The organism is Lysinibacillus sp. BPa_S21 (genome assembly GCF_023337795.1).
GTDB lineage: Bacteria > Bacillota > Bacilli > Bacillales_A > Planococcaceae > Lysinibacillus.
Genome location: NZ_JALIRS010000006.1, coordinates 57,672 through 173,014, shown reverse-complemented (window position 1 = coordinate 173,014; position 115,343 = coordinate 57,672). Strand labels below are relative to the sequence as shown.

Here is a 115,343-nt window from a genome sequence, read left to right as displayed (position 1 = left end):
AAAAAGAGGGCGTAGAAATTCGGCCCACTTTAACCATTTACTCAAATCTTTCATTTTGCATAATCTGTGCATTAGGGCATCTTTTTTTTAACTCTAAAATAAACTTTATTTTATCTTTTGGTAAAATTTTTATACTAACATGAGCTGCTGATTTGTAAAATATTTCAAGACCCTTATCAGATGATGAAATTAGATAACCCGTAAACTTTTCTGTCGTTGGAGAAACGCTAGTTATACTTAGATATGGAATCTTACTTTTGAAAGGGCCACCTTTAACTAAAAGATGATTTTCACAGAAAACAAATTGAATAGAAGTGGCGTACCACCCTATGAAAACAGCTGAAATTATAAAGACCGCTGACATAATAATAATTGTTGAAAAAGATGTGAAGAACGGAAGCCATGCTATAGTCCCAAATACAAAAACCAGTAAGAATATAGTTAGTACTAAAACAGTATTTGTTTTTGCATGAAAAACCATAAAACCAATCCCCTTTCTTATTAATCTTCGCTAAAAATCATTTACCGAACAGAAAGAATAAGGAAATCCATTCCAGGTACCTTATAAGTAATGTACCATTTTTTGATTTAGCAAACAAAGCAAAAAACTATTTAGAGAGTTACGAATAATTGGGTTTGTTAAAAAGCATCGACACTAAAGACGATGCTTTTTGCTTTGATCGAGGTTTTACATTCATACTTAGCAAACACATTATGGCTCTTTTAACCGTTCTAAAGCCGACTGAAAATCCTGTCTCTCCCCTACTTCGCGGAAATTTTTAAATGGATTGCTCACTTTTTTCATTCGCTCTAGTACTGCGGGAATAGTAAAGAGGTCTGGGGTTAAATGCTCATTAACCTCCTCCCAGTGTAATGGCGTTGCCACTAAACCCTTCTCATTGCCACGAGTTGAATATGGAGCAATAATCGTCTTGCCTTCTGCATGCTGCACATAATCTAAATATAATTTTTGATGTCTATTCTTCTTTAAACGTTCGATCGTATACAATTCTGGTTTTTGCTCACATAAAAAACGACAAATAAATTCAGTAAATACACGTACTTCTTCGTAAGTAAAGGCATTTTCAGGTAGCGGGATATATAGCTGTAAGCCTTTGCCTCCCGATGTTTTCACAAAAGATTGGAGCTTAAAATAATCGAGAATTCCCTTTAAATCGAGTGCCCCCGAAATAGCAAGTGAAAACTGGTCGACAGAAGGAGGATCTAAATCAAAAACAATTTCAGTCGGATGTTCTGTTTGTAACGTTTGAAATGGTATGTGTAGCTCTAATGCAAGCTGGTTACCTAGCCATAATAATGTTTCAAGGTTGTTGCACACTAAATAATTAATATCGTCCATCCACCCTGTTGAAGCAAATTTAGGTACTTTTTCAGGGCTACTTTTTTGATAAAAGCTTTCCCCCGGAACCCCATGAGGAAATCGAATTAACGTAAGTGGACGATCTCGCAAAAAAGGTAGCAAATAAGGAGAAATCATTTGTAAATAGTGCAAATAGCCATCCTTCGTAATACCGATTTCAGGCCAAACAGGCTTATCAGGATGCGTAATCTGAACCGTATCTGGAATAGGAAAGAGTTGACGCTGCATGTGCTGCCAGTGACAATCCTCTGGCAACATTTCTAGTCGAAATGCATGAAAACGAGGTTCTCGACATTTACTTCCATCGAAATCAATACAGGCAATATCAAGACAAATGGATGGCTTCAGCTCCCAAATTTCATTATTTTGCCGTCCATTTTCCTGAAAAAAGGCAATGAGTGTTTTCCGTTCTTCCTCTGACATTCCATGTTTAAACGTCACGACTTCTACAAGTTTCTCCTGTTGAAAAATACTGCCGTGAAAATAACCATTTCCATGATTATATTTCGTCACTATGACTGTTACATATCTCCAATTTTTTATTTTTAACCAATGTATCGAGCGTGTATCTGCCATCCATTTACTCGTTTTCCTCTTCGCAATCATTCCCTCTCCATTGTAAACCTGGATCGCCTGCCAAAGAGCTTCGCTATGCTCTACAATGCAAATCGCCTGCAATGGACATTGATCCTCATAATTGACAGTCACAGGTAGTTTTAAAGACATAAAAAGCTTAGAAAGTTGCTGTTTACGTGTTTTTAAATACTTATTTGTCAGTGACTCCCCTTTATAGCGCAATACATCAAAGACAATATAATGACATGGAAAATCTTTAGCATGCGCAGCAATAACTTCTTTGTTTTGCATCCGACCTCTTTGTTGGACAAGCGCAAAATCACTAGTAAAGTTATTCATTAAATAAACTAATTCACCATCAAATGTTAATGGTAAATACTTTTTAACTTTAGTAAATATACTTTGACAAAAATCAAGTATCTCAGGAAACATGTGATTTAAGTTATTGCCATTCCTGCTTATTAACATTGGCTGTTCGTCCCAAACTAACAAACATCTAAATCCATCGTATTTTGTTTCGTACATCCATTCCTCACCAATAGGCGTTTCAAGCACTTCTGTTAATAGCATTGGTTTCATCTAAATACCTACTTTGTTTTTTATCTTCAGTTTTTGACAATTTCACTTTAAGATACATAAAAATAAGCAAAATATATCATAGTAAAGAAAAACGAGGTGATACAAATGCATACAGTTTGGAAAGGAAGTATCTCATTTGGTCTTGTCAATATACCAGTAAAACTTCATGCCGCAACAGAAAATAAAGACATTAAATTACGACAGCTCCATAAAGAATGTCATACACCTATTAGCTATAAAAAAGTTTGTGAAGGCTGTAACCAAGAAGTAAAAGATGAGGATATTGTAAAGGCTTATGAATATGCGAAGAATAAGTTTGTCGTATTAGATCAAGAAGAATTAGAAAACTTGCGGAAGGAAAATGAAGATAAGGCCGTTGAAATCATTGATTTTGTGAAATTAACTGAAATCGATCCTATTTATTTTGAACGTACTTATTTTTTATCCCCAGATTCGACTGGCGGAAAGGCTTATGCCCTATTACGTCAAACATTAGAGCAATCCGGAAAAATAGGTGTGGCCAAAATTATTATTCGCTCAAAAGAGCAATTAGCAATTGTGCGTGTTTATCAAAATGCTTTAGTGATGGAAACGATTCATTACCCTGATGAGGTAAGAAGTGTTGGGGATGTTCCAAGTATTCCAAGTGAACAAAACATTGTTCCAAAAGAACTAGAAACCGCACTGATGCTAGTCGATCAATTAACAACAGAATTTAATCCTGAAAAATATACAGACGATTATCGCAATGCTTTAATGGAGCTTATTGAGGAGAAAAAAGCTACGAACACTATATCAACAAGTGATAAACGTCCGGTTCCTGATAATGTCACGGACTTAATGACAGCACTGCAAGCCTCCTTAGAAAAAACGAAAAAGCCTGCAACGAGAAAACGAGCAACGCGAACGAAGAAAAATGCATAGATTCACGCTTAAAAAGTGTATCCATGATTTGTGGATATGCTTTTTTTAAAGAATCTCACTTTTACTAGTTACAACCATTAGCTTGTCCTTATATATTCCGTATTTCTGAAAAAAATAAGGTTTGCCAATCTGCTCAAAATAAAGATTCCACTTAAACATTTTTATAAATATAGAAAAGGTTGGTTTGTAATTGGACTTTTCTAAACCTAGTTTTTGCAACGTAAATCTTTTTATTATTCGGTAAATTCGTATGAAATAATTTGTGTCTAAGAAAATAATCAAATCAGCAGTTGAAAAACTTTGCGCTACCCACTCCTCACTATGAACACCCTCAATTATCCACGCTTCTGTCTGTATAATATTCCGCAAATAATCAACTTTTTGTTTATCCGTTCTTCTAACATCACCTGAGTTCTGTCTTATCCAAACAACATTATCTAATTCATAATAAGGAATATTTAATTTCGCAGATAATTCTCTTGCTAAAGTAGTTTTCCCACTCCCAACAGAGCCAATGATATGTATTTTGCGCGGAAATTCTTTGTTCAAATAAATCCTCCTACTCATCTTTTAATTTTATTATTTGCGGCTTATCGCAATAGCGTGGGTGATTTCCGCGCTCTGCCGCTTTGCTATCGCTTAGAGCAAAGCTTCGTGGGGCGTTAAGGCACTTACATCTAGGAATTCAACGCTATTAGGATTGATATTATCCTTAAATAGAACTTTATTTTTGGTAACATCTTAAGTTTATCTTGAGCATCTTTTACAATAAACCTTTTTAAACCTTCGTTGTCTGTAAAGATCCTTCAAACGCCCCAAACCGTTCGCCCCCTACTTGCAGAAACATAATTGAGGCTAGTTGGGACTTAGATCTCATATAACAGGCGCAGCTATGAAACCAGGATTAGGGGTAACTGGCAAACTATGATTGATGAATCCAGTCGTTGGTCTGGATATTTCAAATTATTAAAATAATCTTGTCTAATTTAGAGACTATCAAATTTTCTAACTTAATTAATTATAATTATTGTAGATTTGATTTCTTTTCAATAAAAAGTGTCTGACTTCTATTATAATATTTTCATCGATATATTATTTAAAAATGTAAATCTTTTCAAATAATATTTTAAAACTAATTTTAGTTATACCTCCTACTGTTTAATCTTGTGCTCCTATAAAATACACCTACTTATATAAAGGAACATATGTATCGTAGTTTCCTCGTTTAAATATAAATAACCCATTACAAATGGTAATTTTAATATGAGCAAAATGCTACCTGTAAAAAGAATATATTTGCTATTGAATTTCTGTTCAATTTTTTATCCCCCAACCAATAATTACGTTTTATTAGGAATTAGTAAACAATATCATCTTTTACCTTCATTTTAATATATTCATTTTATTTATTAAACAAATTATGGAAGTGTCTCACGGAAAAATAACCTCATGAATAGGCTATTTTTATTTATTTAAAATAAAGAACTGAGAGCCGTTTAAAGGCATTTTTTGTGTGAAGAATTATGTTAATAAACGTGCAAAAATGGGTATTTAAAAGATTAAGTGGTTTGACAAAAGTAACAACCTGTGGTTAAAATCAAGTTGTTACTTTTGGTAGCAGAGTAAAAAATTTTTAATAAAGGGTTTCTTAGGAAGTCACTAAAACTCTAAGTTTTCAAACTAGGGGGATGAAAAAAGATGAAATTGAAATCTGTAGGACTCACTTTAGGGTTAGCTATTTCGTTACTTTTAACAGGCTGTGGAGATGGAGATAGCAAAAAAGACAATGGCAATTCAACAGGAACTGCGCCAAACATAGGGGAGCAAGTGGACTATAAGATTATAGGAATTGAACCAGGAGCTGGGTTGACTGGTCTGGCGGAAAATACTATAGAGAAATATGAAAACTTAAAAGGCTGGGAGCTTGAACAAAGTTCTACACCTGGGATGTTAGGTTCATTAGAGCAGGCTATTCGAAATGAAGATCCAATTATTATTACCGGATGGACACCACATTGGATGTTTTCATCTTATGATTTGAAATTTTTAGAAGATCCTCAAGGGACATTAGGTGGATCGGAAAATATCAATACACTTGCGCGTAAGGGCTTGGAAAAAGACTTACCGGATGCGTATACAATTTTGGATAGATTTTATTGGGAACCAGAAGATATGGAAGCTGTAATGTTTGAAGCACAAACGAGTTCATTTGAAGATGCAGCAGACAAATGGATAGAAGAAAACCAAGACAAAGTAAATGAGTGGACAAAAGATACGAAAAAAGTAAGCGGAAAAGAAATTGAATTAGCTTCAACACCTTGGGATTCAGAAAGAGCTTCGAGTAGTGTATTACAGGCTGTATTTGAAGAACTCGGATACACTGTCACAATCACACCTGTAGATCCCGCAATTATGTTTCAAGCTGTCGCTACAGGCGTAGCTGATGCAACAGTAGCTGCTTGGTTGCCAACAACACATAGCTCTTTTTATGAAAAATATAAGGATGACTTAGTTGATTTAGGTGAGAACTTAAAAGGTACAAAAAATGGATTTGTAGTTCCTGCATATATGGACATTGACTCGATTGAGGATTTACAGCCTAAGAAGTGATAAAAAGTTAACTACTGAATAATTTTGACCTTCAAAAGCCTTTCACATATTTAGCCCAAACTCCCTGCCCCGTTAGTTGAGTAAGACAAGATAAAACAAAAATCGTTACGAACCGAATCATAAAAAATAGACCAACATATTTTATATGTATAATATGTTTGGTCTATTTATTTACATACGTTTGAAGGTTGTCACCCTAAGATTACTTTGGCTGTCTCTTACTATACTAACGCCCACGATAGTTGAGCAAGTGTTTATCTTATTATTTCTTCATCGAATTTACCGTTTTCAAAACCCAATTTAATAAAACTCTTTAAATTTGAAGTGTATTCCTCTATTTCTGCGGTCTCATGGTTCAAAACATAAATTGTATCATTCATTTTCCCGTCTATAACTTGAAGACATAATTTATCCCCTGTACCATCACTATATTTTTATTTCACATTTATTGTAAAATAAAAAGCACTTATCCCATTCCAATGATAGTGCTTTATTAACATCATTTCATTATTTATAGAATAAAAATTTTAGGGAGTTCAATACATTTTGTACTTTAAAATAAGAAATTAAATTTTAAAATTTATTTATTTTTATTATGAATGTCTGTATTGTCACTTATATAATATAACGAAAAATCATCATCATATAAATCAACTTCAAAGTAGTAATGTTTATCTGATTTTTTATCTACTACAACCATTTCGAACAAACCCATTCCTACTCTATAGTTAATTTTTACAGAATTTAAGTTATCTTTTTTAACTCCATAGTTAGTTTCAATATAGTTTTCAACATAAAAATAGGCAACAGCTTTTCTAGACTCTAAGTTGAAATATTGATAGCTAACAAAAATAACTATCAAACAAAATAATAAATTAAATAAAACTAACTTTCTCATTTCCCTCCCCCTCATTATCATAATAGGATATCATTTTTTTAAGCAAACTATTAATATTCGACTGGACAGTTCAACGAATGTTCTTCAAGTAAAGAACCCAATTAGTTAGTAAGATTTATTTAAATTTTCAATAACGGGAGGTAATTCCATTAAATCATCCACTATATAATCCGCATCGACATTATCCCATTGAAAGTCTTTCTTCCAAATACCTTTCATTCCTACTTTCTTAGCACCTATAACGTCATTTTTAGGATGGTCCCCCATAAATATACTTTCGTTGGCAGAAACATTAAGTTTCTCTAATGCTTTGTTAAATATTCGCGGGTCTGGCTTTTTAATTCCTTCCCATTCAGATATTAAAATAACATCAAAATATTTATCTATACCTAAAGCCATAATATTATCCATCTGAAATTGACCGTATCCATTTGTAATCATTCCCAAAAGAAGATTGTTACTTTTCAATTCCTCCAACATTCTAATGAGATTAGGAAAAGGAATACAGTTATTCTTAAATTCACTAAGATAATCTTGAAGTAGTTCTTCCCAAGTTAAATTAACAAAATCAAATTCATTGACTAATTGTTGATATACTTTATCTTTCCAAACATATCCACGGTTATCCAATTCTATAAATCTTGTCACATACTTTTCTTTTGGGATATGCCCTATTAGTTTAGACAATCTATCGTATTGTCTGCCAATAAACATTTTTACAGATTCATCTCTATTTAATAAAGTTCCATCCAAATCAAATATAGCAGCTTTAATCATTGTTAATTCTACACTCCGTATTTTAAGTATTATTCTTGAAAAACACCATTGATTGTTTATACTTGACCGTTGCTCCCTTTAATATCATTACTTGTCTTTTCAAAACACATATTAACTGTCCTTTCGTTTGAACGAGTCCGATGCATTGTATTGGCAGGTACAGTAAATATTTCTCCAGGTTTCAATGAAACTGTTTCAGTGTTTTCTAAGTCTATGAAAAGTTCACCTTCTAATACATAAAATAACTCATCGCAATTCTCGTGTTTATGCCAGTGAAATTCTCCATTTATCACAGCTATTCTAAGAGCGTGATCATTTACTTCACTTACAATAAAATTTGTGTAGTCACTTTCGTCTTTATTAGTTCATTTAGGTTGTATACCTTTAACTGTCCATTTTTCTGCATTCTCATTCTCCTTAGCTTATCTAATGTTCTTTAATGACTAATTTCAACAATAGAACTAAAATTCCTTTTTTTCTTCAACTATTCTGCCCTGTTAGCTTATGTAGATTTGTTCACAATATCTTTGGTATACAGTCTAATCGGTTATTCAAGAATATGGCCTGATTGTTCGATTTCTCTTTTTTGTTTGACTAAGTCATTCTATTTAATTTTTAAAAAATAACCCATTTCACAAACACCAGTTCCCCACACTCTGCTATAATGAAGAAAAAACTAGGAGCTTACTAGATGATAAACATTCAAGAACGTATGGAGCATTACCGTATAGCAGGTTTAAGCATGATAGCTATCGAAAAGGGCAAAATCAGTAAGAAGCAGCATTTTGGTGTTCTAGAAGCAGGTACCGATAAAATAGTGGATGAGCACTCCATTTTTAATGCTTGTTCGATCAGTAAGTTTCTAACAAGTATTTTAGTAATGAAATTAGTAGAACAAGGGATTGTGGATTTAGATGAAGATGTTAATAAAAAGCTAGTTTCATGGGCGGTTCCTGACAATCATTTGACCAAGCATAAAAAAGTTACATTGCGCAACTTACTATGTCATCAATCGGGTATTATGGACCCTGAGGGCAGTTTTATGGAACTAGAATCTTTCAACAAAATACCATCCATAGTAGAAATATTAAATGGTCAAACGCCTTATTGCCCTACTACCATTGAAGTGACATATGAACCTGAAAGTGAATTTCACTATTCTGATGCAGGCTTTTGTATTATCCAATTATTACTAGAAGATATAACGCAAAAACCTTTTTCTCAACTTATGGACAATTTCATATTTAAACCATTATGTATGACAAACAGTACATTTTCTACCTCTCTTTCAACATCAACTATCAATAATTTTGCTTGTGGCCATGATCAACATGGAGCGTTAATTCCAGGGAAATATTCTATATATCCTTATCTTGCTGCTTGTGGAATATGGACTACCCCAAGTGATTTAACCATATTATTACTGGATATCATGAATGCTAGTAAAGGACAAAGTAAAATCGGCATTACTTCCAAACAAGTAAAAGAACTATTCCGCTCACATGGATGTAAAGAATGGACAGGTCTCGGCGTATTTCTAGATGGCACGGACGACAAACTCGAGTTTTCCTCTCTTGGCTGGGGTGTTGGGTATCAATGTATGCTAGCCGCCTATCCAAACCTTGAAAAAGGGATTGTGATGATGACGAATACTGATACTGGGATGCATCAAATGAAGGGAATCATGGGCGAAATCTATCGTTCACTTTCCTAATGACAGAAAAAGAGGCTGATGATGAAGCCTCTTTTTTCCATTACACAGAATTAAAGATTGAAACCAAGCATATGGAAACCGCAAACTCGGAGTATAACTAACCTTTTATGCTATTCATCAAGCCTCTTTCTTCACCTTATAATGCATTTGCACCATTTGCCCAAAGCGTTGTGTATTTACTAACTCCAGGTCTTGGAATGGATTATTATCCTTAAACAATGGAATGCCAGAACCTAATAGGTGCGGTGTAACCGTAATAATTATTTCATCTATTAACTGTTCCTTTATAAAGGGATCGAGAATTCCTGCTCCACCAACCATCCAAATTTTTGAGCCTTTCTGTTCCCTTAATCTTTTCGTAAATGCTACAACATCCTCATTCACAAACTCAGCGTGTTCGTTTTGTCCACTTAGTGAAGTTGAGAAGACATAACATTTCTTATCGAGATATGGAAAAGGCTCAATATGATCTACAACCCAATCATACGTTCTTTTACCCATAATAATGGTATCAATGGATTGGTACATATCTGAATACCCAGCATCCCCTTCCCCCTCTGCCTCTTCTAGCCATTGTAAATCATCATTCTCTTTCGCAATATATCCATCCAAACTAGTTGCAATATATAAAATGATTTCTCGTGACATACCGTCATCTCCTTTTCTCTTTTGAAAAACTCCTGAACAAGATCTATACTAAACAATAAACATGACAACTACTGGCATGATTAAATGAAAAAAGGTGAAGAAAAGTGTCAAAAGCAAAACGTCTATTAGATATCCTTGTATTTGTGAGCGCAAAAAAGAAATTTACTGCACAGGAAGTTGCGGATGAATTCAATATATCAATTCGTACTGTTCATCGATATATTTTAGATTTAAGTGATATGGGTTTGCCTATTTACGCAGAACAAGGACGAAACGGTGGCTATACAGTTCTATCGAGCAGACTCCTACCGCCTATTTTATTTACAGAAGATGAGGCTGTTTCGATTTTCTTTGCGTTCCAATCTCTTCATTATTACCGTGATTTGCCTTTTAATACAGAAATAAAATCCGTTTCTCAAAAGCTTTATAGCTCGCTTCAGGAGGAAGCAAAGCAGAAAGTGGATAAACTTCAATCCTACATTGCATTTTGGAATCCTAAACGAGCGATTGAAACACCTTTATTGAAAGCCGTTTTAGAGGCTGCCATTGAAAACAAAAATCTACATATTCACTATGAATCAAAATCAGGTACAACTACAAAACATATCCATCCAATTGGTGCGTATGCTCATGATGGATTATGGTATATGCCTGCCTTTGATTTCACAAAACAAAAAATATTACTGTTTCGTGTAGATCGTATTATTTCCATTATAGAGAGCGAAGAAAACCAAGAGGTATTTGTAAATTTGCAGGAGTGGTTTAGTAGTGAATATGAACTTAAACAACCTATCCATTTAAATGTATTATTATCAAGAGAAGGTGTACGACAATGCAAAAGCGATCCGAACCTTGAAGATTTGGTCACGATAAAAGAAGATGGCACCGGCTTTATTGATGCCATTATAGACAAGGGTGAGCTTAATTTTATTAGCTCCATTTTTTATCGACTAGGTATGCATGCTCAAATTGTAGAACCAAAAGAATTAATTAATATTATAAGACAGCAAGCAAAAGGAATTTTATCTATGTATCCAGAAAATGATTAATGTTATATACATTCATTTCTACTCGAAGGACCACTTCATGGGGAGTGAAAAAGGAACCAATTGAATTAAACAAACGAATGAAAACATAGATCTTATTTTAGAAAAAGGCAAACACCTAACATTAATCTTTTCTTCTGCATAAAATGGTAGTGTACCTAATTTGCTTCCATCTTGCCTCCTACGTTGGGCAAGAAACACACCCCCATCATAAAATATTTATTTTGGTCACTTTCTGCTTAGGAATAGTGGCCTTTTTTTCAGATCATAATCCCTCCTTCACAAAAAAACCGACAAGATCATTTAAGATTTTGTCGGTTACTTTACTATTTAGCAGCCCAAATATCAATTTCTAATTTAATGTCTGGGAGTCCTAAAGCAGTAATATACGCTATCGTCATAGAAGGATAAGGTTTTCCAAACATTGTTTCCCATTGTTGATAGAAGTCATCCCAATTTATTTCTTCTGTTGCCCAAATGTTGGCCTTCACCACATTATCTGCGTTAAGTCCCTCTGCTTCTAATATTAATTGAATATTTTTTAATGTATTCTGAACCTGCTCTGTTAGTGATGATGGCAATTCACCGTTTATCCCAACTCCAATTTGTCCAGATAATGCGTATATTGTTGCATCCTTTGGGATTATTGTAAGATGACTGTAATTGCCAACAGGGCTAGGTACTTGGATTGGATTTTTACGTGTTATTTTATTATTCATGATTAATCTCCTCTAGGTTTTTATTTTATTTTTCTAAAAAAGGGCAGACTTGTCCCTGTTAACTAAATTTTAGAAAAAAACAGCAGTTGAGAACCCAATACCCATACTTAAAAAACGTAATGATCTTTTTTTCATTTGGATTCTCTCCTTTCACCTAAAGATACTTTCATATTACCATATTTTTCATAAAACAATCAAATTCTCTACGTTTTTAATCTTTTTCCGTTTTCGTAAAAATCTTAACTAACCCTAATAAACAATAAAGCACAGCTGACACGATAACACTATAAAGTAACACCGTAATTGAAGATGGCCCCCATACTTTAATAAAGTCCCAATTTGATTTCTCTGGTAGTAGTTTCGGAAACAAAATGATAAGTGCAAAAATGATGGCAACACTTAAAGAATGAAAGTTTAATAAAAAAGTTCTTTTACGATTTAAAGACACTCTAATTCGTTGTTTTTTAACAATTTCCCTTAAGGTTGTAAGCAATTGAATACTTAAAAACATCCCCAAGCCTACAACAACAACACATATAAGTGAAATAATTTTATCCAAATTCTGAAAGATGTCAGAATGAATAGTATTTATTGTTTTCCCTTCCCACAAATCTATCACACCTTGCCCAATCGCAGTTGTATAACTCGAGTTCATATTGGATAATACGGCTACTCCTAATTGTTCATTGGGCTGTATGATGAAATAAGATGAGAATGTGGGATTTTCACCAGCATGGGATATATATTGTTCTTCTTTTCCCATAACTCCCCATCCACTTGCATAGTATGTGTCCTTATCGAAAGGCTCTACAGATTGATCTGGGATATGCGATTCTTGAATAATTTTATAATCAATCGTTTCATTTTGGCTATTTCCTAACTGTAGCTTTAACCATTTTGCTATATCACTTGTGTTACTTATTACATATCCTGCAGGTACATTTCCACGATAGATCGGTGGTGTATATGCCTGCTCTCTCATCAGTCCTATTTTATATCCCGTGGCCATTTCATTTGAGTTAACTTGATGAATTCCAACAACTGTATCATTCATAGAGATTGGCTTTAGTAGTTGCTGTTTGATATACGTATCAAAGGGTTGTTTTGAAACCTTTTCAATAACGAGTCCTAAAACATCATAATTGATTGTTGCGTATTCAAATGAGCTACCTGGTTGTCTATTTAATGGCTGATCAAGCAATTTTTTCACAGTTAACTCAAGGGCATTTGGTTCGTTACTTTTTGGGATATTAGATATTGTGTTAGTAGCTATTCCACTTGTATGATACAGTAACTGATTTATCGTAATTAGCTGAGACTTCCCATTATATTTTAACTTAAACCATGGGATATACTTTTGGACATCATCAGACCGCTTAAGTAACCCTTCCTTTTCCAGTTGTAGAATGGCTAGTCCGGTGAATGCTTTCGATGTAGATCCTAGTTCAAATAATGTTTTAGGGGTAACAGGGGTTTTCGACTGAACATCGGCGTATCCAAAGCCTTTTTCGTAAACCGTTTTTCCCTTTTCTACAATTACTAATGATACCCCTGGAATTTTACTTATTGCCATTTGCTCTTTAATAAATTGATCAATCTTTTGAGTTTTTTCATCTGCATTTGCTATTGTGGGCATTAAACTACCTAAGGCTACAATCATAGAAATTATAAACAGATAGATTTTTAATGAGCGTTTCATTTTCTTTTCTCCTTTAAGCTAGGTACAAGGTTTAAAAAAATTCCTTGACAACTTCGCTAACTATATCAAGAAATTTCCACCATAACTATCGTTTTACATGACTAAAAGCATCACATCGTGACAGTTTTGTAACGTACAGTTCTTTTATCGACTTAACAGGAAATTTTGAACAAACACAAAAAGATCAGTCACCCATTTTAAAAAATGAGAGCTAATCTTTTTGATGATCACTATTGGACTTTAAATTTCTGCTCTAAAAGCTTTCCCCAACTCATGACCAAGTCCAAAATAATGTCGAAAATTATAAATAAGTGGGCTCCATTTATTTGGATCAATATAATTTTCTTCAACAATAATTTCCTTATGGGCATGGACATGTAAAACTTGTGTCTCGACTATGGCAAAAAAAGAGGCATACTCAGGGATTCGAATATATTTTACCTTTGCCTCAAGTTGAATTGGACACTCTGCAATTCTTGAAGGCTTTACTGATTTAGACTCGGTTGGTGTTAAGTTACTAATTTCATATTTTTCTTTTTCAAATGTAAATCCATTCGCTCTCTTAAATTCAGGAACGGGATTTTTCCCTGTAAATGGCGCTAATTTTTCTACGTTCTCCCATAATGAAGGGCTTGGGACATTAATAACACATTCAGGATGACGTTCTAAGTTTTCAATGGCTTTTCCCCCAAGCCCAATTCCTAAAATTATACAATCTCCTAAAGCCCATGATGACGAAAGCGGGCTAATATTCACGGTATCATCTTCATTCAGTGTAGTTAATAAAATCACTGGTGTCCCGTAGTATAGAATTTTGGGATGAATCATTTCTGTAGTAGCAATTTGAGTCATTTTTTCTCCTCCTATTCGTACTTTCAATTTTTATAGTACAAGAGAAACATTTCAATTTTCATCGAAATATGAATTGCATTTTATGTTTTGGCTTTTTTCGTATAGATTGTTGCTCTCTTGAAAATACAAAACATAGTTGAAAATAATGGATTTTCAGGAGGCTTTCAATAATGTGGAGATATGTGTATAACAGTCGGAGAATTAAAAAAGCAAATCCACTAGTCTAGGCTAGAAATCCCCATTATTAAATAACGCGTCTAGTATTTCTTTGCCAAAAAACGCAAAAGACAATAGAAACACTACAATTAAAATGGCTAAACTACCGAATATAATCGAGAACACTATCCCCTTTTTATTATCATCACTCAATATAACCCCTCCTAAACTAGCACTATTAATTCAATAATATCTCATATCCCATCCATATGGATAAATATTTCCATTTACCTAAGGCTAAAACAATTGTTGATTGAACAAATGGGAGTTCAATGTGTACTTCCGCTGGGAATCTGTCTGTCTACGAATCTCAATATTATGACGTTTCAATACGAAGTACTTTTCCCATTAAATAGTAGCAAATCAATGGCATTTTTCACTGTAGCAACTTTTCAAAAAAATAGGCTATATGTTAAACAAAACAAAAATAAAGGACATTTACTGTATCTTAGTAATTTTTACGAAATAGTAAAAGACCAGGCTCAAATGCAGTGCCTGGTCATCTTTTTTCAGATCATTATGTTATCGTTGATTTTTAATGACAACCTCAGTTACAGCTAACGCTTTTCTTGGTTTAATATTATTCATAATAATATCTGCGATGTCATTAGGGTCCATTAATGTTTTAGTTTTTTCCTCAGAAAAAATCCCGTCCCAAAACTCTGTTCTCATACGGACCCATGTATACAGCACATACATTAATGGATGTTTCGCGTAATTCTAGTGCTAGACTCTCAGTAAATCCTCGCACACCAAATTTACTAGCACTATAAACCGATTCCGTTACTTTTCCTTCTAAGCCAGCTGTAGAAACAATATTGACGATTGTTCCTTCATTACGTTCTTTCATACCTTTTAGTACTTCTTGTGAGCAAAAAATTGTTCCTTTTAGGTTAATATCAATCATTTGATGAATGGCATCTTCTTCCAAGTTTTCAGCTAGATCAAAATAGCCAACACCCGCATTATTTATTAGTAATGGAATGGACCCAAATTCATCTTGTATAGAATGAATTATTTCACCGACCATTTGCTTTGAAGCAACATCAACCTCATAGATAGAATAGCCATTTGCTAACGTTTTAGCCGTATTCTCAAGCTTTGATTTCGTTCTACCAAGTAAACAAATGTGATAACCTAACGTCGAATATTTTTTAGCAAGTGCTGCACCTAAACCACTGCCAGCCCCTGTTATAACAACAATATTTTTACTCATTCTTATCATCCTCTCTCCGTTAATTATATCAGAATAGGAACTCCTTTCAATAAAAGGAACATGCTCTGATAACCTCTCTCAAATAGAGTAAAATTAGGTGGCACTCCCGAAATAGTAGAAAAACATGGTTCATTTAATAGGTAAAGAGGAAAGATTTAATAATCAATATCTACATTTTTATAGAAATCTGATTAAAAGGTTTAGAGCTTTACTATAGATCCTGAATACAATGAACATGTAATCTGCAGATTATACTTCTATTAAAGGAGGTGAAATTTAATTGCCTTTAACGACTGGTCCAATTGAAAATACAGGAAATTTACCATCTAATGCAACTAGCGTTCGTATCAAAGTTCTTAATCTTACTGGCGGTATTCTTTCCGGAGTAGTCAATGTTTATAGACTTAACGGTACAAGAAAATTACTATCATCAACTCGATTTAGCGTAGCAGCAAACGCTTCTACTTTTGTCACGCCAAGTGTAGGAAATGCAGCTCAATATGAAGTAGAAATCGTTCCAAATCAAACTGGCGGATTATACAGCGTTTATGGAAGAACAGCTTCAGGTGTTCTTATAGCTGCCCAAAGGTTTGTAAACTCCGAATTAACAGAGATTCTTTAAACAACCTTTTATAACATCTTCGTTTAAAGTTTTTAAAGGTAATTCAATTGGGGGACATTTGACATCAAGCTTGCCTTTTGTCCTCCATCTAGATGTTGCTAATAAAAAGTACGAGTGACTCTTTAATTACGATTATGGGTGTATTTACCATTTCATCACTTCATTATTACCTGATAACGCGGCATTTTCTCTTTCAGATAGTTCCTTCTTCTAATTTTATTCACAGTGATCCATACGTCCATATTCATATTATTTCATGTCAAACAACACTTTTATGTTATTTTCTGGGTATTCGATACATATAATATTATATTTATTAATAAAACGTCATAATTTCATCGAACACAGAATATAATTCTGGAGGGTGTTAAATGAATACAATTAAATCTTTAATTTTCCCCCAAGACCTGCATAAATTAAACAAAACTCAACTTAAAGAGATTTGTAATAAAATGAAGTTAGAAACAACAGGCAATGTAAATGAATTAGCAAGTAGAGTGTGGGACTCTTTTGAGCATATTGAAGGCGATGTTCTTAAAATGATAAACAATAATATTTTCTCTGGTGCGGTTTTTTTAGCTTGGTACCTTGTAACAAATAAAACTGATTTAACAGGATTTAAACAAAGGATAATTGATAAATCGCCATTTAATCCTTTCGAAACAATAGTTACACCAACTAGCAAAAATGTTCCTGTAGATCCTACTATTATTGCTGCTGCCGACATCGAAGGTTCACAAGCATATTATTTAAGATTTATTCATAGAACAGGGGTAAATGTCGATTACTTTTTAACGAATCGAAGAGAATACATTAAGCATGAAATTACAACAGTTTATATAGATGAAGTTAAGGGAATAATTGAAGTACGAGCAAGTTCAGCTATTGCCAAAAAAATTATTGCTTGGTTTGCTAAAATTGTTGAGGAAGAATACGAATTCAAACAGTATGATTTGTTAGAGAAATACGGAGGTACTCTTGAATCTTTAGCTGATATCCTTCAAGGAAGACTTATTGATGCTACAGGAAGACCAGCAGGATCAGTTAATACATTTGAAGAAACTCAGGGTCAATCAATCGTGAGTATACTTTCTGCAATTGACGAATACTATACTAGTGGTGAATTATCAGTTTTAGAGCAAAATTTAAATAGTGAAGATATTACAGGCATTTTAGAAACAACACCTTTTACTTTGTTACTTTTAAGTGGTCTTGAAACAATAGGATTAGGCAGTATTAGAGAACTAAGAGGTTTGCCATTATACAATTATTTAGAACCTTATCTATCCAAACAAAAGGGATCCATATTATTTGAACATAGTGTTGATGGTGTGAAACAAGAATATTCTATTCGAATCGGCGTCAATACAAAAACATTTAAGTTCAATGTATTTGCGTCTGAGCCTGTATTAGATTATATTAGAGAAAAATTGATTTACCAAATTTATTCTGCGAGGTAAAAGTATTGAGCAATTTAAAGCCATGGGAAATTTCTCAAAAAATAGATAATGCACTTGAGGCAATTGCTATCAGTAAAATTGATAAATTTTACCATAGTTATATTGCAAAAATAACTAACTTACCTCTTGGAGTAGTTATTGATACATTATCTGAATTAGAAAAACAAGAAGCACTCGTTATAAAATTAGAGTTTCACTGTGAGGAATGTAGTAGAAATATTTTAACCGCTAATAAATCCGAACTTGAAAACATTGATTCCATTCCTTGCCAGTATTGTGGTACAGAAAATAATTATGATCCTTTAAACGCTATTCCCATTATTGAATTGAGTGAGGATTTCAGACAAAGTTTTTCAAAAAAAAAATTACTAACAAAAAGGAAAATGTCGGGTTAAGTAAACAAAATAAACCTGAGAGTTTAAGAGAAATTATTGATATTTTAGCCAAAGAAAATTCTAATCATTTATTAGAGAAAGTATCAAAACTTGGGCAAGTAACTATTATCTTAGGAGATGGTTATATGGGTGAATCTAGTAAATATGGTGGTCTAACTTTTGGAGAAAACAAAGGTAATATAACTATTGAAAACAATGGTACACTTCAACAAGGGATAGCAAGCCAACCAAATGACATAATCTATGCTTTACAACAGCTTCACGAAGAAATTCAACAGCTATCCGATGAACAGCGAGATATTGCGGAAGCTAATTTTGAACTTCTTCAAACTCATATAGAAAATGGAGATAAAGAGAAAGCTAAAAAACCATTAGAGAAGTTAACGAGCATACTAGGTGTTATCAGCTCTATTGTGTCTATCGCTTCTGCCTTAGGTTTTGGAGTTCCTTTAAAATAATAAATAGAGAAAAAATCGGGGTACAAATTATTTTGTACTCCGATTTTTTATAAGCAATGGTTGAACTATCTAAAAATATTATGTTCATATAAGTAATCATACGAAAGATCGACGAACAAATACTCATGCTCGTTTATGGCAATCGAAAATGTTCTTGTAATTTCCCCGGTCTCTATATCTCGATAAAGCTCTGAGATTTCTCCGCTTTGATCGTTGCGCATTTTAATGATTGTTTGTAGGAAATACGGGCGCCAACTCCAGTTTTTATTGATTGCTCTCGGCTGTAATTCCCACTGCCCCTCAATACGCATTACGTTTGGAGATAGTTGGAAGCCATCTTCATTACAAATATAAACACGGAATGAATAACTATCCAACAGCTGGGCTAGATTTTCTAGAAGTACAATGTTGTCACTGGAAGGTTTAACACGATGAACAATCGCCTCTAGTTCCTCTTTTAGTTTTTTCAATTCGAAATACTGCGCCTCTAGAATTTTCTTTTCAGAGGTTATAAACTGCTGGCACTCTTCCTTAAAACGCTCCTTTAAAATATCCTTTTCAACGAATGTCATTGCAGGGTTTGCTAAGTATCGCCCCTGATAAAATCTGCCACCGTTCTTCCAAGCAAACTGTAATTGATAAACAGTTTCGATTCCTTCAAATAAAAGATTTGCGCCAATTTTATAAGCGAGACTACCAATTGCTGAAATCATATCTGACTGTGCAGACCAAGAATCATAATTTAAGTCTCGAATATTGACCTTTAATATTTGTGGTGATAATAGTGCAATATGCTCTAAATGACTCTCCGCTCCTACTTCCTGAACGGCGATTTTGACGCCAAATGTCGTAAAGTATCGTACCGCATGATGCAACTTCTGAATGTCACCTAAAAAACGGTGCTCAGAAACAACTAATACAATACGATGTAAATCCTCTTCGCTAATGTAGTGTTGAATAATATTAAAATGACTTTCACCAAAATCCTGCATGAGTAAGTTCGGGTTACTTGGGATATAAATATCAATATCCTGTCCGATTTCTTCTACTTTAGCTAATGCAGCATGTAGAATTTTATGTTCCATGTCTATACGATACTCTTCTGGAATATCTTCATTATTCACAAAATCTTTTAAATTAATTTGTTGACCCTCAATTTGTAACTGTCCGGAAATTTCGTAGGCAATCACCGTATGCGCATCTGCGCTAAATATAGGTTGAAAATACCCATGTATTTGATCTAAATTTGTTAAAACTTCAATTGCATCCATTGTCGAAACCTCCATACAAGATGTTATCCAAGAATAACATTACATTCACAGCTCATATCATGAAAAAAAGCTCTCTGACTGTATAATAGTTTGTTTCAAGTAAATTGGCAACTTCACATGGCGTTATTTTATGGAATAAATCTGTCCTGAAATTTAACAAACTTCCACAAATCTAATTAGCCCTATTTTTATAGGCTTTTTGCTTATACTTTCAAACCATAAAGCGAATTTTTTTCTGACAACTCATCACTAATAACGACTTTATCACAAAATAGGTTGCTTTAAGTACGCATATTTCTATTTAGTGTCACTTTATTTGCCTTCACTAAACTTTTCATGTATCGCTGTGTAAAAAAATCCCTCAAAATTCCTTTATCATTATAGCTTATGCAACCATTCAATATGAAAGCCGTGATAACTAAAGGTTTTGATCCTATATCCTAAAAATATTCAGCCGTATACCCCACCCCAGAAAAAAAGCAGTATTCCAAAGTATAGATTATACCCTACAGGAATACTGCTCATGACTATTCTGACATAAAGAAATACCAAATAATTGCGACGGCAATTATTGATAAAATAACAGCAATCGTTACACGTAATGGTGAAATTGGGGCATCCCCACCTACTCGACCTGTTTGACCATTCACCATAAAGCGGTATACTTTCTCTTTGTAACGGAATGAAGAAAGCCAAATTGGCAGCATTAGATATTTGTATGTAATATCATCATGTGTGGTTGAGAAGTGTAAATTAGATACTACATCTGCATTATGTTCCCAACGTATTTTTGAAGTAATTTGTGCATTCAGGTGATTTGAAATTTCTCTCTTCGCCTGACTCCACCCGTCCTGTAAACCAATACTGTAGCGTTCTGATAAAAAGCCAGCAACATATTCTGGTTTATAGGCTTTATTATTGAGTAAATTAAAAGGTTCTATTTTTCGCATCATATTTCGATCATAACGGGTCGTTGCACTTATTAAGTGATCATCAATAAATTCCTGATAAAAGCCACTTGTGGTATACCAATCCGTTTCCGTTCGGGTATTTCCATCTTTATCTGTTACTGTGCGATGTCTACCGTAACTTGCAGAATACCTTGAGCTTGTTTTAGTATCAAAAGTCCAATAAGGTAGATAAACCCCTTTAAATGAATCAGGCTTTGCACTCTCTTTTGCGGCTCTCGGTGTAAACCATTTGCCCTTAATCCAACTTTGGAAGTTCTCTCCCGCTTGCTTATCTGTAAGTTCAAATGCACATACTCCGTTCGGCGCTAATGTATTTTTAGCACTTGCCTCCATGACCTGATTGGAGCCACAATATGGGCAACTATCGGCCACCTGTAATGCATCATATATCGTTTCTGCTGCACAGGATTTACAAATAACTGTTTTTTTCTCGACACCCCAGTTAAAATTCCCACGTTCTTCAGCCTTTGCAAAATCCATTTCCTGGGCAACTTTTTCTTCTTGTTTTTCTGGGGCTGCAATTTCAGTTTCATAGCCACAATACGGACATGTTAACTTTCCGGTTTTTGGATTAAATTCAATAGATGCACTACATGATGGACACTCGGCGTCAAAATCAAGGTCTACTTGTTTAGCATTTTCAGCGTCTTGAGCTGGCATCATTAGTCATCTCCTTACTTAACATCATTTTCATCAAACACATCACCACATTCTGGACAGAATTTTGGTGGGTTCGCAGGATCTTCTGGCTTCCAACCACATTTATCGCAAACGTATTGTAATGCTTCTGCAGGTTTTTTAGCACCGCATTCACTACAGAATTTGCCTTTGTTGACAGCACCACATGTACAAGTCCATCCTTCTTCTGCAGGTTTTGGTGTCCCACAATTTGAGCAGAATTTACCTGTGTTATCGTTACCACATGCACATTTCCATGCACCTGAGTTAGTCGCTGTTTGTCCTTGCTGAGCAGTCTGTTTATTTTGCTCATTCATTTGGTAAAGCTGTGCTGCATTAACACCGCCTGCCTGTGTCGCCATGTTCATGCCCATAAATCCTGTCATTGCTCCACCTTCATTTTTGGCTGCTGCCATCATGGCCTCTGCCTGAGCACCTGTTAAATGAGCTGCAGCCATACCTGGATCACGCATCACAGCACTTCGTTGTAGTTGTTTAATCATTGCTTCATCTTCTTCAGAAGCTTTTAAAGAACTAATACCAAAGGATACAACTGCTAAACCACGAGTAGCTAGCCATTTTTCTGATAACACTTTATTAAGGGCATCTGCTAGAGCAACCGTATGCGCAGGTATTTCGCTATAGCGTACCCCGCTTGCAGAAATATGTGCGAAAGCCGGCTGTAACGCAGTCATCAACTCCGTTTTTAGCTGGCTGTCGATTGTATCTCTAGTAAATTCACGCTCAACGTTTCCACAAACATTTGTATAGAATAATAATGGATCGACAATTTTATAGGAATACTCCCCATGACAACGAATAGCAATATCAATATCTAAGCCGATATTACGGTCGATAACACGGAAAGGAACCGGTGATGGTGTCCCATATTTATTGCCTACGATTTCTTTTTTATTAAAATAATACACACGTTGATCTTTCGCAGGTTCTCCACCAAATGTAAAGCGTTTACCAATCTGCTTGAATGTTTCCAGTATGCCTTCAGACAAATCATTGCCATACATAATCGAAGGCTCTGTAGATGTATCATAAACATATTCTCCAGACTCCGCAGAGAACTCCACTACTTTCCCTTGCTCGACAATCATCATACATTGCCCTTCATTAATGGCAATGATAGAGCCATTACTAATAATGTTGTCATTGCCTTTATTTGACCCTCGTTTAGAAGTACGTTTAACACCCTTTGCCACAAGAACATCCGCTGAGAGTGACTCACAATAGAGATATTCACGCCATTGATCTTCTAAAACGCCTGCTAATGCGCCAACTCCTGCTTTTAATAAACCCATATTTATTCCCACCTTCAACTTATATACTTATCACTTATTTTACCATATTAACTTTGCCCGGCATAACTGCGTTCGGGGGCTTTAGGCCAAAACCGCTCTCCTGAGTTCCCTATTTCAGTTGGTATTTGGCCCACCCACCGTAAGATAAAATAATCTAATCATTATGTAGTACGCACAAAAAGGACAATTTGTTTCATTTTTTTAAACTTCTTTATAAAAAAAGAGATAGCTCCATAGGAACTACCTCGATCGTACTATAATTATTTCGTTGATCTTCACGTTTTAAGAAAATGCGGAAATGGCCACTAACACCCATGCAACGATAAATAACATACCGCCGATTGGCGTAATCGCTCCAAGCTTTTTCACACCTGTAACCGCTAATACGTATAAACTACCTGAGAAAAATACAATTCCTGCGAACATTAAATATCCTGCCCAAGATAGCAAACTGGAAGCTCCTAATAGGGCTTCACTCGATAAAATACCAAGCCCTAGTAAACCTAATGCATGATACATATGGTATTGCACAGCAGTCTCCCAAATAGCTGCATAGTGTGGTGACGCAAATTTATCTTTTAGTGCATGCGCCCCAAAAGCACCTAACACGACCCCAAGACAAGCCATAATTGCACCGATTGCCAATAAAAGTTCCATGTTGTATTCCCCTATTTCTTTTCGCGAGCGATTTCTTTGTATTTCGCATCCCATGCCGGATCAATTTTACTTAAGGATACCGGACGTAACGTATCTTTTTGCGCTAGAATATGTACGGACTGAGCAGTCGCCGCAATCGTGCCATCTTCATGTAAAATTTCGTAGCCATATGTTGTACGTAAACGATCATGTTTTTCCACCCATGTACGGACCGTTGCCACTTGGCCATAATGCAAAGCAGCCTTATAAGAAATGGATAAATCCATTACTGGCGATACATAACCATCTTTTTCTAACTCAGCATACTCAAAGCCTGCATCATTTACTAACTGAGAACGACCTATCTCCATCCAAATGATATAGTTTGCATGATACACTACGCCCATTTGGTCGGTCTCAGCATATCGAATTTCGATTTGTTTTTCACTAACAAACATTTTCTTCACCTCGTCCTACATTATAGCGTAAAAATATTGATTTGGCGGGGTTTTTGTTTTTTAGCAATGAAAAAACCTAATACTCAAGCTTATTAAAATATAATATTTCTTTTTTAAAAATGACTTGGTAAAAAATGTGTTATCCGTTTTAACCCTTTGTACCCCGCTTAATTAGGGTACAAAAAATATAAAGTTATATAACACTGGGCAGGTGCATAAGACTAAAATCTTTTACTACTTTTGTTACTTGATTCATCGTATCAGTTTTTAATTGCACCTCGTAAGTAAACATTTCTTTAGTACTCACATTACCATCTCCCACCCAATAATAACCTTGACGAAACGTCAAAGTCCTTAAGCTAGCCTCTGTTTGTTTTATGGCTGTTTGATACAGTTTTCAAAGCAGAAAGCCTTTAATTATTTGAAATAAATAAACTAACATATAAGTCTAAAAATACATTCTTAATAAAATATAGAAAATCATAAAGGAGAGGTAGAATCCATATAGTATTCCAGTATCAGGAATACTTTTTACTGACAACATGAGTTGTCAGTTTTTTTATTTTGTTGAAACTGCTCATTTTTTTCTGACACGATTGTCATTCCTTCTTTCTTAATCTCAATACGCTTATGGTATAATCAAACAAAAAGGGGTTTTATTAGAATAATGCTTGTCATATTATTTTTTATATTTGTAATTTGGTTTTTATTTAAACTCATTAACTTGCAAGAAGAACAAAACAACTTACGGGAGGAGCAAAACGAAATTCTAAGGAATATATCCAACAAGCTAGATAAATAGTATACATAGATGGGAAATCCCATCTTTTTTTACCAACATTCCTCTCAAAACCATAACTTATCCCACCTACTCAATAATAGGCTCAAGCTCTTTCCACCGTCCCTATAATGCATTCCTAAATATATTTTTATCTAAAAATAGGGCTTTTAAAGCTTTAGGAAAAGTATTCACCTTCCTATACTAATTTCCCCTCGCTGGCTTGATAGATGGATCTTGTTTCCATCCCTCTCGTAAATTGTTAAAGTACCTTCTCTAACTACCTCTTCCCAACCATATACCCAAATGATTAGACTATAACTAAATGGAATACCATTTATATCAGAAGACTTTGACCACTCATATACAGAGTCATACTCATTTTCCTGTGTTAGTTGAGCGCTTTTAGGAACAGGAAAATCATTATATTTTTCCGATAACACATATTTTGAAATCGCAACGAAATAATAGCTACTTCCTAATACAATGAATAATACTACAGCAATAATAATCTGGTTATATTTCATCTATAATCTCCTCTAAATGTCGGAAATAAATTGAAGGGCAAATGCCACTTCGAATTATAGCGTGACTATAGCTTTTAAATCACCTTATCTTTTATATCCATCAAAAAAGTAATTATTTTGAATATTTGTGTTAAAATTGAATGTATTTATAAATTTCAAGGGGGTGTAACAAATGCAAGAAAATAAAAGATTACCCTTAATTGCTTCTTTGTTTGCATTAATCGGTTTACCTATTTTTTTTCTAACAATATCCTTATATACAGGAAATTGGCGATTTCTTATCTTTAGTATTGGTCCTGCATTTGGCGCTGGTTTAACAGGACTTATTCTTACAATGCAGAAAATTAGTAAAGATAAACGAGTGACTTAAAGGTTTTAACAGTTTTGAGATAAATAAGACATCAACTATCGTCCATGTTTACTGTTCGCTAGCAAAATTCCATTTTTAAACTGACAACTGTTGTTGTCAGTTTTTCAATAAATATCCTCAATATTCATTTTCCACCTTCGAAAATTTACGAAAATAGACTAAGGCTTACTTCCTTTTATTTTTACCAGATTTCTCGTTACCTCGTTTAAAATTACCCGTAATTTTAGCTAACAATAACTGTACTGCCGTTCTATCATCTTCGACTTCTTTTATCCTTGTGATCAGACGCTCAGCCTCCTTATCCTTTACAAATTTAATTTGTTTACCTTCGTAATATATGACTACCGTTCCTTTTTTCGTAAATTGATAAGTAAATGGTTCTTCGCTTAATCTGTTTCGTTTATCTATTTCGCTCATTACACCATCTCCCTAATTCTTTTCTTTACAAATATTATATTCAAATTAATCTGTCGATTCACTGATTTTCTTTAATTCAGGCTGTTTCCCAAGGATTGTTGCTATTAACGGGGCAGAAAGGGTAGTTTTCAAGAAAACTGTTGCCTTTTTAAACTAGGTAAGAGCGTGGTATAAAAAATGTTATTTGGAATTTCAGTAATAGTGTTTACATATAAATGAATATGGAGGCGAAAAAAATGTTTAATAATGATTCAGATAAGAATAAAGGATCAAAAAAGAGATTTGAAGAAATCCTTTCAGAAAATGGTGTGGCTAATGGAAACAGAATAATAATAGATAAAGAAACAGGGGTTCATTATTTATTTAGTTGGGGTGGATATGCAGGGGGAATCACTCCGTTATTGGATAAGGATGGAAAACCAATAATAAAGCCAAATAATGAATAACAGTGCTTTAATTAAATATTCGATATTAAAGAAACCCAGACATTCCAAATAAATGGCTCCTCCGCATCTAATACAGGAATCTCAATACATCCACGGATAAAAAAATACTCTTCGTCAATAATGCACAAATCCTCATTCATCTCTATTCGGCTTTCATGCTCTTCTAAGGGTATGTTGTAATAATAATCAGGTACAGGACTTCCATAACTCATCGGAAGTTTAGCGTGATTACTTCCACAACATCTACATAAATAACCTTCTTGATAATTACTCATTCTAAAATCCCTCACGAGAAAAATAGTTTTTCTCAAAATTACTCCTAATCATAATAACGAATTCAACTAACATGTTCCGTTGACATCTATAAACGCTGCGGCTTTTTTCATTCAGTCCAATCGGTCCAATCTCTTCACATCACAAAATATTTGCGAAAACATATAATATTCTGAAAGGAATGATGATTATGCCCTGGCAACAAAAAATAGCGTATTTAGTTGGTCAACCTGTAGGCGTATCACTCGTCAATGGTCAAGGAACATCAGGAATATTATGTGGAGTATCAAATGGCAAGCTACTTTTATATGAATATCTATATCGGACTCAATTTGCTTTAAAACAATATGATTTCTTTATGATTCAAGATGTTAATGGTTTTCCGCCCTGTAATCCAATAGTATATTAAAAAACAGCTCAAATTTATTTTAAGCTGAAACAATTTCGTGAATTCTTATTTAATGTCACTCATTATTTATATAGAAAAAAAACGAAATAGAAGAATAGCACAAGTTTGTAGTAATAGACGCTGAAACACAAAAGGTACTTCTTAGCGGAGACACTTATCATATCTACGATAATCCTTACAAATATACATGCATAAATCACCGTAGAAATGAACCGCACCTCAAATGTTACGTCTTAATAAAACTAAAAGTTGGTGATTGGTTCCACCGCCAATGCATGTAGATTGTTCAGAAAAATAATATTTATTGAACCCGACAAACCGTTTTCCCAGTATGAACTGGGATTTTTTCATTTTCCTCATATTGTTCATTAGTTTGCTGTAGCGTCTGCAAAAGCTGCAGCTTATTTATGTTATAATCTGGTTAAAAAGGAGCTGTTTTTATGTACGAATATAAGTTTGTTAAAATTGAGTTTAAAAAAATATCAGGCAGACCTACCGAAGATTATCGAGAAGTAATTAAAAATCACGCAAAAGAAGGTTGGAGATTTATTCAAATCTTAACTCCTGACTTTACTACTGCACCTGGGATGGGTACTTACTATGAACTAATTTTCGAGAGACCACAAAATACATAAAATCTATTTCTGAGGCTATAAACTAAGAACCTTCGAATTTAGTTACTAAGGGTCACCCTATCCAAAGTGACCCTTTACTCATAGTGTGCAGTAATTGAATTAAACAAACCTGCATTTTCAAACATTCACCAATTATGTTATTCTACATATAAGTTATTAACATAGGTATTAGGAGTGTTATGCAATGAGAACAGACGGTACACATTCTAAAATTGGATATATAATATTTATTTTTGGTATCTTCTTGCTTGTAAGTGGAACAGGCAGATTAACTGGTTCCCTAGAATACAATTCATTTATTTCAAATAAATCTATTGCAATAATATTCGTTGCTATAGGGCTATCTGTTATTTTCATTTCATTCTTTGTAAAACCTCAAAAAGATAAATAACTTTACTGAACAATTTCCTTCGATTACTCCTCAAGTTTTCATAGACTTGTACGAACATAAATTTGTAAAAAATCAATTGTCTTCATTCAAACTAACTCCTTTGGAAGATTATCATAAAGTCGTTTATGATCATGAAAAAGAAGGATAGAGGTTAGTATAAATCTTTGCACCTGGAATAAAAGGCCACGGCACTCCTTCTTTTTTGAATTAACATTTAAACGTAAGAATGATTAAGGGAAATGAGGTTTCATTACCTTTTTTTATTGAACAAAATACTCATATTGTTTATTAAGGTTCTTTGTTTTAATGACACTCTCCAATGAAAAAAACACATTAGGTTAACTAAAAAACGAATTCATGTTAACCTATATACATACCATTTATTTGGAGGTGTTTTTTTGACTGACAAGAATAGAACAGTTATTAGCTCGGTTGGCGGTTTGGCATTATTTACTTTAGGAGGATATAGAATCTTTACTAACAACTTAGAAGCTATGTCCTTACTAGTAGCATATATTTTCTTTATTTGCGGATTTATAGGCTTTGTTTTTAATGTAGTAAAGTTGTCGAAACTCCCTCGAACTTAGCATTGCTTTGTAGCAATGCTTTATTAATGTAATTGAACATTTTTTCAATTACAAAATCTTCAGAAATGGAGCTGTAAACAAGTATATGAACAACAATCTCCAGTAGCCGTAATAGAAAACTTTTTTAAAAGCTAATTATTTTATTCGCTTGAAAACTTCCGTTCGGTCCCTAAATCCTTTTTCAGAATATGGAAAATACCTGAAATTAATGTTAAAATTCCCATATAGTAATACAACTTTAAAAACATTCGGTAATATTCTTGAAAAAATGAGGGGCTTGAATGAAAAAAATAATCTTAATTAGAGTATTGGCAATTATAGTATTATCACTAATTCTTTTTTCAGACGGGATACAAACTCATGATCTTTTTTATCTTTTAATTGCTGTTTTTATCATTGGTGTTCCGTGGTACAAGCTTTTCAAAAAAATAATTTTTATTATCAGGATTTATAGACTTACCAGCCTTAATAATTCGTTGAATTCGAACAACACAGTCATTTAAGTTTGTTCTCTTCCACAAATGTGCATATTGTTGGATTATGCTTATTATTTAGAGCTAATAAAATCAGCGCCACCTTGTTCTGCGTATTTAGCTGTCATTCCAGCACCTGCAGCAACACCTAAAATATATTTATTTTCATTAATTTGTTTATGAATCTGTTTTAGCTTGCCCTTCCATTTCATAGGGTAACAAGCGTTTATACCTCCCATAACCTTTTTACATGGACCAATTCTTGGCCATCGAATTCCATTTTATAAATGTCGGGCTTAGTTGTATGTAATAAAAAGTTCAAATCATATCTACTATCATAAAACCCCATTATTAACGTCATTATAGCCCCATGCGTACCAATTACTACTTTCTGTCCTTGACATTGATTTAATAATTCTTTTAAGACTTTTATTGCACGTTCCTGACAATCAATATTTGATTCGCCTCCCTAAAAAGCATAGGTTGGGTCAGAAAATGACCTTTGTAATAAAGGGAATAATTCCTTGTCAGGGATTCGTTTCTCTTCAGCAATAAATATTCGTTCTTTTAGATCTTCACATACAATTACCTCGTTTTCTATTTGATTAGCTATTTCTTGAACAGTTTGGATTGAGCGACTATACGGGCTTGAGAAAACCGTATCGACGCCCTCTTTAACGAGAATATCCGTTATTCGTTGCGTGTCTAACTTCCCTTTTTCAGTGAGTGCCCTCGTTCTCTCATTCCCTTCCTTTGGTGAATCTCCGTGTCGAACCATATATATGAATGTTTTCATAATACCTCCTACAATTATCATGTTTCTATGTTTACGTTTTTGACCTAAACAATTTTTGTGACGAAGCTAAAATACAAGAACTTCTATTGGTCATCTTCTGCTATTGGTAAAACTGTAGAATATTTTATTTCTCTTAAAGATAAGTTTGTTTGAATACGAGAAATGCCCAACATATTTAATTTTCTTATAAAGCTATTTAATTCTTTTCGATCTCTAATAATTACCTTTAAGAGATAATCATACTCTCCTGTTAAACAATGACATTCTAATATTTCTGTCATCGTTTTCAAGGTATTTTCTAAAGCTTCTAATTCCTTAGCTTGATGGATATTGGTACTCATGAAAACGTAACAGAGTAAATCGAATCCCAGCTTCTCATGATTTAAAATAGCAACTTGTTTGTCAATAAACCCTTCACTTTCTAAACGTTTTATCCTTGTATGGGTTGCCGGAGGGGATAAATTCACACGTCTCGCAATCTCAGCATTACTTACCTGTACTTCTCTCTGCAAAATATCTAATATTTCCATATCAACACTATCCAATAATTTTCTATCTATCGTTCCCATGCCATTTGCTCTCCTTTTTTTATTCGAAATTTCAGCTACAACCGACAATTTTTATTAATTTTATTCCGTAAAACTCTATTATTCTTACTATTATTTTAACTTTTGTTCATTATACAAAATATTCTACTGCTAAAATAGCGAAAATGTTATGATTCTTTTATCAAATGTAACTCGATTGTAAATTTTAGAATCAAAGGAGAGATCGTGATTTGACGAATGTCTATGTTTTATTAATGCTTTTAACTAGTTTGCTTTGGGGAGGCAATTTTGTAGTTGCCAAATCGCTTGTTGATCATGCCTCTCCGTTAACATTGACAAGCTTAAGATGGATCATTGCCGTCGTTGCACTTCTTCCAATGGTATGGTGGAAAGAAAAAAGGTTGCTCCCCTCTCGTGATGCCCTTCTCCCTTTATTTTTAATGGGCATTACAGGTGTGCTAATGTTCAATATCTTTCAATTTTTAGCATTGGAAAGAACTACATCGACGAATGTTGGCCTCATTTCAACATTAAATACTATTTCTATTGCGTTTTTTTCATTTCTTTTTCTAAAAGAAAAGATTAATATTTTTCAAGCTCTTTCAATGTTTCTTTCGTTAGTTGGTGTTCTTCTCGTACTTTCAAAAGGGAATATCAACTTATTATTGTCTTTTCATTTTAATTTGGGTGATTTATGGATGATGGCAGCTGTATGTGTTTGGGGAATTTATTCCGTCTGTAGTAAATGGGCAATGAAAACTACTTCGCCACTAATGTCTAATTTGTATTCAGGAATATTTGGTCTTCTTGTATTATTGCCGTTTAACCTTAATGATTTTTCGATTTCCAATGTGAATCATTCTTTTCTTCTATCGCTTTTATATACGGGGTTTATTTCCACTGTCGTTTGTATGGTGCTTTGGAGCATAGGTATTCAAAAATTAGGGGCTACAACATCCGGTGTTTTCCTTAATTTCAATCCGATTTTCACTGCAATTTTAGCGTTTTTATTTTTAGGAGAGAGCATCTCTTGGACACAAGGAATTGGTGGATTAATCGTTATTATTGGCTGTTATTTATTTTCACGTTTTAAAACGAAAGCACCTTATTTAAATACAGCCCTTTCAAATTCATAAATAACTTCTATTAAAAAAGGTCAACATAATTCGTTGACACTCTACCGGATAACAGCTGAAAGAAGTTAAAGTGAATGATATTTTTTCACTTCTAATGGAATGGATATTACATTTGAACTACCCCCACTTATCAACCTTACGGTCTGATTGAAGTGGGAGATTCTTGGGAACAGAGCATACTTGTTGGTGTATTTCTTTAATTTTTTGTCATTACTCTTCCTCCAATCTATTCTTTCACTAAACTGCTCCGTTCGTATTATAAGGTCAGCCAGATATTTCTGGTTGACCATTTTTTATATGGTTTTATTATAGCAGTAGCCAGGGTAGAACGTATCTGCACGTGGGGCTTGATCCCGTCAACTAAACCGTTCGCCCCCTACTTGCAGAAACATGATTGAGGCTGGTTGGGACTTAGATCTCGTATAACAAGCGAAGCTATGACACTGCATGGAGGATTAGGGGTAACTGGCAAACTATGATTCTAGGAGGAGATTAATAATGAATCCAGTCGTTGGTCTGGATATTTCAAAAGGAGAAAGCCAGGTTCAAGCATTCTTAGATAAAGGCAACCCATATCGTAAAAGTTTTAAGGTAACTCATACTTTAGAAGGTCTAAATGACCTTGTTATATTTTTAGAGGATGTAAAAAACGAGGCTGGTATGAAGCCTACAATCATTTTAGAAGCTACAGGACATTATGGTGCTCTTGTCATACATCATTTAGAAGAACGAGGATATTTATTGATTATCATTAATCCGTTAATTTCATATAAGGCAAGAAGTTCAAGTTTAAGAAAAGTAAAAACGGATGCCATTGATGCCTATCTTCTTTGTGAATTGTTCTATAAAGAGGAATTAGAGCCATATAAAAAGCGTGGTGTGCAGTTATTAAACCTTCGTAATCTTACTAGACAACATGAAAATATAACTGGCGTAATGATTCAAACTAAGTTGCAATTTCAGGCAGTCCTTGAACAGGTATTTCCTGAATATAAGGGGGTTTTCGGAGATTTATATTCTAATGTTTCACTATTAACTCTTTCAGAGTTCCCTTCTTCAGAAGATATTTTGAAAGCAAGTGAGGAATCCATTACAGACAAAATTTATGAACTATGTAAGAGTAGATCAATTAAATGGGCAAATGAAAAAGCATTACAGCTTAAAGCCGCTGCAGCTCGTAATCCTTTTGAAAAAACAGTTTATCAGAGTCATATTTTAAGTCTGGATATGTATATAAAGATCCTTCTTCAGTACAAAGAGCATCTATCAAAGTTAGGAAGAACATAGTATTATCAAATCTATCCCAGGTATCGGTGAAAAAATCGCTGCAACGATTATTTCTGAGATTGGTGAAATAGATCGATTTAACAATCCTAAAAAGCTTGTGGCTTTCGCTGGAGTTGACCCGAGTGTTTTCGAATCAGGCAAGTTTTCAGCGACCAAAAATCGAATTACAAAACGAGGTTCAAGTAGACTTCGTCATGCCTTGTTCATGGCTGTTCGTTGTGCAATACGAGATTGCAGAAAAACTAGAACAGACGATACAATCATTCCTCGAAACAAGAAATTACGTGAATTTTACGATAAAAAACGTGACGAAGGAAAACCTTTTAAAGTAGCGATGGTAGCTTGTATTAATAAACTATTACATTGGATTTTTACCTTATTAAAAAACAGAACTACGTACCAAGATTTAGCTTGATAAGTAGGTACAACTAAATCAAACAAAACCTTCCAAAAGCAAAATTTAGGACGGTTATTTGTCATGCACTTTTTTAGTATAGCATGTGCCTATTAAATTTTTAACAGAAAATTATTGACAAACTATTAGCTGGTTAGTTGAATTAGTAACAATCTTTTCGAAAGGCTTTTTTCGTATGAAAACAGCCTTTTCAAAAAAAGAACAATAAAGCAAAAAATGTACAGCTAATAACCATTAAATCAATGATTAAACCATCTGTATTAGGATCAATAAATGCTATGGAAAATCACTATTTTTGTGCTACTAAAGATTGTCATATCGTTTATTTTGATACGAGTAATAAGAAGTACCTTCTATCTGATTTAAAGGTAGCTGTGCATCAAAAGGATGACGCATTAAGTACACAGATTTGTTATTGTTTTGATTGGACGAAAGAAAAAATTAAATACTCTATTGAAAATGAACTTACTCCTAATCCGTTAGAAGAAATTCGTGCAAATATTAAAGAAAACCGTTGTGGCTGTGAGGTAAACAACCCTCAAGGTAGTTGTTGCTTAGGGAATGTCACGAAATATATAAAGAGTCTCCCTTAAATCTCTTTCTTCAGTGGAATTAGATCTTATCATTAAAAATCGGGAATAAACTTTATAAAGGCTGTTTTCTCAAAGATTGTTGCTGTTAAAACAAAAAGACAGATTAATCTACCAAAACACCACGTGTAGATTAAACACTGTCTTTTTATATTTCGTGAATTAAAATTTAATTAAAGTAGCCGTCAGTACAACCAAGAAGGGATTGTTCCACTATTTTTCTCTCCGCTTAGAACGCATACCTTTTAATAAAGTGATATTATCCGAATTGAGAAATTGCTCGTACCCTTCACTATTAACATCATATATTGCAAGTTTTCCTTCGTCATGTAGTGTATTCCCCACCCATATTTCTTTACCTTTAAGTAATCCTCGATAGAATAGTCCGGAACGTATTAAGCCCTCCAATTGAACGAACAGTTTCCTTCGTTATAGCATCATTAAATTGGTTTCTCTCTAAACAAAAAGCATATAGAACAAACTATTATCAGAAAACCATGATGATAAATCGATGACATATCGGCATTTTCAAGAATCGTTTGCTCATCTTTTTCCACAATTTTCGTAATAAGCTGATTAATATTATTTTCTGGATTAATGCTATTAAGTGCATCTAAACCAATTAGTATTGTTTGTAATTCATCATGGAAAAGAACTTTTACCAAGCTTATAGTTAGCTAAAATCCCTAATCACCCTGCGAATCCCTAAATACTTTTTGTGTGCATATCCATATAGTGAATAATTTTATCGTAGTAATTTTTCCTACTAAATCGCTTCAAATCTCCTACAACATAAAATTCTTTTTTCGCCCTTGTTACAGCTACGTTCAATAAATTTGGTTTCGAACATGTCCAATTCGCAGCTCCTTCGGTTTGTTCATCAGTTCCTGTGACAAAGTAAACAATGTCTGCCTCTTTCCCTTGGAAAGTGTGAACTGTTCCTATAGATTTTTCTAACCATTCATTCAATTTCGGATCTTGTAGGGGTTTTAGTTTTTGACGAATCGCTTGTTTTAGCCCATCCCTCACCGCTGTAAAAGGAGTAATAACAAATAAATTGGGCAATTTATTTTTATCTTTGTATTTATCAAATACTACCTGTGCCATATATTCTGCTTGTTCCTTAACATACTGAGCTTCCTCTGCTTTTCCTACGCAATCAATCCATTCACCAATACCAACTTTGTCTGTTTCGGCTAATACCATTTTATTATCATAGGCGATACCATTAGCTATAGAAAACATCGGATTTAAGCAGCGTCGGTGAACCCATAATGGAATACCAATCCATTGATTTTTTTCTTTATCTTTATAAGTACCATATGGATTCGCTAAATCAGCAACGCTTTGAACAGATGTTGTGGCACTCATATAATGCTCCTCAAGATTGAAATGCTTGCAAATATCCATTAATAATGTTTTATCAATCGTCACCACTGGTTCGATTTGAATCGGGTCACCTACAATTACAGCTTTTTTGGATCGCCACAGTGCCCCTACTGCTAATTGAGGACTAGCTTGTCCTGCTTCATCGATAAATAGATGAGAAATAAAATTTTGTTCGATTCCTTTATACATATTTGCAAAGCTAGCAAAAGTAGTGCTAATTAATGGCGTAACTAGATGAATTACATGCCAAAGGTTTTTCAGATACTTTCTATGTTCACTACTATTCAAGTTTAGTGCTTTTCGATTAGCAAAAAGCCTTAATGAACTACTAACAATCTTATGATTTTTTATTAAAAATAATTTATGAATTTTCATAGCCATCAGAAAAAGTAAGCCACGCTCATAGTTTAGTATATCAGTTTGCCAAATCACATTTTGTTGCCTGTAATCATTATTACTATCTTCCCAATATTTATCTGTCGATAATTCTAAATTTTCTTGAGAATATTCAGCTTTAAATTTCGTACTTGATTGGATTATATTTTCTTTTTGATCTTTCAAACTACCTTGATATTTACTTATTTTTAAAGCTTCTCGCTCCAATTCAATTAAATCTTGTTTAATTTGTGTTTGCCGTTTCCTTAATATTTTTTCATCTTGATTTTTTGCACCTAAAATTCGTAATAAGAAATTAGGCTTTTTCAAAGTATTTAATTCTCTCTCTATTTCTTCTTGCTGTACTCGCAGTTGTGATAGATCGATTGTTATTTTTGATTGATTTTGCTCCATTATTTGAAATTCTTCTTCTAATTTTTGCAATTCTTTATCTAATTCAATATATTTTTGTAAATCATCTTTTTTCTGTTCAATTGAATGAAGCAGGGAGTTAAATTCTTTCACAACTTTTTGCCAGTCTTCGGCAGAAAGCATTCTATTATCTTTCTGTAATTGTTTAACAAATGACAAATCATCTCCATCGTCTTTTAGCAAACCCCAAATAAAATTATCAATATTTTTTGATTTACCAAATATACCTGAAAATAGCCCCCAAGTTTCATCCGAATGATCGATTAGTTTTTTAGCTATCGAAGGATAATAGTCTAACTCTTCAAGATACTCAGCTATTTTCTGATCATACTCATTTTTTATTCCTGGCTTAATAACTCCCTCATCATTTTTTTCAGGTTTAGCAATTTCCTTTCTTTTAGGTAAATCTTTAGAGATATTTTCAACAGCTCCATTATTACTGGATGCAACAACGATAGAATATTTTTTTAAATTTTCATTCATTTCATAAACTATGTTTTTAAAGCCATTTAATTCAAACATTCCTATCTTTCTAAAAGCTGTTTTTGGATCTGGAAAAGCAGCCATTTCAACCGCACGTTGGACAACTATATTTGCAAATACATCTTTCAATAATGTTGTTTTTCCTGTACCCGGGGGACCATTTACAGAATGAAGTCTTCCATCACCATTAATAATTTGATTTACTGCTACTTGTTGCATTAACGAGAGTCTATGCACAACAGGAGATGGCCATCTCCCTAAGGGTAAATTTTTAGGTTGTAAAATTTGCTCTATTAGTTCTCGATTATTATCAATATCAGTACGTTTCTCATTACCTACTATAAAGTCACGAAGCGTTGCATTACTTCCCTGCTTCCAAGCTTTCTCAATATCTGCTAAAAAGAAGCTATTGCGATTCATTTGCTCATTTCGGCTACCCATTTTGAATACAGTAATTTGTAAGTATTGCTGAGAAAGTTTGGAAAATCCCTCGAAATATTGAGTATATTGGTGCTGCAATGCACGAATACTCTTTTCATCTACGCCATTCGTAAATATAGCAATCGTCTCTTGCTCCATCTGCCTACAAATTCTTTCATAATGACTCAACAATTCACCATAATCCGAATTTCCATTGCCCTTCGAGAATTCTTTAAGCAAATAATGGACAAACGGTATAAATAACGATTCCTCTATGTACTTCCCTTCACTATTAACTGCGAAAGTAAAACTATAATTTATAGAAACATCCTTCTCGATCAGTTCCTCGTCACTCTGAAAAATAAACCTCATTTTCTCTACTAACTGCCACTGCTCATAACATTGCATATAATATTGAAATTGTATGCCATTTTCCTTACTGTTGCTTAATATATGTGTTTCCCATGGTCGATCTAAAGTTGCTACAGTAGCGATTTTAGGAACCTTTTTTCTATGGGTAAATAGGGACTCTCTTAATGTCCCTTTTAAATTTGGTAATGTTTTAGGTTGAACCGCTTCAAGCAAATACCAAGCATTTAAGACTGTATTAATTTTATTCTCCATATTGTACCATCCCTTCCAATTTTGATATTACAGTATAAAAGTCGGAGAAACAATAAGGGACTCGCCAGAATTGGTGAGTCCCCTTTAGTTAAAATACAAATTAGTTCTCTTTTTTAAACAACTTACTTGTTTGTGAAAGCTTCAACACAATTAACTTTTCGTTTTCAACATCTAATCCTACAGGTATCGTATCACTCAAGATGGATAAAATAATCTGAATAAACGGAAACGGAAGTAGTATCTGTATTTTCTGAAAGAAAGTGGGGCCACCGTCTAGTTAAAACATACTTAAACCGCTCCATACCAACTTTCGTACAATAACAATTATTTCACACAATGAAAAATAAATGATTTCGTTTCCTTAGTTGCTTGTTCAAACTCCCAATCGCCATAAGCTTGGATTTGTGAAAAGCCTACTTGGTATAATGATTCATAGATTTCTTCTTGTGTTCTAAACCTTAATTGCATTTTTTCATGAATTAACACTTCATCTGTTCGTGCATTTTTGACAATTTCATAAAACGTAAAAATATCTCCTACAAACCCTTCATATTCCGACCAAATTTCAAGTGGATCACCACTCACCTCATCCTTTGCAACATCTGGTTTATCATCTTTTTGCCAGTGTTCCCATTCTTTTGCTAATGGGTTACGCGTATCAAAAATAAAATGTCCTCCAGGTTTTAATGCTCGATATACATTTGAAATGACATGCTGCCAACTTTCATCTGTAAGAAATACTTGTGCAACATTTGCTGTCATTATTACAACATCAAACGTATTTGATTGTAAATTCGAGCTATCACCAACAATCCAAGTCACCTCGTCTGCATACTCTTTACTTTTCGCCCTTTCAATCGCTTCTGCATTCGGATCAATAGCTGTAATATAGTAACCAGCTTGCGCAAAATGGGTTGTCAACCTTCCTGTTCCACAACCTAAATCTGCTATTTCTTTCCCATTTACTTTCTTTAAAAGTGCCAAGAAGAATTCATTGTCTTTTCCCCGGCTATTAATTTGATCATATACTAATGGAATCATCTATTTACCTACTTCCTATAGTAATTTTCCCAACAATAAACTAGTTTAATGTTGGGAAAATTTAAATATTACACATAATTCTATACCATATTTTTACATCAACGCAAATGAATCTCGTTACCTTTTTAAGCTTTTTTCCAATAAGTGTTTGGTCCATTACATGTTAAAGTTGCATTTTTCGGTACTTGTTTCATGATTAGAAGAAGATTTAGTAAATCCACTGACGATCCCATTGAGTTTAGTATAATCAAGAACTTTAATGTCGTTGTTAAGAGTCCAAATGCACTGAAAACTAGTGGGAAAATTATTGAAAGTATAATAAAAGGTGCAACCGTAATGAACAAATATCTTGATTTTGAAATCTCTTCTTCCGTCATTACAAAACCCCCGAACAGAGTAAGCCCTACTGCAGTTTTTTCTGATTTCATAAAATTAGGAATGAAGATCAAATGAAGTATTTCGTGAATGATTAATAGTAAGACAATCCCCAAAATAACGCTTACGTTAATGGTTATTGATATTCCACCAGATGTAAATCCAAAATCTCTCAAAGAAATACTAGAAAAAATATTTATTATCCCAATAGAGATCATTGAAGCGACAATCATTAAAGGAATCGATAACAAAATAGCACTTATTAAATTCTTCGGTTCTTTCATCGGAATCCAGCCATTGTTAATTAGCTCTACATGTAAATTGGGGTTACTTTTTGGCAACTTGTTTAGTATTTTCATTTAACCTCTCCCATTGTTTTTAATAATTTCACTTAATTTGAAAATCCCTTCCTTCATTTCATCGAGTGAAGCATACCCATAAGAGATTCGTATAAACTGGCCTGTTTTTTCCGCATAAATACTACCTGGATTTAGAAGAATATTGTTGGATAATGCTTTTTCAAATAGCCTTTTTACTTTAAACTCAGGCTTTATTTTCACCCATATGAACAATCCACCTTTTGGGATGTCCCACGTAGCATAAGGACTTAAATATTTATCCATTACATCTAAAGCAACTTTTCTACGCATACTAAGTTGTTCTCTTACTTTTTCGAGATGATCATCATAAGAATTACTAGATAGCCACTCTGCAGCAACGAGCTGGGAAAGAGTACTTGATCCATAGTCAGATTGCATTTTTAAATCTGCTAATCGATTAATGACAGACTCCGGGCCGACTACCCACCCAATTCGTAGTCCTGGACTAAGCGTTTTAGATAAACTCCCAACATACAAAACATTTCCGTAATGATCCATCGCTTTCAGTGGTTTAGGTGGTGGCGTGTCAATCCATAAATCACGATACACATCATCCTCTATAACGGGCAATTGTTCTCTTTCACAATAGGTAATTAATTTCTTTCTTCTCTCTTCTTGCATTAAGGAGCCGGTTGGATTATGGAAGGTTGGAATCGTATATAAAATATTTTTTCCTTTTTCCTTTGTCGGATAAATTGAATCGATGAGTATTCCCTCATTATCCATCGCTAATCCTTGCAACTCCATCCCCGCAGACTCAAAAACAGTCAACGAGTAAAGATAAGACGGCATTTCTAACAACACCGTTGAACCTCTTTTTAGAAGTCCAATCGAAATTAGATGTAAAGCTTGGAGCGCACCAGACACTATGAGAATGGACGACGGAGACGCATCGACTCCTCTTACCTTTAAATAGTCACTAATGGCCTGCCGTAATTTAATATTCCCTTTTGGCTCTTCATAGCCAAAAGTGGTCAATTGATTCGAAACCTTTTGAACAACGGATTTCATCTCTTCTAAAGGAAACATCTCGGGTGATAGCTCCCCTTTACTTAATTGTATAAGATTCGTATTCGATTCCGCTTCGTTAATCTCCTGCACCATCGAAACGCTAGGTTTATGAATGCCTAAAGTGACATTTTCATTCCAGTTAGTCGAGGATTTTGCCCCCATCAAAGTCCAAGTATTATTGGTGACGATTGTTTCCTTCCCCGCTTTACCTTCAATTAGACCCTCTGCCATTAATTCCTCTAATGCTGTGATGACTGTACTACGGTTAACCTCGAACTGGTTTGCCAGATTACGTTGACTTGGTATGGGACTGCCAATCGCCCACTCTCCCGTTGCGATTTTCTCTTTTATAAAATCAATAATCAATTGGTATTTTGGCTTTTTCATATGTACTCCCTTTACTAAACTGGTTGGTTTTTTTCATTATAACTTGTTGGAGAAATTTTACCAAAAACCTACTAACATTAAAAACATAAATTTAATTGGTTGGATGAGAAAATTAAACGAGGTGTATTCATGTTAAAAAAATTTAATGTTAAAATTATGGTTGCACAATTCATTATGATCCTTTTATGGGCATCAGCTTTTCCAGCAATACGTGTGGCATTAACGGCCTATTCACCTGAACATATATCACTTTTACGATTATTGATTGGCTCAATCGTATTATTGATCATAGCGGTTATCACAAAAACGGCTTTACCCGCGTTAAAGGATATACCAGCTATTTTATTACTTGGCTTTTTAGGATTCACTGTGTATCAAGTAGCACTAAATTATGGGGAACAAACGATTAGTGCTGGCGTTGCAAGCTTACTTGTTTCAACAACCCCTATATTCACCGCTTTGTTAGCTATATTTTTTTATCGTGAGAAGCTTGGATTATGGGGATGGCTTGGTTCACTTGTTGGTTTTTGTGGTGTAGCATTTATTTCTATAGGAGGTTCAACTGAAGACTTTGCTTTTAATAATGGGATAATTATAGTTTTAGTAGCATCCCTATCGGAAAGTATATACTTTGTTTTTCAACGTCGTTATCTAGAAAAATACGGGGCTCTTCGCTTTACAATGTATGCCATTTGGTCAGGTACTATTTTTATGTTACTTTTCTCACCTGGCCTAGGTGAAGCCATTATGGATGCGTCATTAAATGCAACATTCGTCACTTTGTATCTTGGCATTTTTCCAACCATCATTCCCTATTTTATGCTGGCTTATGTTACAGCACGCACAGGAGCAGCTAAAGCAACCAGTACGCTTTATTTAACTTCTGTTTTTGCATTTCTTATCGCATGGATCTGGCTTGGTGAGGTTCCACATTTTTCTGCCATAACTGGGGGCTTGATCACTTTAATAGGGGTATTTATCGCCAATATCAAGAAGGAAGATATTATTAAAGAAAATATCAATGCTGAGAGTTTAAACTAACTGTATGCGTTTACTTTATCTTTCTATAAAAAGTCAACTCTACAATAAAATGAGTTGACTTTTTTATAGCTAAGCTTATTTGAAATAAAAATCCATAGCATTTTGATAAAGAATTTTATCCGCTGACATCGGATCAAATAATTCTTGAATCAGTTCAATATCTGCATAAGCAAACGGTCTTTTTGCTCGTGTAGACGGCAAATCTGTGCCGAACATTAACGCCTCTGGATTAACAGCATGAATAGATTTCAAAGCATGTTGTACATCGAGCTCTACACGACCAAATCCTGTCGCCTTTACTCTTACACCTTTTTCTACGAGGCGCAACAAATGAGGTAAGCCTTCCTCTGATAACCCTAAATGATCAATTGAAATCGCCGGTAATTTTTCAATCGATGGTGCAATTTCAGGTAAATCTTTTGCGTCTATATATAATTCACTATGCCAACCAGCTAAATCATAAACACGTCTCGCAAAATAATCGAGTTTCGTTAAATCTTCGGAACCGCCACGTTTCACATTGAATCGTAGTGCTCGTACACCTTTGTTATGTAAATCCTTTATCTCATCATCTGTCACCGCAAATGGTAGCTGCGTAACGCCACAAAATGCAGATCCCATATTCACTAATGAATTCACTAAATAAGCTTAGTCAAATCCTTGAAAAGAACCTGATACAATTGCACCACCTACAATATGATAAGTCGCTGTTTCTTTTTGGTAGTCATCTACAACATAACTAGGTGGTACATACCCTTGATTTTCAGTAATAGGATAATCGAAATCAATAATATGAAAGTGCGCATCAAAAATTTTCATCTTTACCGCCTCCTTTCTTTTACGTTATCAAATAAAGTACATAAAAGAAATTTATGATTTTCTATGTAAATCGATAATTTTCACTTATCACTTTGAACATTCGAGTCGTTAAAGTCTCGCAAAAATTGTGTCTTGCACCTGTTATAATGCCTATAGCCATCCCTATTTTTTGTTACCTTCTCTCTTTACTTTTTTATTGTAAGCACAAATATTTATTCCTAAACTCTTCTGTTTCACTCAGTCTTTCGATTCTGTTTCAAGTTACACCGCATCCTCATTTTCAATATTACGAATACCTAGATATGCAATGATTACTCCAACTACTGCAAGCCCTAATTGAAGTGGAATGAAGGACACTAACGAAATTTCCGGGTTATAAGAACACGCAATTGCCACCACGAGTAGAGATGAACCAATCGTGGCCGGAACAGAATGATTACGCATCCCAAAATATAATGGAATTAAGCTTATTCCTGTTGAGGCAATAGCAAAAGGAACTATATTAATGACTTCACCTATGAACTGATTTGTCGTTATCGTAAATGGAACGATAGGAAAATAACTATTAATGATAGAAAATAGACCAACTACAACGATATTAGTCAACATCATAGCAATTAACGTTAAGACAGCTATAAGGACCAGTTTACTAGCAATCAGTTTCTTACGACTAACAGGATAAGTGAACATAATCAAAATTGTTCTGTTTTTATATTCTTCAATAACTAGTTTCGCAATTAATACAGAGGCAAATACAATAAACGTTGCTCTTACACTTGCACCAATCAGTATATTTACATCTTCATACGTTGAAATGAGTAGATCCCCTTCGCTTTGTGCAATATAAATAACTAAACACATTATTGTTGTTAAAACAATGTTTGCGATAATTGCACCTTTTACATACCAACCTAAATTAAATTTCTTCATTTCCAGCTTTAGTAGATGTAGCATAGCACCATTTCTCCTCCTCGGTTTATTATTGCATCATAATATAAATAATACTTAAAATGTTAAACATCGGTATGTTGTAACCATTTCTGTATTTATCAATTAATAAACGTAATAAAATAATAGCTAAAATAATTGTCAATATTGTTTTAATAAGAATATCCACTAATGGCATTAGTCCAATTCCAACTTTAAATCCCCACGGCACAAGGTCGACCGGAAAGGAGGTCACTACAATACAAATGATTATTTTTATAAAGTAAATAAATAATTGATATTTTCCCCACCCTAGTCCCATCAGTTTAAGCATGGATTCTCTCTCCTTTCTTTTATTTAAGAGATACTAAAGCTTTAAGTATTCTATCCAATAAAGGAATAGTATTTCACGCTTCTCCACATACATGCATGTTTACACCTAAAACGACCCCTTTCATGTACTTTCATTGTACGAATCGATCATCTCTTTTTTCTTACTCATTCCTTACAAATTTATTAATTGTACTAGTAGGAATATCTACAAAAAAAATAAACTACACCCCAAATTGGGATGCAGTTCAAATATGCTTACTGATTTTTATTGTTACAATTCATCAACACAAAAAAGCTAGTCTCACAAAAATTTGTGAATACATAGCCTTCTTTATACGTGTTCATTTGTTAACCATAACGGTAAAATTCTCGATTTATGCTATGTAACCAAAGTCATTAAAGGCGACTTCTTAAACATCCCCAGTTTCTTTCAGGTTGTTTGGTTTCGTACTAATTATAAAACCAACCTGAATAATCATCAATAATATACCGATACACACGATACTAACTAACTGTGAGTTACCTGTAAATGCAGAATAAAACATTAATCCAAATGATAAAAGTACTAAAGCCCAAATTGTAAATTGATATAATTTATAAAGCCCTTGGAACATGAGATGTTTTTGTCCGTCGTCAAACTGATCTAATAGTTCTTTATTAAAATTTTTTGATTTGGGATTAGGAAACGTAAATCCAGGGTTTGTTAGGTTGAGTATTTTTTCACTAGGAACGGACTTGATGAATGCAACAGCCAACAGCACGACACTAGCAAAAGGGACCTCTGGATAGTCATCCCTAAATAATAAAAATCCGACTAACATCGTAATAAATGATAAACAAACTGCAATTTCTGTATAGATAGTCATTGCATACGCTTTCCTTTCCAACTGAAACAAATGGAAGTCCTCTTGATCAAATTCAAGTTCCCTATCCAATCCGATTTCTATTTTTCGCTTATGCAATTCGGCAATGATAAGTGTAACAAGGCTGATGAAATTTACAGCCATTAATACATTCGCAGCGTCTGGTAGATTGTTAAAATTTATAATCCATTTATAAACTCCATAAATAGCAACTGTAAGGTAAACCAATAACATTTTCACTATAATTCCTCCTCACTAAATATAAAAATATTTTCTATTGGCTCTTGAAATACATGAGCAATCTTCACCGCAATTAATAAAGATGGCATATATTCATTTCTTTCAATCAAACTAACTGTTTGGCGTGAAACTTTTGCTCTTTTTGCCAATTCAGTTTGATTTAATCCATCCCTTGCTCGCAATTCTTTGAGTCGATTTTTCATTTGACCACCTCAGACACATTGTAAATGATTCTTTTATTTTTGACAACGATAATAGTCAAAAATAAAAATATAATAGTCATTTTATTCGAAAGAGTTACACGAAGAATTCCCCATTAGTTTAATAGATTTGTTAAAAGAGAAAGACTAGATACTCATTATTAAGTCGTGAACTGTACCCGAATTATTAAAAACAACTTTTCGAGTCAATTCAAAAAATAATTGAATACCTAGTCTTTTTTGTTTTTCTGCATTTTTGTAAATATAAGAATGCTAATAATTAGTTTTTTAAATTACTCTTCATCTGCTCGACTTCTTCCACCATTCTTAAAAGCTTCATGAGCGTTTTCCAATTGCGGACAGTTGCCGGAATCTCAAGTTTTTTTAGATTATTTCCTAGTTTGGCATTTCGAATGCTGTCATAAAATAAAAGATACACATCTCTTCCGTTTATGACACTGAGTTCTCTTTCATTTGTAAAAGATAAAAACTTGTCACTATTAGCCTTGGAAGGGGCTGTCGGCAACAAAGCAACATGTAAACATTCCCCTTTACATGTTTGCTCTGCTTCTGAAATCTCCTGATCTGAAAAAGGGGATTGACTAACAATCTGCTGTATTTCCTCTGCAGTCCTAATGACAACAACACTAGATATCCCAAAATCCTCGTTAATTTTATCGTGAATTTTCGTTTGCAAAAGCTCCTCAGTTTCCTCTGATTCAAAAAGGATGTTTCCACTTTGGATATATGTCTTCACATTATGTAATCCTAGTTGCTCAAGAGAACTTCTTAATTCCGCCATGATAATTTTATTATGCCCGCCTACATTAATCCCTCTAAGAAATGCAAAATATATAGTCATACAACTCCACCTTCTTTTTACAATTTATTTACTAATAATAGTTACATCCTTTTATTGCTTCAAAGGCTGATCTTCTACCTCTATTTTCGTAATGGATAGTAATTCCGTTCGCATTAACTGTTGGCATAAAGTCTCCTCCTACTTTGTATTACTACCCTTTCTCTTTTCCCACTGAACTAAAATTCGCTTTGTCTGTTAGTGCGTTTAATATATATTAAACGTATTGGATGCAATTTGTAAATTTATTTTGGTTATCATTACCAAAAGAAAAGACACTCACAAATATGAGTGCCCTTAAATATTTTTTCTTATCTATACGAATCATGTGTAGGTTCAAACAAGTCTTCTTCTGAATTTCTAACAACAGAAAAGTGTTCGACATTGTAATGACCATGAAGTGTATGATTATGATGCTTGATAATTTGCTCTGCACTTAAAACATCACTGTCCGCAGTTGAATGCCCATCACCAACTAACGTGACATCCAACCCACTAATAGTCGCCGTTCTTACCGCAGTATCGATACAGTGCTGCGTCGAGCAGCCCATTACAACTACATGTTTAATATCTTGAGATTGTAAATGAATTAGCAGATCAGTCCCATGGAAACAATTCGTTGCTTTTTTATCGAAAATCCTCGCTTCCTTAGGTACGCTAATGCCATTATGAATAGCAAACCCTGTCCCTTTACCTTCAGCAACATCAAGATCCCTTACAAAGACGACTGGAACATTGGATTTTCTTGCTTTTTCAATGACTAAGTTGATATTTTTAATTAGGTGTTCCTTATTAAAAACTGCTTTTTCTTTCTCATTACCATCCATTAATTCTTGCTGAGCATCAATAATCAGTAGTACTTGATTCAAATCATTTTCCCCTTTCAATTTGAGGAAACGCTATATAATTAATAGTTAGACGATTTCCCCTTTTTATTTATCACGGCGCTAGCATAATTTTTGTTCATACTATCTACCCCCTAAATGTAATTGTCATTTAAGACTCATTAATATTATCATATTTTCCTAAAAAAGGTAATATCGGTTAAACCGTTAATATTTCAAGTTCATCAGCAAAACGTGAAGTTGATTTCCATTCCGATTTATAAACATGACATCCGAAATAATAAATGTCATCTCCAACTTTTGATGACGAACGACATTTCATTAATTTTTGACTCTATTACAATGTTTAAGTATATAATCCATACATTGAATTGTGTCATCAATACGTTGTTTTTTCGAATTACAATAGCGTATATTGGAACCTTCTCGAATACTGATGGCTTCGTTAATAATATTGTGGAATTCTTCCGGTAAATGATGAATTGCATATTTACAAGCATCTACTTTTGAAACAATCATATATTCTTGCAATGTGTAAAATTGCCGTAAAATTCCTGTTATTGACCATTCTACTTCTAAATCCACTAATTTATTTGGTATCAAAAATGCTTTATATTTTTTAATTTTTTTCAATCTACTCGACCAATAACTGTTCATGTTTTCTAAAACATAATCTGCAAGCACTCTTTCATCTACACTGAAGTTATATGTAGCTACATCCGGTCCTAAAACGGTAATCCCTTTATTTTTTAAAATCCACCAAGTAATTGGGTTCATATCATCATTACCCCAGTTTGTTTTACCTTCATTTACCTTTAAACATCCTGTTACCTCACTCTGTTTCTTGCCAACATCCTCATCTAGTAAATAACTGCCATCCATCCCTGTATCCTTATATTTCTGATTTAATTCTTTGTGAAGATCAGATATCACCTTCATATCTTCTTCAGTTAAGGATCTGTTTACAACAGCAATAAAATCGATATCACTCGAACCATTTATGTAAGCGTTAAGAGCAATAGAACCGTGTAAATAGAAACCTTCAAGCGTATTCGGTACTTTATTTTGAAATAAGTTTATATAATCATTTAAAATATTTTGAACATGTAGAGGAACTCTAGAATCCATAAAAACTCTCCTTTAAATTAATTTAATACTTATTTTACCAAAACACCCACTGTTTTTCCCACTATTGATCATAAAGAGGTTATCATGAACTTATTTGCACGACATAAATTTCTAACAAATGAGAGTCCTTCTTTCTATATTGAATCCAGCTCTGTTGTGTATTGAAGTATCTTTTGAAAATTCATTGGGTATTCTAGGGAATAGATAAGGAGTGGGGGAATTTGTACACAGGTTATATACAAGTAATTGTTCAAACGGTTATTACTTTTTTTGTTCTTCTGACATTTACGAGGTTTTTAGGTAAAAAACAACTAAGTCACTTAACCTTCTTTAACTACGTAACTGGTATTACAATTGGTTCTATTGCAGCCAATATGGTAATTTTAAAAACAATTGTATTCACAAAATTTTTAGTAAGCTTAGTTATTTGGTGTGCGCTTACTACTTTAATTAGTTATATTGCTCTAAAATCTGGAAAAGCAAGAACATTACTTGATGGACAACCGACAATTGTTATTAAAAAAGGGAAAATAGATAGAGAAGCTCTAGCAAACACGAAAATTAATATTGATGACCTTACGATGATGATTAGACAGTATCAAGTTTTTTCAATTACAGAAATTGACTACGCTATATTAGAACCAAATGGCATGTTGAGTATTCTAAAAAAACCTGAATTTCAAAGTCCACAAAAGATGGATTTAAAAATCGTTTCATCTTCTCCCGCTTTTATTCCCATTGAAATCATTACAGATGGGAAGCTATTGCCACGAAATTTACAGGAAGTCGGTAAAAGTAGGGAATGGTTAGATCATGAATTAAAAAAGGCAAACGTAAAAACAATTGAAGAAGTTTTTTATGCGGAAATTCAACCAAACGGCAAGCTATTTATCCAAAAAATTGATTAAGGAGATTTCTAAATCTAGTGACTTCTCGCTTCTTAAAACTTGACAAAAAAAGTTATTTATGCAATAATTTACTTTTACGGAATTTATCTGTACAATAGGATTCTCCTGGCCAGGGGAATCCTATTTTTTTGAAGGAGTGTATTTGCATGAACAAAGGTGAATCTAGTTTAACTTCCTTAATCTCAGCTTTCAGTAGAGCCTACCATAGCCAATTCGATACCCCTATAATTTTTGATGATTACCTAGCAAAAGAGTTAATCACAGAAAAAGAATTCCATGACATTCAAACAAATATGGTACAAGGCATCCAATTTTTCAACAAAGAAATCGCAGAAAAATTAAATGGAAATACGGAAGAGCTCTTAAAATGGATTGTGCAAACACAGCTCTCCCCTACACCATTGGCTAGAGCAGCATTTTGTGAAAAAGTTTTACAGAATGAAATTTTGCTAGGTTTACAGCAATATGTCATTCTCGGAGCAGGGTTAGATACATTTAGCTTAAGACACCCGGAGCTTGAAAACATGTTAAAAATCTTTGAAATCGATCACCCTGCAACACAGGACTTTAAAAAGAAAAGATTGGATGAAGTTAATATAAAGCTTCCAAGTAATGTACATTTCGTTTCGATGGATTTCACAAAGAAGTTTTCATATCAAAATCTAATGAATAGCGGCTTTGATAACAAAAAAACTTTCTTTAGTCTACTAGGTGTTTCCTATTATTTAACGAAAGAAGAAACGTCAAGCTTAATTGATCATTTGTTTGCCAATGTACCAACAGGAAGTTCGATTGTGTTGGATTATGCAGATGAGAAACTATTTAAAGAAAAAGGAATTTCAAACCGAGTAGATAACATGGTAAAAATGGCTGCAGCAAGTGGCGAACCGATGAAATCATGTTTTACGTATAAAGAAATGGAAAAAATGTTAAAAAAATCAGATCTACTTATTTATGAACATCTTTCGCCAGATAAAATTAATGAGCTTTATTTTAACAATCGAAAAGATTATCTTACAGCCTTTGAAACCATTCATTACGTTCATGCTGTGAAAAATTGAGTTAAGTTTGGAGGAATCAAATGAAACTTTATAAATTTTCTAAAGAGAATGGGAAAAAAATAACACAGTTTAAATCAAATTTCATTATGTCTCGTATTATTAACACGGAAGTACCAGCTAATATCGGGTGTATGCATTTAGAAGAAAACGGTATTATTGGCTATCATAAAGCTGTAGTTCCCCAGCTTCTCTTAATTTTAGAAGGCGAAGGATTTGTAAGAAATGAACAGGAGCAATATTTTCAAGTTCAGCCGGGAGATGCGGTCTTTTGGGAGAAGGATGAATGGCATGAAACAAAAACAGATAAAGGATTAACTGGCATCGTGATAGAATCTGAACAATTAAATCCGGCAGCTTTTATGCCTCTAAAATGAGTTATCGATATTTTCAAAATATTTCTCAGGCAATTAACTATGCAAGAATAACATCGTAACATATTTTAGTAATGTAAGATGTTTTAGTCTTACACCTCCGAAGCTTTGTTACTAAGGGTCACTTATGAAAATAAGTGGCCCTCTATATATTTCTATTCAGGAAATATTGTTTCTATATAGTTTATTGACAAACTCCCAGCGGATTTCCATCTGGATCATAAAAGGTAAAAAACTTCGTCTCTCCTTCTCCATCTATTTCATTAACTTTTTCATTCTTTTCGATTAATGAACGATAGGTTTCTTCAATGTCATGTGTTTAAAGAACTTGCCGACGCCAAAATAATTATCTGGGAAATTTTGTGGTATATGGTCTTTTGCTTTTACTAAACATACAACGGTTTGAGATCCGGCATCAATTTTCATTACCGCTGCGCCTTCTTGCAAGTATAGAAGTGAAAATCCTAGTTTCTCCTCATACCATTTAGCAGATTGTTCGGGGTTCTTAATTGGAATAAATATTGCCTCTACTCCTTTCAGTATTGGTTTACTCATAATTCTTCTCCTTGTACTTTTCTTTAAAATCAGGACTCAATTCACTCCACACATCAAATTTATTTCCGTCCAAGTCATAAAAAACAAAATTTCTACCAGCATGTCCCCTATTTTCAATCTCACCGACTCTAATTCCTTTATCTTTAAAAGCTTTATGAATAGTTTCCAATGCACTTAAACCATCAACCTCAAAAGTTATTGAAAAATGTTCTTTCCCATAGTGATCTATAAAATTTGAGCTTTGATTGTTCATGGATCTAACAAGAAAAAAACTTTGATTGGCAAAATTAACAATAGCTTTATCACTATCTTGGTAAGTGCATTTTGCTCCTAATTTACCTACATACCATTCACAGGACAGTTCTACATTGCTGACTGGAATATAAGTAGTTCCTATTCTAATTAACGTTTCACTCATCCACTCACCCTCTCCAATGTCTTCAGTGAATTATTCTATTTTCAGCTTTTAAATACCTTTAATTCTTGCTACATTTTCATCGTGTGGTCTACAAAGTAATGACCAGACTCAAATTGAGTACTGGTCATTTAATGTCTTGTTTTTACAATTATTGATCACTATACTTGAATGTTTTTAAGGAAATAATAAGTGTCAATGCTAAGCATCCCATTAAAAGAAGTAACGATTCTCCCCATGCACTAAAATTATTTAGAAATGCAGCTTTAATTCCATTAGTAAACCATTCAAATGGATTTACTCGACTAATAAACTGGATAAGATACGGCGCCTTTTCCATAGTAAAAAAATGCATTACTACAAAGCAGCATTGGTATCATCAATACATTGGCAGTCATACTTAAATGACCTTCATTTTTCACAAGACTTGATATAAAAAAGCTTAAAAATACAAAACTTAATGAGGCTATTAGAATAATCGGTGTCATATATAAGAAGATAGTAAAAGAAAAGTTTAGGTGATTGATCACGGTAGAAAATAAAAGCACGATATAAGATAAGATAATAGCAACTATTGCCCACGAACTCGAAATACTGACGATATATTTCCATAAAGGCATAGGTGTTGCGTGAAGTAAATTATAAACACCTCTTTTTCTTTGCGATAACGCAATAAAAGCAGTAGTCATAAACGAATAAAAAAATACACTAACGGCAATGATTCCTTCTACATAACTCCCTGCAAAGCTCGGTAAAAACAACCTTAGCACAATAATCGCAGCAAATGGCATTAAAATAGACCAAAATAGTAAATACATATCTTTTATACTGGATTTCAAATTTAATACGAAAACAGCCTTCATTTTCTCACTCCTCACTTCGTTAATTCAAAAAATAATTCTTCTAAATTTTGAGTTTGGTAGTACTCCATTTAACTATCAGGGGAGCCATTGGCAATTATTTTCCCATGATGCATCATCAAAACTCTGTCAGCAACATTCATTACTTCCAACATATCGTGGGAAGAAAATAACACGGCAGCCCCGCTATCTTTTAAACGTTTTATGATTTGTTGAATTTCCCTTTGTCCTCTAGGATCCAATCCTGCAGAAGGTTCATCCAAAATTACTAGTTTAGGCGCGTGCAAAGTTGTCACGATAATTGCTAGGCGCTTTTGCTGCCCTAATGACAATTTGATAGCTGGCGTTTTTTTGACCTGCAATAAATCAAAAGCGACGAGTTTTTCTTCAATTTCATTTTTTGTCAGCGAAATTCCATAAAATGCAGCAAATAATTTCACATTATCCTCTACAGAATAGCCTTCAAAAAAGGGGTTGTTTGAAGCTGCGTTCCTATTTCCTTTTTGTAATCAGATGTCCAGTATTTAATTGTTCCACTGTCCTTAGGAATAATGCCAAGAAGCATCCCGATAGTTGTTGTTTTGCCAGCACCATTTGTGCCCACTAAAGCAACTATCTCCCTCTCTTTAATATCAAGGTCTATATGATCAACGACACATCTAGCCTTATAACTTTTCGTTAATTGACTAGCACAAATTAGTCTTTTCATATTTTCTCCCCTTACTTAATATTGTATATTCAACTTTGAGTATATAGCTATTTTTTAACTCCCTCATTCGAGAGAGTTATCTTTTTTCATAATTTCAATAGCTTGATGTAAAAATTTTGATTGTACTTTCACTATTTCTTGCATATTATCAAATGCTAGTTGTGTTAATGCTGGCAGTTCTCCTTGCAAAGCAATCAATTTGGCCTCATAGCCAGCTTGAATAGCCTTTTCTTCTTGTTCCAAAATTTTTTGCTGCTTTTCTAATGCTTCAACAGCTTTAGCTTTTGGCAGTTTAAATGCAAAGGAAACACCAGAATACAAAGTTGTAGGGTAAATGACAGAAGAATTTTCAAGTGCCTCAATAATCAGTTCCTGCTCATGTGCCTTACCCTTTTCAGTAATTTGGTAAATTGCTTTTTGTCTATGTCCTGTGGATTCAATACTAGCCACCTCTATATAGCCATCTTTTTCAAGCTTTTTTAATGCATTATAGATAGAGCCGATAAGCACTCCACCCCATCGTTCAGCATCACTTAATTCAAGCATTACTTTAATATCATAGCCAGTCATTGGTTTTAGCCCCAACATAGCAAGTACTAATAGTCTTGTCATAATAATCACCTTTTTATATTCAACGTTGAATAATTTGAATATAACTGTTCTGCATTTTTTTGTCAATAGGCTTTTATTTATTATTGAAATGTTGTAAAAAAACTAAAAACAGTTTAATAAAGTTTTTTATGATAAAGTATATGTTATTGCACCATCAAATGGGCATGAACCAATTTAAGCTGTAGCGAATACCTATTCGCTACAGCTTTTCACATTTTATGTTAATGCAAAAATTTACTGTGATTAGGTAAAGCAATCTGCTCAAATTCAGTCGCTAACTTATGCAAATTTCTAGTAAGCTCTTCCCCCGCCATAGGTAATCCATGTCCTGTAATAGCAACTGAAGGTTTAAGTGCCTCTAATTTTTTTACAGAATCCCAAGCAGCCTGCCAATCCGTCGTGAAATATCGTGGCGGCCCACTAATTTCCTTTTTTTGTAGCAACACTTTGTAGAGTGATTCTTGCTTAACTGTAACAAAGGCATCTCCTACAATTAACGCTCGATCCTCTTCACGAAATAAAGATATATGCCCTGGCGTATGACCCGGCGTATGAATCCAACGAAAACCTGGCATAAATGGAATACTGCCATCGGACGGAAGCGCCTCAACATTATCGCCTAAGTTAATAGCTTCATTTGGGTAAATGGGTGACACTTTCGCTAATAAACCACCATTTACACCAGGATCAGCTTTAGGATAATTTTTTATATCAGTTAAATAAGGTAATTCTAAAGAATGTGCATAAACCGGTATTCCCCAATGTTCAATTAGATCGATTATCGCCCCAACATGATCAAAGTGTCCATGCGTTAAAATTATTGCTTTAGGACGACTATTCGTTCCAAACCGCTCCTCTGTTGCTGTAATAATTTCTTTTGCACTTTTTGGCATTCCAGCATCGACTAATACGAACTCTTTTTTATGAGGTTCACCGTAGAGTACAATATTTACAATTTGAATGGTATGTTGGTATAAATCAGGTAATACTTCTACACCATCTCCACTCCAAATCGATGTTGCTGGAATATACTTAAAGTCGTTACCATAGTTCATATCATTATGCATGGAAAGCCCTTCTTCCTTCATGAATTGTAGATAATCATATTTTTCCTTTTTACAGTAAAAATAAAGCAAGAAAAAAATGGAATAAAAAACTGCTAGATTTCAGCAACTTTCTTAGCTAAAATCTAGCAGGTATATTTATTTACGCACAGCTTCAAATGTAATTAACGAATGCTCTTTTGAAGGCTTCTTGTTATAAACATAATCAGCCGAGCAAGTTATATCAGAAAAACCTATGTTTGTTAATATAAGCTTGAATTCTTCTACTCCATACCATCTTAACGGAAATCTTTGTAACTCTGTATCGATTAATTTACCCTTTCGCCACTTTTCATATTTTAAAATGGTTAGCGTATATTGATCGATCCAATTCATTTCAACGCATTTACGTTCTAATGTAATTCCTTCCTCTTGCGAAATTTCATAGTAGGATGAAGTAATTTCCCCTGTTCGCCAGTCTGTTGGTAAAAGCAAGTCTACAATAAAGCGACCTCCAGGTATCAAATGATTATACATACATGTTAATGCATCCATCGCACCTTTTGAATTCTCTATTAAACATAACGAACCTGTCGGCATAACTATCGCTTCGTATTTTGAATCTAATGAAAAATTTCTTAAGTTACCTTCATATAGATTTGGCTTGAAACCTCTTTCTTTGCAGTGTTTTCGGCATGAATCTAACATTTCTGGTGAATAGTCGATCCCCTCAACATCATATCCATTTTCAAGTAAAGGGATTAAGAAGCGTCCAGAGCCCACTCCTGCTTCAAGTACCCTTCCCTTAGTTCCTTTTAAGCGTTCAAGATAATATTCAATATCCCCACCAATAGAATGTCCCACTGGTTTTGTCAAATCATAAAGTTCTGTACACAAAGGTCCGTAACTACTAAACATTCCAATTCCTCCGATTTCGTGCAGAAGAATCTATTATTCTTATTTCTTCCACACCTTATATTTGTATGTTGGAAAAATAGAGCTGACTTTCATCTTATATCACTCACTTTCTGTATAATATAGTAAAATCATACATAATAAAGGAATGCAGTTCAATATATTTATATTTCAATAATCACCACAGTGTGTGGTTGATTTCAGTTCCGACTAGGTGCTTTGTTGCTGTCGCTGCGCTTTCGCACAGAAAACATTTGTATGGCTTACGGAGTCTCTACTCAATTTCAAGATGATGGGCGATTTTCCTTTATTGTTGGCGAAGAAGTAGAGAAATATGATATTTCTATACATGACAACTTCGTCAATACTCAGATTCCCGAAGGAAAATATGCGGAATTTAAAATTGATGGCTCTGCAGAATCCGTTCAAAATACCCGACGTTATATTTACGGGTTTTGGTTACCAAATTCAAATTACGAGAGGAATAACGGCCCTGCCTTTGAGATAACAGACGTAGTAAATTCTATTTTTCCAAATACATTGAAAATGAAAATTTATATTCCGATCCAGTGAGGAAAACTTTATAAAAAATAAGGAGAGTATGCTATGAATATCGAAAAAGTGTTTGCAGAGTTCCCATTATTAAGCTCCGAAAATATTGTGCTAAAAAAAATTGAAGATGCACATTTACCAGAAGTATTTGCAATCTATGATAATGAAAAAGTATTTGAATATTGTGGGATAATCCCGAAACATAATATCCAAACGGTGGGTAAAATGATAGGGCATTTTGACAGAGATTATCAGAAGAAAAGCAGAATTAAATGGGGCATTTTTCAAAAGTCTCATGGCGATAAATTAGTCGGTATTATAGAAGCAATGGATTTTAATCAAAAAGTGAGTATGGTAACGATTGGTTACTTTTTTGCAGAGGATTATTGGGGTAAGGGCATTGCAACGGATGCAGTTAAAATACTTACCAAATTTTTAATTGAGGAAGTTAATATAAATCGTATACAAGCTGAGGTTATGCCATTGAATGAAGCATCTAAAAAGGTTCTCCTGAAAAATGGTTTTATAAAAGAAGGACTTTTAAGACAAGCTACATTATGGTCTGGTAAAGGAGTTGTAGATTTAGAAATATACGGATTGCTTAAAGAAGACTACAAGGACAACTAAATAATTGGTGATCTTTAGTCAAAGGTGCGTGCTTACATCAATCTTTCGGACATCAATTATGAGATAATGATTAATATCAACAACTGAAAGAGTGATTCTATTGATTAATGAGCAGAAACCTAATAACTCGCAATTCCGTAACATGCGAATAGCTTATTTGATAGCTATTGTGATCACCATCTTTTTAGGTCTAGCCTCTAGAAAATGGAGTCTTCTACTTCCGTCATTTGTAGCGCAGAATGCAGGGGACATGTTATGGGCTATGATGGTCTATTTCGGATTTCGATTGTTGCTAGTGCGTAAGAACACTCTAGCAGCTATTTTGCTCAGTTTCTTGTTTAGCTTCGGCATTGAATTTAGTCAGTTGTATCAGGAAGACTGGATTAATCAGATTCGTGGGACAACGTTCGGGGCTTTGATACTTGGCAAAGGTTTTCTTGTAGAGGATTTGGTTCGGTATACAGTAGGTATCACAATCGCCTTTGTATTAGATAAGGCGGTAATTAAATTCTATTTGCGAAATTAAATCAATAATTATCAATCAGTTACTTTGACATAAATTCCGCTCTGTCTTGCTGTATTTCCATTTTAAAAAAATCACCCTATAAGCGAGCCTTTTTCAAGTGACTATCTTATAGGGTACATTTTATTAAACATAGGATTTTGATCAAACTTTATTTGAAGTTATTCATTTGAGAAGCTGATCATTTATTCATTACTATTCATTAATCCATTCGATTAATTCATTATCAAAAGTATCTTGTTCTTCAAACATTGGGTTATGACCACTTTTTTCAAAAATGACCTTCTTCACATTCCCCGAAGAAGAATCAATTTCATCCCACAGCGAAACCGGAGCGACTAAAAAATCATACCTACCTAACCCTACAAAAATAGGTTTATCTAGGTGGGCCATAGATTGAATTAGATTTCGTTCCGCAAAAGCTACACCCCAAAGGTGATCAATAACGTCCATATTTGTATATACGCCATCCCACATATAAGCAGCATCGAACGTATAATCATAAAAGCTATGCGCTCCCATGCGAATACACATATGCACAAATCGTCTTGTTGGATCATTGTGAATATCATCTTCTAAGAAGGCAATATCATGTTCAAATTGCTTTGTTCGCTCAGCACTAGCAGTCTCATTAAAAAATGAAAAACTTTGCTGCTGTCTCTCTTGACTGTTTGTCGGTGCTGAATTTAATAAAATGACCTTTTGAACGTACTGAGGATATTTTTCGGCATAGGCCAAAGCCATAAATGCATGTCCAGAATGTCCTAAAATGATGAAATCCTCAAGCTTTAATAATTGTCTTGCTGTTTCGATATCCTTCACAATTTTATCCAAAGTATAATCTTCTTTCTTGAGGGCACGAGGAGGCTTCACAAAACCTCGATGATCTAAGAAGATAAATTGAAAATGTTTATATAAATTTTCCGAGAACAAGCGTGGATAATATACACTGCTTCCCACTACCAATATCGGCTTACCTTGCCCCTTCACACAATATTTTAAATCAAATCCTTCAGTAATGATGCTTTGATAATTATTCATGATATTCGTCCTCTTTTCTTTTTATATAGAAGAGCTATCATAAAATGCTCCTCTTTTTATCACTCCCTTTCTTTTTTACATCCCCGTGTTTTCTCCATTGAACGCTCCAGCATTCTCATTCACCTCATTATTATTTTTTTCATCGAAAAACGATTGTTGAGCCACTTCGTAGTTGTCGATTTGGCATAATAGATAATAATTCTATATTTTCCCTCTAAACTTGAACCAAGTATACAATATTAATTCAAAAGTTTAAAATTATTAAATATTATAAAAAATAGAAAGATAGAGGATATAAAAAATGGATAAGCGATTACAGCAAATCATTTCATTAAGAGAGAATGGTCGATTGGAAAAAGCAAATCAATTAATGGTTGCTCTAGTTAACGAAGAGCCTGAAAATGGGTACTATCAATTTCAATGTGCTTGGACATATGATTCATTAGGAAAAGAAAGTGAGGCTGTTCCCCACTATGAAAAAGCAATTCAATTAGGGCTTAAACCCGAATTTTTAGTAGATGCTTATGTAGGATTAGGAAGCACCTATCGAACATTAGGGCAATATGAACAATCGAAATATATTCTTGAACGAGCTATAAGTGAGTTTCCAGAAGCCGAACATGTAAAAATTTTCTATGCGATGACACTTTATAATCTTGGTGAACATTCAACGGCTATGGAAACTTTATTAACTACATTAATCCTCACTAGTAAACATGAAGGAATTATAAATTATAGCAAAGCCATTAAGTTTTACTGTGATAAGCTTGATCAAACTTGGGAATAACACAATTAATCAGGCTCCTATTTATGAACTGATAAATTTTTCATTTTGAAAGAATGTATGATAAAATAAGAACATGTATTCCCTCTCCCTTAATTTTCTTAACGGGAACTATTTTGTTATGATAATAAATTGGATGCGAGAATATTCTTAAAATATAATATTTATTGTCGGATAATCTGTTGTTTTTTTACAGAGATGAAAAATAAATTGTCAGCGCTTGATTGGAATACAGGCTGAGTTACTCCTTAGGGATCAGCAAAGATGAAACTTTAGTAGAGAAGCGAAAGATCTTTGACCGCCTCAAGGAAAGTGCTCATTTGGAGTTCTAGCTTTAAAATAAGTTTGGTTATATTAATAATTTTCTTTATATGAGAACAAATTTAAAGAGCATGTTTTGAAAAAAGATTGATCAAAACATGCTCTTATTTAAAGTCCTTCATTGTCTGTATTTGGTTCTATATGAGGAAAAACTATCAACAGGATTTACCGCCTCTTCTTTCTCATCAGTAATTTAAACCTTAATATGGGGTGATATTATATTCTTTGAATACAACTGGCAGGTAAGAGATGAGTGGTTTGTCTGGTGCAATCAACTGAAATGAAAGAGTTGTTAAATGGCAGGAGGGATGAGTAGGAAATATTTTATATACACCTCGCTTAATCCTTCGATGGCTTATCAAAGCATTATGTTATCTTAGGCTTGCTCCTTAATTTACTCCTCCAAAATTCAATACCTCCTATTTTCAACCAATATATATTTATTCTTGTTTTTGGGTAAGAATTTTTTTATCAACTAACCGACTATTGAATAGTTACAAAACAGGGAATTACTTTATTAATTCTTCTCCAGTTAAAATTTCATATAGATTTGCTGAATCTTGCTTTGTTAATTTTACGTATCTATCACTATCTGTAACAATTTCTAAATTTTCACCATTTGGGGTAACCCAAAGTAAATAAGAGGCTATTTTGTTTTCGCTACTGTTCTTAAATTGAAATTGAAATTGGTAGTCAGCATAACGTGCCATTTCTACTTTTTTATTTTCCCATTTAGCATTTTCAACTATATCTTTCGCTTTTTCCACCTGTTTTTTTTGATGTACTTCTTTGAAGTCTTCAAAAATATTTTCTTCACCAATTCGTTTCTGAACAGTTATTTTTTGCCCAACCATTTCATTCAAACAACCCGAAGTTACTAACATAACAGCTAACAGAGGAAAAAATAGTATTATTTTTTTCAACTTGCTTCCCCCTTTACTTCTAATACAGGTATAAATTTTTGCCCCTGCTCTATTACTACATGAAATGACGGCTGCTTTACAAGCAACCGTCATTTATACCATTGTTTATAGAGCTTTAGAAGCTTGATGAATTAATGCAGCTACCATTTTATCCATTTGTGCAAAACGATCGTCTTTTGTTTGACCGTTTACATATCGATAATAGATTTGCTGGCATATTACCGCTAATTTAAAGTAGGCAAATGTAATATAATAAGCTATGGCTGAAACATCACGTCCGCTTTTCTCAGCATAGCGGTTAATAAATTCCTGACGTGTGTAAAACCCTGGTAAAGTCGTTATTGGCGGTTCTCCAAATGCGTAGAGCAGCATTTTAGGGTCATCTGCATGCATCCAATAACTCATAGCTACACCTAAATCTGCTAATGGATCCCCTACAGTTGTCATCTCTAAATCAAAAAGTCCAATCATTTCAGAGTAATCATTTGAAAACATAGCGTTATTAAGCTTGTAGTCATAATGAATAATGGTAGCTTCTTGATTAGAAGGGACATGATCCTTTAACCACTTTGTCAACGCTGCCACTTCACCATACTCTGCCGTTTTTGCTTTGTCATAGCGCTCAATCCACCCATGTACTTGCCTCTCCATAAATCCTTCTGGCTTCACCATATCCTTTAATTGCGTTTCCTTATATGGTATGGCATGAAGAGCTACAAGCGAATCCACCATCTTTTCCGAAATTTGACGTCCTAATTCCTCTGTATTTTCAGTACCTGGTGGAAAATGAGTGTCAAGTACGATACCTTTTTTGCGCTCCATTAGAAAGAAATCACTACCGATAATATCTCGATCTTCAACGTACACATAAGGTTTTGGGACAGCAGGTAAGAATGGATGTAATGCTGATAAAATTGTATACTCACGTTTCATGTCATGCGCTTTTTTGGCAACTGGCCCATGAGGAGGTCGACGCAGAACAACTTCAAATTCACCTACTTTTAAACAATATGTCAAATTTGAATGTCCGGCACTAAACTGCGAAATTTCTAGTTTCCCCTCTGGTAATTCCGGAAACTGAGTCTTTAAAAATGAATGTAATTTCATTTCATCAATACGTTCACTTGCCCTTACTTGTATCGTATCCATTGTACCCCTCCCCTAAATGATTGAACTCATACCGCCATCTACCACTATGACATCCCCCGTAATATAATCTGAGGCAGCCGCAGCTAAAAATAAAGCAACACCTTTTAGGTCATTTTCAGTTCCTAAACGTTTTAACGGCGTCACGCCCATCAAATAATCTTGTCCGCGCTCAATTAAGACTTTTGACATTTTTGTCGGGAAAAATCCTGGAGCAATTGCATTCACATTGACACCATACGGTCCCCATTTTACAGCTAAATCTTTTGTTAGCGTGATGACCGCACCTTTACTTGCGTTATAGCCAATGGTATCCATAAATTCAGGTATTGTACCCCCAAGCCCTGCAACCGAAGCGATATTGATAATTTTTCCGCTCTTTTGTTCTAGCATTATTTTACCAACAGCTTGCGTCATTAAAAATGTACCATTGACGTTAACATCGAAGACTTTTTGCCAAGCCTCATACGGCATTTCAACAGCAGGAGTACCCCAAGAAGCCCCACTGTTATTGACTAAAATATCAATTTGGCCGAATGATTCAAGCGTTTTTGACACTACATTTGCTATATCCTCTGGCTTTGTCACATCACAGGCAAGAGCTAATGTTTGTACACCCAATTCAGCTAATTCTGCGGCTACTTCTTCGCATGCCTCGACCTTTCTTGAGCATAGTACAATGTTGGCACCTGCTTCAGCAAAGCCTTGCGCAATTTGAGCTCCTAGACCACGTCCTCCCCCTGTTACGATGGCCGTTTTTCCCTTTAAACTAAATAAGTCTAGTACTGTCATTTTACCAGCTCCTCTTGTTTTTTAGCATGCTTTTTCAGCTCTAGCTTAGCCACCGTGTTACGATGCACTTCATCCGGTCCATCTGCTAATCTTAATGTTCGAGAATTCGCCCATTGTGCAGCAAGCGTCGTATCTGGGCCAACCCCAGCAGCACCAAATGCTTGAATTGCCCGGTCAATCACTCTTAATGCCATATTTGGCGCCACTACTTTAATCATGGCAATTTCTGCCTTCGCCTCTTTATTCCCGACTGTGTCCATCATATACGCTGCTTTTAGCGTTAAGAGTCTAGCCTGTTCAATATCAATTCGTGATTCCGCAATACGCTCCCGCATGACACCTTGGTCTGCAAGTGGTCGATGGAAAGCATGTCTCCCTTGTACACGTACACACATTTCCTCTAATGCACGTTCAGCGGCTCCAATAAGACGCATACAATGGTGGATACGACCTGGGCCTAAACGACCTTGCGCAATCGCAAAGCCTTTTCCTTCTCCCCATAATATATTTTCAACAGGTACTCGAACATTTGTAAACGTCACCTCACCGTGACCCTCTGGTGCGTGATCATAGCCAAATGCAGTAAGCATACGCTCAATTTTTACTCCAGGTGTATCCATCGGCACTAAAATCATCGACTGTTGCTCATGGATAGGTGCTGTAGAATCTTTATGTTTCCCCATAAAAATAGCGATTTTACAACGAGGATCGCCTGCTCCTGTCGTCCACCACTTATGTCCATTTAAAATATAATAATCGCCATCTCGTTCAATACTTGCCTCGATATTTGTTGCATCACTAGACGCAACTGCAGGCTCAGTCATTGCAAAACAGGAACGTATTTCTCCTCGTAATAACGGCTCTAGCCATTGTTTTTTCTGCTGTTCTGAGCCGTAGCGCACAAGTACCTCCATATTTCCCGTATCTGGCGCATTGCAATTAAATACTTCAGGAGCTAGTAAAGATCGTCCCATTATTTCACATAAAGGTGCATATTCTAAATTCGTCAATCCTGCACCATATTCACTATCCGGCAAAAATAAATTCCATAAACCCGCTTCTTTTGCCATTTGTTTTAATTCCTCCATAATTGGCGGAATCGCTCCCCAACGATCCTCCATTGCCTCTACCTGTGCAGCAAATACTCCCTCATTTGGATAAATATATTGTTCCATAAAATTTGTCAGCTTCTCTTGCAGTTCTACTACTTTTTCGCTATAAGAAAAGTTCATTAAAAAGCCCCCTTTGTTTGAACATCAAAATGACAAATGAATGAATATTCATTTTTATTCTTACATTAAATGTTACCGCTATATTTCTTGTAAATCAATGTCTATTAAACAAAAATTTGAATTATAGAGAAAATTCATACTTAAGGCAGTGATTCGGGTAGATAGAAAATATCATTTCGATAATAAAATCTAAATCAAAAAGATATATTGCCATAATATGTAACTTAAAATCCGAATAGTTCTTTTGATTAAAAATTTTATGACTTAGTTGCCTGTTTTTACTTTTTTAGCTCATCATAATAGGGGTTGATTTCCGTTCCAATCGTGCGCTTTGTTGCTGCCGCTTCGCTTTCGCACAGATAAAACATTTGTAGCTGACGCTTCGCTTTCGTACAGATAAAACATTGCCGCTGACGCTTCGCTTTCGCGCAGAGCAGAGCTTCCTAGGGGGCGTTCGATGAGCCACTTCTTTTTTAAACTGTTTAATAAAACGAAAAGTAGGATAAATAAAGAGACTGGAAAGAACTCGGTAATTTTGAAAAATAGCGAAAATGGGTAATAACTTTTTCCCTTCACTGAGTTAAATATTCCTCCCTAAATCAAAAAAATGTTAGGCCGTTTGCATCTCGGTCTAACATTTTTTTGGCCCAGCCTCTCTTTTCAATTAAATCAATCTTTAACATTTCAAAGCGTTTTCCCTATATTTATTATATCAGTCAGTAATTGACGAATCGCTAAAGGTAAATGACGATTTTTTAAATACACTACATAAACATTTCTTCGTAAATTGGGACAATCTATTTCTTTTTGAACAATCGTTTTTGCTGTAGGACCTTTTAAATAATTTTCTGGTAAAATGGTAATGCCTAAATTTTCACGAACGAGTGATACTGCCGTTTCAAAACGTTCAATTTCAAATTGGATATTAATGTTCTTGTCAGCCTTTTCAAACGCATCTAAAATGTCATGTCTCGTTTGAAAACCCTCTGTACTAATAATAAATGGCTCATCACTTAAATCGGCAATTGTTAGTTTCTCCTTATTCGCTAACGGGTGATTTAAGGGTAAAACGGCGACAAGTCGCTCTTCATATAAGCAGTTAACTTCTAGTTCTTCATCATCCATTATCTGATTCGTAATAATTAAATGTGTTTTATAGCTTTTGAGCGATTTTTCGACACGTTTACTTCCTAAAATATCTACTAAATGGATCATCATTTGCGGATATTCCTTTTTATACTCTGTTATGACTTTTGGGAGCCAATGTTTAATGGATTCCATAATCCCTATCGTTATTTCGCTTGTACCTCGTACAATGACCTCATCCATTTCTATTTTTAAAACTTCCATGTTTTTCAATATTATTTTTGCCCGTTCATATAATAGCTCGCCGGCTTCTGTTAATTGCAGATTTCTCGTATTCCTTTCAAGTAAAGGAGATCCAACTTCTTGCTCTAATTTTTTTATAGCATTACTTAGAGAAGGCTGAGAAATATGCATTTTTTCAGCCGCCTTCGAGAAATTCATTTGCCCCACAACTGCTATAAAATATTGTAATTGTTTAAAATCCACAACAACATCTCCCCCATTTATAGTTTTAAGCTATAGATTGATAATAATTATATATTAGAAATTATAATTATGCGAATATATAATCAACTCATAAACAATATTTTCACTACAATAATATTGTAAATGGAGTTGATAAAGATATGTATACAATGACAGATCAAAAACAATGGAGAGGCCGTATAGATTCAACTACTAATGCGAGTAGTTTTCGTCTACATCAAAAAGTAAAAAGAATTCCTATAAATGATGTAAGCGTTTCAGATAATCAGCATGCCGGAATTGTTGGCTTTATTTGTGATGAAGGTGTACGTCGTAATCAAGGACGTTTAGGAGCAGCAAGTGCACCTAACGCACTGCGTGAAGCATTGTCTAGCTTACCTTGGACATTTGAAGAGGAACAACAAATTATTGATGTCGGTAACGTTCTTTGTCTAAACCATGCTCTAGAAGAAGCACAGCGTGAACTAGGCGGAATTGTCAAAACATTGCTAAATAAAAAAATACAATGTGTCATACTTGGCGGTGGACATGAAACACTATACGGACATTATTTAGGTGTTCGTGCTGCGTTACCTAAAGATGCGAAGCTTGGGATCGTCAATATCGACGCACATTTCGATTTACGACCATATGATGAGCAACCGTCGTCTGGCACAATGTTCCGTCAGATTTTAGAACAGGATCCACATACCGATTACTTTGTACTAGGCATACAACGTTTTGGCAATACAAAAGAGCTATTTGACAAAGCCGACGAATTGCATGTGAATTATGTGTTAGAAGAAAATATGACGCCAGAAAATAATGCGCACATCATGCAAGATCTTCAGCAATATATGGATGATCATGATTATATTCTCTTAACGCTTTGTACGGATGTGCTAAACGCTGCATTTGCACCGGGAGTTAGTGCCCCATCACCATTTGGACTCGATCCAAAAACAGTACGCACAATCATTCAAAAAGTAACTTCGCACCCAAATACACATTCTTTTGATATTTGTGAGGTCAATCCTTCACTGGATGAGAACGGACGCACAGTTAAATTAGGTGCTTATTTTGTTTATGAGGCACTTAATAACTTACTTAGGGGGCAAGGTTAATGATTGAATTTAATCAAATTACAACAGTATTTCTAGCAGTTGCGCTATTCGCATTGGGTAGCTGGCTTATCAATAAAATCAGTTTTTTAAAGCGTTTTTGTATTCCAGCACCCGTTGTCGGTGGCTTACTATTCGCCGCATTGGCAACTATTCTAAAGACCACTGACGTAGTAGAATTTTCACTTGATACGTCATTACAAAGCTTATTTATGATTACTTTCTTCACAACAATAGGTTTAGGGGCAAGCTTTAAACTTGTAAAGCTTGGTGGAAAATTATTAATTATTTATTGGTTGGCTTGTGGTTTCCTAGCATTAATGCAAAATGTAATCGGTGTATCACTTGCATCACTAATGGGCATTCATCCTTTAATCGGTATGATGGCTGGTGCAGTATCTATGGAAGGTGGCCATGGTGCCGCTGCAGCATTTGGACAAACGTTAGAAGACTTAGGTATTTCATCAGCTATGACAATCGGTGCAGCTGCGGCTACATGTGGTTTAGTTGCTGGTGGCTTAATCGGTGGTCCTATTGTTAAATATTTAGTGGGTAAATATAATTTAACGCCAGATGTACAAGAAACGGAGGAAGTTGATTTTGAAAATAGAAATGAACAAATTACTTCCGAATCATTCTTTACACAAGTATTATTCATTACATTTTGTATGGCTTTAGGTACTTACGTTGGAACATTATTCTCTGAAGCTACTGGCTTCGTACTACCTGGTTATGTAGGTGCAATGTTTGTAGCTGTACTAGTGCGCAATATTATGGATAAAGTAAAACCTGAAGCGATTAATATGAAAAGCATTTCTTTAATCGGCGATGTCACTTTAGGGATTTTCCTTTCAATGGCACTAATGAGTGTTAAACTATGGGAAATTGCTGATTTAGCACTTCCGCTATTCATCATTGTTTTCGCGCAAGTATTCTTCATTGTCGTATTCAGTATCTTTGTATTGTTTAAGTTACTTGGAAAAAATTACGATGCTGCCGTTATGGTTGCTGGTTTTGCTGGACATGGTTTAGGGGCAACGCCAAATGCGATGGCCAATATGTCAGCGGTTGTCCAACGTTTCGGTCCATCTCAAAAAGCATTTCTTGTCGTACCAATTGTAGGAGCATTTTTAATCGATGTATTCGGTATTCCAATTATCATTACGACTATTAATCTATTTAAATAATCAATGAGCCGTGCAATGTCTTAATATGGACATTTACACGGCTCATTTTATCAGTTATAGCTTATTGTAATATTTCACTAACGGTTACAAATTCGTAGCCTTGCTTTTTCAAGTATAGAATTACGTTTTCCAAACCATTTGCTGTCGTTTGATGAATATCGTGCATTAAAATAATGCTGCCATCTTTCACTGATTCTTTCACATACGTTAATATTTTATCAGCATTGCGATGCTTCCAATCTAATGTATCGATTGACCATAGAATAGAAGGCATCGTCATGACGGAACGAACTTTATCATTCGTTGCACCATATGGTGGACGGAAAACCGTTGGATATTGACCGATTGCTGCATAAATAGCATTGTTAGTTCGATCAACCTCTTGTTTAACAGTTGTTGTCGATAAAGCTGTTAATTTAGGATGGTTCCATGTATGATTGCCTATTTCATGGCCAGCCTCATAAACTTGTTTTACGACTGCTGAATTTTTAGAGGCATTTGGCCCAACCATAAAAAATGTAGCCTTTGCATCATATTTCTTTAAAGTCGCTAAAATTTGTGGCGTAACTTTTGCATTGGGCCCATCATCAAATGTTAAAGCCACACGCTTCTTTTGCCCTTTCGCTACCGGCACGCCTTTATTGTATACTTTATTACCGGCTATTTGAATATTTGCCAGCTCCGACACTTTAACATAGCCCTTTTGTTCGCCTGCTTCTACATAAGCCCAGCCTGCTACCGTTGTATATTGCTGAACTACTGTTTTATTGGCAAGTGTACCAAGAACCTCGCCACTTGGACTAGCTGTTAAATGAAGCTCAGCCCCTTTAGCAGCATTAACTCGTTTCTTTGTTGCAACAGGTTTCTTTAAAGAATTCGTTGCAACATAACCTGTTTGATAACCGTATTGGACAAATGACCAACCTCCAGGTGCAGAACCATATACAAAGATCATACTGTTTTCATAAAGCTGCCCCGCTTTTTGTGCACTTGGACTTGGATATGTAAATAAAGTTGTTCCACCTTTTTGTTTCACTACATATTTTTCAGATTTAACGCTTACTAATGCAGCCGTTTCAACATATCCCTCTAGCTGTTTTACTTTAATTCGAGTCCATTCTCCATTTACAGATGTAGCGGTTACATAACTACCCTTCGCTATTTGACCGATTACGGCACTTTCTACGGAAGGTTCTATATAAACTGCTGTGTCTTTGGCTACTGATTGAATTACGGGTGTACTCTTAGCATTTGCAGAAGCATTATCTACAAACACAAAACTGATTAAAAATGTCAAAATAATAGCATAGGGTAAAAATTTCTTCATTGTTCTACACCGCCTTTTCATAGATGTCTTTTTCGTATGTTTTTTCCATAAAAGTATAGGATTCGACTCTAATTATAGAACAATAGATTCTTCCAGGAAATAGTAGGAATCAACTAGTTTTTGTGAATAAAAATTTCTTTTCTAAAAAATCTTTCAACTTTCTTCATCAAAATTTCCCTGTGGTAGCGTAAGCAATAGATGATGAAAATCATTTATTATCATTTATTTATTGGGTGTAACACCTCCTACCTTAATGATTTAATCGATTGTATTCCCAAGCATGAATACCTGTTAGCTTTTGTCAAAGGCTCCGCGACGCCTTTTTAGGGTGCTTGTGGAGCGCACCCTAATATGAAGACGAATGAAACAATTAAAAAGTTAGAAATTTTTCATTTTTTTCCCTCCTAGAGCGCATCGTACGCTGTAAGGGCATCTTCAATATGAAATGGTGGTGTCCACGCCTGCCCATTCGCATTAGTCGTCACGAAAATATATTTTCTATCATCTTTTTCAATAATCGAGGCTAAGCATAGGCCCGCTTCAGGTGTGTAGCCCGTTTTTCCTCCCAATATTGTCCCTTCCCCTCCTGGTATTTTCGTTAAAAGTGAGCTTGTGATTGTTAATTCATTAGGTACATGGGTACTATAGCTTTTTGAAGTCAAAATTTGATAAAAGGTAGGATTTTCAATAGCATAACGAAAGAGCTTACTAATATCGCGGACACTAGAGACATGAGCGGGATCATGTAATCCGCTGGCATTGACAAAATGAGTATCGTTCAACCCTAATTCATGCGCTTTATTATTCATTAATGTCACAAATGCTTCTTCGCTACCTGCCATCGCTTCCGTCAGTGTTCCTGTAGCATCCGCTCCAGAAGCAAGCAGTGTGCCATATAATAAATCCTCTATCGTCACAAAATCTCCTGCCTTAAAGCCCGCCATGGAAGCATTTTGAGCAGTAAATTTTGAAATTGTTTGTGGTTTAACAATTGTTTGCTTTTGCAGATCAGTAGTCATTTCAATGGCAACAATTGCTGTCATAATTTTAGTTAATGACGCAGGAAAAATAATGTCGTCTGCATTTTTTTCGTATAATACATCTCCTTTTTCATTCAGCAACAGTGCATTTTTACTATGCAACGAAGGTAGCTCTATTTGCGTTTGGTCCGTTGTTGTGTGATTTGTGTAATAATAAAAAAATGTGGCTGCACATATAAAACAAAATAAGACAAATTTTTTCATAAAAAAAACGCCCCCCACACATTATAATAGGAGGCATTTATGAATATTCCTGTAGGTAATTTATGAAGAAAATCTTAAGGCTGATTTTTTATTAATAAAAATCATCGAAATCCGAACAAATTCTCGATATGGTTTTATTCGCTAATTTAAAAAATACATCCTGAGATACTTCTAACTTCAGTGCATCTTCCTTTTTTAAATCTGCATATACTCCCCGTAAAATACGACCTGTTAGACCATGTGAAATCGCAATAACTTTCGGAATCTGTTGAATGTCTTTTAGCCAAGCACTTAATCTGTTCACCACTGAGTCATAAGCTTCTCCATTAGGCGCATTAAAATACCAGTTATAGACGTCTGTGTTATGGAAAAGATTAGGCCAGGAACTTTCAATTTCCTTCGTGGTTAACCCAGCCCACTGTCCTACAGCAACCTCGGTTAAACGATTATCTTTTTCAACATTCTTCAAATCATATCCAATTGTTTCACAAATTATCTCAGTGCTTTGCATGGCTCTTCCTAATGGACTCGAAAAAATTTTCCATTCATTAGGATTTCCAATTAAACTTTTTAGCAATAGAGCATTTTGTTGTACTTGATGTACACCCACTTCTGTTAATGGAGAATCAAGCTCTCCTTGGTATCGTCCTTGTGTATTAAATTCCGTTTCACCATGACGTAGTAAGTAAATCGTTTGATTCATTAGTGTTTCCCCCTATTATTTCTCCCTTACTGTCACTCATTTTAAAACACTAGTAATATATAGACAAATCCAAAAAACAAACATAATGGACTGTAGATCCAAGTATCATATTTAGCAAACTGTGAATGTTTTATTTTTTTAAAAAATCCAACATAATTAAAATCACCAATCGCTCGAATAGTAAAAATTATAGCACAGACAATACTTCCGATTTTAGATAGACTATTTGCTTGAAAGCTCTGCAAATAATCACCTTGAACAATGATAATAAAACTAGCAAATAGAATAAGAGTGGCTACAAATAATGTTCCCCATTTTCTCGGAGTAAAAGCAGGTGTATGTTCTCCCTCTCTTACTGGAAGAACAGCGGTAGAACCCCATCGACCTCCAAAAGCCCAATACATATGCAAAAAACCGATAAACCACAAAAACCCTACAGCTAATAATGGTAAAATTGATCTCATATAGTTCCCTCCAATGTTGTAACCGCAAAACATACGATATCGTATGTTACAGTAAAAATTTTGCCCCTTCAGGTTTTATAACCATATTAGGGACGTTTATATCATGTAATTAATTTTGCCTAGGCATAATTCCGTAACATCCTCCGGCGTCTTTACATTTGGTTAACCGCAGAAAGAAGTTAAAAGCTCAACCATTTTATCAATATCAAAATTAGGATTTTCTTCAAACCTTGTCATCCATCCCACATACGTTAAATAGGCAAGTCTCGCTCTATCTATCGATTCAGCATTGTTTATGCCTTTTTTTTGATACAATTTCGCAACACAAGAAATTCTTTGTTCTTCAATATCCACTAAGCGCGCTGCAACAACAGGATCATATTTGGCCCAAGTATAAATACCAATCTCCATTTTTTTATCTCGATTAAAACTAATTTGTAATAGCTGTTCTAAGGAGGCCTCCTGTTGCTCCATACTTTGAACAATCAACTTTGTGGCATGTACTTCCCAATAGTCGAGCATTGAATCTAACAGCTCTTGATGGTCACGAAAATAGTGATAAAAGCTCCCTTTACTTATTTTTAGTAATCTAGCAAGTGCTTCGATCCGAACTTTATGTATTCCTTCATCTGCTAATTGTTGCAATCCTGCCTTTATCCAATCTTCTCTCGTTAATTGCATGTCATCTCTCCAATAAGATACGGTATCGTATGTTTTTGTGTTAGATTACTACTACTTTCATTTTTTGTCAATTTTTCAATCTGCTTTTTTAGGAACTTTAATGTTATTGCTGATCGTTACATTTATAGTCATTACTCTTGGTAAAATACATGCCCCTACTAATATAATAGCTAAAAGTTTTTTCATCTTTAATCTCCTTTTTTCATTTTATTGATTCTATTTATTCTTAGGTCCACAGCTGAGGCCAGGTTTTATAAATCCCTGGCCTCATTGCATCCGGAATCGGCTATAAAGTTAAAATGTGTTATCAAATAGACTTTCTGCTATGCCTAGTAAAATATCTTTCTCTGTAAACTCCATTAATTCGTCTCTTGTAATGTCTTGCTGTTGAATTAGACGGTTGGATTGAATAGTCACGAGCTTTTCAAATAAGTTTCGGATATAACGACCGTTCGAAAAGTTCGGAATGGATTCGACTGGAATTTGATGCAATTGCTCCTTCATATGGTGTGCAAAGATTTCACCATATTGATAATCATTATTTTTACAAAGCATGGCAAAAATATCATATAGCTCATCCTTGCTAAAATTATCAAACTGTACAAAATGATTAAAACGGGATTTAAAACCTGGATTGGCCAGCAAAAATTCCTCCATGAGCTCTGTATAACCAGCAACGATAATAACTAAATCATCGCGTAAATCCTCCATCGCCTTTAAGAGGCTATCAATCGCTTCTTTCCCAAATGCATCCTGTTTATCATTGATTAGTGAATAGGCTTCGTCTATAAAAAGTACGCCACCCTTTGCTTTATTCACAACTTCTTGAACTTTCAAAGCCGTCTGGCCAACATATCCTGCTACTAAGCCTGCTCGATCAGTTTCTACAAAATGGCCACTCGAGAGTACACCTAGGTGCTTATATATTTGGCCTATGATACGCGCCACTGTTGTTTTTCCTGTACCTGGATTTCCAGAGAATACAAGATGATAGGTGATTGGGAAGCTGGTTAAGCCATGATCAACACGTAAGCTTTGAATTTTAATGAAATTGATCAGATTATGTAATTCCTTCTTGGCATTCGGAAGTCCTACAAGTCCATCAAGCTGCTTCTGTAATTTTTCAATCTCTCGCTCTATTTCTGGTGTAATTCGTAAACGTTCACCGTTAATAAATTCACCGCTATAAATAATTTTTCCTTCTTCATTATAATAATCTCCTCGACCGTGCTTTTCTCCATTTACAAGTTCCCCTATATAAGAAGCCTGTCCATTTGCGTAATAAAGCGTACCCTGTCCTGTCATAGCATCCTCTTTAAATTGACCGTCCGATAGTAGCACACCTTGTCTGGAATAATTCTTACCTTTCCCATGCTTCATATCCTCAAAGAAATAACCCTCATACTGAAGCGTTGTTACACCATTTGCAAGCTCCTTAGCACTTGGAGACTCTGGCGCATAGTAAAGCTTTCCTGCACCTTGCATATGATTCCATATAAAATCACCTTCATATTGTAAAAAACCACTTGGATAGTATTGTTTTCCCTTGCCCTTCTTCATACCATGAACAAAATCACCCTCATATTGTGGCTGATTTAAATGCGGATACTGTGCACGAAGCTCTTCAAATGGAGCAATTCCACCTTCCTCATAATATAAGATTCCGTAACCTTCCATTAAATCATTACGAAAGTGCCCCTCATAATATACGTGACCATCCTTATATAAAATACCATTCCCTTGTTTTTTATTTTGAATAAATTCGCCCTTATAAATCATTTGTCCTTTTAGATACATGACGCCGTTCCCTTGCTTCATATGATTGACGAATTCTCCCTCGAATAACAGCTCACCTTCTTGGTCAAATAATGTACCTTTTCCATCATAAATGTCATGACCAAAGTCATTTTTCTTTACACCGCCGCGATACATCAATGTTCCATCTGGATAAAATATCTCTTTTTCTTCATGATTATGTGTCATATGATTGTCATCCTTTATCAATTCAGTATATGCCCAATTATAGCGCGCAGAAATATACATATGTAAGAATTTTTTGAATTTAAAAGTTAAAGGGTTTTATTAAATTGATTCTTAAACATAAAAAAATCCGCTTCGATAGAATTCTTTGCGGATTTTTTACTTTTTATTTTAAGATAGCTTTCGCCTTTATATTATATAGCGATAATTTTGCTGCATCGATTGAATCGTGTCAATGATCTCTTCTCTTAGCTCAATTGGTTCTAGCACTTCAATATTTGCTCCTTGGCTTAGTAGCCACATTTTAATACCATGTCCAAAAACTTCTGCTTCAAATAAATACTGTCGATCCCTTTTTGATACTATTTTTGCTGTTGGTAAGCGATCTAACACGGCTTGCGGGGCTGTTCCTTTAAAGATAAATTTGATCCGCATCAGTTCACCAGCATGCATAAACTGAATGCGTTTACGAAATTCCCCTTCTTGAAAACGCTTGGTATATGGTATTTGAAACTTTTTATCGAGCTCTTGAAAATGTTGTATACGGTCGACTCGATAGACAATGGGTAAATCCTTTTCTTGCTTATTATCATATGCTATTAAATAAAAGTAGTATTCTGAGAAAATGACGGCGAGAGGTTTCAAAATCTTTTCTGTAGGAATTATTTCACCTTCACATAAATAATCAATCTTAATAATTTTCTTTTTTTGAATCGCCTCTGAAAGAGCCCAAATTAAATGCAATAGAGACTTTTTATGATTTAAATCTACGTACAAATATTTTTCGTTTAAAATAATTTTATGAATGAATTCCTGCTTATCGGCCGCAACAATCGAAATAAGCTTATCTATAATATCGCTCATTTCTGATTTTAGCAGCGCCCTTGACTCGATAAGAATTTTAACAATCGCTAAAACTTGCTCCTTCGTTAAAATTCTTTCTCCTGTATTCGTCAGCCTGTACACTTTTTCTTTCCGTACATATTCTAAATGGCAATCCAATTTTGCTTTTTCTAGATACGCTCGAATTTCATTCAAATCCCGTTGTATGGTTTTTTCACCAACATTATGTGTAAATGCTTCTTGCTTTTTATTAATCCCTTGACCATCCATTAGTCTGTCAAACATTGAAATGACTCGATAGCCTTTGTTTTGTTGTGAATCTACCATATATCCCACTCTCTCTTCATATTTACTTGATTATTATACAAAATAAGGTGGACATTAGTAGTCCTTTTAACTACAAAATTTCTTTACTATTGATATAATTGGCATATACTAATTATCAACAAAACACTATGAACAGACTATACTTTTGTAATAATTCACTTTATTTTTACAATTAATTCCGTATGAGCGGATAAAAAAGACCTCAATCTTAGTGATTGAAGTCCTTTATTATTATGTCAATGAAATTACAAATGTCAGTTACTTTTCGGCAAAGCGAGGGGTTGATTTCCGTTCCGACTGAGCGCTTTGTAGCTGGCGCTTCGCTTTCGCTACAGATACGAAACTTCAGTAAAATGAGTATTTATGCAAAAATGTGTAGCCTAGACGAAAATTACTCTCATTTAAATCACATTCACAAAATTTCATTGACCATTCTCAAAAATTTTGTTGCTTGAAGTCTTTAGTGGATTATTCCCTTACTCTTACCGCTGTTCCGTATGCTAATACCTCTGATGTACCATCCATGACTGAGGAAGTAGAAAACCTTACTCCAACAATAGCATTTGCCCCTAATCGTCTTGCCTCTTCCTCCATATCTTGCGTGGCAACTTCTCGGGAGCGAACGAGCATTTCTGCATACTCCTTCATCTCTCCACCAACAATATTACGAAGTCCCGCCATCATATCGCGACCAATATTTCTTGATTGTACGGAGTTACCTTTTACTAAGCCAAGTGTTTCTACAATTTCTTTTCCAACCAAATTATCTGTTGTTGAAAGTAACATATAAAATTCCTCCTATTTTTTATATTTTTGAACGGCTTGGACAGCTTCAGCGATGGAAGTTGTGATTACGCCCGTACGCTTAATTAAGCCAATAACAAATAAATTACGATAAACAAACTGATTTTCAATTCCGTCCCGCACAAGTGCTTCAATTTTCATCATATTGTCCCGACCTTGTTGACGAACATCTGTAAAGACACCTATGATTGGTCGATTCAGCATTGCAAAAGCACCAATTTCTGCTGCTACACCTGAATCAATCTCTACACCGTCTAAAACAGCTACTAAGACATCACTATTTTGCAGCATCTCTAAGTCTGCTTGTGCAATCGCCAAACTATCTGCATAGGCTGTTTTGTCATTGATCGCGTCATTTTCCTGTGGGACATATAATTCGATTCCAGGTACCGCCTCTCTTATTGATGCAGCGAGCTGCTCATTGACTAAACGATCTCCTAAAGAAAATAATCCATTTGCTAAGTATGCCTTCATCATAAAACTCCTATTCCAACGTTTTTTCAAACACTATTTTATGTCGATTTTTCTTATCCACAAAAGTGGAAACAATATCAAATCCGTGTTTAAGATTTGTGATGAGCATTGCTTTTCGCTCATTTCTACCATATGTACGAACTTTTTTAAATCCAAGTGCCTGTAGATGTTCATGCTGTCGCCTCATTAATTGACTGGCGATTCCTTGACCACGTTGCTTTTCACAGACACCGCCTAACCAACTGTAAAAAACGCCATCAGGATGTGTATAGCCTAGTTTAAAGCCTATGATATCTTCATTTTCTACAGCTAATAAACAAATGAGTCCTTCTTTACTTTCAAGTTTTTCTAGTGGTAAATTCGCCCCATCAAATACATGTGCATGAATTTCCTGTAATTGCTTCAACCAATCATATGGTACGCCTTCAATTACGACGATATGCATTTTTATCACCCCTATCTCTACAATCATTCATTATAGCAGAAAAGATTGGTCTATAATGGTTTGGTTTCTGGTAAAAGTTTTAATCAAAAGTAAAGAGATTTTATACCGATCTTCCTACAGTGCTAAATGTTTATCCTATCGAACAGGCGAAATGATCTGCTCGGAGTTTTTGGATAAATAAAGAATATTGCTAAATAATTTGAGATACCAGGGCAGTTTCTCAAGCTAAAATAAAGAACAACGCAGTTTATCGAAGTAATCTTATTCTAAAGAGATTTTACTTTACTGTAAGACAACGTTTTTCCATCAGCACTTATTTTATAATCTGCATTGTTAAAAAGGGTGATTGTTTCGATATCGTCTTTAGAAATACTTTTACTTGTTGAATTGGTTGCTTTATAAAGTAAATGATATGACTCCTTGTAAACTGTAACGTCCAATATTACTGTGTCATGGTACTATTTTCCTTTGAATGATGGGTCTGAAATAGGCATTAGGCTTGTCGAACCCAACATCATAAATAGCAATATTGACATCGAAAAACATTGTCACTAAAAAAATGCTAAAAGAAAGTATCCTATTTTTAAAATATAACGTTGAAGCAAAAAAGCATATAAAGCCCATTATGATATCTGTAGACCATGCTAGATCCCCAAGTTCGATTCCAATGTTCTTGAAAGGGTGACAAAATCGAATGCTTTAGTTAGGACAACCATTGTGATTCTTATTATTAGGTAAAGAAGTGACAGGATTAAGAAATATAGACAAATTATCTCCTTCAAAGTAGACACTATGATTTTCAACTTCCTACCTCCAAGTGATCATTATTGAAGTTAATGGATAAGTCGGGTCGTAACCTGTCATCCATCAAGACATTGACAACCGCCAAGTATCGTCCGTTTAGCGTATCATTTCTAATCTAGAGTTGCAGCTGTAAAGATAAAGGCACGACTATCTGCATTTAAAATTTGTAGCCCTTCACTAGTTTCAACTAATGGTATCTCCCAATGAACATGACCACAGCAGACCAAAAGTTCTGCTGCATTCTGTAATTCATTCCAAATAAGTGGATTTCCATGCAGACCTTGAGGGCAAATTTCTGGACTTTCATGAAGTAGCAGAATGTCGGGAGCTTGCCTTAAAATACCTCTAAGTTTTTCCAAATAATCGACTTCTCTCATACGATTCGGTTTGTCCACCCTCCCGATGATTCCTCCGAGTCCTGCTACTGCAAGGTTTGCGTGCATTATCGCCCCGCCATCAGAGAAATAATAAATACCTGAGGTAGAATCCAATTCAGTTTGTTCCTTATTCGTCAATAGGTCGTGATTTCCTGAGATGCCTGTGACAAATCCAAAATGACTCTGAAAAGCTCTCCATACAGGCAAAGGATTACCGCTTGCCCCTCTTTTCGTTAGATCAGTGTATAAATCTCCGCATAAACACACCATTACCTTGGCAGGGTCCACATCTGGTAAATGGATTTGAAACAACAGGGAAAGCACCTCCGCAAGTTCCTCCCCCAATAACTTCGGAATTTCTTCTGCCTGCTTGTGTTTATGACCCGAGATTCCTTGTAAATCAGAAGCAACAATTAGCGCATCCAACTCCTCCGGTAATCCAAGCACCTCTCCCCAATATATAGGAAGCCACTCATAGGAAATACCCGCTCCTTTTGATGCTGCAGTTATGTATGGTAATTTCTCTAAAGGCTCTTTGGCAATATCAACGATTTTCAATGCTCTTTTTGTATGATTCTTCATTTAGGACACCCCCTTCAAAATAATACTTCTGCTTTTTCATGTGAGTAGCTATCTTTACCTCCCCATGTTGCTATTGACTAAAATCGGTTCCCCTTCATCTCACAATTCAATTTCAACCTTGAAGGCTTTTGACCTTTTTCAAATAACCATAGGCTTCCTTCAATGGTAGATTTAACTTGCCAGCAATTTCTTTAATCATCATTCCACACTTACTCATTTCCGACACTTGTTTGATTAAATGAGCCTCCATGCCTTGAGCCGCTTGAAAAGCAGGGTCTAATAAAGACTCCCATAAATCTTTATCTGCGTATTCATCTGCTGACACAATCCTTGCCATTACTTGTTCAAGCTCCATACAAGTTATTTTCCAAGTCGATTGATTATCATTTTTCTGAGCAATAAGTTCTATAAATTGCTGTATCGCTATTTGAAAATGTAAAACTGAACTAGCTAGATAACGTCCTGCATGCCAATCCCCCATGCCATGCATGAGAACAGCTACTGGTTGCCCAGGCTCGGCTGTCTCTATAATAATCGGATCGCCAGTCAGTTTTCTATGCCCAATAACAAGCCAATCAGCTTGCCATGAACCTTTATCATCATTAATAAGAGAGTTACCCTCAAGATCCATGCTATATCCTAACTGCTCACGCTCTAAAAGTACTGGATTAAATATTTCAACATCTACCCACTCTTCAGCCATCTCACTTATAGTCTTCAATTGTTTTAACTGCCCGTGAAGTTCAGCATCTACCCTCATACGCATAAATCTCCTACATTCAATAAATTCTTTTACTCATTTACAATCTCTTCTCTTGCTTCTGTACTAAATTTCACAATTTAATCCATTGATTTTCTTCGTTAGCTTTTCTGCTAATCTTCTCCAACATATTTTCCACGAGGAGTCCGACAATTCTTCCTCATCCTGCTCCAACCAATAATCGCCTTCCATTAGCTCATACATGTCAAGTAGAGTAATCTCCGCACATGCCTGATTTTCAAGAGCTGCAAACATTGGCTCCGGTCCATCATCCCAGTTATAGCCATTTACAATAGCGTGCAAAATCACCGAAGACGACAGCACTCTAATCATGCTGCACATCTTATCTTGAGATTCTTCATATAAAATATTGTCTACTTCACGTTGTTCTTCTGCATTTAAAGTAAGTCGGATAGCCCCTTTAGTCTTCAACAACAAATCAGCGATGGCATTGTTCATTCTTGCTGCATTCCAAGCTGTCGCTAAAATACCTTTAGGGGAATTCAACTCCACTTCATATTCAAGTAGTAGCTTAATCATTTCCACTTGCTTGAACTTGACCGCTTTTTTTAGGACCGTATCTCCTAACTTATCCTCAGCCTCTAAATCTACGTTTCTCTCTAGGAGAAGCTTAATACCTTCAACTGGCATTCGATTCGTTACAAAAAGCATTATCGGCGTTCTTCCTCTAGAATCGCGTTCATTTGGGTTAAGCTGGTTCACGGCCACCCGTACCACCTCTATATCCTTAAATTTACTAACTTCTGCCCAATCCATTCATATCCTCCTATAATTAAACCTATCTTATTCCATTAAATAAAAAATCCCCCACTTTAAAAACGAACCCAAAGTACATCATTTGGATATACTGTTCGTTTTAGTGGGAGACGATATCTTATCATCCGATTGTTTCCACAACGTTTCCTTGCTGATCTTTAATATACGTTTTTGCAATTTGGATGGAAAGCCCCGGTATAGAGGATACTTCAAACTCTTGTTCTTGCGGTAGCAAGCTTTGATTCAGTTCCATAACGGCCTTGTCATTTAAAGTGATGGTTACATCCGCTTCCTCCACGTTATACCCACATTGTTCAGCTGGCTCAAATACAATTCGTATTTCTCGACCAACTAGCGTCAGGCTTTTCCCTTTTAATATCCGTCCGCGTAATAGTTTGCCGATTATTTCCGCTTGCTTTGCCCCCAGCGTCAACTTATTAGACTCTTTGCTGAACCACCCCTTTTTCCCTTGTTCCCAAGTCAATTGGTCCACGAACAAATAGCCAGTATTAGAGCCTTCTTCCGCCATTCCTTTCTCTACCACTTCGGCAATGGATGGAGTTTGTAAAAGAGATGTACGAGACAAATCAGTAACATAGCTAGGGATATACTCAAGACCTGCATTTAGCACCCCAATAGTATTCCAAGTTTGCATCGCCTCAAGCTCGTCGCCTGTAATCCCTACCATTTGAATAAACTCCAATTGTCCATTTGGTGTATCAATAGCAGGCAATTCAGGATCTAATGTAAATGCCAGCGCCGTTAAACGTGTGTCGGCTCCTTGGCAGATTGGACCATTCGCATCCAAATAATCACCTGATCTGAAAACATTGCCACTATTAAACACATATCTGCCCATGTTTTGTAGCAAGTTTAACGCCCATGCTGGTGGCTCCTCCTCATCTTCACTTCGAACAAGACGAAATGATAACTCAAACCCATATCCGCTGTAGTCAGCGTCCTCTGATTCTTTTTCATATAACTCAGAAAATCCATAAGTGACAAAATGCCAGTGTGGAACTGGTGTCTCACTTTTATAGGCACTAATTCCTTCAAGCGGATCTTCGCCCCCTAATAAATAAGGAATAACGGTTCCATAATGCTTTGGCTCCTGATCTCCGTAAACTTTTAACAGTTCCTGATCAATCGCATCCCAGCCAGTTGTATTTAATTCCTCACTCATCTATAACGCCCCCTATGTATTTTTTCAACTTCTTTATTTGCAGTTTGCACACCCGCCGATAAGTAACTCAAACCTGCCTTCACCTCTCCATCTAAAGTGGTGGGAGACTTCTGTAGCTGCCGCTTTGCTTTCGCTACACAAAACATCTGTAGCTGACGCTTTGCTTTCGAACGTCAGATTCTACTTTAAAGTATATAATATACTCCAAAGAGAATAATACCCAACTTGACTACCTTTAATTTTAAAACAGAATAGTTTTATATTCATTATTCGGTGATGGACATCGAGTAAATTATCGAGACTTAAGTATCATATACAATGTCATTCTGTATGAACATCAACCTAGAAAGACCGTAAAGTACTAAGCCTTGGAGGATATCTAGATAGATAGCGAGGGATCAATTATGCCTTGGCATAATTGATCCCGGAATTGGCTCTAACTTCTTTCAGCAGGTGTTTGAGTACCCGCTGAAAGAAGTTAACAATAATTAGAATGATTCGAGGTTTCTCCCTAACCGTATAACATTGCTGGTGATCGAACACTTTGTAAATAGTCTGCTAACTTTCCAGCATATACTTTTTCTAAATATGGTAATTGTCCGATACAATGAGGTGTCATTAATGCTGGGTTTTGATAAACTTTCAGCCCCCCAACCTTTAAAAGCGTCGCCACAAATTGCGAGCAAAAGTAAGCACGCTCTCTTCGAACCTCCCTTTGCATCATAACGCCAAAGAGTCCAATAAAATTATATTTATAGCGATCACGATTCCAATACATATAACGTACGATTTTCATCATTTCTAAGTATTGATAGTGAGATATTTTACAACGATAAATGACACAATCAGCTGTTTCAAATAGCCCTCTGTCTGCATCTTCTTGCAAAAAGCCTCCACTTAAAGGATTGTTTAGCTGTCTACGTCCAAAGCTATACATTTCAAAGAGCTCCTCATCAAAAGCAATGGACGCATGGTTCATCTCTTTTCCAGTATACATGCCTATTGCTTTTGATAATAATGTACCTGTTTTTGTTAATACTATGTAAATGGTGTATGCCATTTCCTCACCTACTTCAATATTCTTTCCTACTATCAATACGTTTCAAATATTCAAACGGTTTCAATTATTTCCTTTTTCTATAAGTATATATAACGAAGTTAATTTTTTTCTTAGCAAAAAGTGAAGATTTTCTAAATTTTGCTTTTAGAGTTTATTAAGCCACCTTTATTTATATGTCTTAAATTGTATTCTTATGTGTGTCACTGAGTACTTGGGTATATGTATGTACGAGAGGATATGATGTTAAGTGCGATTGTGGAAAAGTATGATGAAAGTTTGAGAGTTATTTTTTACTAGATAACAGAAGAAAGAATAAAGCAGATAACTAATAATGGTCTGCACCCCAATTGATAGTCACAATTGAGGTGCAATTCCCATACTATCCATGTTTTAACCTAAGTTTTCATGCTTGTTATACTTTAATTCTTCACCGTTTCCTGACAATTATTTTGATATATACTTATTGCTTCTTTTAAAAATATCTGCTCCTGTTCTGTAAAAGGATTTGGAAATTTGAATGTTTCTGTAAATGGCAGCTTTTTTTCAACTAAATCTAAATTTCCTTTCAAGGTTTCATTCATAAGATGTAGTAGTGTTCTAACTGTTTCTTGAGCTTCTTTTGAAGAAGGTATAGCGTTTGTATACGTTAAATGTTTAATTTCCGATAAAACTTTAGTCCATTTTCTATCTAAATCGATTTCCTCAGATTTATTTATACTAAATAATTCATCAGTTATATCTTTTGAAAAGTGTTCTTTAAACCATGTTTTGGTGTTTTCAGCAAACATTAATTTTTGTAGCATGGCACAAAATATCTCGATATTAATGATTTCCTCATATTTCACTGTTTCAATAAGATGGTTTAAATCAGATAATATATTGTTGATTTCAAGTTTTTTTGCTTCAAACAACTTTTTTTGATCGTTTAAAGATTTTAAGATAATTTCACCTTTAATCTTGTTTTTTTGCATCATGTCTTTAATTTCCTTTAGAGACAAGCCTAGAAACTGTAATGACTTAATGTTTTGTAAAGTAGATAGGTCCTCTGCAGTATATAGTCTATGTCCACCCTCTGTATAATCACTTGGTTTCAGTAGGTCTATACTGTCATAATAGCGTAGTGTTCTAATACTTACGCCAGACTTTTGTACAAGTTCACCTATCGTAAATATACCTTTCCCCACATTATTCTCTCCTTAATGATTGACTTTAAAGTAACGTATAACGGGATAAGAAAACTTTTTTCCATTTAAAGTATAAATTGCAGCAATTAAAATTAGGATTGTTTCAAGAATAATAAGGGCAAAAGAAACCATTGAAACTGCGCTCCATTTTTTAGAAATAAAAGTTAATAACAAAAAAAACGGGAAGAAAGTAAAGTGAAGGTTCATCCCTTCTTTTGCATGGTCAGCAAAATAATTATTCTTATTCCTCGATACTAAGTATACCAATATTGGTAAAATAAAGGTTAATAATAGTGAGAACAGATGCATTAAACTTGCCAATCCTCTATTTAATAAACTCTCTTTTTTCATTGTGCTGTTCCTCCAATAGCTTTTTTTGATTGTTACCTTTTGAATTGAGTAACTAAATTCATCATAAAAGGTGACGCTACTAGAGATTCAAGGACAAATTTATTGAATAATTTCATATGTAATTACCGTTGTACTTTTGTTACAAAAAAATTTGTGGCATGAAGTTCAATCGATTGGTAAAAACCTACATTTAAAACCTCTACCTCTACTACAAATTCAGCAGTATTCTTACTTCTGGTTACATTATTCATTATTATTCTACATCTCTAAAATAATGGTTTTTGAAATCCATTAAGATGAGCTATAAGTGCAATTTGTCCGATATGATAAGTTTCATGCATATATACATGATTAAATACCCAGTTCAACGTTGGTTCTGAAGGAGGTTTCCATCCATCATTAAAGTTTGGTACGTCAATTAATGTATTTAGCTCAGATAGGCTTATCGAGTGTAAAATTTCATCAGTATAATGCCTTATCTGAATATAACCATCCAATATTTCCTTGGCTGAATTTTTTTCGTTTAGGTTTAACATACATGTATTTTTCATGGCAATTTCATTTATCCAATAATCCTCACTACTTGCAATATGAGCAATATTCCAAGCAAGTGTGTTTGGATAAGTATCGGATTGTATAAACCAAAATTTTTCATCTAGCGATTTTAAATAAGGAATTAGCGTTTTTCTAGCGTCATTTCTATACGGATAAAGCATTATAAACTCCCCTTCTTCCATCTTGGTTCAAATTACTTCTTTTGTGATTGACATCCCAAAAGTTATTTAATATCTTTATGCGCCAATATTGCTGCTGTTATTTTTAGTTTTCACAATAATATGATATAATCTTGTTACTGACTAACCTAAGTAAATGAGCTGTAGCGATACCGTACGCTACAGCTTTTTTGTCATTTTATTATCACTTTCCAAGTATTCCTCGGCTAGTTGCGGATTTTTGTAAATAGCCATACCCGTTTTCAATTTTTTAAAGCCAATCTTTTCATAAAAAGGTTCATTTCCTGTTGTTACAATTAACTGAATACAAGAAACATCCTCTAATTGCTGAATGATGTCCTCTAAAAGCGTTCTGGCAATGCCTCTTCCTTGATAGTCTTTATGTACGACAACATCATAAATTGCAGCATTAAAGACACCATCTGAAAGTGCCCTCGCAAAACCTATTATTTGATGATCTTTTACTGCGAAAACTTGATGCGTACTTGCATTGAAAACTTTTTTTATGATCTGTTCGTCATGTTTCATCCACCCTACTGATTGATAAACTTCTTTTAACATCGTTAGCTCGTTTTCCTCGACTTCATATTTCAGTAAAACCATTTTTCATTCCTCCCAATTTATTTGTCATTTCCTTAAATTTATTCTTGTTGCTGACTATATTTCACTATCTACATAGCATTTATATACCAAGCCTCTAGTCTACATAATATTTTTATTTAATATTAGCTTTTTTGCTTTGATTTTTTTAAATAACTCTGATAATGTTGCTCCTCAGATAAAAGCCGTAAGAGACTGTTTTAAGCTATGACGTTAATTCAGATTAGAATTCTACAATTAATAAAAAAATTCACCCTTTACTAAATCGCATTCTGTAGTATTCTTATATTATAACAAATTTAAAAATTCAGAAACTTTAAGCGAAAACACCTTACGGATGGAATAATAATAGTTTAGCAAGGAGTTTATAAGATGAGAGATATTAGAGTTTATCATGTAGATGCATTTACAACAGAAAAATTTGGCGGTAATACTGCTGGCGTCGTGCCAGATGCTGATACATTATCCGAAGTTGAGATGCAAAATATCGCAAAAGAATTAAATTTACCGGAAACCGTATTTATACTATCTTCCAATAATGAAGAGATAGATTATAAAGTAAGATATTTCACTCCTACTGAAGAAGTCAACTTTTGCGGACATGCAACTGTTGGATTAACATGGCTTTTGGCTACTGAGTTTAGTCTTGCTGAGAAAAAGGAAGGTATAGTGCTAGAAACGAATATCGGTAGAGTACCGGTTGTATGGCATAAGGAAAACGGAAAAGTTATTAATGTGGAAATGACCCAAGTAACACCAAAAACACAAGATATCAATATTGATATGGAAGAGCTTAGTCGACTGATCGGCGTCCATCCCGAAAGCATTGATTTAACTTACCCAATCAAACTAGCGAATACTGGAGTCTGGCATTTACTCGTTCCAATAAAAGATCAAATCGATATCGACAATGCAACACCTGACTTAACGGCGTTAGGGAAACATAATAAAGAGCATAATATCAGCACGACTCATCTTTATACGTTTACTAACTTGCAAGAAAATAAATTATATACAAGAGATTTTGCACCAGGGATTGGTATACCAGAGGATCCTGTAACTGGTGCAGCAAATGGTGCATTAGCAGGCTTCCTCCATTTAGAAGGCATTATTCCTCAAGGTGAAATCACCTATCTTACAATCGCTCAAGGCAATGCGATAGGAAGACCTGGAACTCTTTATGTGACTGTTATTCCAAACGAATCAGAACCAGTCATCAAAGTTGCAGGAGCCGCTACCGTCACAATTCGAGGGATCTTAACTATCTAAACATTATAAATATAAATTTTCAAAAATCACTCGTCATGTTATGAGTGATTTTTTCTCTGATGGCACCAGAAGGGATTGGAGCCTAAACATATGATTTTTATTGACAATCATATGTTTAAAGAAAGTATGAAATGGTACGGATTACATACTCTTCTGTATATTCTAATTGGGTTCTTTAAATTTTCTCTATGTAGTTTACATAATATTTTTATCCAATCAATCAGCGGAGCTCATGTGCTTCCGCTCCGTATATCTACAAAAGAAAAGCACTAGAAATCAACGTCAAAAATTGATTTCTAGTGCTTTTTAGGGTTCTAGGCAGTTTTGTCTCAGCCTCTTGGTGAGTTTATCACCTAACTTTTCTAATTTATCACCCAACTTTTTAAATTTATCACCTAACTTTTCTAAGTTATCATCCAACTTTTTAAATTTATCACCTAACTTTTTTAATTTATCGCCTAACTTTTTAAATTTATCACCTAACTTTAATATAATGCTCTTTTCTTGTATTAAATAAAAAACGGCTGCTTAAGCAGCCGCACTTCCTTTATTTGTCCTTGATTAAATCTGAAATTAAGATACCGTTTATTTTCAATCCAGTAATGTCACAATCAGTAATCTCAACATTTGATAAATCGCAATTTCTTAATTGCCCATTAGAAAGGTTACAGTTTTGAAAACTTACTGGTTTATATTGCCCATCAGGATGATAATTTCCGTCCCCCTCCATAGGAAGAACCACATTATGAAACTCTGTTCCAAACAGATGGACGTGGTCAATAATACCGTGGCTAAAGTTTGCGTCCGAGATTTTAATTCCACTCATATTAACATCATTCAAAGTCATTTCACTCATATTTACGTTATTAATTTTCGTTTTTGCCAAGCTGACATTATCAATATCAAGCTCCTCAGCTCTAACCTCCTGCCACTTAGACCCTGATATATCCGCCTTTTGCAAATCCAACTTTTCCACCCTTAAGCTCATTCTCATATCCCCCTATTCATTAGAACCTATGCATAATTATTCTGAAATTAAACCGTATGCAGAAACTTTCCTAATTTTTAAGGATACGAGCATTGAGACAATGTAGGCTAAAATAAGAATGCCGACACATAACATTAGAATAATCGGTAAATGGACGATAAAATCTAAACGTTTCACCCCTGCACTTGAAAGTAATACAGAAAGCATAGGGTTCGTATAAAAATATCCTAGTACACCACCAATGGCCACTCCCGTAATAATCACGGGCACAAAGCTGATGGAAATTTGATGCATCAATTGAATGGTTGAGTAGCCTATTGCTTTCATTACGCCAAACTCTTTCTTACGCTTAATAATCATCGTTTTGATGATCAGATACAGAATCATTACAACAACGAGAACGGTAATTGTCAGAACCATTATCATAACTGCAAACACTGCAGCTGTATACATACCTGTTTGGCTCTCTATAATTTTATCTATGTCTAACGTCTCTACTATATTATCTCCGTACTGTTCTTGAACGTCTTCAATAAAGTGTTGATTTGATAGTCCATCTAGATATACATAAAGGGTCGTGCCCTTATAATCCGACTGTAATTGCTGAATGCCATCCATCGTTAATGAGGTTATTTGTCCTAAATTACCGATCGATTGGCTGAGGCCTGTTACTAGAAAACTAGCTGTTTTAGTCCCATATTCTACTTCAACTGTATCGCCAATGCCTTTATTAATTTGATTTGATACAACCCAGGAGATGGCTATTTCATTATCATATTTTGGCTGACGACCTTCGTAAACAATATTATTTTCTAACTGATTATAATTTTTCGTAACATACGTATCTACCGTTTGATGATCAATTTTTGTTGTAATTTTATCAAAAATAGTGACCTTATTTACTTGGTCCATTTGTTTAATGTTACTCAAAAGTTCTGTTGTATCAGCATCTGGCCTAACCGTTATCATCACATTTGCCGGTTCTGCGCCAAATAGGTTAATAAATGCGGTTTTGTCTGAAGCAATGTTGTAAAAAAGCACCACTGAAAAAACGGATGCAAATGTTAATGCGATCATAATTAACAGTATCATGATGTTTTGTTTTACATTTGACAGCATCGATTTAATAGCAAGTAAAAAATGAAGCCCACCTCCCGTATTCTCCAATGGAAAATAATTTTTTCTAAAACTGTGCGTTTGAATGCCTCCTCGAAGTGCCATAATAGGTTGAATTTTTCGAACATGGAAGGCAGAAATTAATGCAACAATGACAACACAAAAAGCAATAATGAATATATTGACTACATTAATCGTCATATTGAATCCCTGATACCATATTAATCCAGATAAAGATGAAATAATGCTCCCTATGATAGGCATAAGACAATATGACAATGCAACCCCTACAATACTTGCACTAAAAGCAATTAAAACAAACTGTAAAATAATTGACGATAGAATTTGTCTACTTGTATAACCAATTGCTTTCAGTACGCCTATATTCGTCATGTCGTCTTCAATGCTATTTGATATACGAAACTTAATGACAATCAGTGAAACAAGCACGATAATGGCTGCAAAAGCTACTAATATCATAGCGATGATGTTAATGGTTAATGTGCTTACACTTTTCACCTTTTCAATATCTAACGCCCCAATAGATGAAGTCGCTTCTGTTGATTGAGGAAACTCCTTACTAAAATCATTTAGTAACTTTGTAGATTGTGTTTTGTCTTCCATCACTGCAGATATGATCAATCCTTTGTCTACTTCATTAGCTAACGTTTGATAAGCCCTGGCTGGTAGCATGAATTCCATGATTCCAATGTTACTCGTACCCATCATTGTTGTTTCAAAGAATCCAGCAATTCGATATTTATAGTGCTTGTTTTGATAGGTGATGGTAAAGTCTTCACCTAACTCATAACCACCATTTGTTTTAAGTATGTAAGGAATAAAAATATCATTAGCACTTGCAGTGTTTAGTTTTTCAACCAACTTCAACGCCCCGATATTACGATGACTATCTGCATTAAAAATAGCGATACGATTAGCTAATACACTATCACCAAAATTAAATTTGGCAATGTCCATATTAATAATTTCTTCTGTTTCTGACTCTGTCACCCCAGGATATTTCGTTATAAATTCTCCATAGCTTGAATTATAACTTGGATAATCCATCACAATTATTGCGTGAGGATCTTTTAATTGTTCAACTTTACTATCAAAAAATGTATTGATTTGAGTAATGACCATTAGACCTATATTCAGTAGTAGCGCAGCCACTAAAATAAATGTAAATAAGGAAGCTGTTGCAGATTTACTTTTCCTAATATTTGCAAGGGCTAAATTCATGATTTTCACCTTACCACCCCATTTCTGCAAGGAAAGCCCCGAGCTTTTCATGACGCTCGACATGCTCTTTCTCACTGAACGCGCCTAACTGCAAGTCACCGCAAATTACGCCATCTCGCAAATATAAAATTCGATTTCCCCGCAATGCTGTTTTCATATCATGCGTGACCATGACGATGCTTTGCCCATTTCGATTTACATCTGTTAAAACATCTAACACACTATCACTAGATGCAGAGTTTAATGCACCAGTTGGTTCATCGGCAAAAAGTATTCTCGGATTGTTAATTAATGCTCGAACAATTCCAACTCGTTGAGCCTCCCCACCAGAAAGCTGTGTCGGAAATTTAGACCATGCGTTTTCATGAATCCCTACTTGTTTTAATAGTTCTTTCGCTTTTTTTACGAGTTCACGCTTATTTTTATTTACTAAAAGACCACTTGCCAGTACATTATCGAGTACGCTCATATTATCCAGTAAATAAATTTGTTGAAATACAAAGCCACAATTATTCCTTCTAAATATCGCTAGCTGGTCATTGTTTAATTTAGCTAAATTTTTACCAGCAAAATCGATTTCGCCTAATGTCGGTTTATCCATTCCACTCATTGCGTAAAGTAGAGTGGACTTCCCAGACCCTGAACTACCCATTATGATTGTAAAATCCCCTTCTATTAAACTGATATCTAGATTTTTCAATACATGCTGTTGAATTCCACCGCTGGAAAAGGTTTTACACAACTTCTCCGTTTTGATAATTGTCTTTGTCATGTTGTTTAGCACTCTCCCTTTATTAAGCTCATGTTTGAATTTGCAAATCAAAGAAAAAAGACCGTAATGAAGATTACAGTCTTATCATACAAAATGAATTCTTATGAAATCTTTGTGCAATTATTAACTAATTCTTAATTATCATGCAAGCTTGATTTTCAATACTACGATAAAGCCATCATGCCCATTGTAACAGCTAATTTGGCCACACATATTTTCCATGAAATACTTCGATATATAGAGACCCAGTCCTGAACCATTCTTGCCTCCGATATTTGTTCCTCGGTAATATTTATTGAACAGTAGAGGTAATTCTTCTTCGCTAATTCCGGACCCGAAGTCCATGATGTGAAGTTCAAGATATCCCTGCTGGATTTGGGACTGAATAGTGACCTTCGTTCCTGCATATTTATACGAATTACTGATAATATTGTCTATTACCTGCTGCATACGTACAGAATCCGTTAAAATAATACATTGTGGAATTGAATCATAGATGATTTGATTATCGTAATTTACATTTTCAATCATATCAACAAGTACTTCACTCGATTCTTCGATGACCGTTATTTGTAACTGTTGCAGTTCTTCCAAAGTGGCATGAAACATATCGGTAACAAGTAAGTCAATTTGCTCTGCTTTCGAATAGATTGTATTCACTTGCTTCATGACTTTTTCATCCCTTGCCTGCAGAAGCATCAATTCACTTACTGCCTTTATTGAAGCAACAGGCGTCTTAATATCATGACTTAATGTGGCCACAAGCTCTTTCTTACTACGGTTGGATTCATACTCTCTTTGACGGGCAGCATAAAGCTCTTCACGTAATAGATCAAAGCTTTCCGTGAATGCACCAAAATAATTATTTTTATTCATATTTAAAGGAACATCTAGATTACCCCTAGCAACATCCGCAGCGAAATGCTTAAGCTGCATAAAAGGTTTCAATAACGTTCTGTAAATATAGACATTGTAAATAATACTAATAATCATTAATAAACCAACTATTAAACTGAAAGATGTAACCAGTTCCTTTTTCATTTCTTGCACTATGTCTTTTTCGTTATTGCGGATAATAATTTTCCCTGCAACCTCATCATTTTGCATCACATCAATAATCGAATCTCTATTTTTGATGGCATCATAGATATTAATAAACTGAATACCCGGTGTTTGATAAATGACATTTTCTAAATTATCTATAATTATGAATGGTTGTTGAAAGCCGCTGTTATTAAGTGTTTCATTATTAATTTGTCCCCAATTTTTTTCGACGGTTTTAACTAAATCATTAATGGCTACAATATTCACTTCTGAAATATCTTTATTGTTAATCATCATTATTGGGGCAGTAATTCCTGCAACAAAAATAACCAAAAACAAGGCACTAAGCAATTTTATTCTCATCGCTTCGTGTCCTCTAACACATATCCTGTTCCCCAAACCGTTTTTATAAATTGCGGGTCCTTTGGATTTTCTTCAATCTTTTCACGTAAATGCCGAATGTGCACATTCAGTGTCCCATCCCCTACAAAAGAATCTCCCCATACATGTTGAAACAATTCATCTTTAGTAATGATACGGTTTTTATTATTTACCAAATAATACAGAAGCTTATATTCCATTGTTTTTAGCTGAATATCAATACCCTTTACTCGAACACGATGAAGTTTTGTATCAATCTGAATTTGACCAAATTCTAAAACCTCCTGTTGGGTAGAACCACTGCCATATCTTTTGAGTACTGCTTTTACTTTGGCTAATAATATGCTTAGTGTATATGGTTTTTGAATGTAATCGTCCCCACCTATGTTAAGTGCGATTAGAACGTCGTCATCGCTGGAACGAGCACTTATAAATAAAATCGGAATCTGCGTAATTTTACGTAATTTTTTACATAAATCAAACCCCGATTCACTACCGAGATTGATGTCTAGAAGAATCAATGATGGTTCATGTTCTTTCAAAAATAACTCGCAATCCTCTGCACTTGCCACAAAAGCCGTTTTGACTTCGAACATATTAAAATATTCACAAGTTGTTTCAGCTAAAGCAATCTCATCATCAACAATTAAACAATCTACTTTCATCGCAATTCTCCTAGAAAGAGACTTTCGGTATGCATAGCATAAGAACCCTGGTTAAAAACGCTGAATTCGTAATCTGTTTGCTGTAAAATCTCATTTTCTTTTTTAAGTTTTATATTCTCGTGAAACTTACTGAATTGTGTTCTACAATCAGCCATATACATTCCTCCTAAAGTCCACTTAATAAAGCAAGAACAAACGTTTGAAATAATGCTATTAAATATATGTATAAAAAAATAGTTAAATCATTGTAAGATACCACTGTTTTTAGTATGAATATTAAAAGTTAATATATACCATTAAGTATACATTAAAGTTGAAATTTGTTCTTTATAAAATAATTCTTTCTTACTATAAAAATCTTAAAGTCTTAAGAGTAAGATGATTAACGCTTGATGTTAATAGCAACCAATCGATATAAAACTATCCCTACAAAGGTGGCGGCCCCTCTTTGTAAAATTTGTTAAGAATGAATTCAGTGGGATTCAAGGAACAGCACTCCTCCAGTTTAGTATTGACATACCAGTCATTACGAGTTGCTTACCATCTTCCACTATGAAATTAAAGCTGAATCATATCATTTATAAACCAAGCCTCTTGACGAACATTTGTTCCGGTATTAGAATAATAAAAAAAGGAGGCAATTTTATGCAAAAAACGAGCACCATTGAATTAGTACATTTCTCTGAAGAGTATGTGGATAGTTTGAATGACTTTGACCTTCCGGAAGAACAAAGTCAATTTACTGCCCTTCCAAAAGAGATTTCTATAGAAATGGTTGGACAATATCCGATTGTTATTTTGAGTGACCATGTTCCTGTTGGATTTTTTGTCCTGCACGCAACGGAAAGAGTAAAAGAGTACTCTACTAATCCAAAAGCAATGTTACTGACTGCATTATCTATTGACCATAAACAACAAGGACATGGGTATGCCAAAAAAGGGATGTTGGCACTGCCTGAATTTATAAAAAGCCATTTTAAAGATTGTAATGAAGTCGTTTTAGTCGTTAATCATAAAAATATTCCGGCTCAAAATTTATATTTAAAAGTGGGCTTTGTCGATAACGGGGAAAGAAGAATGGGTCGTATTGGCGAGCAGCTTGTAATGAATCTAGCCATCTAATAGTTTTTTTTTAGAAATCACTCGTCATGACATGGGTGATTTTTTCTGTTTGCCCCTATTTCCTTATATAGTTTACATAATATTTTTATTACCTTCTAAAAGAACGCTGTCGCTGCTCCATAAGTTCAAAAACTAAAAAAGCGAATTCCCATAATAGGAATTCGTTCTACATTAGTCTCTATACTAACTCCAACCGCGCCTTTGCTTTATAGCGGTGCGAGGTATATGTGGTAACATATACGATGTTGATGGAGATTTACTTGATTGTATTATGATAAGAATTTAGTTACCACCAAAGCCGTAACACAATAAATATCTATTGGTATCAATAAGAGGCATCCTATTATCCAGTGTAATTTTATATATACATTAGGTGGTATTATGTTCAATGCTATTTTTGTATTTCCTACGAGTTCATTATTTTTCCGTACCCCTTCAGAAATATTCTCAACTTGCTGTTCTGCTTGAGTTAAATTAGGATTATGAAAATCAGCCTTTAAAAATGCGTATTGAGGATTTAAAATCGACAATTTTACACTCCTTCGTATCCATCCTAATTTTTTAATAATTGTAATTAAAAGCGTAACTTGCACATGGCATTTGTTCTATTATATTCTCGGAATAGTGATAACATGTGTGCATGCACAATTAATTTACAAAGTTCTGCAATCAACATTCGATTATTGGCGTAAAAGAGTGTTTTTTGTTTTAATTCGATATTCAACCTTTAAACGTATATCCCCCATCGCCATAAGGTGTTCTTCTGCCATTTTATTTGTTTAAGGGGGAGATTTAACATTGGTACACCAAGAAAATGTCTTGGTTGGAAAACTGCAAATGAGGCTTGTAATGAGCAGTTGTTTCCTTAATTTGACAAATCATCATCATTAAAAAGAATGGAGATAAGTTAGTTCTCTTCCTATGTCTCCAATGTTACACTTCTCCTTTTTTACGAGCTGCCATTTCATCCGTACAAAAGTTACTCCTAGCTATTTTCTATAGCTTTTGGATTGCCTTTTTTAGTTAGTCGAATCTCGTTGAATTAATATCGGATTAAAGCGATATAATTTTTGATCATTGGCTATATGTTCTTTTTTGATTTTTGCTAAGAGAATTGAAGCCGATTTTTGAGCCATTGGTAAAATAGGTTGTTCCAATGTTGTGATAGAAGGATGTGTAAACTTTGCATATGGCACATCATCAACCGCTATCACTTGTAAATCGTTAGGTACGTGCAAGTTTCGCTTTTTTATATAGATCATTAATTCTTGAAAAATACGATCATTCGCCGCAATTATTCCTTTAGGCGGTTGTTCCAATGCAAATAATTGATTGAAAACCTCTTCCATTTTAGCAGGCTCGCCATTTTTAATATAGCGTTCATCAATGAAGAGGTTTCTATTTCTTAAAGCTTGACGAAATCCTTCTAGACGTTCGACACGAGGAGTAATCGGTAAGGTTAAAGATGTTGTTACAATAGCCAATGGTTGTTTTCGAAATGTCTCAACTGCCATATCCATTGCAGAAAAATTATCAAGCAAAACAGCAGGAATGTCTACTCCTTCTAAAAAACGGTCGATAAAAACGATTGGCATTGCTTGTTGATGAAGTCTTACATATAGATTCTTATTTTCTCCCGTTGGGAAAACAATCATGCCATCTACTTGTTTTTCAAGTAAAGTTTCGATATGTTTCTTCTCTTTTTGTGGATTATCCGCAGAGTTACAAACAATCATATGGAAGCCTTCTTTATCAAACTCTGCTTCAAGTGCATTTATAATTTTTGTAGAAAAATCATGAATAATATTTGCTACGATAACACCAATAGTAAAGGTGGATTTCTGTTTTAAACTACGAGCCATTAAATTAGGACGATATTGCAATGCTTCAATAGCTTCTTCAATTTTTTTACGAGTTTCTACACTCATATATTCATATCGCTTATTCAGATATTGCGATACGGTGCTATTGGAAACGTTTGCATATTGCGCAACATCGGCAATTGTTGTTTTTTTCACTAAAATCAATCTCCTACCTATAAATATGAAAACTCTCCTTGGTATTATGTAGCATAACATATTTTAGCAGTTAAATTAACAATTCAAATAGTTATACACTTGTTCTGGTAAATCAATACCCTTTTCTATTGTATTTGCACTACGTTTTTGTTCAATCTCACCTGGAACAAGTACTTGGTCAAAATTTAGTGCCGTTGGAGCATCATGTAATTCATGAACCATTTGTGAGACACTTGCCTTAAATTGTTTTACATCACAAAAAATAGTTGGATCTAATACATATAAATATTGTCCTAGATTACGTTTTTGCTCGTAATCGCCATACATTTTTGAAATATGCGGACCAAAAGCTTCACTTGCTAAAATGCCAGAAAGTACGTCTACTACTAGTGCCAAACCATATCCTTTTGGTCCTGCAAACGGTGTTAAAGATTTTACTTGGTGAGGGTCTGTGGTTGGTGCCCCCTGTGCGTCAACTCCCCATGTATTCGGAATCGCCTCACCTTTTTCACGTGCATATAAAATTTTACCGAGTGCTACATTACTTGTCGCCATGTCCAGAATGATTGGCTTTTCGTCAGTTGGAAAACCGAAAGCTATTGGATTTGTTCCAAAATACGGCTCTTTTCCACCAAAAGGTACAACTGCTGAGTCTGTTTGAGAGCACATAATAGCAATTAAATTTTCACTTGTTGCTTGTTCAAGGAAATAGCCGAGCGCCCCACAATGGCTACTTTCTTGAATAATGGTTGTACATGAGCCATGTTCTTTTGCTATTTTAATGGTTTCATCCATTGCTTCCTTACAAATGACATGTCCGAAACCATGACCCCCTTTAAAAATAAGATGATTTGTGCCTCGTTTTTCGACTGAAAAATTGGGGCTTTTCGTAATTCCGCCTGCTTTCAAACGTGTTATATAATGCTCCACACGCATTACACCATGAGAACTTACACCCCGTAAATCTGCATAAATCAAAACATCCGCTACTTGTGCAGCTGTTTCTATGTCAACACCTTGAGCTGTAAACTTTCGAACAACTAATTTTTTTAATGCTGGTACGGAAATATTCATTGAAATCCTCCTCATTACTTAAAATAAATTTGTGCTTTATTCATGTTGTATTGTTTTGCCTCAAAGTAAGAAATCGCTTCATCAAATGCAATTTTTTTCGTTACATAGCCTTTCTTTATGTCTCCTGATCGTATATAATTCATAACTGTCTTAAAATCTTCTAATGTTGCATTACGACTACTTTTTAATGTTAACTCTTTTGAATGAAATTCAGGATCGTTAAATGTAATCGTCTTCTTCATTAAGCCAATAAACACTAGTGTTCCGCTATTTTCTACGTACTGGAACGAAGATTCCATTGATTGTTGATTGCCTGTTGCATCAAATACAACGGTTGGCAATTCACCATTAAATTTTTCATAAAGCTGAGCCATTACTTCATTATTTACAACAATCACGTCATCCGCTTTCGACCATCCCTGACCTTCTTTGAGACGTTCCTCATTCAAGTCCATTAAAATCGTTTTTGCTCCACGTAATTTAGCAAAGCGTGCCGCTCCTAACCCAATTGGACCTGCACCAATGACTAGTACCATATCATTCTCTGTTAGCTCTGAACGACGTACCGCATGAGCACCGATAGCTAAAGGTTCAACAATGGCTAACTGATCGCCTGACACTGCATTATCAGTAATCACAATACTTTCATCGACTACGATATACTCACCCATACCACCATCCATATGTACGCCTAATACTTTCAGCGATTTACAGCAGTTCGTTTGACCTCGGCGACATGCAACACACTCATCACAATAGATGTACGGAATAACTGTTGCACGATCCCCTACTTGAATATCATTAACTGCTTCTCCGACTTCTTCCACAATAGCTGCCAGTTCATGACCTAAAACACGTGGGTAGCTAAAGAATGGCTGTTCACCTGCAAAAGCATGTGTATCTGTTCCACATATACCGATATGTGTTATCTTCAATAGAACATCATGGCTTTTTTCAATACTTGGCTTGTCTACCTCACGTTGTATCATTTTAAACGGTTCATTTATTATCAATTGTCGCATGCTATTTCCTCCAATAATCTATTAATTGTTGATAATTGTTTAATAACTTCTGCTGCATCACATTGGAAATACTGCTCGATAAATTGTTGCATTTGCTCTGCTTGTCCTTGCTCAAATTGTTCATGGATTTCTGTCAATTTTTCAATAACATTATCAGATTCACGAATGGAAAAACGTGTTGGATTCATTGTAAATATACCTATTGCTAAAGCTTGATAATATATTTCCGTCTCAGCAAATGGTGCAATACGTGCTTGCCACTTTGATAACTCATTTAATTGAATGTCATATAAGTGATGCTCTATAAATGGATTTAAAAAACGTTCAAAAACATCTTGCTGATAGTCTTCATCCACTTGAAATCGTTGTGTAAAATCATTTGTTACTTTTTCGATAAAGGCACGAATACCTGCATTAGAAAATGCCTCTCTTACAGTTTTATAATTATAAATCTTGCCAAATGCAGAAAGTAAAATGTGACTACCATTTAAAATGGCGACCTTGCGTTTGCGATACATGTCTAAATCATCAAAGACAAAAGGTAATTCAAGACTTGTTGGCCAATGTTTAAAAGGTTCTTTCTGATCAATCACAAATAAAAAATAGGGTTCACAAACCGTATATAGGGCATCTTCCCCCTTATAATCTAGCGGATAACCTGTTACGATACGGTCTACTAGTGTATTACAAAAAGCTAAAGTAGCAAGCCATTCAAGAAATGCTGTAGGGAAAGCCCAGTCTTTGGCATGTTGCAGACATATATTTTTTAATGTTTTACCATTTTGTTCGATCAATTCAAGAGGAACGATGGCCAATTGTTTTTCACCTTGAAAATGATCGTAATAATGTTTTAGGAATACCGTTAATTTTGCTGCATAGCTTGTTGGACAAGCAGTAGGAAAAGGGATATTCTCGTAATAAATTCCTGCCTCAGTCGTATTAGAAACAATCATTTCTAGTGTTTCAGATTGTGCATATTGTAAAAATCCATGCCAATTTTTATATGGATTAATGGTATCTTGAATAGCTTTAACGATAGTTTCTTCTTCTACCACCTCACCATCTTTTAACCCTCGTTCCTTCACTGTAAATTGCAACTGTTGTTCTTCTAACTGCCTTACCGTTTTTCCTCTTTCTGTTGCTGCGACTGAAACGATACTAAAAGGGACTTGTAGTTTTTCAATTGCTAAGTCAAAAAAGCCTCTCATAAAATTTCCGTCACCTATTTGCATAATTTTAATAGGATGCTTCATCTTATTTCTCTCCTACATAGTAACGCCATCTTTAAAAATAGCGATTTCTTTAAATCCATATTTTTCATTATTCGTATGCACTTCTCCTGAAGCTAGCGCTAATATATAATCCATAAATTCATCGACTAATACATTTATCGGTTTACCTTCCACTAATTGCCCTGCGTTAAAGTCAATCCAATTTTTTTTGCGTTCATAAAGGGGTGTATTTGTTGAAATTTTGACAGTTGGTGTTGGTCCTCCAAACGGCGTTCCCCTCCCTGTTGAGAAAAGAACAATTTGGCAACCTGTTGAGGCAAGAGCCGTTGTTGATACAAGATCATTACCTGGGCCATTTAGTAAATGTAGCCCCTTTGTTGTCATACGGTCGCCATAATCAAGCACTTCTTTTACTTCTTGGAATCCCCCTTTTTGAATACAGCCAAGTGACTTTTCTTCTAATGTTGTAATACCACCTTCTTTGTTTCCTGGAGATGGGTTTTCATATATAGGTTGGTTATATTTAATAAAATACTGTTTAAAGTCATTTACTAAATGCACGATATCCCTAAAAACAGATGCATCTTTTGCACGTTCCATTAAAATCTGTTCAGCACCAAACATTTCTGGAACTTCCGTCAACACGGTTGCTCCACCTGCAGAAATCAACTGGTCAGAAAATACTCCAATCATTGGATTAGCTGTAATACCAGAGAAACCATCACTACCACCACATTTCAATCCGATTTTCAACTCCGAAATGGATACCTCTTGTCGTTCAAATGTCGTCGCATATTCAAATGCTTTTTCAAGCAATCGTTGACCCTCTTCCATTTCATCTGCTGATTCTTGAATATTTAAAAACGCTACGCGATGTTCATCATAATGACCGATTGTTTTCTTAAATAATTCAATATAATTGTTCTCACACCCCAGCCCTAATACAATAACTGCCCCTGCATTTGGGTGGTGAATTAAATTAGCTAAGATTTTTTGTGTATACGTTAAATCATCGCCGAGTTGAGAACAACCATATGGATGAGCAAAATGCTGTACACCGTCAAAATTGTCAGCGTTCAATAATTGATTGCCTAGCTTTGCCAAGTTTTCAGCTACTTTGTTAATGCACCCGACTGTATTAATAAGCCAGATTTCATTTCGTACACCCACCTGTCCATCTGTTCTACGATAACCCTTAAACGTGCGTTGTGCATGACGAGATGTAGCTACGGGATGTGCTTTCGGTTTAAATTCATAGCTTAATTCACCCGATAAATTGGTTTTCATATTATGTGAGTGAACCCAACTACCCGCTGGAATTTCTTTTGTTGCATGACCGATTGGGAAACCATATTTCATGATATGTTCATCATTAGAAAGAGTAGTGATGGCAATTTTATGCCCACGTTGTACTTGTTGCTGTAAAGTTATTTCTGTCCCATCCAATGGAAGTAAAAAGCCTTGAGGAAGATCACTCAAGGCTATGGCAACATTGTCCATCGGATGAATTTTAATAAATGATTGATTGTTCATTTGAATCCACCCTTTCTATTTATAAGCTATTTCATTATGAACAATTGGTGTAACGAATTTAATAACTGCTAATGACGCGATGACTGCTAAACCGCCTGCAAGCAAGAATGCTGCAGAGAATGTTCCTGTTTTATCTACTAGGAAACCTGTCAAAGTTGGCCCAATAATACCAGCTGTGTTTGCTAAGAAATGCATAAAGCCACCAACAGATCCAACATATTTTGATTCCACAACGTCATTAATAATTGCCCAGTAAATAGCACCTGTTAAATATAAGAAGAAAACAGAGGTAGCAACAAGCGCAACAGCACTAACTGTTGTTGTTACAATACCTGCACAACCAATGGATACAGCTGCTAAGAATAAACATGTAACTAGCACAACTTTACGAGAGAATAAAACACCCTTACTCATAAAGCGTTTATAAATGAAATCCGATACAATTCCACTCAATGCTAAACCTAAAAATCCTAAAATCCATGGAATAACAGTCACGATACTCATATCTTTAACAGCCATGCCACGAGCCTCTACTAAATAACTTGGGAACCAAGTTAAGAAAAAGAATAGGATATAGTTATAGGCAAAAAACGCAAAGGCCGTAAATAATACTGTTGATTGTTTTAAATAGTAAGATAGGCCACGACTATGTTGATTTCATCTGCTGCAATTTCTAAATTGGCTATTGGTTCTTCAATGTCCACGTTTTTTGGCTTTTCTTTTACCACTTTAAACCATACAATTGCCCAAACAAATCCGAGGATCATAATCGCAATAAATGAATATTTCCAGCCATATGCTAATGCAATATAGCCAACAATTGGACCTGCAATGGCTCCACCAAGTGGCGTACCACTATTGGCTAATCCCACTACAGAAGCACGCTTATCTGCGGGAAACCAGTTATTCACCATTTTATTAATGGTTGATGATAATGGCCCTTCCGCCATACCAAAGACGATACGAACAATTATCAATGAAGCGAATCCAACGACTAATACCATTGCTCCACTGAATAAAGACCATACAATCATCGCTACAAATAAGGTTAACTTTGCACCAAATCTATCGGATGCCATCCCACCTAAAAAGTTAAAAATCGCATATCCAACAGAGAAACTACTAAAGATAATTCCTAATTGTGTCGAAGTTAGATGAATATCTTCTTGAATAAATGGTGCCGCAATCGATAATGCCGAGCGGTCTAAATAGTTAATGACACCAGCTAAAAACAACATAATAATAACAACAGTTTTGCCATCCCCAAAAATACCTTGTTGTTTCATATATTTCACCCCTAATATTTGTAATATTTCCCTTCGTTAAACCCCTGAGTAGGCCATAAATCCACCATCTACAGGAATCGTTACACCAGTGACAAATGCTGAGTATGTATCATCAGCTAAAAATAATAATGTTCCTAATAAATCTTGTGGTTTTCCGAAACGCTTTTGTGGTGTAGCTGCAATGATTTTTTCTGAACGTGCTGTTAATGAGCCATCCTCTGTAAGCAAAAGATTACGGTTCTGTTCGGTAATAAAAAATCCAGGTGCAATAGCATTAACACGTAAACCCGCTTCTGCAAAATGAACAGCCATCCATTGTGTAAAGTTATTAATCGCTGCCTTTGCCGCACTATATGCAGGCACTTTTGTCATAGGTGCAAAGGAACTCATGGATGAAATATTAATAATTGTCCCCTTCGTTTTCAGCAATGCTTCACCAAAAACTTGGACGGCTAAAAATGTTCCTGTAAAATTATTCGAGAATACGCTTTCAAAACCGCTTGGCGTTAATTCAAAGAAATTTGGTGTAATAGATTCTTCTTTATATACTTCATCAGCAGTAATGGCATCTGGATGATTGCCCCCCGCTCCATTAATTAGCACATCAATTTGACCATATTGCTGTAAAATTGCTTGTCGTGCTGCTATTAATGACTCTTTATTCAAAACATCAGCAGGAAAATTAATCGCTTCTCCACCATTTTCTTTAATCGATTGGACGATTGCTTCTCCTTTTTGGGCTGTACGATTTAAAATAGCCACTCGCATTCCTTGTTTTGCCAACTCCTTTGCCATCTCAGAACAAAGAACACCACTACCACCTGTAACAACAGCTACTTTATTTTGTAAAGCTTCATGCACCCTACTCACCTACTTTTAAAATGACTTTACGTATTTCATTTGGATTTTTCTCGATAAATTGAAAGGCTTCTTTTGCTTCATGTAATGAAAAAGTATGTGTAATTAAACCTTGTTGTTGTAGCTTTCCAGTATCTACAAGCTGCACTACGTTTTCAAATTGGAACGTTTGCAAACGTGATCCTTTTATCGACAATTCTTTTTTCGTAATTGGTAGTGGCGTGAGCTCAGTTGATTCTTCTGCAAAACTAAGTACAACCACTCTTCCAGCAACTGAAGCTGCATCAATAGACTGCTTAAACGTTAGTGGAATACATACCGCATCAATTGATACATTAACCCCTTCTCCATCTGTCCATCTATCAACAGCTTCTAATAAATCTTGTTCTTTCACATTAACAATTTCATCCGCACCAAGTTCCTTTGCATAAGTAAGCTTAGAATCATCTAAATCCGAGATCATGACACGAGCATCCATTAATTTAGCCATCTTTAAAATACAAATGCCAATCGGTCCTGCTCCTTGAATTAATAGCGTCTCACCGGCCTGCAATTCACCACGATATACTGCTTGTGCGCCAATTGTATACGGCTCGATTAATACCGCCTCTTCAAAAGATGTTCGGTCTGCTACTTTATGTAGTTGCTTTTCAGAAACAACAAAACGCTCACGCATACCGCCATCTTCATGCACACCAAAAACAGATAATTTTTCACAGACATTTGGTCGTCCCTTGCGGCAAGCATAACATTCACCACAATAACGGATTGGTTCAACAACGACTTTGTCGCCAACTTTTAATCCTTGAACCCCTTGGCCAATGTCTAACACGCGTCCAACAACTTCATGCCCTGGTACACGAGGCAAAGTCGCTAATGGATTCGAGCCGTGATAAATATGCATATCTGAGCCACAAATGCCAACATATTCTGTTTGGACAAGGACATCTGATTGCTTTGTTATCACTGGTTCTGCTACATCAATTAAAGTCATTTCAAAAGGTTTGATTACTTGTAATGCTTTCATACACTTCACCTATTTCTTTAGATTTTCATAAGCATCCCAAAGACCATTTAAATACATAATGCCAAGTGCTCGGTCATATAAGCCGTAACCTGGACGACACTGCTCTCCCCAAATATGACGACCATGATCTGGGCGTACATAGCCTTCAAAGTTTTGCTGATTTAATGTACGGACAATATTTTTAATATCTATTGAACCATCCGATGTAAAATGTGAAGTTTCAAAGAAACTACCATTCTCCAAGATTTTCACATTTCTAATATGGGCGAATGGAGCACGGTATGCATATTTTTCAGCAATAGCTACCATATCATTTTGTGGATCTGCACCCATTGAACCTGAGCAGAACGTAAAACTATTCGCCATTGAATCTGAAATTCTGATTAACTTTTCATAGCTTTCTGCTCCCGTAATAATTCGTGGCAAACCAAAGATTGAATACGGTGGATCATCTGGGTGAATCGCCATTTGAATACCTGATTCTTCTGCTACTGGTAAAATTGCTTGTAAAAAGTAGGCTAAGTTCTGCCAAAGCTTGGTTTCATCTACTTCTTTGTACTGCTCGAATAATTCTGAAAGTCGGGCTAATCGTTCTGGTTCCCATCCTGGAAGCGTTAAATCCGAAGAAGCACTTACTTCATTCACAAGTTCCTGAGGATCTAAATTCATTACTTTTTCCTTATCGAAATAAAGGGCAGTTGAGCTATCTTCTAAAGGATGGAATAAGTCTGTACGCGTCCAATCGAATACTGGCATGAAATTATAACAGATTACTTTCACGCCATTCTCGCCAAGATTACGAATCGATTGCTTATAGTTCTCAATATATTTATCACGAGTCGGTAGTCCTAATTTAATGTCTTCATGTACGTTAACACTTTCCACAACATCTGTATGGAATCCGAAAGATTGAATATAATTGACTTCTTGTTGAATGGCACCTTTTGTCCATACTTCTCCGGCTGGTAGGTGATGTAGTGCCCATACAATTCCTTTCACATTCGGAATTTGCTTCACTTCTTCTAATGTCACTGTATCATTGCCACGACCATACCATCTAAACGTCATATTCATATTAATTACCTCCTAGTTTGATAATTTTTCTATATATGCATTTGCACGTTCAACAACGCCCGCATAACCATCTTTCTTATATGCTTTATTTAAATCACTACCAATACCAACCGCGACTGCCCCCGCTTCTAACCATTCGTTCATATTAGCCAAACCAACACCGCCCGTAGGCATAATCGTTACATGTGGTAACGGCCCCTTAACGGTCTTAATAAAGTTTGGCTCAAATTGATTTCCCGGGAATAATTTAATGATGTCGCTTCCACCTTCAAGAGCTGTCACCATCTCTGTAATCGTCATACAACCTGGTAAATACGGTATGCTATAGCGATTACAAATTGTTGCAATGGCAGCATTGTAGCTTGGACTAACAACAAACTTCGCACCGTTTAAAATCGCGTGGCGCGCAGTCTCAACATCCAATACCGTCCCAGCACCAATTAATGCATCACAATTACGTAACGCTTTAAATGTTTCTCCTACAAAAGGCGTGGTATACGTTATTTCAATTGCTCGAATGCCACCTGCAATTGCACCTTTTGAAATTTCTGTTGCTTCTTCAGGTGAGCTTCCTCGAACGACGGCTACAACTTTTGCATCTGATAACGCTTTCAAAATTTCGATTTTTTGCATTCCTGACAACTCCTAACGCTCAATTAGTTTTTCATCACCGATAAATTGCTTTAATTCTCGTAATGATGGAAGACCCTCATTATCTCCTTTAATCATCGCTACAAGTGCTCCCGCACCATTTGCTAAACGCAGCCTTTCCGGAATATCATAACCATTTAAATAGCTATATACATAAGCTGAATCAAACGCATCCCCTGCTCCAACGGTATCAATCGCATGAACGGAAAATGCTTCTCGCTCATACTGTTCAGTAGTTGTATAAACTGAGGCTCCATGTTCACCTTTTTTAATAATAATTTCATCTATTTTGTAACTCTCTTGAACGTCTTTGACTGTACGCCCTTCAAATAAAAGTTCAAATTCATCCTGTCCTGCTAGAAGGAGATTGATTGATGGGTACACTTTTTCGTATACTGCACGGGCATCTTCTATAGTCCATAACTTTAATCGTAAATTCGGATCAAAGGATATAGGAATATTTTTTGCCTGAGCTAAACCAATTAATTTCAATGCGACGTTAATGTTATGTTCACAGACCGCTAAATACACACCACTAATATGTAATAAATCCACATCATCCAGTACTGTCTCATCTAAATGTTCTTCCGTTAACTCAAGTAAAGGTGATGGATTGCGATAATAAAACGATTTACCTGCACCTCCTTCCCTAATTTCTTTGAAGTAAATAGAAGTTGGTATATGTGGTGTTTGTCTTACATGTGATACATCAACACCTTCGCCACGGGCAAAATTATAAATCAGCTTGCCAAATTCATCGTCTCCAATACAACTAATCCATTTTGCTTCCATATCTAAACGTGTAATACCTATTGCAAAATTTAATTCTGCACCACCTACCGCTCGCTCAAAGGAAGGAACGAATCGTAGAGGACCTGTTTTAGATGGATTAAAAACGACCATTGCATCACCTATCGTTGCAATTCGTTTATTTCTCAATTTTTTCATTCCCTTCTTTAATAAAACGTTTTAGTAAAACGTTTTATTAATACTATCACGAAATTTTCCGTGTTGCAATAATAATCTGATTATTTAGATTAATAGAATGAACTATCGTTTCTTCTAAAGTAGATGTAATCTTCTAGAACCTTTAAATCATGAATAAACACTACAAACAAATAGTAACCATATGTATTCATGTTTAAATGCAAAAAAGCTATAAAGAAAAATCTCTTCACAGCTTTTTTGTATATTTAATTATTTAAAGCTACTTTTTTATTTTCACTTATAGTCAAATGGCATAAAATTCTTTGCATGCAAATTTGATATTCTACAAGAATTTGTTTATACGGCTATGAATAAGCTCCTCTACCTGTGCTTTTAGAGCTTGATTGGCATAACGAAGCACTTCATCTTCGCCTGCTGTTTTGACGATTACATCGCTGAAATATTCATCAATTTTAACCCATTTCACAACAGCAATATTTTTATTAGCTAGAAATCGTCTTTTATTGTAAAAATCATTTCTTATATCTTTTAATAAATCTTCTACAATACGGATGTAGACTTTGGACATTTTTAACTTTTCAAGTGATGAATAGTCTTGCTGTAATGACCTGATGGCCATATCTAATTTAATAAACTCATACAATACACTGCGATCCCCACCATTAATCATCAACATCCACCATCTTTGCGTCTTGGATTTCATCAAGTGCAATACGTTTGATAGCTACATCCGTCTCTAGTAACAATTCCTTTTTGACTGTATCAGTTCCTGTAACTAGCCCTGTCTCGTCTTGTAAATGATTGTTGCTCCACAGCGTTAACGTAATCCGTTTTTGCATTTTAAAAGCACGTTGTATCGTCTGTTCTATTTCCTCTAACTCCCACTCGGTTAATTCTCTCTTTTTATCGTAAAACTGCTCTTGCTTCCACTCTCTAATGAGGCCAAGATGCTCAGGAAGCATCATCGCCGTCCACTTCATTGATCCACGGTCACGTATCATGTCAACACTCCTCGAATTCTTAATCGTTCCTCTATCTCGTCTTATCTCATTCCCCCTTACGCTAAATGCCCGCCTACTAAGCGATTACGTGTAATTGCTGTGCCAGCCTTTGTATAAGAAGCCGCCCTTAGTAATGACACTGCTCCATATTTTCTTCGAATGGCATCCATAACGTGGCCAATTATTTGTCGTTGCTCCTTGCGCTCATCAAATAAATCCAACTGGATGCTGCACGCCGGTTCTAGGTTCGTTATCCTAACTGACAATTGACGTGCTGGCTCGCCAGCAAAGTGCTCATCCAGTAATTCTAGACAAGTTTTATACATAACTAGCGTTTCACTTGTTGGCACTGCAATCGTTCTAGAGCGGTGGAATCCTTTTGTCATAGCATTTCGACTATAGGAAAGTCCTAAGCTGATTGTACGACCAACATACCCCGCTTCACGCGTTCGCCTCATAACGTCCTCACACATTTCAAGTAGTACGACAGCAATTTCTTTTCGAGTGTGATAATCTCTCATTAACATTTGCCCTTTACCGAAGCTTAACGCTGAATTCGTCACTAAAGGCTCTCCTAATGTGGAAAGATCAATCCCCCATGCATGGTAATATAATTGATTGCCCATAATACCGAAGCGCTTTTCTAATTCTTCTAAATCCGCATTAGCCAATCCACCAACTGTTTGTATGCCCATTGCTTTTAAGTTCGCTTCCATCTGTTTGCCGATGCCCCACATTTCAGACAGAGGTCGTACCGGCCAAAGTTTTTTAGGAACATCTTCATATGTCCATTTAGCAAAGCCCGTTTTTTTCGCATCTAAATCTAACGCTAATTTAGCTATTAGCATGTTTGGTCCCATACCAATTGCAGAAGAAATACGGAATTGTTCGTAAATCGCCTGTTGAATCATTTTGGCCGTTTCCTCTGGCGGACCCCAAAGTTGTTCTGTACCTGTCAAATCCACAAAGCTTTCATCGACGCTATAAACATGAATCGCCTCAGTAGGTACATACTGAGCTATAAGGCGAGTGATCGCCATAGACATGTCAAGAAAAAATGACATTTTAGGTTCAAAAAGCTTAATATCTGGGTGCTTAGGTATCTCATAACGGCGGTTTCCCGTTTTGATTTTAAATTTTTCCTTCATCACCGGCGAGGCTGCTAGTACGACACTACCGGGTTGCTCGAAATTGCCAATGACTGCAATAGGGTCTTTCAAGACATCTAAACCTTCTAGCATTGCCATACAGCTTGCGTAAAAGCACTTCATGTCAATACAAAAAATGTCCTTGTGCGGCAGATTGTCGTAATTCATATCACCTCACGCTTCCGATGTGTAACAGGCAATATTGCTAGAACATTGTTAATAATAAACGTACGCTTTGCCTGCCTCGTAAAGCAAAATGCCGTAAAGGAATCACCAACGATCTTTATGATTTTTACACGCCTTTTCGTAATGACACCCGACTTGGCTACATACATCATGCTAACTACTTGTTGGCGCTGCATTGCTTTTATTAACTGTTCTTTCATCCTAGTTGCTCCTTTTCACTCTGTTATATGCACTGACCTCAACAGGGCTATCCCTCAAAAACAGAACGAACGTTCGTAAACTTATTATACGCACGTACGTTCTTAATTAGAAGAGGGAATTTTAGTTAATTTTTAAGGGAGGGCTTGAGTGGCTCCATACAAATCAATTACGCCTTGCCGTAATTGCAAAAACATTCACTGAATGAAGATGATGGGCATTTGTGTAAGCCTAAAATACCTTTATACATATTCTGTGCTTAAGACATGTATTGAAAAATAATGAGAGAAAGGATGTAAGTATTAGCTCAAATATTGACTATACTTCACCGTCAACACAGTTCACCTCTGATGTAAATGACAGTACTCTTTTTAAAAAAGATGATCGAAATTTTATTAATGTTCTAGGTATAGAACAATTAAATACGTTAGAAAATATATCTTTGCTTGATATTTTTCTAAGTAGGAATAAGGTGATAGAGCCTCACTATCATCAAAATGCATCAGAACTTGTTTATTGTATTTCCGGTGCTGCCATTGTTTCTATATTTAATCCCTTTACAAAAGAGATTAAAAACTATCCTATCGAGCCTGGCCAAGTCGCCAATGTACCGCAAGGATGGTGGCATTATGAAATTGCTACTGAGAATGACACGCATTTACTAGCTATTTTTGATGCGCCAACTCCCGAAGTTATTTTAGGCTCAGATATATTGAAATTTACACCTTCCAATGTGATGGCTCACACGTATTGTTTAGATGAAGCTCAGTGGAAGAAAACAATTGAGCCTATTGTGCCATCAACATATATTGGTCCACCTAAAGACTGCAACCGTGTAAAATCAACTGCTGAGAAGAAAAAAGATCAAAAAGATCCTCATCATAAACATAAAAATAAGTATAGACCTTCACAATTTATGAATCCCTATCCGCCATATCGCTATCCATATATAAATCCTTATGGCTCTTATTATTAAGCATAGTCAAAAAACGAAAATCGCAATCGAATGTATGATCCAACATCATAAGCGCTACACCTTTCATCGCATAAAAATAAATAAAACGGAAAATCTATATATTAAAGTCATAGCTTCGTTATTACTAAAAGAGGTGTAAAAAATGGAATTATTTCCAGTGATCCATACGAATTTTTGGGATGCTCTAATAGCCGTTCCAGCTGTGTTAATTATTACACAGCTCATTAAGGTATTTTTGCATGTTCAGCCTAAATATGTTCCCGCGATCGCCCTTGCTATTGGCTTGATTATTTCTATCTTCATTAGCCATAAACACAATCTTATTGCAGGAATATTTATGGGCTTTTTTTATGGTTACGCAGCTATTGGCAACTTTGCTGCCTTAAAAACAACCATTAATAGTTTTAAAAGAAAGAAATTAAAGGAATAAACCTTTCAGCTTATCTACAAATAATGTAAAACAATCAACAAAGGTTGATTTTCACTACGAGCTGGCGCTTTCCGCGGGCTTGGCTTCAATCTCCTCGTCACTCCGTTCCTGCGGGGCTTTCAGCTCAAGCTCATCCCGCAGGAGTCGCCACTCTCCGTGAAAAATCAACAGCTCTTCATCATAAGCGAAATGGCATTATAATTTTTATTAAAACGTCAATCAGAAGTAACGTTTGTCTGCAATCTGGCAGGAATACGTATTGTGATGAATTCATTTTCAAATGAATTTTTTGAAGATTTATCGGAACAAAATCTCATTTTATCAGAACAATTTTAGCTTTTATCGGAATATTTTCTCGTTTTATCGGAACAATTTCAGTTTTTATCAATGTAAAAAATGATTAGAAATCCATTTATTAACACACCCTAATCTCATAATTAATGAACGAGAGTTAGGATGTGTCACTATGGAATTGGTAAATGGAAATCTAACATCATTACGTTATAAGGGAATTTTTGAGATTTGGGCGCAGCTTGGCGTTAATAATGGCTATATAGCTTCAAATCATGCATTTTTCAAGCACGTTGTTAATAAAAAGTTGAAGACTATTATCGTGGATTTTGTGCAATGTTTAAAAGATGAAAATAAACAGCTAATGGCGGTATTAGAGGAAAATGGGGTGCTTGCCCCTACTACATCAATCGATTACAGTAAGTTAAAGATGAGCAATCCCCGAAGAAAAAAGGCTATTAATGATGCAGAAATCAGCAGCATTTTATCGATGAATATAGCGTCGTCACTTATTTCAGTTAGTCAGGCTTTAGAAATGTCTGTTAAGAAGAAGCATACTGCAAAATATGGAGAACTTCATATGAGGTATGCCATACTTGGCGCAAAGCTAGTACGGCTTAGTAATGACAAAGGCTGGCTACTGGCCCCTGCTACAAAGTAATGTTAAGAAGCTCTCGTTTCAACAAAACGAGAGCTTCAATGTCTTTTCCTTCTTAGCGCCTTCTCACAAACAACAGCTTGTACCACTGATTCACAAGGAACGGTAGTACAGACAAGCTATACATAAAGCCTAATTGTGCGGGACTTAATGTGGCAACTTCAAATACACTTGTAAGCATCGGAATAAACAATACTGCGTGTAAACTTAAGAAACCGATTAAAAATGCAAGCCAAGTATATTTATTCGAAAATAGTCCAATGGCGAAGATCGATTCTTTAGCTCTGGAGTTGAAACCATGCACTAATCGTGACAGGCATAATGTTGTAAACGCCATAGTGCTCGCCGTTAAAGTATCTCCTGTTGACAATCCAATCTCAAAAGCAACAGTTGTAGAAATGGCAATTAGTAATCCTTCAAGCACCACTTGAGTAATAAATGCTTTATTTAATAATGGTGTATGAATATTTCGTGGCTTGTCTTTCATTGTTTTTTTATTGTTCGGCTCTAGACCGATTGCAATCGCCGGTAAACTATCCGTTAGTAAGTTAATAAATAATAAATGCACAGCCGCAAAAGGAACTGGTAAACCTAATATTGTTGCATATAAAACAACGAAAATGGCACCTGCATTCCCAGATAATAAGAACAAAATTGCATTTTTTATATTCGTATAGATACTCCTACCGTTTGCAATAGCCTTCACAATTGTTGAAAAATTATCATCCGTAAGTATCATAGAGGAGGCATCCTTAGCGACCTCTGTGCCAGTAACACCCATTGCCACACCAATGTCGGCCTGTTTTAAGGCAGGGCCATCATTAACACCATCTCCTGTCATAGCGACAACATGTCCTTTTTCCTGCCATGCTTTAACAATACGGATTTTTTGAACTGGTGTTACTCGGGCATAAACTGAAAAATCATTAACCTTTTCTTGAAGCTGTTGATCTGTTAGGCCTTCAATTTCATGCCCTTCAATTGCTTCAGAGGGATCATTTAAAATGCCGATTTGATTGGCAATAGCCGTTGCCGTGATTTTATGGTCCCCTGTAATCATCACCGGTTTGATACCAGCTTTTATACATTTTTCAACCGCACCTTTAGATTCTTGCCTTGGAGGATCCATCATTGCGACTAAACCAACAAAGATTAAATCTTTTTCAGCCTTTACATCGATTGCTTGATTTTCTCTTACCTCTTTGTAGGCAACAGCTAGCACCCTTAACCCATTCATAGAAAATTCGCGATTTACTTCTTCAATTTTTTGGCGCTGTTGTTTTGTAATATTAAATACACCTTTTGAAGTTTCTATTTTGATAATTTTAGGAAGAAGGACATCTAGTGCTCCTTTTGTAATCATGATAGATTGCTGATTAATAGTATTGACAGTACTCATAAGCTTTCGATCTGAATCAAATGGGATTTCGGCCACTCTTGGATAATGATTTCTTACTAGCAGTTCATCAAAATCATATTGCTTCCCTAATTTTACGAGTGCAACCTCCGTAGGATCCCCGATTTCCTTACCGTCCCTTGCCACAGCATCACTACATAGTATTGCCTTTAACATCAAATCTTTCTCAAGTGCATTTTCGGTGCGTAGTTGATTATGTGGAATAACTTTTTCATCCACATATACTTCTTGTACAACCATTTTATTTTCAGTTAATGTTCCTGTTTTATCTGAGCAAATAACAGATACACTTCCAAGACTTTCAACAGCATATAGCTTTCGAATAATGGCATTTTGCTTTGCCATTTTTTGCGTCCCAAAAGCAAGCACAATGGTAACAATCGAACTTAGTGCTTCTGGAATTGCTGCAACAGCAAGTGAAACAGCAAACATAAACGATTCTACAAGCGCACGTCCTCTAATAAGGTCAATCACGAAAATCGCTAAACAGATTAATGTAATCCCTAAAGCTAATTTTTCTCCGAAATGATCTAAGCTTACTTGTAACGGTGTTTTCTTCTCTTTCGCGGTATCTAGTAAGTTTGCAATTTTGCCGATTTCAGTCTGCATTCCGATAGCTGTTACCATGACTATACCACGACCAGTTGTCACAAAACTTCCAGAATACACCATATTCTTTTTATCACCAACAGTTACATTGCTTTCCTTGATAGGATCGATACTCTTCGCTACAGCGATAGATTCACCTGTTAGCGAGCTTTCATTAATATGCAAATTATGGCTTTCTAATAATCGCCCATCTGCATTTATATAATCGCCAGCCTCTAAATAAAGAAGATCTCCAATCACTATATCTTCCGAAGAAATCTCTATGAGCTGATTGTTCCGCATTACTTTGGCAATCGGAGAGGTCAGGGCTTTTAAATTATCCAAAGACTGTTCTGCCTTGACATGCTGCACAGTGCCTAGGATAGCGTTTAATATAACGACAATCATAATGACAACCGTACTTCCTACTTCACCTAATAGGAATGAAACGAAAGCAGCGATGATTAAAATAATGACTAATAAATCTTTAAACTGCCCAAAGAAAACGGCAAATGCACTTGTTTTTTTTCCTTCCTTTAATACATTATAGCCGTATACTTCTTGCCTCTTTTGAACGTCATAATCACTCAATCCTTGATCTGTCACGTTCAAAGTTTTCATCACTTCAGCTGATGATTGTTGATGATAGTCTGACATTCGATTCCCCCTCCATTTGAAATTATTAAGTAACTCACAGCAGCCACCTTATCCCGAATTCTTTTTCATTGGACTAATTCAGATGAAAGTGCTGTTATTAGTTAATACGTTAGATTCCCATCAGTAGACTCCTTTGAATTATCTATCTTAGGCAGAGAGAAACTTATATATCCTAAAAATAGTATTGAATCATTAGACTCTCTATCTACTCGAGTCCCTAAAATACTTTAACTACAACAATCTATTCCTTGTCCTATTCCAGTATGATAATAATCGATATAGAAATTAAATATTTGTTTATAGGTGAAAATATACTATAAGAATCAGTGGGTTTTCTTCATCCTCACAAATAATATCCTCATACTAGCCATGAGCACAAAAAAAGGCATTTGGAATATGGCTACTCCAAATGCCCTTCGTCACATGCCTAGACCCCTATAGGCCAGCTTGCAATTATTTTATTGTTTTAGTGTCTTTCGTTATTGGCGACGATAAACTATGAGTTGTTGTGAGCGGATTTCATCCCTAAGTCAGTCCCATGTGAAACAGGTGATCTTTTTAGAGAGAAAATAGCACAGCCTAGAGCACATAAAACTAAAATGGCACCAAAGCCAGCTAAATGCTTAGCAGATCCTGTAATAGTAAACATAGCTCCACCAAGAGCTGAGCCGATGGATATACCGATTTGTAATGCAGCAGTGTTTAAACTTTGTTGAATATCAGACGTTTTTGGATCAGTTTGTATTAAATAATTTTGTAACGGAGGTGTAAGTGCCCAGCTAAGCGCACCCCATAAAACCGTCACGACTAAAAAGAGTGGAAAAGCAACAATTGTGTAAGGAATACTAAATAATACAACGGCAAATGTAGATACAACAATTAGAATCGCCTTACCCGTACCAATTTTGTCACTTAGCCAACCACCAAGAGCATTCCCACTGACAGACGCTATTCCGAAGATTAGATAACAAATACTAATCCAAGAGGCACTCATATCAAATGCTTCTACTAAAAATGGCGTTAAATATGCATAAAGCATATAATGGCCAGCCAGCATAAACAGTGTTGTTAATTGTGCACTTAAGATTTTTAAATTCGCTAATGATTTAATTTGAGCCTTTAATGGGACAACTTCTACAACTGGCATTTTT

The 115,343-nt window shown here is 35.1% G+C and carries 120 protein-coding genes and 7 pseudogenes (1 of these 127 only partly in view); 33 read left to right on the top strand and 94 right to left on the bottom strand.

Features of this window, described 5'->3' with window-relative positions:
• Positions 1 to 37 precede the first annotated feature (37 nt).
• Both MOK21_RS14030 and MOK21_RS14025 read right to left on the bottom strand, forming a co-directional pair.
• Entirely contained in the window at positions 38 to 481 is a 444-nt protein-coding gene (locus tag MOK21_RS14030) for a PH domain-containing protein (RefSeq protein ID WP_249074607.1), read from the bottom strand.
• A gap of 231 nt (positions 482 to 712) precedes the next feature.
• Complete coding sequence (locus MOK21_RS14025) at positions 713 to 2,536, bottom strand: DNA ligase D (protein WP_249074606.1); 1,824 nt, start codon at positions 2,534 to 2,536, stop codon at positions 713 to 715.
• Positions 2,537 to 2,641: 105 nt separating this feature from the next.
• On the opposite strand from MOK21_RS14025, the gene ku reads away from it, so the two are divergent.
• Entirely contained in the window at positions 2,642 to 3,460 is an 819-nt protein-coding gene (ku, locus tag MOK21_RS14020; protein ID WP_249074605.1) for a non-homologous end joining protein Ku, read from the top strand.
• Positions 3,461 to 3,505: 45 nt separating this feature from the next.
• On the opposite strand, the gene MOK21_RS14015 is transcribed toward ku, so the two are convergent.
• Positions 3,506 to 4,009, bottom strand: a complete 504-nt coding sequence (locus MOK21_RS14015) for an AAA family ATPase (protein WP_249074604.1) — start codon at positions 4,007 to 4,009, stop codon at positions 3,506 to 3,508.
• A gap of 1,149 nt (positions 4,010 to 5,158) precedes the next feature.
• Between MOK21_RS14015 and MOK21_RS14010 the strand changes: the two genes are divergently transcribed.
• Complete coding sequence (locus tag MOK21_RS14010; RefSeq protein WP_249074603.1) at positions 5,159 to 6,070, top strand: glycine betaine ABC transporter substrate-binding protein; 912 nt, start codon at positions 5,159 to 5,161, stop codon at positions 6,068 to 6,070.
• A 580-nt stretch (positions 6,071 to 6,650) separates the two neighbouring features.
• On the opposite strand, the gene MOK21_RS14005 is transcribed toward MOK21_RS14010, so the two are convergent.
• The 3 genes from MOK21_RS14005 to MOK21_RS13995 all read right to left on the bottom strand — a co-directional run bounded on the left by MOK21_RS14005 (position 6,651) and on the right by MOK21_RS13995 (position 8,077).
• Positions 6,651 to 6,968 (bottom strand): histidine kinase, encoded by a 318-nt coding sequence (locus tag MOK21_RS14005; RefSeq protein WP_249074602.1) that lies wholly within the window; start codon positions 6,966 to 6,968, stop codon positions 6,651 to 6,653.
• A 105-nt stretch (positions 6,969 to 7,073) separates the two neighbouring features.
• Positions 7,074 to 7,745, bottom strand: a complete 672-nt coding sequence (locus tag MOK21_RS14000) for an HAD family hydrolase (protein WP_249074601.1) — start codon at positions 7,743 to 7,745, stop codon at positions 7,074 to 7,076.
• 56 nt (positions 7,746 to 7,801) lie between these two features.
• Positions 7,802 to 8,077, bottom strand: coding sequence for a cupin domain-containing protein (locus MOK21_RS13995; RefSeq protein WP_249074727.1), 276 nt, complete (start codon positions 8,075 to 8,077; stop codon positions 7,802 to 7,804).
• 359 nt (positions 8,078 to 8,436) lie between these two features.
• Between MOK21_RS13995 and MOK21_RS13990 the strand changes: the two genes are divergently transcribed.
• Positions 8,437 to 9,459 carry a serine hydrolase domain-containing protein gene (locus MOK21_RS13990; RefSeq protein WP_249074600.1) on the top strand — a complete coding sequence of 341 codons (1,023 nt, stop codon included), beginning with the start codon at positions 8,437 to 8,439 and terminating at the stop codon, positions 9,457 to 9,459.
• A 117-nt stretch (positions 9,460 to 9,576) separates the two neighbouring features.
• Here the strand turns inward: MOK21_RS13990 and MOK21_RS13985 are convergent, their stop codons facing one another.
• Entirely contained in the window at positions 9,577 to 10,107 is a 531-nt protein-coding gene (locus tag MOK21_RS13985; RefSeq protein ID WP_249074599.1) for a dihydrofolate reductase family protein, read from the bottom strand.
• Positions 10,108 to 10,211: 104 nt separating this feature from the next.
• Between MOK21_RS13985 and MOK21_RS13980 the strand changes: the two genes are divergently transcribed.
• Positions 10,212 to 11,156: a helix-turn-helix transcriptional regulator gene (locus MOK21_RS13980; RefSeq protein WP_249074598.1), complete on the top strand. Its 945-nt coding sequence runs from the start codon at positions 10,212 to 10,214 to the stop codon at positions 11,154 to 11,156.
• A 323-nt stretch (positions 11,157 to 11,479) separates the two neighbouring features.
• Here the strand turns inward: MOK21_RS13980 and MOK21_RS13975 are convergent, their stop codons facing one another.
• The 5 genes from MOK21_RS13975 to MOK21_RS13955 all read right to left on the bottom strand — a co-directional run bounded on the left by MOK21_RS13975 (position 11,480) and on the right by MOK21_RS13955 (position 15,855).
• Positions 11,480 to 11,872: a RidA family protein gene (locus MOK21_RS13975; protein WP_249074597.1), complete on the bottom strand. Its 393-nt coding sequence runs from the start codon at positions 11,870 to 11,872 to the stop codon at positions 11,480 to 11,482.
• A 211-nt stretch (positions 11,873 to 12,083) separates the two neighbouring features.
• Positions 12,084 to 13,571, bottom strand: a complete 1,488-nt coding sequence (locus MOK21_RS13970; RefSeq protein WP_249074596.1) for a serine hydrolase domain-containing protein — start codon at positions 13,569 to 13,571, stop codon at positions 12,084 to 12,086.
• A gap of 240 nt (positions 13,572 to 13,811) precedes the next feature.
• Positions 13,812 to 14,423: a flavin reductase family protein gene (locus MOK21_RS13965; protein WP_249074595.1), complete on the bottom strand. Its 612-nt coding sequence runs from the start codon at positions 14,421 to 14,423 to the stop codon at positions 13,812 to 13,814.
• A 228-nt stretch (positions 14,424 to 14,651) separates the two neighbouring features.
• Positions 14,652 to 14,792: a hypothetical protein gene (locus tag MOK21_RS13960; RefSeq protein ID WP_249074594.1), complete on the bottom strand. Its 141-nt coding sequence runs from the start codon at positions 14,790 to 14,792 to the stop codon at positions 14,652 to 14,654.
• Positions 14,793 to 15,276: 484 nt separating this feature from the next.
• Positions 15,277 to 15,855: an SDR family oxidoreductase gene (locus MOK21_RS13955; RefSeq protein ID WP_249074593.1), complete on the bottom strand. Its 579-nt coding sequence runs from the start codon at positions 15,853 to 15,855 to the stop codon at positions 15,277 to 15,279.
• Positions 15,856 to 16,135: 280 nt separating this feature from the next.
• On the opposite strand from MOK21_RS13955, the gene MOK21_RS13950 reads away from it, so the two are divergent.
• The 4 genes from MOK21_RS13950 (at position 16,136) to MOK21_RS13935 (ending at position 18,790) form a co-directional block, all read left to right on the top strand.
• The gene (locus MOK21_RS13950) at positions 16,136 to 16,477 is read left to right on the top strand and encodes an ATPase (protein WP_249074592.1); all 342 of its coding nucleotides are present in this window, start codon (positions 16,136 to 16,138) and stop codon (positions 16,475 to 16,477) included.
• Between the two features lie 371 nt (positions 16,478 to 16,848).
• Positions 16,849 to 17,937 (top strand): SAP domain-containing protein, encoded by a 1,089-nt coding sequence (locus tag MOK21_RS13945; protein ID WP_249074591.1) that lies wholly within the window; start codon positions 16,849 to 16,851, stop codon positions 17,935 to 17,937.
• Positions 17,938 to 17,942: 5 nt separating this feature from the next.
• The gene (locus tag MOK21_RS13940; protein ID WP_249074590.1) at positions 17,943 to 18,332 is read left to right on the top strand and encodes a hypothetical protein; all 390 of its coding nucleotides are present in this window, start codon (positions 17,943 to 17,945) and stop codon (positions 18,330 to 18,332) included.
• 125 nt (positions 18,333 to 18,457) lie between these two features.
• Positions 18,458 to 18,790, top strand: a complete 333-nt coding sequence (locus MOK21_RS13935; protein WP_249074589.1) for a hypothetical protein — start codon at positions 18,458 to 18,460, stop codon at positions 18,788 to 18,790.
• A 65-nt stretch (positions 18,791 to 18,855) separates the two neighbouring features.
• Here the strand turns inward: MOK21_RS13935 and MOK21_RS13930 are convergent, their stop codons facing one another.
• The 6 genes from MOK21_RS13930 to MOK21_RS13905 all read right to left on the bottom strand — a co-directional run bounded on the left by MOK21_RS13930 (position 18,856) and on the right by MOK21_RS13905 (position 25,422).
• Positions 18,856 to 20,061: an EAL domain-containing protein gene (locus MOK21_RS13930; RefSeq protein ID WP_249074588.1), complete on the bottom strand. Its 1,206-nt coding sequence runs from the start codon at positions 20,059 to 20,061 to the stop codon at positions 18,856 to 18,858.
• 527 nt (positions 20,062 to 20,588) lie between these two features.
• On the bottom strand, positions 20,589 to 21,692 hold the full coding sequence (locus MOK21_RS13925; protein ID WP_308221933.1) for a TFIIB-type zinc ribbon-containing protein: 1,104 nt from the start codon (positions 21,690 to 21,692) through the stop codon (positions 20,589 to 20,591).
• A 14-nt stretch (positions 21,693 to 21,706) separates the two neighbouring features.
• Positions 21,707 to 23,023 (bottom strand): SPFH domain-containing protein, encoded by a 1,317-nt coding sequence (locus MOK21_RS13920; RefSeq protein ID WP_249074586.1) that lies wholly within the window; start codon positions 23,021 to 23,023, stop codon positions 21,707 to 21,709.
• A 282-nt stretch (positions 23,024 to 23,305) separates the two neighbouring features.
• Complete coding sequence (locus tag MOK21_RS13915) at positions 23,306 to 23,680, bottom strand: DUF423 domain-containing protein (protein ID WP_249074585.1); 375 nt, start codon at positions 23,678 to 23,680, stop codon at positions 23,306 to 23,308.
• Between the two features lie 11 nt (positions 23,681 to 23,691).
• Positions 23,692 to 24,117: an acyl-CoA thioesterase gene (locus tag MOK21_RS13910; RefSeq protein WP_249074584.1), complete on the bottom strand. Its 426-nt coding sequence runs from the start codon at positions 24,115 to 24,117 to the stop codon at positions 23,692 to 23,694.
• A 969-nt stretch (positions 24,118 to 25,086) separates the two neighbouring features.
• Positions 25,087 to 25,422: a hypothetical protein gene (locus MOK21_RS13905; RefSeq protein WP_249074583.1), complete on the bottom strand. Its 336-nt coding sequence runs from the start codon at positions 25,420 to 25,422 to the stop codon at positions 25,087 to 25,089.
• 172 nt (positions 25,423 to 25,594) lie between these two features.
• Between MOK21_RS13905 and MOK21_RS13900 the strand changes: the two genes are divergently transcribed.
• Positions 25,595 to 25,792 (top strand): hypothetical protein, encoded by a 198-nt coding sequence (locus tag MOK21_RS13900; protein ID WP_249074582.1) that lies wholly within the window; start codon positions 25,595 to 25,597, stop codon positions 25,790 to 25,792.
• A gap of 165 nt (positions 25,793 to 25,957) precedes the next feature.
• Here the strand turns inward: MOK21_RS13900 and MOK21_RS13895 are convergent, their stop codons facing one another.
• The gene (locus MOK21_RS13895; protein WP_249074581.1) at positions 25,958 to 26,209 is read right to left on the bottom strand and encodes a hypothetical protein; all 252 of its coding nucleotides are present in this window, start codon (positions 26,207 to 26,209) and stop codon (positions 25,958 to 25,960) included.
• 236 nt (positions 26,210 to 26,445) lie between these two features.
• On the opposite strand from MOK21_RS13895, the gene MOK21_RS13890 reads away from it, so the two are divergent.
• Positions 26,446 to 26,655, top strand: coding sequence for a DUF6440 family protein (locus MOK21_RS13890; RefSeq protein WP_249074580.1), 210 nt, complete (start codon positions 26,446 to 26,448; stop codon positions 26,653 to 26,655).
• 11 nt (positions 26,656 to 26,666) lie between these two features.
• On the opposite strand, the gene MOK21_RS13885 is transcribed toward MOK21_RS13890, so the two are convergent.
• Positions 26,667 to 26,930, bottom strand: a complete 264-nt coding sequence (locus tag MOK21_RS13885; RefSeq protein ID WP_249074579.1) for a DUF2199 domain-containing protein — start codon at positions 26,928 to 26,930, stop codon at positions 26,667 to 26,669.
• Between the two features lie 188 nt (positions 26,931 to 27,118).
• Between MOK21_RS13885 and MOK21_RS13880 the strand changes: the two genes are divergently transcribed.
• The 4 genes from MOK21_RS13880 to MOK21_RS13865 all read left to right on the top strand — a co-directional run bounded on the left by MOK21_RS13880 (position 27,119) and on the right by MOK21_RS13865 (position 28,950).
• A complete protein-coding gene (locus MOK21_RS13880) occupies positions 27,119 to 27,337 on the top strand; it encodes a hypothetical protein (protein ID WP_249074578.1) in 219 nt (72 codons plus the stop codon).
• 440 nt (positions 27,338 to 27,777) lie between these two features.
• Positions 27,778 to 27,972 carry a DUF4177 domain-containing protein gene (locus MOK21_RS13875; protein ID WP_054771472.1) on the top strand — a complete coding sequence of 65 codons (195 nt, stop codon included), beginning with the start codon at positions 27,778 to 27,780 and terminating at the stop codon, positions 27,970 to 27,972.
• 184 nt (positions 27,973 to 28,156) lie between these two features.
• Positions 28,157 to 28,363, top strand: coding sequence for a hypothetical protein (locus MOK21_RS13870; protein ID WP_249074577.1), 207 nt, complete (start codon positions 28,157 to 28,159; stop codon positions 28,361 to 28,363).
• 398 nt (positions 28,364 to 28,761) lie between these two features.
• Positions 28,762 to 28,950: a hypothetical protein gene (locus MOK21_RS13865; protein ID WP_249074576.1), complete on the top strand. Its 189-nt coding sequence runs from the start codon at positions 28,762 to 28,764 to the stop codon at positions 28,948 to 28,950.
• Between the two features lie 547 nt (positions 28,951 to 29,497).
• Here the strand turns inward: MOK21_RS13865 and MOK21_RS13860 are convergent.
• The 3 genes and pseudogenes from MOK21_RS13860 to MOK21_RS13850 all read right to left on the bottom strand — a co-directional run bounded on the left by MOK21_RS13860 (position 29,498) and on the right by MOK21_RS13850 (position 30,788).
• Positions 29,498 to 29,635 carry a phosphoenolpyruvate hydrolase family protein gene (locus MOK21_RS13860; RefSeq protein ID WP_249074575.1) on the bottom strand — a complete coding sequence of 46 codons (138 nt, stop codon included), beginning with the start codon at positions 29,633 to 29,635 and terminating at the stop codon, positions 29,498 to 29,500.
• Positions 29,636 to 29,649: 14 nt separating this feature from the next.
• A pseudogene (locus MOK21_RS13855) lies at positions 29,650 to 30,219 on the bottom strand (histidine phosphatase family protein).
• Between the two features lie 83 nt (positions 30,220 to 30,302).
• The gene (locus MOK21_RS13850; RefSeq protein WP_249074574.1) at positions 30,303 to 30,788 is read right to left on the bottom strand and encodes an Lrp/AsnC family transcriptional regulator; all 486 of its coding nucleotides are present in this window, start codon (positions 30,786 to 30,788) and stop codon (positions 30,303 to 30,305) included.
• Positions 30,789 to 30,997: 209 nt separating this feature from the next.
• On the opposite strand from MOK21_RS13850, the gene MOK21_RS13845 reads away from it, so the two are divergent.
• From MOK21_RS13845 to MOK21_RS13835, 3 genes and pseudogenes are all read left to right on the top strand, one after another.
• On the top strand, positions 30,998 to 31,903 hold the full coding sequence (locus MOK21_RS13845) for a DMT family transporter (protein WP_249074573.1): 906 nt from the start codon (positions 30,998 to 31,000) through the stop codon (positions 31,901 to 31,903).
• A 498-nt stretch (positions 31,904 to 32,401) separates the two neighbouring features.
• Positions 32,402 to 33,605, top strand: a pseudogene (locus MOK21_RS13840) (IS110 family RNA-guided transposase).
• Positions 33,606 to 33,808: 203 nt separating this feature from the next.
• Positions 33,809 to 34,198 (top strand): annotated as a pseudogene (locus tag MOK21_RS13835) (putative iron-sulfur cluster-binding metallochaperone); the annotation flags it as partial.
• Between the two features lie 210 nt (positions 34,199 to 34,408).
• Here the strand turns inward: MOK21_RS13835 and MOK21_RS13830 are convergent.
• The 4 genes from MOK21_RS13830 to MOK21_RS23910 form a co-directional block, all read right to left on the bottom strand.
• Entirely contained in the window at positions 34,409 to 34,540 is a 132-nt protein-coding gene (locus MOK21_RS13830) for a DUF6157 family protein (RefSeq protein WP_249074726.1), read from the bottom strand.
• 360 nt (positions 34,541 to 34,900) lie between these two features.
• Positions 34,901 to 37,453, bottom strand: coding sequence for a DEAD/DEAH box helicase (locus tag MOK21_RS13825; protein ID WP_249074572.1), 2,553 nt, complete (start codon positions 37,451 to 37,453; stop codon positions 34,901 to 34,903).
• A gap of 789 nt (positions 37,454 to 38,242) precedes the next feature.
• Entirely contained in the window at positions 38,243 to 38,959 is a 717-nt protein-coding gene (locus MOK21_RS13820; RefSeq protein ID WP_249074571.1) for a class I SAM-dependent methyltransferase, read from the bottom strand.
• A gap of 125 nt (positions 38,960 to 39,084) precedes the next feature.
• Entirely contained in the window at positions 39,085 to 39,387 is a 303-nt protein-coding gene (locus MOK21_RS23910) for a DUF3267 domain-containing protein (protein WP_308221932.1), read from the bottom strand.
• A 37-nt stretch (positions 39,388 to 39,424) separates the two neighbouring features.
• Here MOK21_RS23910 and MOK21_RS23905 point away from each other — a divergent pair, with 37 nt between their 5' ends.
• Positions 39,425 to 39,697 carry a hypothetical protein gene (locus MOK21_RS23905; RefSeq protein ID WP_308221935.1) on the top strand — a complete coding sequence of 91 codons (273 nt, stop codon included), beginning with the start codon at positions 39,425 to 39,427 and terminating at the stop codon, positions 39,695 to 39,697.
• On the opposite strand, the gene MOK21_RS13810 is transcribed toward MOK21_RS23905, so the two are convergent.
• Entirely contained in the window at positions 39,694 to 41,112 is a 1,419-nt protein-coding gene (locus MOK21_RS13810) for an aminotransferase-like domain-containing protein (RefSeq protein WP_249074569.1), read from the bottom strand. The genes MOK21_RS23905 and MOK21_RS13810 overlap by 4 nt on opposite strands.
• A 129-nt stretch (positions 41,113 to 41,241) precedes the next feature.
• On the opposite strand from MOK21_RS13810, the gene MOK21_RS13805 reads away from it, so the two are divergent.
• Positions 41,242 to 42,153, top strand: a complete 912-nt coding sequence (locus MOK21_RS13805) for a DMT family transporter (RefSeq protein ID WP_249074568.1) — start codon at positions 41,242 to 41,244, stop codon at positions 42,151 to 42,153.
• A gap of 75 nt (positions 42,154 to 42,228) precedes the next feature.
• On the opposite strand, the pseudogene MOK21_RS13800 reads toward MOK21_RS13805, so the two are convergent.
• The 8 genes and pseudogenes from MOK21_RS13800 to MOK21_RS13765 form a co-directional block, all read right to left on the bottom strand.
• A pseudogene (locus MOK21_RS13800) lies at positions 42,229 to 42,972 on the bottom strand (amidohydrolase family protein).
• Positions 42,973 to 43,233: 261 nt separating this feature from the next.
• Positions 43,234 to 43,926 (bottom strand): ABC transporter permease, encoded by a 693-nt coding sequence (locus tag MOK21_RS13795; RefSeq protein WP_249074567.1) that lies wholly within the window; start codon positions 43,924 to 43,926, stop codon positions 43,234 to 43,236.
• Positions 43,927 to 43,951: 25 nt separating this feature from the next.
• Complete coding sequence (locus tag MOK21_RS13790; RefSeq protein WP_249074566.1) at positions 43,952 to 44,233, bottom strand: hypothetical protein; 282 nt, start codon at positions 44,231 to 44,233, stop codon at positions 43,952 to 43,954.
• Positions 44,234 to 44,642: 409 nt separating this feature from the next.
• On the bottom strand, positions 44,643 to 45,329 hold the full coding sequence (locus MOK21_RS13785) for a DUF3169 family protein (RefSeq protein WP_249074725.1): 687 nt from the start codon (positions 45,327 to 45,329) through the stop codon (positions 44,643 to 44,645).
• Between the two features lie 5 nt (positions 45,330 to 45,334).
• Entirely contained in the window at positions 45,335 to 45,538 is a 204-nt protein-coding gene (locus MOK21_RS13780) for a helix-turn-helix transcriptional regulator (protein WP_249074565.1), read from the bottom strand.
• Positions 45,539 to 45,815: 277 nt separating this feature from the next.
• The gene (locus MOK21_RS13775) at positions 45,816 to 46,397 is read right to left on the bottom strand and encodes a DUF1697 domain-containing protein (RefSeq protein ID WP_249074564.1); all 582 of its coding nucleotides are present in this window, start codon (positions 46,395 to 46,397) and stop codon (positions 45,816 to 45,818) included.
• A gap of 308 nt (positions 46,398 to 46,705) precedes the next feature.
• Positions 46,706 to 47,263: a cysteine hydrolase family protein gene (locus tag MOK21_RS13770; RefSeq protein WP_249074563.1), complete on the bottom strand. Its 558-nt coding sequence runs from the start codon at positions 47,261 to 47,263 to the stop codon at positions 46,706 to 46,708.
• Positions 47,264 to 47,560: 297 nt separating this feature from the next.
• A complete protein-coding gene (locus MOK21_RS13765) occupies positions 47,561 to 48,367 on the bottom strand; it encodes an aminoglycoside adenylyltransferase domain-containing protein (RefSeq protein WP_249074562.1) in 807 nt (268 codons plus the stop codon).
• 221 nt (positions 48,368 to 48,588) lie between these two features.
• On the opposite strand from MOK21_RS13765, the gene MOK21_RS13760 reads away from it, so the two are divergent.
• The 3 genes from MOK21_RS13760 to MOK21_RS13750 all read left to right on the top strand — a co-directional run bounded on the left by MOK21_RS13760 (position 48,589) and on the right by MOK21_RS13750 (position 50,710).
• Entirely contained in the window at positions 48,589 to 49,275 is a 687-nt protein-coding gene (locus MOK21_RS13760; protein WP_249074561.1) for a DUF421 domain-containing protein, read from the top strand.
• Between the two features lie 146 nt (positions 49,276 to 49,421).
• Positions 49,422 to 50,336, top strand: a complete 915-nt coding sequence (locus MOK21_RS13755; protein ID WP_249074560.1) for a class I SAM-dependent methyltransferase — start codon at positions 49,422 to 49,424, stop codon at positions 50,334 to 50,336.
• Between the two features lie 20 nt (positions 50,337 to 50,356).
• Positions 50,357 to 50,710 (top strand): cupin domain-containing protein, encoded by a 354-nt coding sequence (locus tag MOK21_RS13750; protein ID WP_249074559.1) that lies wholly within the window; start codon positions 50,357 to 50,359, stop codon positions 50,708 to 50,710.
• Between the two features lie 181 nt (positions 50,711 to 50,891).
• Here MOK21_RS13750 and MOK21_RS13745 read toward each other — a convergent pair.
• The 8 genes and pseudogenes from MOK21_RS13745 to MOK21_RS13710 form a co-directional block, all read right to left on the bottom strand.
• Positions 50,892 to 51,262 (bottom strand): annotated as a pseudogene (locus MOK21_RS13745) (VOC family protein).
• Positions 51,255 to 51,680, bottom strand: coding sequence for a VOC family protein (locus tag MOK21_RS13740; RefSeq protein ID WP_249074558.1), 426 nt, complete (start codon positions 51,678 to 51,680; stop codon positions 51,255 to 51,257). The pseudogene MOK21_RS13745 and the gene MOK21_RS13740 overlap by 8 nt, the downstream one beginning before the upstream one ends.
• Before the next feature lie 302 nt (positions 51,681 to 51,982).
• The gene (locus MOK21_RS13735) at positions 51,983 to 52,540 is read right to left on the bottom strand and encodes an ABC transporter permease (RefSeq protein ID WP_249074557.1); all 558 of its coding nucleotides are present in this window, start codon (positions 52,538 to 52,540) and stop codon (positions 51,983 to 51,985) included.
• A gap of 68 nt (positions 52,541 to 52,608) precedes the next feature.
• Positions 52,609 to 52,977 (bottom strand): AAA family ATPase, encoded by a 369-nt coding sequence (locus tag MOK21_RS13730; RefSeq protein WP_308221931.1) that lies wholly within the window; start codon positions 52,975 to 52,977, stop codon positions 52,609 to 52,611.
• A gap of 8 nt (positions 52,978 to 52,985) precedes the next feature.
• Positions 52,986 to 53,246, bottom strand: a complete 261-nt coding sequence (locus tag MOK21_RS23785; protein WP_283164705.1) for an ATP-binding cassette domain-containing protein — start codon at positions 53,244 to 53,246, stop codon at positions 52,986 to 52,988.
• Positions 53,247 to 53,309: 63 nt separating this feature from the next.
• Positions 53,310 to 53,858, bottom strand: coding sequence for a PadR family transcriptional regulator (locus MOK21_RS13720; RefSeq protein ID WP_249074556.1), 549 nt, complete (start codon positions 53,856 to 53,858; stop codon positions 53,310 to 53,312).
• A 221-nt stretch (positions 53,859 to 54,079) separates the two neighbouring features.
• Positions 54,080 to 54,925, bottom strand: coding sequence for an MBL fold metallo-hydrolase (locus tag MOK21_RS13715; RefSeq protein WP_249074555.1), 846 nt, complete (start codon positions 54,923 to 54,925; stop codon positions 54,080 to 54,082).
• Between the two features lie 135 nt (positions 54,926 to 55,060).
• Complete coding sequence (locus tag MOK21_RS13710; RefSeq protein ID WP_249074554.1) at positions 55,061 to 55,819, bottom strand: class I SAM-dependent methyltransferase; 759 nt, start codon at positions 55,817 to 55,819, stop codon at positions 55,061 to 55,063.
• Between the two features lie 255 nt (positions 55,820 to 56,074).
• Between MOK21_RS13710 and MOK21_RS13705 the strand changes: the two are divergent.
• The 3 genes and pseudogenes from MOK21_RS13705 to MOK21_RS13695 form a co-directional block, all read left to right on the top strand.
• Positions 56,075 to 56,389: pseudogene (locus MOK21_RS13705) on the top strand (GyrI-like domain-containing protein); the annotation flags it as partial.
• A gap of 33 nt (positions 56,390 to 56,422) precedes the next feature.
• Positions 56,423 to 56,995, top strand: coding sequence for a GNAT family N-acetyltransferase (locus MOK21_RS13700; protein WP_249074553.1), 573 nt, complete (start codon positions 56,423 to 56,425; stop codon positions 56,993 to 56,995).
• Positions 56,996 to 57,086: 91 nt separating this feature from the next.
• Complete coding sequence (locus MOK21_RS13695) at positions 57,087 to 57,521, top strand: ribosomal maturation YjgA family protein (protein WP_374110168.1); 435 nt, start codon at positions 57,087 to 57,089, stop codon at positions 57,519 to 57,521.
• A gap of 192 nt (positions 57,522 to 57,713) precedes the next feature.
• Here MOK21_RS13695 and MOK21_RS13690 read toward each other — a convergent pair whose 3' ends face one another.
• A complete protein-coding gene (locus MOK21_RS13690) occupies positions 57,714 to 58,559 on the bottom strand; it encodes an alpha/beta hydrolase (RefSeq protein WP_249074552.1) in 846 nt (281 codons plus the stop codon).
• A 301-nt stretch (positions 58,560 to 58,860) separates the two neighbouring features.
• On the opposite strand from MOK21_RS13690, the gene MOK21_RS13685 reads away from it, so the two are divergent.
• Positions 58,861 to 59,346, top strand: coding sequence for a tetratricopeptide repeat protein (locus tag MOK21_RS13685; RefSeq protein WP_249074551.1), 486 nt, complete (start codon positions 58,861 to 58,863; stop codon positions 59,344 to 59,346).
• A gap of 827 nt (positions 59,347 to 60,173) precedes the next feature.
• Here MOK21_RS13685 and MOK21_RS13675 read toward each other — a convergent pair.
• From MOK21_RS13675 to MOK21_RS13650, 6 genes are all read right to left on the bottom strand, one after another.
• Positions 60,174 to 60,587, bottom strand: a complete 414-nt coding sequence (locus MOK21_RS13675) for a YhfM domain-containing protein (protein ID WP_249074550.1) — start codon at positions 60,585 to 60,587, stop codon at positions 60,174 to 60,176.
• 105 nt (positions 60,588 to 60,692) lie between these two features.
• Positions 60,693 to 61,736 (bottom strand): phosphotransferase family protein, encoded by a 1,044-nt coding sequence (locus MOK21_RS13670; RefSeq protein ID WP_249074549.1) that lies wholly within the window; start codon positions 61,734 to 61,736, stop codon positions 60,693 to 60,695.
• A gap of 12 nt (positions 61,737 to 61,748) precedes the next feature.
• A complete protein-coding gene (locus MOK21_RS13665) occupies positions 61,749 to 62,525 on the bottom strand; it encodes an SDR family oxidoreductase (protein WP_249074548.1) in 777 nt (258 codons plus the stop codon).
• A complete protein-coding gene (locus MOK21_RS13660) occupies positions 62,522 to 63,757 on the bottom strand; it encodes an acyl-CoA dehydrogenase family protein (protein ID WP_249074547.1) in 1,236 nt (411 codons plus the stop codon). Before MOK21_RS13660 ends, MOK21_RS13665 begins: the two co-directional genes overlap by 4 nt.
• Before the next feature lie 294 nt (positions 63,758 to 64,051).
• A complete protein-coding gene (locus tag MOK21_RS13655; protein WP_249074546.1) occupies positions 64,052 to 64,333 on the bottom strand; it encodes a hypothetical protein in 282 nt (93 codons plus the stop codon).
• A 108-nt stretch (positions 64,334 to 64,441) separates the two neighbouring features.
• A complete protein-coding gene (locus MOK21_RS13650) occupies positions 64,442 to 65,329 on the bottom strand; it encodes a LysR family transcriptional regulator (RefSeq protein ID WP_249074545.1) in 888 nt (295 codons plus the stop codon).
• Between the two features lie 140 nt (positions 65,330 to 65,469).
• On the opposite strand from MOK21_RS13650, the gene hutG reads away from it, so the two are divergent.
• A complete protein-coding gene (gene hutG, locus MOK21_RS13645; RefSeq protein ID WP_249074544.1) occupies positions 65,470 to 66,432 on the top strand; it encodes a formimidoylglutamase in 963 nt (320 codons plus the stop codon).
• On the top strand, positions 66,432 to 67,616 hold the full coding sequence (gene gltS / locus MOK21_RS13640; protein ID WP_249074543.1) for a sodium/glutamate symporter: 1,185 nt from the start codon (positions 66,432 to 66,434) through the stop codon (positions 67,614 to 67,616). Before hutG ends, gltS begins: the two co-directional genes overlap by 1 nt.
• A gap of 61 nt (positions 67,617 to 67,677) precedes the next feature.
• On the opposite strand, the gene MOK21_RS13635 is transcribed toward gltS, so the two are convergent.
• From MOK21_RS13635 to MOK21_RS13545, 19 genes are all read right to left on the bottom strand, one after another.
• Positions 67,678 to 68,943 (bottom strand): polysaccharide deacetylase family protein, encoded by a 1,266-nt coding sequence (locus tag MOK21_RS13635; RefSeq protein WP_249074542.1) that lies wholly within the window; start codon positions 68,941 to 68,943, stop codon positions 67,678 to 67,680.
• Positions 68,944 to 69,347: 404 nt separating this feature from the next.
• Positions 69,348 to 70,187, bottom strand: a complete 840-nt coding sequence (locus MOK21_RS13630; protein WP_249074541.1) for a D-alanyl-D-alanine carboxypeptidase family protein — start codon at positions 70,185 to 70,187, stop codon at positions 69,348 to 69,350.
• A 91-nt stretch (positions 70,188 to 70,278) separates the two neighbouring features.
• Entirely contained in the window at positions 70,279 to 70,890 is a 612-nt protein-coding gene (locus MOK21_RS13625) for a histidine phosphatase family protein (RefSeq protein ID WP_249074540.1), read from the bottom strand.
• Positions 70,891 to 70,931: 41 nt separating this feature from the next.
• Positions 70,932 to 71,354 (bottom strand): DUF3995 domain-containing protein, encoded by a 423-nt coding sequence (locus MOK21_RS13620; RefSeq protein ID WP_249074539.1) that lies wholly within the window; start codon positions 71,352 to 71,354, stop codon positions 70,932 to 70,934.
• A 162-nt stretch (positions 71,355 to 71,516) separates the two neighbouring features.
• Positions 71,517 to 72,035, bottom strand: a complete 519-nt coding sequence (locus tag MOK21_RS13615; protein ID WP_249074538.1) for a TetR/AcrR family transcriptional regulator — start codon at positions 72,033 to 72,035, stop codon at positions 71,517 to 71,519.
• A 294-nt stretch (positions 72,036 to 72,329) separates the two neighbouring features.
• Positions 72,330 to 74,018 (bottom strand): AAA family ATPase, encoded by a 1,689-nt coding sequence (locus tag MOK21_RS13610; protein ID WP_249074537.1) that lies wholly within the window; start codon positions 74,016 to 74,018, stop codon positions 72,330 to 72,332.
• Between the two features lie 186 nt (positions 74,019 to 74,204).
• Positions 74,205 to 75,185, bottom strand: coding sequence for a helix-turn-helix transcriptional regulator (locus MOK21_RS13605; RefSeq protein WP_249074536.1), 981 nt, complete (start codon positions 75,183 to 75,185; stop codon positions 74,205 to 74,207).
• A 468-nt stretch (positions 75,186 to 75,653) separates the two neighbouring features.
• Positions 75,654 to 75,971: a YbjQ family protein gene (locus MOK21_RS13600; protein WP_249074535.1), complete on the bottom strand. Its 318-nt coding sequence runs from the start codon at positions 75,969 to 75,971 to the stop codon at positions 75,654 to 75,656.
• Positions 75,972 to 75,983: 12 nt separating this feature from the next.
• Positions 75,984 to 76,463 carry a nucleoside 2-deoxyribosyltransferase gene (locus MOK21_RS13595; RefSeq protein ID WP_249074534.1) on the bottom strand — a complete coding sequence of 160 codons (480 nt, stop codon included), beginning with the start codon at positions 76,461 to 76,463 and terminating at the stop codon, positions 75,984 to 75,986.
• Between the two features lie 10 nt (positions 76,464 to 76,473).
• Positions 76,474 to 76,908: a GNAT family N-acetyltransferase gene (locus tag MOK21_RS13590; RefSeq protein ID WP_249074533.1), complete on the bottom strand. Its 435-nt coding sequence runs from the start codon at positions 76,906 to 76,908 to the stop codon at positions 76,474 to 76,476.
• Between the two features lie 914 nt (positions 76,909 to 77,822).
• Entirely contained in the window at positions 77,823 to 78,671 is an 849-nt protein-coding gene (locus MOK21_RS13585) for a metallophosphoesterase family protein (RefSeq protein WP_249074532.1), read from the bottom strand.
• Between the two features lie 112 nt (positions 78,672 to 78,783).
• Positions 78,784 to 79,431, bottom strand: coding sequence for a hypothetical protein (locus MOK21_RS13580; RefSeq protein WP_249074531.1), 648 nt, complete (start codon positions 79,429 to 79,431; stop codon positions 78,784 to 78,786).
• A gap of 66 nt (positions 79,432 to 79,497) precedes the next feature.
• Positions 79,498 to 80,208, bottom strand: coding sequence for a DUF4274 domain-containing protein (locus MOK21_RS13575; protein ID WP_249074530.1), 711 nt, complete (start codon positions 80,206 to 80,208; stop codon positions 79,498 to 79,500).
• 121 nt (positions 80,209 to 80,329) lie between these two features.
• On the bottom strand, positions 80,330 to 81,391 hold the full coding sequence (locus tag MOK21_RS13570) for a suppressor of fused domain protein (protein WP_249074529.1): 1,062 nt from the start codon (positions 81,389 to 81,391) through the stop codon (positions 80,330 to 80,332).
• 511 nt (positions 81,392 to 81,902) lie between these two features.
• Entirely contained in the window at positions 81,903 to 82,451 is a 549-nt protein-coding gene (locus MOK21_RS13565; protein ID WP_249074528.1) for a hypothetical protein, read from the bottom strand.
• A 419-nt stretch (positions 82,452 to 82,870) separates the two neighbouring features.
• On the bottom strand, positions 82,871 to 83,635 hold the full coding sequence (locus tag MOK21_RS13560; protein WP_249074527.1) for a MerR family transcriptional regulator: 765 nt from the start codon (positions 83,633 to 83,635) through the stop codon (positions 82,871 to 82,873).
• Between the two features lie 12 nt (positions 83,636 to 83,647).
• Positions 83,648 to 83,986, bottom strand: a complete 339-nt coding sequence (locus MOK21_RS13555) for a magnetosome magnetite crystal formation protein family (RefSeq protein ID WP_249074526.1) — start codon at positions 83,984 to 83,986, stop codon at positions 83,648 to 83,650.
• A 266-nt stretch (positions 83,987 to 84,252) separates the two neighbouring features.
• On the bottom strand, positions 84,253 to 84,702 hold the full coding sequence (locus MOK21_RS13550; protein ID WP_249074525.1) for a DinB family protein: 450 nt from the start codon (positions 84,700 to 84,702) through the stop codon (positions 84,253 to 84,255).
• Positions 84,703 to 84,879: 177 nt separating this feature from the next.
• Positions 84,880 to 85,323: a GNAT family N-acetyltransferase gene (locus MOK21_RS13545; protein WP_249074524.1), complete on the bottom strand. Its 444-nt coding sequence runs from the start codon at positions 85,321 to 85,323 to the stop codon at positions 84,880 to 84,882.
• 369 nt (positions 85,324 to 85,692) lie between these two features.
• On the opposite strand from MOK21_RS13545, the gene MOK21_RS13540 reads away from it, so the two are divergent.
• Positions 85,693 to 86,589 (top strand): PhzF family phenazine biosynthesis protein, encoded by an 897-nt coding sequence (locus MOK21_RS13540; RefSeq protein ID WP_249074523.1) that lies wholly within the window; start codon positions 85,693 to 85,695, stop codon positions 86,587 to 86,589.
• 306 nt (positions 86,590 to 86,895) lie between these two features.
• Here the strand turns inward: MOK21_RS13540 and MOK21_RS24000 are convergent, their stop codons facing one another.
• The 6 genes from MOK21_RS24000 to MOK21_RS13515 all read right to left on the bottom strand — a co-directional run bounded on the left by MOK21_RS24000 (position 86,896) and on the right by MOK21_RS13515 (position 92,797).
• Positions 86,896 to 87,081: a hypothetical protein gene (locus MOK21_RS24000; RefSeq protein ID WP_374110177.1), complete on the bottom strand. Its 186-nt coding sequence runs from the start codon at positions 87,079 to 87,081 to the stop codon at positions 86,896 to 86,898.
• Positions 87,082 to 87,136: 55 nt separating this feature from the next.
• Positions 87,137 to 87,577 carry a pentapeptide repeat-containing protein gene (locus tag MOK21_RS13535; RefSeq protein ID WP_249074522.1) on the bottom strand — a complete coding sequence of 147 codons (441 nt, stop codon included), beginning with the start codon at positions 87,575 to 87,577 and terminating at the stop codon, positions 87,137 to 87,139.
• Positions 87,578 to 87,613: 36 nt separating this feature from the next.
• A complete protein-coding gene (locus tag MOK21_RS13530) occupies positions 87,614 to 89,935 on the bottom strand; it encodes an ABC transporter permease (protein WP_249074722.1) in 2,322 nt (773 codons plus the stop codon).
• Positions 89,936 to 89,945: 10 nt separating this feature from the next.
• On the bottom strand, positions 89,946 to 90,707 hold the full coding sequence (locus tag MOK21_RS13525) for an ABC transporter ATP-binding protein (protein WP_249074521.1): 762 nt from the start codon (positions 90,705 to 90,707) through the stop codon (positions 89,946 to 89,948).
• Between the two features lie 141 nt (positions 90,708 to 90,848).
• Positions 90,849 to 92,114 (bottom strand): HAMP domain-containing sensor histidine kinase, encoded by a 1,266-nt coding sequence (locus tag MOK21_RS13520; protein ID WP_249074520.1) that lies wholly within the window; start codon positions 92,112 to 92,114, stop codon positions 90,849 to 90,851.
• Complete coding sequence (locus MOK21_RS13515; RefSeq protein WP_249074519.1) at positions 92,111 to 92,797, bottom strand: response regulator transcription factor; 687 nt, start codon at positions 92,795 to 92,797, stop codon at positions 92,111 to 92,113. Before MOK21_RS13515 ends, MOK21_RS13520 begins: the two co-directional genes overlap by 4 nt.
• A 645-nt stretch (positions 92,798 to 93,442) precedes the next feature.
• On the opposite strand from MOK21_RS13515, the gene MOK21_RS13510 reads away from it, so the two are divergent.
• Entirely contained in the window at positions 93,443 to 93,919 is a 477-nt protein-coding gene (locus MOK21_RS13510; RefSeq protein WP_249074518.1) for a GNAT family N-acetyltransferase, read from the top strand.
• Positions 93,920 to 94,188: 269 nt separating this feature from the next.
• On the opposite strand, the gene MOK21_RS13505 is transcribed toward MOK21_RS13510, so the two are convergent.
• The 16 genes and pseudogenes from MOK21_RS13505 to MOK21_RS13430 form a co-directional block, all read right to left on the bottom strand.
• Entirely contained in the window at positions 94,189 to 94,449 is a 261-nt protein-coding gene (locus MOK21_RS13505) for a hypothetical protein (RefSeq protein WP_249074517.1), read from the bottom strand.
• Between the two features lie 489 nt (positions 94,450 to 94,938).
• Positions 94,939 to 95,937 carry a LacI family DNA-binding transcriptional regulator gene (locus tag MOK21_RS13500; protein WP_249074516.1) on the bottom strand — a complete coding sequence of 333 codons (999 nt, stop codon included), beginning with the start codon at positions 95,935 to 95,937 and terminating at the stop codon, positions 94,939 to 94,941.
• 75 nt (positions 95,938 to 96,012) lie between these two features.
• Positions 96,013 to 97,011 carry an ureidoglycolate dehydrogenase gene (allD, locus tag MOK21_RS13495; RefSeq protein WP_249074515.1) on the bottom strand — a complete coding sequence of 333 codons (999 nt, stop codon included), beginning with the start codon at positions 97,009 to 97,011 and terminating at the stop codon, positions 96,013 to 96,015.
• A gap of 14 nt (positions 97,012 to 97,025) precedes the next feature.
• A complete protein-coding gene (locus tag MOK21_RS13490; RefSeq protein ID WP_249074514.1) occupies positions 97,026 to 98,033 on the bottom strand; it encodes a zinc-binding alcohol dehydrogenase family protein in 1,008 nt (335 codons plus the stop codon).
• Positions 98,021 to 99,286: a mannitol dehydrogenase family protein gene (locus tag MOK21_RS13485; protein ID WP_249074513.1), complete on the bottom strand. Its 1,266-nt coding sequence runs from the start codon at positions 99,284 to 99,286 to the stop codon at positions 98,021 to 98,023. The genes MOK21_RS13490 and MOK21_RS13485 overlap by 13 nt, the downstream gene beginning before the upstream one ends.
• Before the next feature lie 12 nt (positions 99,287 to 99,298).
• Positions 99,299 to 100,798 carry a UxaA family hydrolase gene (locus MOK21_RS13480; RefSeq protein ID WP_249074512.1) on the bottom strand — a complete coding sequence of 500 codons (1,500 nt, stop codon included), beginning with the start codon at positions 100,796 to 100,798 and terminating at the stop codon, positions 99,299 to 99,301.
• A 15-nt stretch (positions 100,799 to 100,813) separates the two neighbouring features.
• Positions 100,814 to 102,084: pseudogene (locus tag MOK21_RS13475) on the bottom strand (MFS transporter).
• Positions 102,085 to 102,120: 36 nt separating this feature from the next.
• Positions 102,121 to 102,954, bottom strand: coding sequence for an SDR family oxidoreductase (locus tag MOK21_RS13470; RefSeq protein ID WP_249074511.1), 834 nt, complete (start codon positions 102,952 to 102,954; stop codon positions 102,121 to 102,123).
• The gene (locus MOK21_RS13465) at positions 102,947 to 103,969 is read right to left on the bottom strand and encodes a zinc-binding alcohol dehydrogenase family protein (RefSeq protein WP_249074510.1); all 1,023 of its coding nucleotides are present in this window, start codon (positions 103,967 to 103,969) and stop codon (positions 102,947 to 102,949) included. The genes MOK21_RS13470 and MOK21_RS13465 overlap by 8 nt, the downstream gene beginning before the upstream one ends.
• 9 nt (positions 103,970 to 103,978) lie before the next feature.
• Positions 103,979 to 105,043 carry a mannonate dehydratase gene (uxuA, locus tag MOK21_RS13460; RefSeq protein ID WP_249074509.1) on the bottom strand — a complete coding sequence of 355 codons (1,065 nt, stop codon included), beginning with the start codon at positions 105,041 to 105,043 and terminating at the stop codon, positions 103,979 to 103,981.
• A 12-nt stretch (positions 105,044 to 105,055) separates the two neighbouring features.
• Positions 105,056 to 105,676: a bifunctional 2-keto-4-hydroxyglutarate aldolase/2-keto-3-deoxy-6-phosphogluconate aldolase gene (locus MOK21_RS13455; protein WP_249074508.1), complete on the bottom strand. Its 621-nt coding sequence runs from the start codon at positions 105,674 to 105,676 to the stop codon at positions 105,056 to 105,058.
• 12 nt (positions 105,677 to 105,688) lie between these two features.
• Positions 105,689 to 106,642 (bottom strand): sugar kinase, encoded by a 954-nt coding sequence (locus MOK21_RS13450; RefSeq protein ID WP_308221930.1) that lies wholly within the window; start codon positions 106,640 to 106,642, stop codon positions 105,689 to 105,691.
• 322 nt (positions 106,643 to 106,964) lie between these two features.
• Positions 106,965 to 107,312, bottom strand: a complete 348-nt coding sequence (locus tag MOK21_RS13445) for a YhjD family protein (protein ID WP_249074506.1) — start codon at positions 107,310 to 107,312, stop codon at positions 106,965 to 106,967.
• Entirely contained in the window at positions 107,305 to 107,643 is a 339-nt protein-coding gene (locus MOK21_RS13440) for a YolD-like family protein (protein ID WP_249074505.1), read from the bottom strand. The genes MOK21_RS13445 and MOK21_RS13440 overlap by 8 nt, the downstream gene beginning before the upstream one ends.
• 56 nt (positions 107,644 to 107,699) lie before the next feature.
• Positions 107,700 to 108,959 (bottom strand): Y-family DNA polymerase, encoded by a 1,260-nt coding sequence (locus MOK21_RS13435; RefSeq protein ID WP_249074504.1) that lies wholly within the window; start codon positions 108,957 to 108,959, stop codon positions 107,700 to 107,702.
• Positions 108,956 to 109,177, bottom strand: a complete 222-nt coding sequence (locus tag MOK21_RS13430) for a transcriptional regulator (RefSeq protein ID WP_249074503.1) — start codon at positions 109,175 to 109,177, stop codon at positions 108,956 to 108,958. The genes MOK21_RS13435 and MOK21_RS13430 overlap by 4 nt, the downstream gene beginning before the upstream one ends.
• A 299-nt stretch (positions 109,178 to 109,476) precedes the next feature.
• Here MOK21_RS13430 and MOK21_RS13425 point away from each other — a divergent pair, with 299 nt between their 5' ends.
• The 3 genes from MOK21_RS13425 to MOK21_RS13415 all read left to right on the top strand — a co-directional run bounded on the left by MOK21_RS13425 (position 109,477) and on the right by MOK21_RS13415 (position 111,533).
• Positions 109,477 to 110,151, top strand: a complete 675-nt coding sequence (locus MOK21_RS13425; RefSeq protein ID WP_249074721.1) for a cupin domain-containing protein — start codon at positions 109,477 to 109,479, stop codon at positions 110,149 to 110,151.
• Between the two features lie 142 nt (positions 110,152 to 110,293).
• Positions 110,294 to 110,581 carry a hypothetical protein gene (locus tag MOK21_RS13420; RefSeq protein WP_249074502.1) on the top strand — a complete coding sequence of 96 codons (288 nt, stop codon included), beginning with the start codon at positions 110,294 to 110,296 and terminating at the stop codon, positions 110,579 to 110,581.
• A 466-nt stretch (positions 110,582 to 111,047) separates the two neighbouring features.
• On the top strand, positions 111,048 to 111,533 hold the full coding sequence (locus MOK21_RS13415; protein ID WP_249074501.1) for a DUF3231 family protein: 486 nt from the start codon (positions 111,048 to 111,050) through the stop codon (positions 111,531 to 111,533).
• Positions 111,534 to 111,585: 52 nt separating this feature from the next.
• Here MOK21_RS13415 and MOK21_RS13410 read toward each other — a convergent pair whose 3' ends face one another.
• A complete protein-coding gene (locus tag MOK21_RS13410; RefSeq protein WP_249074500.1) occupies positions 111,586 to 114,192 on the bottom strand; it encodes a cation-translocating P-type ATPase in 2,607 nt (868 codons plus the stop codon).
• Positions 114,193 to 114,688: 496 nt separating this feature from the next.
• Positions 114,689 to 115,343: the 3' portion of an MFS transporter gene (locus MOK21_RS13405; RefSeq protein ID WP_249074499.1), read on the bottom strand. Its footprint extends 536 nt past the window's final position; the window shows 655 of its 1,191 coding nt (coding positions 537–1,191); the start codon falls outside the window, past its right edge — the gene reads right to left on this strand; it ends in the stop codon at positions 114,689 to 114,691.

Excerpts from the sequence above, each read along its gene's own strand:
- MOK21_RS13465 (WP_249074510.1), bottom strand. The coding sequence starts at position 103,969 with ATGAAAGCATTACAAGTAATCAAACCTTTTGAAATGACTTTAATTGAT.
- MOK21_RS13905 (WP_249074583.1), bottom strand. The coding sequence starts at position 25,422 with ATGAAATATAACCAGATTATTATTGCTGTAGTATTATTCATTGTATTA.
- MOK21_RS13880 (WP_249074578.1), top strand. The coding sequence starts at position 27,119 with ATGCCCTGGCAACAAAAAATAGCGTATTTAGTTGGTCAACCTGTAGGC.
- gltS (WP_249074543.1), top strand. The coding sequence starts at position 66,432 with ATGATTGAATTTAATCAAATTACAACAGTATTTCTAGCAGTTGCGCTA.
- MOK21_RS13720 (WP_249074556.1), bottom strand. The coding sequence starts at position 53,858 with ATGACAAGACTATTAGTACTTGCTATGTTGGGGCTAAAACCAATGACT.
- MOK21_RS14025 (WP_249074606.1), bottom strand. The coding sequence starts at position 2,536 with ATGAAACCAATGCTATTAACAGAAGTGCTTGAAACGCCTATTGGTGAG.
- MOK21_RS13550 (WP_249074525.1), bottom strand. The coding sequence starts at position 84,702 with ATGCTTTATCCGTATAGAAATGACGCTAGAAAAACGCTAATTCCTTAT.
- MOK21_RS13750 (WP_249074559.1), top strand. The coding sequence starts at position 50,357 with ATGAAACTTTATAAATTTTCTAAAGAGAATGGGAAAAAAATAACACAG.
- MOK21_RS13535 (WP_249074522.1), bottom strand. The coding sequence starts at position 87,577 with ATGAGCTTAAGGGTGGAAAAGTTGGATTTGCAAAAGGCGGATATATCA.
- MOK21_RS13450 (WP_308221930.1), bottom strand. The coding sequence starts at position 106,642 with ATGAAAAAATTGAGAAATAAACGAATTGCAACGATAGGTGATGCAATG.
- MOK21_RS13755 (WP_249074560.1), top strand. The coding sequence starts at position 49,422 with ATGAACAAAGGTGAATCTAGTTTAACTTCCTTAATCTCAGCTTTCAGT.
- MOK21_RS13775 (WP_249074564.1), bottom strand. The coding sequence starts at position 46,397 with ATGACTATATATTTTGCATTTCTTAGAGGGATTAATGTAGGCGGGCAT.
- hutG (WP_249074544.1), top strand. The coding sequence starts at position 65,470 with ATGTATACAATGACAGATCAAAAACAATGGAGAGGCCGTATAGATTCA.
- MOK21_RS13565 (WP_249074528.1), bottom strand. The coding sequence starts at position 82,451 with ATGGCATACACCATTTACATAGTATTAACAAAAACAGGTACATTATTA.
- MOK21_RS23785 (WP_283164705.1), bottom strand. The coding sequence starts at position 53,246 with ATGAAAAGACTAATTTGTGCTAGTCAATTAACGAAAAGTTATAAGGCT.
- MOK21_RS13525 (WP_249074521.1), bottom strand. The coding sequence starts at position 90,707 with ATGACAAAGACAATTATCAAAACGGAGAAGTTGTGTAAAACCTTTTCC.
- MOK21_RS13785 (WP_249074725.1), bottom strand. The coding sequence starts at position 45,329 with ATGTTATTGGTTTACCTTACAGTTGCTATTTATGGAGTTTATAAATGG.
- MOK21_RS13665 (WP_249074548.1), bottom strand. The coding sequence starts at position 62,525 with ATGACAGTACTAGACTTATTTAGTTTAAAGGGAAAAACGGCCATCGTA.
- MOK21_RS13455 (WP_249074508.1), bottom strand. The coding sequence starts at position 105,676 with ATGCAAAAAATCGAAATTTTGAAAGCGTTATCAGATGCAAAAGTTGTA.
- MOK21_RS13810 (WP_249074569.1), bottom strand. The coding sequence starts at position 41,112 with ATGAAAAAGCCAAAATACCAATTGATTATTGATTTTATAAAAGAGAAA.
- MOK21_RS13895 (WP_249074581.1), bottom strand. The coding sequence starts at position 26,209 with ATGAGCGAAATAGATAAACGAAACAGATTAAGCGAAGAACCATTTACT.
- MOK21_RS13440 (WP_249074505.1), bottom strand. The coding sequence starts at position 107,643 with ATGATACGTGACCGTGGATCAATGAAGTGGACGGCGATGATGCTTCCT.
- MOK21_RS23910 (WP_308221932.1), bottom strand. The coding sequence starts at position 39,387 with ATGAAATCAGAAAAAACTGCAGTAGGGCTTACTCTGTTCGGGGGTTTT.
- MOK21_RS13710 (WP_249074554.1), bottom strand. The coding sequence starts at position 55,819 with ATGTTTAGTAGTTACGGACCTTTGTGTACAGAACTTTATGATTTGACA.
- MOK21_RS13825 (WP_249074572.1), bottom strand. The coding sequence starts at position 37,453 with ATGGAGCAAGAGACGATTGCTATATTTACGAATGGCGTAGATGAAAAG.
- MOK21_RS13615 (WP_249074538.1), bottom strand. The coding sequence starts at position 72,035 with ATGCAATTAACGAGAGAAGATTGGATAAAGGCAGGATTGCAACAATTA.
- MOK21_RS13590 (WP_249074533.1), bottom strand. The coding sequence starts at position 76,908 with ATGCATATCGTCGTAATTGAAGGCGTACCATATGATTGGTTGAAGCAA.
- MOK21_RS14030 (WP_249074607.1), bottom strand. The coding sequence starts at position 481 with ATGGTTTTTCATGCAAAAACAAATACTGTTTTAGTACTAACTATATTC.
- MOK21_RS14000 (WP_249074601.1), bottom strand. The coding sequence starts at position 7,745 with ATGATTAAAGCTGCTATATTTGATTTGGATGGAACTTTATTAAATAGA.
- MOK21_RS13415 (WP_249074501.1), top strand. The coding sequence starts at position 111,048 with ATGGAATTGGTAAATGGAAATCTAACATCATTACGTTATAAGGGAATT.
- MOK21_RS13790 (WP_249074566.1), bottom strand. The coding sequence starts at position 44,233 with ATGCTTAAACTGATGGGACTAGGGTGGGGAAAATATCAATTATTTATT.
- MOK21_RS13715 (WP_249074555.1), bottom strand. The coding sequence starts at position 54,925 with ATGCATAATGATATGAACTATGGTAACGACTTTAAGTATATTCCAGCA.
- MOK21_RS13935 (WP_249074589.1), top strand. The coding sequence starts at position 18,458 with ATGGGTGAATCTAGTAAATATGGTGGTCTAACTTTTGGAGAAAACAAA.
- MOK21_RS13620 (WP_249074539.1), bottom strand. The coding sequence starts at position 71,354 with ATGAGATCAATTTTACCATTATTAGCTGTAGGGTTTTTGTGGTTTATC.
- MOK21_RS13600 (WP_249074535.1), bottom strand. The coding sequence starts at position 75,971 with ATGTTACTTTCAACAACAGATAATTTGGTTGGAAAAGAAATTGTAGAA.
- MOK21_RS13630 (WP_249074541.1), bottom strand. The coding sequence starts at position 70,187 with ATGAAAAAATTTGTCTTATTTTGTTTTATATGTGCAGCCACATTTTTT.
- MOK21_RS13885 (WP_249074579.1), bottom strand. The coding sequence starts at position 26,930 with ATGAGTAATTATCAAGAAGGTTATTTATGTAGATGTTGTGGAAGTAAT.
- MOK21_RS13670 (WP_249074549.1), bottom strand. The coding sequence starts at position 61,736 with ATGGATACGATACAAGTAAGGGCAAGTGAACGTATTGATGAAATGAAA.
- MOK21_RS14010 (WP_249074603.1), top strand. The coding sequence starts at position 5,159 with ATGAAATTGAAATCTGTAGGACTCACTTTAGGGTTAGCTATTTCGTTA.
- MOK21_RS13445 (WP_249074506.1), bottom strand. The coding sequence starts at position 107,312 with ATGATTAATGGTGGGGATCGCAGTGTATTGTATGAGTTTATTAAATTA.
- MOK21_RS13975 (WP_249074597.1), bottom strand. The coding sequence starts at position 11,872 with ATGAATAATAAAATAACACGTAAAAATCCAATCCAAGTACCTAGCCCT.
- MOK21_RS13510 (WP_249074518.1), top strand. The coding sequence starts at position 93,443 with ATGCAAAAAACGAGCACCATTGAATTAGTACATTTCTCTGAAGAGTAT.
- MOK21_RS13585 (WP_249074532.1), bottom strand. The coding sequence starts at position 78,671 with ATGAAGAATCATACAAAAAGAGCATTGAAAATCGTTGATATTGCCAAA.
- MOK21_RS13985 (WP_249074599.1), bottom strand. The coding sequence starts at position 10,107 with ATGTCACGAGAAATCATTTTATATATTGCAACTAGTTTGGATGGATAT.
- MOK21_RS13410 (WP_249074500.1), bottom strand. The coding sequence starts at position 114,192 with ATGTCAGACTATCATCAACAATCATCAGCTGAAGTGATGAAAACTTTG.
- MOK21_RS13430 (WP_249074503.1), bottom strand. The coding sequence starts at position 109,177 with ATGAAAGAACAGTTAATAAAAGCAATGCAGCGCCAACAAGTAGTTAGC.
- MOK21_RS13955 (WP_249074593.1), bottom strand. The coding sequence starts at position 15,855 with ATGAGTAAAAATATTGTTGTTATAACAGGGGCTGGCAGTGGTTTAGGT.
- MOK21_RS14005 (WP_249074602.1), bottom strand. The coding sequence starts at position 6,968 with ATGAGAAAGTTAGTTTTATTTAATTTATTATTTTGTTTGATAGTTATT.
- MOK21_RS13690 (WP_249074552.1), bottom strand. The coding sequence starts at position 58,559 with ATGAATAATTATCAAAGCATCATTACTGAAGGATTTGATTTAAAATAT.
- MOK21_RS13420 (WP_249074502.1), top strand. The coding sequence starts at position 110,294 with ATGGAATTATTTCCAGTGATCCATACGAATTTTTGGGATGCTCTAATA.
- MOK21_RS13870 (WP_249074577.1), top strand. The coding sequence starts at position 28,157 with ATGAGAACAGACGGTACACATTCTAAAATTGGATATATAATATTTATT.
- MOK21_RS13545 (WP_249074524.1), bottom strand. The coding sequence starts at position 85,323 with ATGGTTTTACTGAAATATGAAGTCGAGGAAAACGAGCTAACGATGTTA.
- MOK21_RS13515 (WP_249074519.1), bottom strand. The coding sequence starts at position 92,797 with ATGAAAGTAGATTGTTTAATTGTTGATGATGAGATTGCTTTAGCTGAA.
- MOK21_RS13820 (WP_249074571.1), bottom strand. The coding sequence starts at position 38,959 with ATGATTCCATTAGTATATGATCAAATTAATAGCCGGGGAAAAGACAAT.
- uxuA (WP_249074509.1), bottom strand. The coding sequence starts at position 105,043 with ATGAATATGACGTTTAGATGGTATGGTCGTGGCAATGATACAGTGACA.
- MOK21_RS13860 (WP_249074575.1), bottom strand. The coding sequence starts at position 29,635 with ATGAAATGGAAGGGCAAGCTAAAACAGATTCATAAACAAATTAATGAA.
- MOK21_RS13685 (WP_249074551.1), top strand. The coding sequence starts at position 58,861 with ATGGATAAGCGATTACAGCAAATCATTTCATTAAGAGAGAATGGTCGA.
- MOK21_RS13480 (WP_249074512.1), bottom strand. The coding sequence starts at position 100,798 with ATGAACAATCAATCATTTATTAAAATTCATCCGATGGACAATGTTGCC.
- MOK21_RS13490 (WP_249074514.1), bottom strand. The coding sequence starts at position 98,033 with ATGCGACAATTGATAATAAATGAACCGTTTAAAATGATACAACGTGAG.
- MOK21_RS13700 (WP_249074553.1), top strand. The coding sequence starts at position 56,423 with ATGAATATCGAAAAAGTGTTTGCAGAGTTCCCATTATTAAGCTCCGAA.
- allD (WP_249074515.1), bottom strand. The coding sequence starts at position 97,011 with ATGAATATTTCCGTACCAGCATTAAAAAAATTAGTTGTTCGAAAGTTT.
- MOK21_RS13625 (WP_249074540.1), bottom strand. The coding sequence starts at position 70,890 with ATGAATCAAACGATTTACTTACTACGTCATGGTGAAACGGAATTTAAT.
- MOK21_RS13555 (WP_249074526.1), bottom strand. The coding sequence starts at position 83,986 with ATGAAAAAAGAGAGTTTATTAAATAGAGGATTGGCAAGTTTAATGCAT.
- MOK21_RS13920 (WP_249074586.1), bottom strand. The coding sequence starts at position 23,023 with ATGGGTTTATTAAAAGCAGGAGTTGGCGCATTAGCAGGCGTTTTAGAA.
- MOK21_RS13485 (WP_249074513.1), bottom strand. The coding sequence starts at position 99,286 with ATGAAGCATCCTATTAAAATTATGCAAATAGGTGACGGAAATTTTATG.
- MOK21_RS13660 (WP_249074547.1), bottom strand. The coding sequence starts at position 63,757 with ATGAACTTTTCTTATAGCGAAAAAGTAGTAGAACTGCAAGAGAAGCTG.
- MOK21_RS13890 (WP_249074580.1), top strand. The coding sequence starts at position 26,446 with ATGTTTAATAATGATTCAGATAAGAATAAAGGATCAAAAAAGAGATTT.
- MOK21_RS13735 (WP_249074557.1), bottom strand. The coding sequence starts at position 52,540 with ATGAAGGCTGTTTTCGTATTAAATTTGAAATCCAGTATAAAAGATATG.
- MOK21_RS13605 (WP_249074536.1), bottom strand. The coding sequence starts at position 75,185 with ATGGTAGATTCACAACAAAACAAAGGCTATCGAGTCATTTCAATGTTT.
- MOK21_RS13610 (WP_249074537.1), bottom strand. The coding sequence starts at position 74,018 with ATGACACATAATCATGAAGAAAAAGAGATATTTTATCCAGATGGAACA.
- MOK21_RS13850 (WP_249074574.1), bottom strand. The coding sequence starts at position 30,788 with ATGGGAACGATAGATAGAAAATTATTGGATAGTGTTGATATGGAAATA.
- MOK21_RS13540 (WP_249074523.1), top strand. The coding sequence starts at position 85,693 with ATGAGAGATATTAGAGTTTATCATGTAGATGCATTTACAACAGAAAAA.
- MOK21_RS23905 (WP_308221935.1), top strand. The coding sequence starts at position 39,425 with ATGATTAATAGTAAGACAATCCCCAAAATAACGCTTACGTTAATGGTT.
- MOK21_RS13795 (WP_249074567.1), bottom strand. The coding sequence starts at position 43,926 with ATGCTACATCTACTAAAGCTGGAAATGAAGAAATTTAATTTAGGTTGG.
- MOK21_RS13990 (WP_249074600.1), top strand. The coding sequence starts at position 8,437 with ATGATAAACATTCAAGAACGTATGGAGCATTACCGTATAGCAGGTTTA.
- MOK21_RS13635 (WP_249074542.1), bottom strand. The coding sequence starts at position 68,943 with ATGAAGAAATTTTTACCCTATGCTATTATTTTGACATTTTTAATCAGT.
- MOK21_RS13570 (WP_249074529.1), bottom strand. The coding sequence starts at position 81,391 with ATGAGTGAGGAATTAAATACAACTGGCTGGGATGCGATTGATCAGGAA.
- MOK21_RS13805 (WP_249074568.1), top strand. The coding sequence starts at position 41,242 with ATGTTAAAAAAATTTAATGTTAAAATTATGGTTGCACAATTCATTATG.
- MOK21_RS13595 (WP_249074534.1), bottom strand. The coding sequence starts at position 76,463 with ATGAAGGCATACTTAGCAAATGGATTATTTTCTTTAGGAGATCGTTTA.
- MOK21_RS13875 (WP_054771472.1), top strand. The coding sequence starts at position 27,778 with ATGTACGAATATAAGTTTGTTAAAATTGAGTTTAAAAAAATATCAGGC.
- MOK21_RS13930 (WP_249074588.1), bottom strand. The coding sequence starts at position 20,061 with ATGGATGCAATTGAAGTTTTAACAAATTTAGATCAAATACATGGGTAT.
- MOK21_RS13520 (WP_249074520.1), bottom strand. The coding sequence starts at position 92,114 with ATGAGAATAAAATTGCTTAGTGCCTTGTTTTTGGTTATTTTTGTTGCA.
- MOK21_RS13945 (WP_249074591.1), top strand. The coding sequence starts at position 16,849 with ATGAATACAATTAAATCTTTAATTTTCCCCCAAGACCTGCATAAATTA.
- MOK21_RS13910 (WP_249074584.1), bottom strand. The coding sequence starts at position 24,117 with ATGTTTGTTAGTGAAAAACAAATCGAAATTCGATATGCTGAGACCGAC.
- MOK21_RS13780 (WP_249074565.1), bottom strand. The coding sequence starts at position 45,538 with ATGAAAAATCGACTCAAAGAATTGCGAGCAAGGGATGGATTAAATCAA.
- MOK21_RS13970 (WP_249074596.1), bottom strand. The coding sequence starts at position 13,571 with ATGAAACGCTCATTAAAAATCTATCTGTTTATAATTTCTATGATTGTA.
- MOK21_RS13530 (WP_249074722.1), bottom strand. The coding sequence starts at position 89,935 with ATGAATTTAGCCCTTGCAAATATTAGGAAAAGTAAATCTGCAACAGCT.
- MOK21_RS13580 (WP_249074531.1), bottom strand. The coding sequence starts at position 79,431 with ATGAGGGTAGATGCTGAACTTCACGGGCAGTTAAAACAATTGAAGACT.
- MOK21_RS13915 (WP_249074585.1), bottom strand. The coding sequence starts at position 23,680 with ATGGAACTTTTATTGGCAATCGGTGCAATTATGGCTTGTCTTGGGGTC.
- MOK21_RS13900 (WP_249074582.1), top strand. The coding sequence starts at position 25,595 with ATGCAAGAAAATAAAAGATTACCCTTAATTGCTTCTTTGTTTGCATTA.
- MOK21_RS13740 (WP_249074558.1), bottom strand. The coding sequence starts at position 51,680 with ATGAGTGAAACGTTAATTAGAATAGGAACTACTTATATTCCAGTCAGC.
- ku (WP_249074605.1), top strand. The coding sequence starts at position 2,642 with ATGCATACAGTTTGGAAAGGAAGTATCTCATTTGGTCTTGTCAATATA.
- MOK21_RS13765 (WP_249074562.1), bottom strand. The coding sequence starts at position 48,367 with ATGGATTCTAGAGTTCCTCTACATGTTCAAAATATTTTAAATGATTAT.
- MOK21_RS13575 (WP_249074530.1), bottom strand. The coding sequence starts at position 80,208 with ATGGATTGGGCAGAAGTTAGTAAATTTAAGGATATAGAGGTGGTACGG.
- MOK21_RS13435 (WP_249074504.1), bottom strand. The coding sequence starts at position 108,959 with ATGAATTACGACAATCTGCCGCACAAGGACATTTTTTGTATTGACATG.
- MOK21_RS13925 (WP_308221933.1), bottom strand. The coding sequence starts at position 21,692 with ATGCCAGCTCAAGACGCTGAAAATGCTAAACAAGTAGACCTTGATTTT.
- MOK21_RS13965 (WP_249074595.1), bottom strand. The coding sequence starts at position 14,423 with ATGACTCAAATTGCTACTACAGAAATGATTCATCCCAAAATTCTATAC.